Origin of the sequence: Synechococcus sp. KORDI-100 (assembly GCF_000737535.1) — a bacterium.
Taxonomy (GTDB): domain Bacteria; phylum Cyanobacteriota; class Cyanobacteriia; order PCC-6307; family Cyanobiaceae; genus Parasynechococcus.
In genome coordinates this window covers 2464892-2578623 of the sequence record NZ_CP006269.1, presented here as the reverse complement: position 1 = coordinate 2578623, position 113732 = coordinate 2464892, and the positions used below count along the sequence as shown (strand labels likewise).

The window sequence follows — 113732 nt, the reverse complement described above, 5'->3', positions numbered from 1 at the left end:
CAGCGAGGGCGAGGTACCCGAGATCACCGGCCTCCAGATGGGAACGCCAGAGGGAGACATCCGTGTTGAGGCTGATGCCTATCTGGCGGCCTGTGATGTGCCCGGCATTCAGAAGCTGCTGCCCGAGGCCTGGAACCGTTACCCCCAGTTCAAGGCGATTCACCAGCTGGAGGCCGTCCCGGTGGCCACCGTTCAGCTTCGCTATGATGGCTGGGTGACCGAGCTGGGCGACGCCCGGGAGGACCAGCGTCGGGATGTGGCGACACCGACGGGGCTGAACAATCTGCTCTACACAGCTGACGCCGATTTCAGCTGCTTCGCTGATTTAGCTCTGGCCAGCCCTGAGGATTACCGCAAGGAGGGAGAGGGGTCCCTGCTGCAGTGTGTGCTCACCCCTGGTGATCCCTGGATCCCCAAATCAGTGGATGACATCGTGGCCCACACCGACCGACAGGTGCGGGAGCTCTTCCCCTCGGCCCGCAACCTCAAGCTCACCTGGAGCAACGTGGTGAAGCTGGCTCAGTCCCTTTATCGGGAAGCACCGGGCATGGAGCCCTATCGCCCTGAACAGCGGACACCGGTGCGCAATTTCTTCCTTGCCGGAAGTTACACGCGTCAGGACTACATCGATTCGATGGAAGGCGCGACCATGAGCGGCCATCTGGCGGCGGCCGCGATTCTTGATCAGCCGGTGCAACTGGCGACCAATGCTGCGGTGGCCTGACGATGGGACGCTGGCTGGAACATTCCGTCACCACCGAGGTTCAGGCCTCTGCTGAACGTGTCTGGGCCGTCTGGAGCGACCTGGAAGCCATGCCGCGCTGGATGCGCTGGATCGAGTCGGTCACCACATTGGATGACCCCGATCTCACCGATTGGACGCTGGCGGCCCAGGGTTTTCGCTTCCACTGGAAGGCACGCATCACCCAGCGGGTGGATCAGCAGCAGCTGCACTGGGAGTCCGTCGGTGGGTTGCCCACCCGTGGTGCTGTGCGCTTCTACCCCGAGGCAGCGGATCGGACGGTGGTGAAGCTGAGTGTCACGTATGAACTGCCGGGGGTCTTGGCACCCTTGATGGAGCCCAGCATCCTGGGGGGAATCGTCACTCGGGAGCTCCAGGCCAATCTTGATCGTTTCCGGGACCTCGTCGAAGACGGCGGCTAAGAAGGCGGCGGCTAAGAAGAAGCCAGCTGCAGGATGGGCCTGCGGATCCATCGCATCGATCGTCATCGGCTGCTGCGGTTTCGGCCTCGTCGCCTGCGGAGGAGAGGCCACAACGTCGGCACCGGAGGTGAGTCCAGCTGCTTCCATGAGCCCAGCGGATGAGGCGGATCAGGATGGAGCCGCAGTCAGCATCGCTTCGCCGGACCTGGGGCTGACGCCCCTCCCAACGGTGGAACAGGTTCGGGACGCTGCTCCGGGCGGTCGCCTCGATCCCTTCGCGCCATTGCAGCCGAGCACGCCTGAAGCAGCTGCGGATCCCGACGCTGCTCCGGATGAGGACTCAGCGGTCGATCCGGGCTCCGGCATCACGGTCACCGGAGTGCTTCTGGTCGGTGGTCAGAGTCGGGCTCTGGCCAGCAATGCCCAGGTCAGTGGTGTGCTCTGCGTCAGTGCCGATGGCCGCTGCTCGGGAGACAGCGCCCTTCTGCTGCCACCGGGGTGGTCCGTTGTGGCCATCGACGTGCCAAGCGGTTGCGTGCGTCTGGCGCAGAACGGCACCCCTCAGGATCCGCTCTGCATCAGCTGAGCACAGGCGGACACCAGCCCATCGAGATCATGGGGATCGGCCTCCGCATCCACCCGTCCGAACCGGGCCAAGCAGCTGCGAGTGGTTTGCGGCCCGATCGACACCACGTTCACGCTGGCGAGCTGCTCCAGCCAGTCATCACCGAACCGTTGCTGCAGCAGCAACGCTGTGTGATCGGCGGTTTTCCCACTGCTGAAGGTAATCGCATCGACGGCACCCGCCTCCAGAGCCATCGCGGTTGCTTCAGGCATCGTTTCCGGGCAGCGCGATTTATAGGCAGGCACCTCCACAACGCGGACGCCCGCTTCCCCGAAGGCATCCGCCAGCAGGGTTCGGCCGCCGCTCTGCACCCGGGGCAGCAGCATGCGCAGTCCGAATCCAGAGACCGGGAAATGCTCGATCAGGCTGTCCGCCACGAATTGTGGTGGCACGAAATCGGCTGCAGCCCCGAGCTCCTCCAGCAGACGTGCCGTCTTGCGACCCACGGCTGCCATCTTGAGGCTGCGGGGGCGACGGGCCAGGCTGCGACCGAGGGTCTGGAGACGCTGCTCCACCGACTCGACGCCGTTGGCACTGGAGAACACCAGCCAATGGAAGTTGTCCAGATCGGCGAGGGCGTCATCCAGCGGCCCCCACTGATCGGGTGGCCCGATCACCAGAGCCGGCAGATCCAGCACCCGCGCCCCAAGGGCCTCGAGCAGTCGTCGTCCTTCCCCTTGCTGATCGGCGGCACGGGTGACCACCACAGTGCGCCCGTTCAATGGATCACTCAAGCGATCGGCTCCACATCGAGTTTCACGATCTGACCGGCGTTCTGCCGCAGGCGTTGGGCCTCCTCCCCTCGCCCTTGATGCTCCAGCCGGGCGATGGCATTGCGGAATCCCTGGCGCGCCCCTTCGATGTCACCCCCCATCAGACGGGCCACGGCATCGTTCTGATGGCATTCGGCGTTGTCGGGGTCGAGCTCAAGGGCCCGTTCATAGGCCTGGAGTGCTGCGCTGATGTCGCCACGACGACGTTGCATCAGCCCGAGGTTGTACCAGCCGAGGGCGACCTCCGGTGCCCGTTGGGTCGCAAGTCTGGTCAGGTTGATGGCTTCCTCCAGCTCCCCCTGCTCCATCAGCCGTGCTGCCAGGTTGAGCCGGGCCCCAAGGGTGATGCGCGTGTCCAGGGAAATGGTGAGAGCCTTCCGGTAGAGCGCCACCGCTTCGCCCGGTTCTGAAGGGCTCACCGCCAAGGCGAGGTGAACCAGGAGTTCGTAGCGCTCACTGTCTTGCACGGCGTCCTGATCCAGCGCCTTGCGCAACAGCGCGGCGGCCTCCTGATGTTGACCATCACTGATCAGCAGACCGCCCAGCTTGGCGCTGGCGTAGGGATCGCCGGGCCGTTGCTCCAGTTCGCTCTGCATCGCCTGACGCAGGCGCTCCGCTTTGTCGGTGCCGGCCAGAAGCTCCGGTCTGTAGCCGTCGTGAAGGATGGCTGGCTCACTGCAGTCAGCGATGCGCCACTGCGGTTCAAGCTCCAGCAGAGCCTCAACGCTGTCGTCGATCATCGAGTGGTAGGGCTTGCTCCAGCGGATGCCGGGATGGCGACGGAACAAGCGGCTCACATTCGAGTAGGGGGCCATGACTGCTCCCAGCTCGTAGCGCAACAGATTGATCACCAGCACATCGGGCTGGGCCATGAGGGCCCTGAGATTGGGAATCACCTCCGGACGCAGCTGTTCATCGGCATCCAGCACCAGCACCCAGTCGCCGCTGAGAAAGTCCATGGCGCGGTTGCGGGCAGGTGCGAAATCCCCCGGCCAGTCGATCCGCTCGACGCAGGCGCCGGCGGCTTCGGCAACGGCGATCGTGTCATCGGTGGAGCCGGTGTCCACCACCACCATCTCATCGGCCAGACCCTTCACCGAGGCGAGGCAACCAGCCAGGCGTGCCTCCTCATTGCGCACGATCATCGAGAGGCTGAGCATCAGCACTGGCCGTGAAGTCGGCCGACGATAGGTCGCTCAGTCGGTGAATTCGCCCTTGTGGGGAGACGCCTCGGCAGGCCTTAACAGCGTCGTCAGCAGATGGCGCTGGGCTTCCGGCATCTGGCCGGGGCTGTAAGCCGCTGGGATCCCCGGATCTAGGTTGGCATGCAGTTGTTCCCAGAGATAGGGGCTGCCGTAGACCACAAGTCCCGCCAGACGGTCGAGACGTTGCAGCTGCCTGACGGCTGCCAGCCAGGGTTCCCGGTCGTCCTTGTTTCCTCGGAACGGGTTGCCGCGCACAAACAACTGCAGCAGCACCGGTCCTGCGCCGAATCGCTCCAGGGACAGAGGAGCGTCTTCGCTGTCCTGCCATGGGGATACCCCTTGGCCATGGATCACCACGCTGGCCAATCCCTGCTGTTCCGGCAGCTGCAGAGCCGGAGCCGCTCCGCTGAGGGCGGGACAGGGGAAGACGCCATCCACCCGAAGCAGATTCACACCATGGCTGGCGCTGACGCCGGCGGCGCGCCGGATGGTGCTGCAAGCGGCGACAAGCTCGCGTTCAAGGCCGCGGTCGTCCTCGCTGGCGATCACCCCGGACGCCATTGCGGTCACCTTGGCGAGGGCATGGCGCCGCCGCTGCAGGGCCTGCTCCAGACGCTGCAGCGGCAGCCGGCCTGAGGCGAAGGCGGCCTGCAGTCCATCGATCGCGGCGTCGGCATCCGCCGGCATCAGGATCAAATCCGCCCCGGCCTCGAAGGCCAGCACGGCCGCGTCCTCGGCTCCGTGGCGGGCAGCGATCGCTTCCATCACCAGCGCATCGGTCACCACCAGGCCGCTGAACCCCATCTGGTGGCGCAGCAGGTCCGTCAGCACGGCGGGCGACAGGGTGGCGGGATGCTCCGTGTCCAGCTTCGGCAGCAGCAGGTGAGCCGTCATCACGCTGTCGATCCCGGTTGTGATCAGCTGCTGGAAGGGCGGCAGCTCGATCTGATCCAGGCGCTCGCGATCATGGGGCAGAACCGGCAGATCCAGATGGGAATCGCTGTCGGTATCGCCATGGCCTGGGAAATGCTTGGCGCAGCCGAGCACGCCGGCGGCATGGAGGCCGCGCTGGAAAGCGGCGGCCAGGGCGCCTGCAGTCATGGGGTCCTCACCCCAGGCCCGGACGTTGATCACCGGGTTGGCGGGATTGTTGTTCACATCGCAGACGGGTCCCAGCACCCAGTTGAGGCCGCAGCGGCGGGCCTGTTCGCCGGTGCAGCGGCCATAGCGTTCGGCGAGCGACAGGGCGCGCTCGGGTGCGCTGCGGTGGAGACGGCCGAGGGCGAGGGGCGGCACCAGCCAGCTCGCGCCTTCGAAGCGTTGGCCCACGCCCTCCTCCACATCGGCGCAGAAGAGCAGCGGTTGTGAGGCCCAGCTCTGCAGCTGGCGGGTGCGTTGCTGCAGCTCGGTGGCGCTCCCCCCCAGCAGAATCACACCGCCCACACCGTCCTGAAGCAACCGCTGCAGGTCGCGATTGGGCAGTTCCCAGCGGGGGTAACGGCGCTGTTGATCATCCAGGTGACCGCTGGCCCGCACCACAAGCAGTTCGGCGATCCGACGCCGCAGGGGATCAGTCGGGTTGGAGCTCATCGCTGCCGGGGGGGATCTCGCCGCGTTCCTGTCGTTCATCCTCCAGGCGGTTGAGCAGGCCCAGCACGGAGGTTCCTTTCTCGATGCCTCGGTCGAGCTGGAACACCACCTCGGGCGCCCGGCGCATCTGCAGGCGTCGGCCCAGCTCTCCGCGCAGGTAGCCGCTCGCCGCTTTCAGCCCTTCGAGCACATCGCTGCGATCGTTCTGCTCGCCGAAGATGCTCACGAAAATCCTGCAGTGCTGCAGATCGCCGGAGACCTCCACGTCCGTAATGCTCACCATGCCCTGATGCACCCGCTCATCACGGATGCCATTGAGCAGTAGTTCGCTGGTTTCTCTGCGGATCAGGGCCGCCACCCGTTCCACACGACGCCCCTGAGCCATTGGTCCGTCACGCCACTGGTGCTGACTGCACCATGGCACGCAGCACCAGGGTGAGGCTGATCAGGCCGCTGATCAGGGCACCGATCAAGGCGACGGCTGTGACCGGGTTGCTGCGCCTGCGGGCGAGCGGTTGGGCAACCGAATTCATCACACCCAGGGTGAAGGCGATCAGATAGCGGGGGTAGCGGGTGACGTTGAGGAAAAACTCCCGCATGGTCCTGGCGAGCTCTGGGATCTGATGGCTACTCTGCCGGGCCCATGGCGCCAATCCCATGCTGGAGCTGCATCAATTCCGACATTCCGCGTTTTGCCTCAAGGTGCGGATGGTGCTCCAGGCCAAGGGGCTGAGCTATCGCACCGTCGAGGTCACCCCTGGCATCGGCCAGGTAGCCGTGTTCCGTCTGTCCGGACAACGTCAGGTTCCTGTCCTGGTGGACGGCGACAGGGTGCTGGCGGACTCGAGCGCCATCAGCCGCCATCTCGAGCAGCTTGGAGCGGATCCAACGCTTCTGCCGACTGATCCGAAACAGGCCGCTCAGGTGCATTTGATCGAAGACTGGGCGGATACGACCTTGGCCGCCGGTGGACGTGCATCGCTGGTCCAGGCGGCCGCCCTCGATCCGGAGCTGCGGGTTGCCCTGCTGCCAGACGATGTGCCTGATCCCCTTCGCTCGGTGATGGGAGCGATTCCTGGCGGTTGGGTCAACAGCGTCAGTGAGCTGGTGAATCAGGGGGAGCGCGCTGCTCTGCTGGCGAGCCTTGAACAGCTGGCGGCTTCGGTGGAGGACAGTCCGTTCCTGGTGGGGGAGGCCATGACCCTGGCGGATCTCGCCGTGGCTGCGCAGCTCTCGCTGCTGCGTTTCCCCCAGTCGGCTGGCTCCCCCCTGGCGGGTCGAGGTGTTCCTGGACTGAGCGATCACCCCAAGTTGCAAGCCCTGTTCCACTGGCGTGATCAACTCGAACTCAAGCTGATGGAGCGGACCCTGGAAGAGGTGTGAATCGCAGTCGGTAGCGGTGGGTCGCGACGGCCCGATCCCGCAGCTTCTGGCCGGGAGGGGCATAGCGGGCCTGCCACTGATCGGCACAGATGCCGACATCGCAACGTTTGTATAGGCTGAGGGTTTCGATGCGGCTCAGCCTCGGTGGACCGGGGGCATGCAAGATCTGCAGCACGAGCTCATCGGCGAGAAAGCCTCCGTCGTCGAGGTTGTCCTGGCGGCGGCCCGTGACGCTGGTTTCCAGTCGCAGATCCCCCTTCAGTTGAGCCATCTGACGATTGGCGCTGGCCGGATCGTCCTCCACTCGCAGCAGTTGCTCACCAAGCAGGACCTGGCCGATGGCCAGGGCGTTGAAGGCGCGATCACCCACCAGCCGTCCGTCGCCATCAGAGCGAAAACGGGCCTGATGGATAAGTGGTGCTGCCTCCGGATCATCGAGATCCCAGCTCTCCACCTGCCAGAGCCCTGCAAACCAGTCGGGATAGATCAGGTCGTCCCGATTCGAGGGCCGCGGCAAGGGTGCCGGCAGCGTCCAGTCTGGCCAGCTGCTCAGACGATCCTCCAGCACGGAAGCCCAGCCGGGTGAAGCACTGAGCAGGATGGTGAAGCACAGCAGCAGGGCCAGCACCCGTCGTTCCATGTCCGATCCCCTGATCCGTGCCTGTGATGACTACGTGGTGTTGGAGCCTGGCCAGCCGGAGCAGTTGCTTAGCGCCGCCGACACGTTGACATGGCTCACCGACCATCTGCGAGGTCTCGAGACACTGCCTGCCGATCTCGCCAACCAGCCCGATCTGGCTGCCGCTGCCCAACGCTTGTTGGACACAGCCTGTGATCTGGAATTGGAACCGGGGATCTGTTTGCAGTGGTTTGCCGTGAGGCTTGAGCCGCCGGCCAGCTGAGATTGGTTCCATCTGAAGAGATGAGAAGCCATCCTGTTCATCGTGATGGTTTCTCATCCTGATGGCATTGATCGTGCTGCTGCGTGTTGCCTGGTTCTGCTGATCTGAACAGGCGTTTTGATCGGCGTCGTTAAGTTGAATCGCAGGATCGGCTGTGGTCAATGGTGTTGAGCAGGCGTTCCTTTCTTCTCCGCAGCGGGGCCACGGCCGCTGGTCTGATTGGTTGCCAATCCTGGCGGGAACGATTGCATGCCAAAGCCATCAGTGGCGGCAAGATCGGGGCATCCATTGATTCCATTTCAATCCCGTTAAGAGATTGGTCTGGCTTCACTGTTTTTGGTGAATCTGCCGTGGTTCTGGCTCCCAGAACGGAAGCAGAGGTGGTTGAGATCGTCAGGCAGTGTCGTCAACACAATCGCCAATGTCGCGTTGTCGGTCGAAGAACATCCTGGAATACCAAGTGGTACGGAGATGGCGACACGTTGATGTTGTCAACAGTGCATCTTGATGCACTCAGCTTTGATCAAGAAGCCGGAACCGTGACCTGCGGACCTGGTGTTTTGTTGGAAACCATTCACCGTGAGGCATGGGCCAGAGGCTTCACCCTCTCCAATGCTCCGGCACCACCATGGGTGTCGATTGGAGGGGCTGTCTCAACCGGAAGTCATGGCAGTTTGATGGGCGGCAGTCTGTCGTCCAGGTTGACAAGTTGTCGGCTTGTCACAGGCCAAGGACGCGTTGTTGAGATGAATGCTGACCATCCCCATCTCGATGCAGCACGCATCTCCCTGGGCATGTTGGGGGTGATGACCCAGCTTACGCTCAAACTTGATCCGGCGTTCCGCCTCAAGCTTGTTCAGCAACCGATCGCCACCGATCAGTGGCGTCAGGCCTTGCTGGACAGTGGCCCGATGTCATTCATTCATGCCAGCACGACGGATCCAACGTCAACCTTGTTCAAGGTTGTGCCAGAGGCCTCCGTTCCCCCTCTGAGTGATGAGGTTCTCACTGGCGAGGATGCTCAAGGACAGTTCTGGATGACTGGCCCAGCCCACCTGGTGGTGATGAATTTTCAACCTCCCTCGCCAACCATCGCGGGTTCCGAATGGGCTGTTCCCGTCGACTTGTTTGCAAACGTGATGGACGCATTTCAGTCCCTCGATCTCTCCTTGCCGTCGATGGTTTGGCTCAAAAAAGTCATGGGCGAGTCGGCCCTGTTGGCGAGTGGGAATGATCCGAGCAAAGTGTATGTGGAGTGCGGTGCTTACTACGATGTCGAAGGACGCCAAAGCCCCCGAAAGATTGTTGAAATGGTTCGAAAAATTGAAACCCTGATGCTTGCTTATGGAGGACGACCTCACCTCTCGAAATTGATTTCGATGACCCCTGCAGAAATGCAGTTGGTGTATCCAGCGCTGACGACATTTCAACAGGTCCGTCGACAACTTGATCCGCAGAATATTTTTTATACACAACGTCTCGCCAAGCTGTTCGGCTGACGCTCAGGCCGTTCCCCAGTCAGGTCCCCTAGGTCGTCAATCGCGTCGACGCGTTTTGGGATCCGACAGCAATGTGGGCAGCAGTTGCAGAACCCCATCGGCCACTTGTTCCGGTGTTTCGTTCTGAATCACCACGGTCAGATCGGCTTCTGCATAGAGCGGGCGTCGTTCCGCCAGCAGGGCATCCAAAGCGGCCACCGGATCCTGTTGTTGCAACAGTGGTCTTGCGGTGTCGTCAGCTCTGAGGCGCTCCAGCAGCTGTTGCCGCTCCACATCCAGCCAGATCACGATGCCGTGGTGCAGCAGCCCCCAGTTTTCGGGCCGCGTCACCACGCCACCACCGGTGGCCACCACCAGGGAATGGCGTTGGCTGATGGCGCTGAGCACCTGGGTTTCGATGGCGCGGAAGCCTGTTTCGCCATCGCTGTCGAAGATTTGGGGAATGCTGCATCCGGCGGCCTGTTCGATCACGGCGTCCGCATCAACAAAGCCGTAACCGAGCCGTTCCGCCAAAGGTCTTCCAGTGCTGGTTTTTCCGCTGCCCATCATTCCGACCAAATACAGGCTTCTGCCAGCCAGCGTCTGTTTCAGGGAAGGGGCGGATTCCGCCATAGCTCGAAAACGGCGTTAGCTCATTAGGATGCCCTCCGGCCGGAACGTCACATGACTGAAACGAAGTCGACCGCACGGCACGGCCAAGGCCGCGGCTGCGTGATCACAAGGAGAGCCACATTCAGTGCCTCCCACCGCTATTGGTTGCCGGAGCTCTCATCTGACGACAATGCCGCTCGCTTCGGAGCCTGTGCTCTGGCCCCTGGCCACGGTCACAACTACGAGCTGATCGTGTCCATGGCGGGCGGCCTTGATGCCGATGGCATGGTGCTGAACCTCTCTGAGGTGAAGCATTCCATCCGCAGCGAGATCACCGGCCAGCTCGACTTCCGCTTCCTGAATGAGGCCTGGCCTGAATTCAACCTGGAGTCTCCGGAGGGGTGCCTCCCCACCACCGAAGCCCTTGTGCGCGTGATCTGGCAGCGGCTAATCCCGCACCTGCCGATCACGGCTCTTCGCCTTTACGAACAACCAGGCCTCTGGGCCGACTATCTCGGACATCCCATGGACGCCTTTCTCACCATCCGCACCCATTTCGCTGCTGCCCATCGTCTGGCAAGGCCGGAGCTGAGTCAGGCGGAGAACGAGCGCATCTACGGCAAGTGCGCCCGGCCCCACGGCCATGGCCACAACTATCTGGTGGATGTCACCGTCCGTGGCGCCATCGATCCCCGCACTGGCATGGTTTGCGATCTCTCCGCTCTGCAGCGGTTGGTGGACGATCTGGTGGTGGAGCCCTTCGATCACACCTTCCTCAACAAGGATGTGCCCTTTTTCGCTGAATGCGTCCCCACAGCCGAGAACATCGCTCTGCACATCGCCGATCGCCTTTCCACCCCGGTGAAGGCCATCGGCGCCCATCTCCACAAGGTGCGTCTGCAGGAGAGTCCCAACAACGCGGCTGAGGTCTATGCCGAAGCTCCCCAGCTGGAGATGACACCTGCGTCGCTAGAAACCGTCGCAGCGCTCTGACCGTCCATCAGCCAGATCGTCAAGAGCTCGATCAGCCCGATGGGTTGTCGAGGCCCTGGGTCCGCCTGGTTCTGGCCATCAGCCTCGACGGTCGACTGGCGCCACCGGACGGTGGGGCTGCCCAGCTTGGAGGCAGCGGTGATCGACGAGTTCTGGAGGAATCCCTCACCTGGGCTGATGCCTGCCTGATCGGAGCCGGCACTCTGCGGGCTCACCGTTGCACGTGTCTGATCCGGGATGCGGATCTTCTGGAAACGCGGCGTGTTGCCGATCGTTCGGAGCAACCGATCGCCATCGTCGTGAGCCGATCATCAGGTTTCTCCTTCGATTGGCCTTTCTTCCAGCAACCACTGGAGCGTTGGTTGTTGAGCTCATCCACCAATCAGGCGGGCTTTGACGAGGTCGTCGAACCGGCGGCGACCTGGCCGGAGACGCTTAGCGTGATGGCACGCAAAGGAGTTGAACGTCTGGTTCTCCTCGGCGGGGCTCAGTTGATTGCATCCCTGCTGCAGGACGACGGCATCGACGAACTGCAGCTCACGCTGACGCCACGGTTGCATGGGGGGGAGAAGAGCTGGATCCCCTTCAAAGCCCCGTCTGTCTCCAACTTACCTGCTGAACTGTCGGATTCACGGTCCTGGGCCCTGGCTGAGGCGACGCCTCTCGGTGGTGATGAGCTCTTGCTGCGCTATCAGCGCCGCCGAGGGCTTGGAAATCGCTGAGAATCCCCCATTTAGGGGATTTGCAGCTGAGCGATTCTCACTAATCTCCAGTTACACAGCACTTGATTGAACGAGGCCATGGGACGCAAGAGCAAGAAAAAAATCCGTGGCACATCTGGTAGCGATGAGCTCACCGGGTCGAAAAAGAAAAATTTGATTTGGGCCTACGAGGGAGACGACGTCATCGCAAGCGGTGAGGGCAAGGACAAGGCTTGGGGCGGTGAAGGTGATGACGTCTTCGTCACGGTCGATGGCGGCAAGGGTCACGTGAAAATCATGGATTTTGAGCGCGGCGACAGCATCGAGTTCTGTGGCTGTGCCTCCACCGTGATCGAGATGAGGGGCAACGACGCTTGGATCACGAAGGGAGAGGACGTGAAGGCTGTGGTGAAAGGAGTAAGTGCAGACCTCCTGAATCTTGATTTTGTGAATCGGGTGATCACGATGGTCAGTGACCCGATGGCCTGACCTCCGGCAAGGACAGGTTCTCCAGGCTGGTGGCCGGCAAACCGAGCATTTTGCCGAGGCAGCGTTTGATCACCACTTCAGCGTCATCGCCGATGCGGCCTGAGATAAGTTCGGTGACCACCCCCAGTTCCCGGCCGCTGTGGCTGGTTTCCTCAATCAGACAAACGCACGCCGGCCGTGCCATTGACTGGCAGCTGTCGTTCACCAGGTTCTGGAGCGCCGATACTTCGCTGCTCACCAGCTTTAGGCATTCGTCCTTGAGCCGTTCTTCCAGCCGTGGACGAATCATATCCAGCACCGGTCGCAGCAGCCCAGCTGCTGCGGGAGAGCCCGGGGCAGCACCCAGTCCCGCCAGCAGAAGCGCCAGCGATCGCCGGATCAGAGCTCTGCGCTGGTTAGGGTCAGCCCAGAGTCTGATCCAGCCGTTGCCTGCATGACTCCGCTCTCCGCGCGTTGGCACCGTTCGATCCGGGAGATTCCGGAAGACCACTGGTCGGCGTTGGTGGGTGAACAGTCAATTCCGTTTTATCGCTGGAGCTGGCTGGATGCGCTGGAGCGCTCGGGCAGCATCGTTCCGGATCAAGGTTGGCAACCGTTTCATCTGGCGCTCTGGCGAGGAGATGAACCCGTGGCTGTGGCACCGCTGTATCTCAAGGGGCACAGCTATGGCGAATTCGTTTTCGATCAAACCTTTGCACGCCTGGCGGCCGATTTAGGCCTTCGCTATTACCCGAAGCTGCTGGGGATGAGTCCGGTCAGCCCGGTGCTCGGCTACCGCTTTCATACCCGCGAGGGAGAGGACGCCGCCCAGCTGACGGCGGTGATGATCCGTGCCATCGATGCCTTCTGCGAACAGAGCGGCATCCTCAGCTGCAATTTTTTGTACGTCGATCCGGAGTGGCGGCCCTTGGCCGAACAAGCGGGCTGTGCCCCCTGGCTGAACCAGCAGAGCCTCTGGAGTCGGGGAGAGGATCAATGCTTCGATGATTACCTCAAGGGCTTTAACGCCAACCAGCGCCGCAACATCAAACGAGAACGCAAGGCGGTCACCCAGGCGGGCATCACGGTGACACCACTCACAGGTGATCAGTTGGATCTCGAGCTGCTGCAGACCATGCATGGCTTTTATGAACAGCATTGCGCCCGCTGGGGGCCATGGGGCAGCAAATACCTCGAGAAGTCGTTTTTTGAGTTGTTGGCAGAGGGTCAGAGCGATCAGGTGGTGCTGTTTTCAGCCCATCGCGGTGATCCAAGGGAACCCGTTGCTATGTCGATGTGCGTCCACGACGGCCAGCAGCTCTGGGGCCGCTACTGGGGCAGTGAGGAGGAGATCGACTGCCTCCATTTCGAGGTCTGTTACTACGCCCCGATCGAATGGGCGATCGGCCATGGGATTAACAGCTTTGATCCAGGAGCTGGCGGCAGCCATAAGCGCCGGCGCGGGTTTGTGGCTCGTCCCCACGCCAGCCTGCACCGCTGGTACCAGCCCCAGATGGATTCCTTGATCCGTGCCTGGCTTCCCAAAGTGAATGGCTTGATGCTCGAGGAGATCGAGGCGATCAACGCGGAATTGCCCTTCAAAGCGGACGCACCCGCGCTTGGTTTGTAAGTTGAAGAAATGGTCAAGACCCCTGAAGCACCCACCTCCATCGCAGCGGCCATCGACGCTTTGGACGATCGGCTGTCGCAGCGCTTCATTGCCCTGGATCCCAACGGTTATTTCCTGATCAAGGTTGATTCGGAGGCCGGTGAACTGGTGCTGGAGCATTTCGGCAACACCATTGATGAGAAGGGGCTGGCTAGAGATTCCGACACCGGTGAAGTGCTGAGCTGCAAAAAAGGCAGCAATGGCCCTCGTGCTGCTTCAGCGGTGTACCGCGGCCGCAGTGCTAAGGAGATCGGCATCCAACTCACGGAAGGCGACGGCCCCCATCCGCTGAGCCGTCTGGATCATGCGCTGTATCTCGGCCGGGAACTCCAGAAAGCCGAGCAGTGTTTAAAAGAAGGTCGCGTTTATGTGCAGGATTGACGCCACTCAGGCTTTTTCACGGCTGAAGGTCTGTCCCGGGTTTTCCCCGAACATTGTTTTGTAGTCGCGGGCGAAATGATTCGGTGCTGTGAATCCAAATCGTTTGGCGATGGCATGGATTGATAGTGTTCCCAGTTGTTGTTGCTGTTCAGGATCCGTCAGCAGATTTTGCACTTGCTGAAGCCGAATTTGTTTTAGGAGCTGCATCGGGGACACACCGAATTGTTCACGGCTGGCCTTGGTAATTGAGGATGGTGATTTCAGCAGTGTTTTGCTGAGGGTTTCCAAGCTGATCGCCTCCGTTGGGTTGCTGAAGCCGTAGTTCAACAGGTCCCGCATCAGTTCAGCACGGTTGCTGAGTGGGATGCCGGCAGTGGAGATGTTGTCCGGCCGCATGAAGCACTCAACAAGCAGGGCATCGAGCGTGTCTCTTGCTGCATACCCATGAATGTCGCTTGAGAGCAGGAAGCTTTTGAGGGTTTTGAAATGGCGTTGTTGGAACGTCACCATGTTGCTGATATCGATCACCTCTTGAAGCGAGCGGGCCCAGTGCGATGAGATCGAGAATCCGTTCCACTGGAATCACCAAAAGGCTTAAGTGACTGTGGGGCGACAATTGCCAAATCGATTCGGTGAGGTTGCGGTTAAAGCCCTGTACCGAACACGGTCCAATGGGTTCGCCTCGCACCCGATGCATCTCGAGGTTGTTCGTTTGTTCGAGTGCGATTCCCACCCAGCGCTGGTTCCTGCTGCCGTAGCCGCTCAGGCATTGATTCGTGGTGAGTTGCAGCAAGAGCCCACCCGCTGAACGTGTTGCAGATAAGTGCCCCAGCAGTGGGCCACGGCTGATCTGCACCACCTGCATTGGAAAGCCAAGTTGTTGCATAAGGCCCTCGAGCATTCCCGCAGACTGGAATGGGCTGCTGAGCAGCGTCACACTTGGAGTGGTTGCCTTAGTGGTGACGATGTCTCTGGAAATCACCCTCGAACGGTAAGGGGGTTGAGTGGTCACTGCTTTCCTCCCAACGTCCCTTGGCTGAGGGGCTGGGCTCATCATCCTCATGGAGTGAGGTGTTGGACATCCCCTAATTAGGGGATCAGAGCCGTTAGCCCCACGGTGATGGGGATGGCTGGTGCTGATGACACTGTCTCTGGGAGCCGTCCCACAGAGTTGAACAGCCATGCTTCACCTGGCACGCAACTGAACGGTTCGCCTGCTGTTGTTCGCTGCACAGGTTTGGCACACTCAGTGCACGAAAATACAGATCGAGGAAAAAATCTCATTTTGGGCCTGCAAGGCATTTAAGTTTAGGTAATATCTAACAACGGTAATGGTAAAGACTCTAATGAGTCCTTCGCAGACGATGCAATGCCTTCGTACCCATCTATCAAGCTGCTAATATATCAAGAATTGTTTTTCCCAGACGGTTTCAGCTGAACAGAAGATGGCGGTCGTCTTGAATGATCTTGAGGCTGTTCAAACTGAACGCATCGAAGCAGAAGTGCTGCATCGGCATGAAGAACCCCTCTTCGTAGCTAATCGACGTATCAGTGGCGTTGACTGGTTGCAATGCCTGGATAGTCAGATTGCCTGGATCGAAGGTGATCCAATTCAAGAAATATCGAGCGCAATAAATCAGCAGAAGCAGGCAGGGAAAACAATTAGTGAGCTACATATTTTTGCCCATGGCAGCAATGGTGAAATCAAACTTGGCAATACACTCCTCACTTCAAAGTATCTAAAAGAGTCTTCGCATCTGCTGCATTGTTGGAGTCTGAAATCGATTTACCTGTGGAGCTGCAGAGCAGGACTGAATAAAGATCTCATAGAAACCTTCCAGAAACTTGCGGGGGCAGATGTTTATTCGAGTGAGTCAAAGATTAGTCGCGAACAACCCAATATTGTTAATGACAAACAAACAAGTGCTTCTCTCGCGACATACGTAGGACTCCAACAAATCCAGAGCTGGACAGGTTCGTTGTCAGTGAATGCCCCTTTTCTAGGGAAAGCTGCTTCGAGTTATCAAGAAGTAAGTATTGCTTATGACACTGTCCTTGCATCACCTCCATCTGGGGTAACAATTACAGCTAGAACGCTCATCGATGATGGTTCAGGAAATATTAGCCTGTCTTCAGCTTCAAATAGCTACGTATCAACATTGGGATCATTTCCTGGAGATCCGCAGGGATTTGGCGTATTAGGCACTGTAGGTTCCGGGCATACGACAGAAATTGGGTACCACAATGCTTCAGGTTTGTCTGAGCAGTTGATCATTGAATTTGATGAAATTGTTCCTGAGATTGGATTTGCTACTGCCTTTCTCGCGGACGTTGAGGGCGATGGGATTTATAAAATGTATCGCGATTCAGTTCTTGTTAAAACAGGGGCTGTTGATGGTGTTACTGACCATATCGATCCTCCAGTTAATTTATCGTCTGATGACGGCTACGGATTTGATAAAATTGAGTTCACAGCAAATGGCTGGCAAAACGATTATTTAGTCCACAAAATAACCTATGATGCGCCTAAAGAGAACAATGCAGCAACTGCCAGTCTTAACGAATTGGCAGATGCATCGAGTCAAGATATTGCAAGCCAAACCGGCAGTTTAACTGTCAGCGATGCAGATAACTCGGGGACAATAACAGCTTCCATCGTCGGTGATCCGGTGATCACTCTCAATGGAAGTTCGTACACTTTGCCGGCTGCAGCTAATCCCCTCATTGCAGACGGGGCTTTGACGTTATCAAATGCATCGCAGACATGGTCAGGGAGTTGGTCTCCCATCACATGGACTTACGATCCTGCTTCAGCCAATGTTGACTTTATTCCTAATGGACAAAATCTTGCCATTGACTATGGCCTTCAATTAAGTGATGGAGTCAATACCAGTAATACAGTACGCGTAAAAATAACAATCGCAGGAGAGAATGATGCGCCTGTGATTGATGATGCAACAATCAGCATCAACGAGCACACGACATCGGGAACTGTAATTTACGACACCAACGAAAGCTCAACTGGCAATGACGCAGATATTGAATCCGAATCTCTAACGTATACAATTACAGCTGGTAATGATGATGGAATTTTTTCGATAAACTCAAGTAATGGTGAAATATCGATCGCAACTTCAAAAACTCTTGATCACGAAACTAAAAGTCAACATACATTAACTGTGCAGGCATCAGATGGTGCAGAAACAGATACTGCCAATATCACAATTAATACGCAGGATATCAATGAAAGTATTACGCTAACTAAAACCGGTACCACGGATGGGTCCGGAAATCTTGCGACCACGGAGGCTGGTGCAGCGTCAGCTTTCACAGTTGTTCTGGATGTTCAGCCCACAGCCGATGTGGTTGTTTCGATCACGGGAAACGATGCAACAGAAAACTCCCTAAGCACCGACAGTCTTACGTTCACCACAGGCAACTGGAATACTCCCCGGACGGTCACCGTCACTGGCGTTGACGACTCCATCGATGACGGCGATATCACGACAACACTGACGGCGACTGCGAACAATGCCGGTGGTTATGCAGGCACTGAATCAGACACCACGACAGTCAAAAACACCGACGATGAGAACGCTCCCAGTCCAAGTCCAAGTCCCAGTCCCAGTCCCAGCCCAAGTCCGGGGCCGAGTCCAAGTCCAACATCAGATCCAACTCCTGATCCAGTAACGCAGCCTCAAGTTCCAGATACTCCAGATCAGAGTCCTGAACCAACAACGAAGAAAGTCACAACATCTGTAGAAATTTCCAAACCAACAGGCATCCTCGTTCAAGGATTGAGTCGCAAAGATCAAGACGGCAACTGGATCACGAGTGAATCAACATCAAAGGCTATCTTTGAGATTTCTCTTCAGGCACGTCCTTCTGGAAATGTCATAGTCCACTTTCCTAGGTATGACAAAACAGAAGGAATGATCAGTCAAAGAAAACTTCGATTCACCCCTGAGAACTGGGACATACCCCAAACAATAGTTGTAAAGGGAATTAACGATTTTGAACTGGATGGAGATATTGTGTATTCCCTTACGGCACAAGCAAAACCTCAAGGTGGTTATTCAAAAAAAGACAGAGAAGAAGTTTCTATTATCAATTTAGACAAAGGTGTTTCCAGACCGAAGATTGTCGTTGCGTCAGCAAGCAAAGAACTGAAGACATCGGAATCGGGCTCATCTGATACGTTTAACCTTATGCTCGATCGAAAGCCAGAGAAGGAAACAAAAGTTCTACTTCAAGGCCTTGATGCGTCAGAAGGATCTCTCAGTAAAAAGTTTCTTGTTTTTAACCAAAAAAATTGGAGTCGACCGCAAAAGGTAACAGTTTATGGCCTATCAGATCGTTTCAGCGATGGAGATAAGTCTTACAAAATAAAGGCCATGTTGGCAGAAGGTAAAAGAGAGCTCAAATCTTCATTGTCTGAAATTAAGGTTACGAATGTTGATGAAGGTGCTGATATTTACTTGTTACTCGATACGTCAACGTCAATGCTTCAGTCTGATGATGAGCCAGGCTCGGATACTTACCAAAGGCTGCAATCAATAGCAGCGCTGAGGATTTTCGTTGAAGCGATTGAACGTGCCGGTTACCAATTTCAAAATAAAAGCAATAAAAAATTAGTCACAGGATCAAAGATTATCAACAAAATTTCTTTATTGAAAGATAGTGATATGGTTGGTTTTTTTGATAACATCACAGTTGTCGATGCGCCCCATGATTCACGCGTAGCGCAAAGCGTCAACTTTAATCTGATTTCTTATGATTACGCTGTTGACCATGATCTGTTCCGAATCAACAGTGAAAACTCTTCCGACGCAATCAAGATTGCTTCCGAATTGCTGACCCCCCAGTCTGCGCATCAGGCATTCGGTAATTCAATTAAACGCAATAAATTATGGAAAAGGCGCAATCTTCCCAGGCCAAATTTATTTGATCTTCATCAGGGAAATGCAGATGATCCATCAAATCTTTACTCAGGAACAGAGATGCTTGGTGCGCTTGAGGGGCTTGAGTTTCGTCTTGGTAAGCAACTCGCCAAGGCGAAAAGCAGTCATCGGACCACTCACATCGCACTGTTTACAGATGGTCGGCCAGAACGTCGAAGTTGGTGGGATACACGGGTCAGCCCAGTCTCCGATTCGATTATGGGCACTCCGATCCCTCTTCCCGATAGTTTGGGTGGTGAGGACATTACAACATCTGGCTTGCTTTATGATACAAAAGGAAGGCCACACTTTATGAAAAATAATGATGGGGACTATCAATGGAAGCGTATGCAAAGAGACTTGAACGAAGTGATTGATGACATTTCAAGTGTTGTGGAAAATCCTGAAAAGCAGGTGCAGGTTCAAGCAATTGGTCTTGGTGAACGCTCCCATTCAGAATTGTCAGCAATTCATAAAGACTTATTTGGAGAGCGAACATTCGACAATAAGAACGGCGGCTGGTCCTATTCGTCCGATTCGTTTAATCATTTAAACGATCTCGTTTGAGCACGAATTCTTTTGAATCATTAGCACTTAGTCCTCATATTTGATCCTGATGATGACTTTCGAAATTTGTCTCGAGTCACGTTCTGCTCCTGTGGACGTCGATCTTCACGTTGTCATGGTCCTAAAAGGACGAATCTGATCGCCGTTGAACAGAAAATCTTGATTTCCAACACGTGTTTTCATACGATTAACAGCGCTGCTTCAGTTGATTGTCATGGTTGTACAAAATTTCCTTAGTCAAATCTTAAAAAAGAAAGTTCATCCGATTACAGGGCGCAGTCGTGGCCCCTTACGCAACGAAGACGAGCAAACTGCTGCTCCTGAGCCGGTAGATCAGGCAGGAGATGATCCGCCAACCGAGGATTCACAAGAATCTGGTGAAACCCCCACCAACGATGATGGTATTGAATCCGATGGCGGTGATGCTTCTGATGAGATCTCCGGTGAGGATGGTCGAGACGATATTGATGGCGGGATGGGTGCGGATCTGATCGATGCAGGCAATGGTTCGGATGAAGTGGACGGTGGTAAAGGGGACGATTCGCTGGATGGTGGACAGGGTGACGACACATTGATTGGAGGTCTGGGAGATGACACTTTCGTCGGTGGTGAAGGTGCAGATTTGTTTGATCTGAGTTTGGGTAGTGATGTCATCAAGGACTTCAACCCTGAAGACGGCGACAGAATTATTCTTCCGGACGGTCAGGAATTTGACCTCATTCAGGATGGAGATGACTTGGTCATTCTTCTTGAAGATGGCAGTTCCCGGGTCTTAGAGGGATTGAGTCGTGAGGCCTTTGAGCAACAACTTCAGGAGTTGATCCTTTCGCTTGTAGCCATTAAGCCCGTTGTAACTGAAATTGTTCTCAAGGATGACGATGATCAGTTTTTCCCTGAAGAGGCAACTGATGAACCATTAAAGATTGATGCGCTGGCTGGTAACGACACTGTTGAAGCAAGCGATGGTGATGACACGCTTGATGGAGGAGATGGTGATGACACACTTATTGGGGGAGCTGGCGATGATCGCATGATCGGACGCCGGGGCAATGACCTATTGATTGGCGGCGAAGGCGGCGATACGTATGTTCTGACTCGCGGGAACGATACGATTGAAGGATTCAGCCTTGACCAGGATAGACTCCTTGTTCTCAAAGGTCAGAAATATGCCAGTGAAGAGATTGACGACGAACGTGGCCAGGGATTATTAATCAATCTTTTCGAAGACGACGAGAATCCAAAGACTGATGATCCCAAGAGCAGTACATTAATCCTAGGGATTGGTAAAGGTGAGCTTCAAGCCCACAACATTCTGATCAAGTCTGGTGATCTTGAAGTTCCCTACTCCGAAGCTGGTGATATCAAGGGTGTGATAAAGGGATCCAATGACAGTGATTATGAACGTGTTGATGATGATGGGGTAGTAGAGGAATCAGGTAAGGGCCGGCTGATCGGGACGAAACGTGATGATGTGATTGCTGGTCGTGGTGGGAATGATCAACTCAGTGGTGAGGAGGGAGACGACATCCTTGAGGGTGGCGAAGGTGTTGATACCCTGCTTGGTGGTCGCGGTGATGACTGGCTGAGTGGTGGCGGCGATAGTGATGTGTACATCATTTCCCGTGGTAACGACACGATTGACGGTTTCAACAAGGAACGCGATCGCGTTGCACTGCTGATTGGGCAGGAATACGAAACAGAAAATACCGATCAAGGTTTACTGGTTCATTTGGTGGATCCGGATGACGACACGATTGAACACACTACGTTGTTTACTGGTATCCAAAAAGGTGAGCTCACTGCTGAAAACTTGTTGTATATCAATCGCGCTGGGCGCATGGTTGCTCAAGCTGCTTCTACTGTTGATGATGAAGGGCGTTTAATCATTAAGGGTACTGAAGCTAATAACACGTTCAATGGTAATGATGAGCTCGATGAGTTCGGTTCGAGTTCTGATAACGCATTAGATAATCAGCTGTCTCCTAGAGGAGTCAACATCGAAGGACAGGCAGGTAACGATATTTTGATTGGTAGTCACGATTCAGATGAGATTAAAGGTGAAGAGGACAATGATCAACTCAAAGGAGGTCGTGGTAATGATAAATTGGAAGGAGGTGTAGGAAATGATTTTCTTTATGGGCAGGGTGATGATGACCATCTATTTGGCGAATCTGGAGACGACTTATTAAGTAACGGAAGTGGTGTTGATCAAGAAACCTTGAATGGTGGTGAAGGTAAAGATACGTTCTTGATTCAGGCTTGGGGAGGGGCCTCTGATGAACTTGCTGCAACATCAGCACGGATGGCTACAAATACGATCATCGAAGATTTTGGGAATGGTGATGATCGTGTTCAATTACCGATTGAATATGGATACAGTAATGAATATAGTGTCTCATTCGATAATGGTGAGATAATTTTCCAGGGTGATGACTGGGGCTTCACGATTCAAGGGAAAGACGGTGTAAATGTTTCTGAACTGCTGACGAGAAATGGTATTCAAAGAGTCGCTCATGATAATCGCAATACACTTGTTGCTAAAGAATACCTAGGTCACCTTCCGGCGGAAAATACTTCCGGCAATTTATTTGAATTTGATTGGACGTCGGACAGTGCCTCATATGAACATAGTGATGGTGAGACTTATAGGAATCATCTGATCTTAATGGGCGGCCACGACACCATTCGCGGCTTCGACGGAACTATTGATCGTATCGTCAAAAATGGTTATGTCTTGCAGTCGATCAGTGATGAACGCATAATTATTGATGGCATTGATGGGAATGAAGAACGTATTGTGATCAATTACAAGACTCCGATCGAAGACGATGCTGAGCGGACCTTAACGTTGATTGATCCAATCTTGACGGCTGAGCAGGAAGATTTATTGCCTTCTGATCAGTTATTAGCTGTCACAGATCTTGATACAACAACAACACAGCAGGATGTCTCGGGATTTCCTATTGATCCATTGATCGTTCCTGAACAGTCTCTCAATCCCGTAAAGAATGCTGATGAGTATCAATATAGTGTCAACGAAAATATTGTCTCTATTCAAGGTCTTACAGCTTCGGAAGACATCAGGGCGATTGCAAACGACAATCCGTATGCCTTTTATTACGACGCTCTTCTCAATCCAGTAGGCACGCCGAAAAACTTTGAACTCTTCGACTTACCTGCTTATTCGATCAATGGCGGCGACGGTGAAGATGTGATTTATGGGTCCACTCAAAACGATACGATTGATGGTGGCAGTCAAAAAGATGCAATCTTTGCTTTAAAGGGAGAAGATGTCATCAAGGTGCAGGGAGACCAGGGAGTCAATGATGTTATTTGGGGAGGTGATGGTTTCAAGCAAGAGCAAAAGCTGAATAAAAAAGGCAAATCAGTGAAGGATTCTGTGACGAACCAACCAGTTTACGTGAAAACACCAGAAATCGATATTTTGCTAAACGCCTCTGAGGACAATCAGCACTTGCAGTTGAATGGTGTGGTCTCCAATGTGATAACGATGAATGCAGATAATCCTCTGTTTGATTTTGACGGAACAGACGGAACAGATAACGAAAATGTAAAAGTTGAACCCAATGTGAATGGAATTGAACTGATTGATCTCAGTGAACAGGACAACCCGCGAAAGCTACTTGGTACAGACAAAGGTAACTACTTTGATCTTCGCGGTACTTCACTTCTTAATTTGATCAGTTCCGAAGAAGCTCTGGGCCAAGATGCAGCAGACGATGAACCATGGTCGCGATATTCAGTTGCTCTTGGAGATGGTGATGATTTGATGTATGCACCTTCCTCGATTCTTGATCAGGCGAGTTCCGATAAAAAATATTCATATCAGGGCTGGTTAGGTAACGACACGATATATGGGGGCAAGTTAGGAGATCTCCTCTTTGGAGGTGATGATCACGACAAATTGTTTGGGCAAGGAGGAAACGACGAGATCGATGGAGAATCAGGAGACGACAGGATTCATGGTCACGGAGGTGACGACATACTGAATGGTGGCGATGGTGATGATGTTCTATATGGTTCAGGCGGGAATGATGAACTTTATGGAGATGTTGATGGTAGTACTCCTTCAGGTGAGGATTATTTACATGGTGGTGCAGGAGATGATATTTATTCTGGAGGTGGAGGAAGGGACCGTTTCCTGATTAAGTCAACCAAAATTGATAAAGATGAGAGTTCCGAGACGTTTGGTTTGTCAATCCATAGTCCTGATGCCTTAGGCGAGAATGAAATTTTAGATTTCAACATTCAAGAGAAAGGAGATTACTTGCTGATTGTCGAACCGAATAATCGTGTTCCCAGTTCAAAGAGTTATCGATATGTGCTCGATGATGAGTCTCCAATTTTGCTCGGTGGTGAAAATGTCAGATATACACCCAATGGCGCGGAAAACTTGGTATGGCAGCTAGATCTTTCTGCAAATACAGGACTTTCTAGAGAGGAATTTGGACGATCTGGTCGTATTATTCACGTCAGCCCAGAGAAAACCTCCGATCGCACCAAGGTTCTCTTTTATGGGATGAATGAGGGGGGTGATAAAGGTGACGAAATTCAAGTCATCTATCCAGACTGGAACAAAGTTAAAACGAAGGATTGGAAGTTGGATCGTGGCAAGGCGGAAGTCCACGGGCTTGACGGTAATGACACACTGTCTGGTGGCGCAGGCCTCGACTCACTGTTTGGTGAGAATGGTGCAGATAGCCTTGATGGTGGAGCTGGCGACGATTTTATTGTTGGTGGTGCTCAAGGTGATTTGATTAAGGGAGGAATTGGTGACGATCGATTAGATGGTAATGACCATAACGACAGTATTTTTGGTGGTGTGGGAAGTGATTCCTTGCGGGGGATGGGGCACGATGACTCCCTCGATGGTGGCGTTGGTGATGACACTCTTGATGGAGGAACCGGAGACGACACATTGATTGGTGGCGAAGGTGAGGATATCTTCGTTCTTTCTAAAGGAGCTAATTTAGTTGTTGACTTTGGTTTTGGTGGCAGAAATATTCTGCGCGAATCTGATGGCAATTTGAATCCTCTCTGGGATTCAGTAAATCCAGAAGTCATTGAATATACATACGAGGGTGAAACAAAACCCTCCACAGTTCTGACCTATTCCTTTGGTGATTTGCAAGAAGAACACACCACAATTCTCTACGGCATTGGAACGCTTCCTGAAATCCTGCCTCCAGAACCCGAACCAGAACCCGAACCCGAGCCTGGGCCTGACCCCGATCCAATTCCTGAGTTTGAACCAGAGCCCGTTTTCCCAGATTTGAGTAATCCTGGTTCGCCAGATGATCAGAGTGAAGCCTCCGTCGTTGGAGAGTTCCCCGGCGAGTCCGGCTCAAGCGCTGATGAGTCCACATTGGATGATCAGCTCCTCGATGGCATCTCCGCTGACGACAATCGCTTGCGTATTGTCACCGTTGAGCAGAATCCCGACTCGGAAGGATTCGATCAATTCACATCCGGTGGGCGTGCAAGCCAAACAATGAAAGGCACAAAGGGTACCGATAAGTTCAGAGGCAAGGGAGGCAGAGATCAGTTAACAGGTAAACAGGGAAATGATTACCTTTACGGAGGCGGCGATAGCGATACGTTGAGTGGTGGCAGTGGGACTGATGTGTTGCTGGGTCGTTGGGGTGACGATGTTCTAAAGGGCGGTTCCGGGAACGATCTGCTCTATGGGGGTTATCAGAACGACATGATGACTGGAGGTCCAGGCCAGGACGTGTTCCTGTTGTCGAGGGAATCATCTGGGGACGTTGATGTCATTACCGATTTCAATGTGGCTGAGGATGGCATTGGCTTGGCAAGAGCCATCGACTTGCAGATGACCCAGGAAGGATCTGACTTGAGAATTACGGGTTTATACGGCGTTAATACTCTTCTTCTGAATGTACAAAAAAGTGATTTCCTTTCCTCCTTCCCTGATAATTTATCGGTTGTTCCAGTGGCACAGGTTGAGGTGATCTAGCAGCTGAGCAAAGGATTTAGCTTGGATAGCCTTCATTTTTTATTGGCTGGATAGACTTTGAATCCGTTGATTGATGCCATTGATCAGACGATTCGTGAGCTGACGGACACTTCTCAGCAAGACTTTAGGTATTGCCCGGGCTTCGTGTCTGTTGTGCCCCTGAGCTGTTAAGCCGTCACCAATTCCAGCTCTTTCTCGCTGAAGTTATTGGTGGTGTTTCCACCATCAACTCCTTGCAGGCCGTAATAGTTGCATTTTTCAAATCGAACGGTGATGGGGTAGCGCGACTTGGTGGGTTCTTTTTCGCGAGAGGCAACAACGCCCACTTCGTTGTACCAGTAGGACTCTTTGCGTTTGATGCGAACCTTTGACCCTTTCACAATCGCGGTCATCGTTGCCAGTCAATTGATTCAAGTCTGAGCAGCTCCCAGAACGGATTCAGTCAGGAATGATGGACATGCGCGTATCAGATCAACAACAAACGCGGTCCACTGCGCTCGGTCGTGTGAAACGGCTGATCCAAACCGCTGCTTGAGCGGGTTAGGGCTGATTGATGAATTCGCTTGACTGAAGCCGAACCCTTGTCTACGCGGTCTGAAGTTCCTTGGTTGCCGTGGGTTCTTCCGGTGGCAGCGATTCCAGCTGCTCGCGGATCTCCCGCTGCACGATTGAGCGGTATTCCAGGAAATGCTCGTTGTGGGCCAGAACCACCAGGAACTGCTCCAGCAGTGCAGGATTCTGGCGAGCCATCCCTACCATATAGCGCCAGAAGCGACCGCGGGTGTCTCTTTTAATGCCCTGGCGCCAGATCACGATGCTCAGAGCCTTGATGTCCGTCAGGGTGGGCAGTTTGGCGGCGGCTTTCCAGCGCGGAGCACCCATCTTCAGGTAGTAGCTGTACACCCGATCCATGTAGGCGTTGGGCTCGTAGAGCGCGCAGAACGCCTCCACATATTCGTTGGCGATGTCGCGGATCGGTCGGGTGGGCTTGAAGTTCAGCAGGTTGGTCTGGTTCACGCCCTTGGCGGCATCCTCCCCCTGGATCAGGCGGCCTTCCCGCTCCAGTCGTGCCCAGAGAGCCGTCTTGGGCAGGGCCTGCAGCATGCCCATCATCGCGGCGGGAATGCCGGTGCGGGTCACGAAATCAACGATGCGATGGCCTGCACCATCCTTCTCCCCGTCGAAACCGATGATGAAGCCGGCCATCACCCGGATGCCGTTGGCCGTGATCCGGTCCACGGCTGCATCCAGTGGATTGCGGGTGTTCTGAATCTTGCGGGCGGTTTCGAGGCTGGATTCGTCGGGGGTTTCGATGCCGAGGAAGACGCTTTCAAAACGGGCGTCGTGCATCATTCGCATCATCTCCTCGTCATCGGCGAGGTCCACCGAGGCTTCCGTCGCGAAGCTGAACGGATAACCACGCTCCTCCTGCCAGGTGCGGATCTGGGGTAGCAGCAGCTTGGCGTTGCGCTTGTTGCCGATGAAGTTGTCATCCACCAGGAAGATGGAGCGCCTCCAGCCCAGGTCGTAGAGCGACTGCAACTCGGCGATCAGCTGCTCGGGAGTCTTGGTGCGGGGTTTGCGGCCGTAGAGAACGATGATGTCGCAGAACTCGCAGTTGAACGGGCAACCCCGTGAGAACTGAACGCTCATCGAGTCGTAGGCGTCCAGCTGCAGCAGATCAAAACGGGGGATCGGCGTTGCCGTCACATCCGGCTTGTCGCCTTCAGCAGTGAATCGTCCACTGGTTTCGCCGCGCTCGAGTGCTTCGAGGAACATCGGCAGGGTGATTTCCCCTTCATCCAGGATTTTGAAATCCGCTTCGTCGAGTTCCGGTGCATCCGGTGTGGAGCTGGCAAAAGGCCCCCCGACGGCCACGGGCAGGCCGCGTTGCTTGGCCCGGCCGATCTGCACGGCCATGTCGTCCTTCTGAACGATCATCCCGGAGATGATCACCATCTCCGCCCAGTCCCACTCCGCGTCCGTCACCTCACGTACATTGCGGTCAACGAGCTTCATTTCCCAGTCCTGGGGCAGCAGCGCTGCCACGGTGCACATTCCCAGGGGAGGGAGCAGAACCTTGCGGTTCACCAGTTCGAGGATCTTCTCGTAACTCCAGAAGGTTTTCGGGAATTCGGGATAAATGAAAAGAGTGCGCATCTCGGCGGACGGAAGCGATTGGACGGTCCGGACGGCCCGGCTTGCATCCACCTGTGAGACAGGTGACACGAATTAACGAACCTTAAGCGCAACTTCCAGGCACTAGTTCGATCTCTGGTCTAATGGTGGTCACCTCCTTACTCGCACATGGGCGTTGGTATCTACCTCGGACTGGTCGGTGCAGGCCTGGTCAGCGCTTTTGTGCTCACCAAACTGCTCAAGGGAATCAAACTGATCTGATTGGCTCCAGGCGGCGATTCCCCCGTCGAACAATCCAGAGAAACCCGAGCACGGCCCCGATCCCGCCGGTGATCGCGAAGGTGCTTGACAGGCTCGTGGCCATCACCAGCAGTGCTGCCAGCAGGCCGCTCAGGCCGCCGCCGCCGAGGAAGGCGATCTGGCTCAGGCCCGCCATGCGTCCACGCATCACCTGAGGTGCTCCGATCTGGGTGATCAGATTGCAGCTGCTCAGCAACCCGGCGGTTCCTGCACCGATCAGAAAGGTCATCATGAGGCTGATCCCCACCGAGGATGTGCTGGCCATCCCCAGCTGGGCGACGGCGGTGATCAGTGCGAACCCCCCCAGGGTGCGAAAGGGACGGCTGCTCAATCGCGCACTGTTGCGCTGCAGCACCACGCCACCGGCGATGCTGCCGGCGGCGAGCACGCTGGTGAACAGTCCCAGATCCCGGGGGTCGGGTCCCAGAACCTGTTCAGCGATCAGGGGTGCCAGGCCTGGATGGAAGAAATTCACCACGCACAGCACTGCGGTCAGCGTCAGCACGCCTCGCAGGGTGCCGCCGCAGTCCCGCCAGGCCGTCAGCAGGGTGGCTCCACCCTTGCCATCGCTGCGTTGTTCCAGATCCCTCCGCGGCTGGAGCAGGAACATCACGCTGGCAATCGGCAGCAGATAGCTAGCGGCATCGATCCCCAGGGCCCAGGCTGGCCCTGCGATGGCCACCAGCCAGCCCCCAATGGGCGGACCCACCAGTTTTCCCACGTTGAACACCACCGAAAAGCTGGCCAGATAGCCCGCCAGCTGTTCCGGTTCATCCACCAGCAGTGAGCAGTACTTGTTGCGTGCCGTCAGTTCAAAGGCGCCGGCGATCCCCACCAGCAGGGTGCTGAACAGCAGCAGCAGCACCTGGGCCATCCCCTCCAGCAGCGGAATGGCGAGTGCCCCCAGGGCCGCCGCCGCCAGGAGTGCCCACTGGGCCTGCACCAGAACGCGTTCACATCCCAGCCGATCGGTGCGCACCCCAGCTGGCCCGCTGACAAGCAGGCTCGGCAGCGACAAGGCAGCGAAATTCAACGCCAGCACGAACGGATCGGCACTGCCATGCAGCAGGATCCAGCCCTTGGCGGTGATGCCAGCGAAGGATCCGGCGGTGCTCATGCCGGAAACCACCAGGAACAGCCTGCGTTGCTGTTCGAGGCGAAGGGGAAAGGCGCTCAAACGTCGGATCTGATTGCCGCCACCATCGCCCGGGCACCGACAATCTGTCCGCTCAGGTCGTAGATGTCGGCCCCGGTGATCCGCACCGGCACCATCGTGCCTGGCCGCGCCTGCTGACCGTCATCTCCCGCTTGAACGTGAACCTCTCCGTCCACCTCAGGGGCGAAGCGGGTGCAACGTCCCACCATCTCGCCGGTTTGCGGGTTGTGTTGCTCGATCAGCACATCCACCGTGCGCCCCAGCCAGCGTTGGTTGGCGGCTGCTGAGATCGGTTGCTGCAGGGCCATCAGGGCGTCTTTTCGGGCCTGGGCCACCGCTGGATCGACTCGATTCGGAAGATCGGCTGCGGCCGTTCCGTCTTCAGGGGAGAAGGTGAACACGCCCACGTGATCGAAACGCTCACGCTCAAGGAACCGGCAGAGGTGCTGGAAGTGCTCCTCCGTTTCCCCCGGGAAGCCCACGATCAAGGTGGTTCGCAACACCGCATCGGGCAGCTGTTCGCGGATCTGATCCAGCAGCCTCTCGTTCACATCGGCCTGCCAGGGCCGGTTCATCGCCCGCAGCACCTCAGGGTGGCTGTGCTGCAGCGGCAGATCCAGATAGGGCAGAACGTTGGGGACCTCCCGGTAGGCCGCCAGCACCTCCCGGGTCAGCCCGGTGGGATAGGCGTAATGCACCCGGATCCAGGGAATCTCCACCTCCCCAAGTGCCCGCAGCAGCTCCGCCAGCTTCGGTTTGCCGTAGAGGTCAAGGCCGTAATTGGTGGTGATCTGGCTGATCAGGATCAGCTCCTGCACCCCCTGATCAGCGAGTTGCTGGGCTTCGGCCACGATCGATTCGATCGGACGGCTGCGCTGATCGCCCCGCAGTTTCGGAATGATGCAGAAGGCGCAGCGGTAATCACACCCCTCAGCCACCTTCAGATAGGCCACGGCCTGGTGGGTGGTGCGCTGGCGCGCCAGATGTTCGTCACCCACGAAGGTGGGCACCTTGCTCACCCGGTTGACCCGCTCGCCGGCCTCCACCTGCTGCAGCACCTCAACGATGTGCTGGTAGTCCCCGGTGCCGACGATCGCCTTCGCTTCGGGGATCGAGTCGAGCAGTTCCTCCTGAAAGTGTTGGGCCAGACAGCCGGCGATGATCAGCTCCTTGCCCTGTTCCGCCAGGCCGACCAGGGTGCGAACCGATTCCTCGCGGGCGTCCTGGATGAAGCTGCAGGTGTTCACCACCACCACAGCTGCGCTGTCCTCATCGGTGCTCACGCCATACCCGGCCTCAGCCAGCAGCCCCACCATGTGCTCGGTGTCGACGCGGTTCTTCTCGCAACCCAGATGGGCGAAAGCGACCGTCGGTTTGCTGGGGCTGATCTTCATCGCAACACCGACACACCAGTTCTCACCCTAAGGAGACGTGCTGCCGCACTCGGAACTGCCAAAATTCGGTCATTCGAAGCTCAAGGATGAGCACTACCCGTCTCGTCAGTCGTCGCCGCCAGGATTCCGGCTCCAAGTGGGTCAGGGTCGCCATGGCGGTCCTGGCCACAATCGGGGTCATCGATACGGGGTCGATCACCCTCAAGCGCTGGGGTCTGCTGGTAGATCTCAACTGCCCGATCGGTGCAGACGGCTGCGACAAGGTGCTCAACAGTCCCTGGGGAAGCCTGGGTGATGCGATTCCACTGTCCCTGGTCGGCGTTCTGGCCTATGGCGCCGTTCTGCTGATGGCGTTGCTTCCTTTGCTTCCGGGTCTGCAGGAAAGCAAGGCCGACCTCTCCCGTCGCACCTGGTGGGGTCTGTTTGCCGTCTCCCTCGGAATGGCGGTGTTCAGCGGTGTGCTGGTGGGTCTGATGGTGATCAAGATCCAGGCCTTCTGTTTCTTCTGTGTGCTGTCCGCCGCCTTGTCGCTGGCCTTGTTCATCCTCTCGCTGGTCGGTGGCGGCTGGGATGATCCAGGTCAGTTGATCTTCCGCGGCGTCCTGCTGGCGTTGGCCGTTTTGATCGGAGGTTTGGTGTGGGCGTCGGTGCTGGATCCAAACCGTCCTGAAGCTGTGGCCGGTGGCCCTGGCACTCCCCCGCTGGTCACCACGAAAAGCAATCCTGCCAAGCTGGCCCTGGCCGACCATCTCACCGCCAGCGGGGCCGTGATGTATTCCGCCTACTGGTGCCCCCACTGCCATGAGCAGAAAGAGCTGTTCGGCAAGGAGGCTGCGAAGGCCCTCAAAGTGGTTGAGTGCGCCCCAGATGGTCAGGACAACCAGGTTGATCTCTGCCGTAGCAAAGGCCTTGAGGGATTTCCCAGCTGGGAGATCAACGGCGCAATCGATTCCGGGGTGAAACCTCTCGACAAACTCGCCGATCTCAGCGGTTACGAAGGCCCTCGGCAGTTCTGAGGTTCAGGCTCTGACCGGGCGGGTGCGAACCCCTCCCTCAAGCGATTGCTGGGTATGACAACGCCAGGCCGGCATCGCTGCGGGCGCATCAGTCCGGAAGTGGCCACCACGGCTCTCCCTGCGAAACAGACAGGCCTTGAGCATGAGCCGGCTCACCAGCAGCCGGTGGCGAACATCCAGAAGCAGATTAAGATCCCGGCGTGAACCATCCTCAAAATGCAGGCCTTGTCCCGGTTGCAGCTGGTCCAGTTCCTGCAGCAGTGGTTGTCCATCCAGCTGACGATCCTCCCGCAACAGCTGCTTCAAGGCGTTCGTCATCCCCTGATGTGAACGATTGACGCCGGCTTCTCGCCAGCAGAGACAACGGATTTGTTCAATCGTCTCGATCAGGCCCGCCGTTGTTTCCCCATGGCGCAGCGCGGTGCGGCACAGCTGCGTTTGTTCGACCGTGATCGGAGGACTGGATGGTGCCAACTGAACATCAGCTATGCGGTGGGCAAACACCAGGCATTCCATCAGCGAATTGCTGGCCAGACGGTTGGCTCCATGCAGTCCCGTGCAGGCCACCTCTCCGACGGCGTAGAGCCCCGGCAAGCTTGTGGCGGCCTGCAGATCCGTGGCAACACCGCCCATCCAGTAGTGCGCTGCCGGGGCCACGGGGATTGGCCGCTCCAGTGGATTCAGACCGAACTCTCCGCACCGATCCAGGATCGTCGGGAAGCGGGTTTCAGCCCGTTGGCGATGGATCGGCGAGAAATCGAGCCACATCTGCTGAACCCCTTGACGTCGCATGGAGTGAACCAGGGCACGGCTGACCTGGTCGCGGGGAGCCAGATCCCGTTGCGGCAGATGTGCAACCGGGCTCTCTCCAGCCGCATCCACGAGCACGCCTCCTTCACCACGCACCGCCTCTGAGATCAGAAAGCAGGGTGCATCCACCAGTCGCAGTGCCGTTGGATGGAACTGCACGAATTCGAGATCCTCAACGGCAGCACCGGCTTGCCAGGCCAGGGCGACCCCTTCACCACAGGCTTGTGCAGGATTCGTGGTGTTTGCGAACAGATGGCCACCGCCGCCGCTGGCCAGAACCACCGCTCGGGCACGGATCCAGCGCAGCTGTGCACCATCGAGCACCTGCACGCCACAGCAGCGTTGCTGTTCGACCCACAGTTTTGTGACGCGCACCCCGCGTCGATGCAGCAGTCCTGCCCGCTGTTCCACCTGGTCCCGCAGGATCTCCACCAGGGCCTTGCCTGTTTGGTCCTGGACATGCAGCACGCGGTGATGGCTGTGAGCCGCTTCCAGGGTGGTGGCCAGCGCGCTGCCCTCACGGTCGAACGCCATCCCCATGGCCTGAAGTTGCTCGACCCGATAGGGGGCGTCGTTCACCAGCAGCCGAACCGCATCGCCATCACAGAGACCGGCCCCGGCGCGCAGGGTGTCGTCCGCATGGCTTTGAGCACTGTCTTCAATGCGCGTCACCGCTGCGATTCCGCCTTGAGCCCAGCGGCTGGAGGACCGGCGTCCGGTGTTTCGGTTCAGCAGAAGAATCCGTAGGCCCGCCGGCAGTTCCAGGCAGCTCATCAGCCCTGCCGCTCCCGCACCAATCACCACAACGTCCCAGGGACCGGGGGGAATCGAATCGGTGGTGCGCTGCTGGTCCATCACGACAAAAAACCGCCGGGAAGCCGACGGTTTAAGTGCATTGATTTCAGTGCATCGATTGTGGCGTGTTTTTGATCAGCGGTACTGACCGTCGTTGATCCGATCGTCTCCTTCATTCAGGGCGATCGACGGTGGAGTCACGGTGAAATTGTCTTTGTATTTCTCAAAAAGTTCCCGCTGACGTTCGCTCAGATCGAGCTCCAGCACTTCGTCCACGCTGGTGTAAGGACCTCCCAACACGATCTTGCCCGCCATGGTCGGGTACATGCCTGGGAACTGTTGGAAACGGCGAACCGAAGAGTTGTTCAGGTCCACCTTCCCTTCACGTTCGGCGATCTTGTCGTCCGCCACATTGCGGATTTCGTTACCGGAGTATTTGCCGACGAGGTCATCGTCTGCAGAAACGCTCGCGGGCAGGATCAGGCCTGCAAGCAGACCGGCCATCAATACAAAACCTGTGAGCCAGCTCAGAAGCCGCTTCATCTCAACTCTCCGTCGGGGATCGGAACGCGTCGACCGGCAGGGCCGGTTCGGGAACATTACAAGTCGAAACCCCGACTCTCTCCTTGTATCACGGGAGCTTTTGCAGTTCGTTTCACTCAGATCAGGCCACTGAGCCCTGGCTGCAGCAGCGCGGCAGCCAGGAACAGGCCATCCACCCAGAGCGTGGTGGTCAAAACGGACGCTGCCATGCCGGAAACGTCCTGGACATCGGGGTCTGCTGGCGTCCGCTGCCTCAACAACCTGGCTGTGAGCAGGATTCCAGAGGCTGCGGACGCCAGCAGGATCAACGACTGGGGCTTCATCAGTTGATTGGCTGCATAGTGCAGCTGCAGGCCGGCTTCATGGAGTGGCGCACTCACCACCTGTGGCCAGAACGGCATCACGCCAGTGGCCAGCATCATCAGATCGGTGCAGGCGGTTCCCAGCAAGGAGGAGAGGTAAAAACCGCAGGCCAGTCTCCAGCGGCTGTTCAGACCAGTGACAGCCAGAGGCAAGGCGAAAGCCTCGATCGGCAGATGCAGCAGGGGGTGCGCGCGCAGCCATCCCCAGAACAGGCACCCTGCCAGCCAACTTCCGCTGAAACCGACAAGCAGTGAGCCGATTTCAGCTCGCATCCCGCGGCTGTTGAGCTGCAGGTTCAAGCCGACCGTGAGCAGCACGATCGTGAACAACGTGGCCGTGAACGGATGGAGGCGGACCCAGGGTGCTTGCAGAAACACCGGCAGAACCACCAATGCTGCTGCGGTTTGGGGGACAGCCAAGGACGGCGAACGATCGGGGACTGTGGTTTGCCATGTGCCGCCGATCAATGTTTTTCTCCGTCCAATGTGAAGAAAGTCACGAAACCTTAGAAGACATCCCCGAAGGACGTGTCCGACATAACGTCTGCCCGGCCATCTAGACCGTCATGGACGATCCCACTGTTTCGCTCGGTCTGCTTGAGGCCTGCTGGCGGGATTTCATCCTGGGTGTTGTTCAGGGACTCACCGAATTCCTGCCGATCAGCAGCACGGCCCATCTCAAAGTGGTGCCGGTTTTGCTGGGCTGGGGAGATCCCGGTGTCTCGGTCACCGCCGCGATCCAACTGGGCAGCATCGCGGCGGTGATCGGTTACTTCCGAAGCGATCTGGGGCAGGTTCTCAAAGGAATCTCGCGCGCTTTTCGGCAAGGGCAGTGGCGGGAGCCAGAGGCGCGGCTCGGCATTGCCATGGCGTTGGGCACGGTGCCGATCCTGGTGATCGGTCTTGGCATCAAGTTGTTCTGGGACCAGGGCTACGAATCGTCGCCACTGCGCAGCGTGCCCTCGATTGCTGTGGTCTCGATCGTGATGGCCCTCCTGCTGGCTTTGGCCGAGCGGTTCGGGCCCCGCATCAAACAACTGGCCAACGTCTCCGGCCGCGATGGTGTTGTCGTCGGACTGGCGCAGGTGCTGGCCCTGATACCAGGGGTCTCCCGCTCCGGCAGCACGCTGACCGCATCCCTGTTCGACGGCTGGCAACGTGCTGATGCAGCGCGCTTTTCGTTTCTATTAGGAATTCCCGCGATCACGATTGCGGGAATCGTTGAACTCAAGGATGCCTTTGCCGCCAGTGCGGCGGCAGGACCTCTTCCCCTCATCGTCGGCATCCTGTCGGCCGCGGTGGTGTCCTGGCTGGCCATCGATTGGCTCTTGAAATTTCTTCAACGCAACAGCACCTGGATTTTTGTGGCCTATCGATTGCTCTTTGGGGTGGTGCTACTGGCCTGGTGGTTCACATCCAGCGCAAACTGAGGAAAAGCGCCCGTCCCCGCTTTGTGGAATGAGCCCTCTGCCGGCGTCGCGGTGTCGGCACTCGATCCCAACCGTGTCGCCCGTCAGCCCCAGCCGGCGGTGGTGGATTCCGTGGAGCCGGGATCCATCGGAGAGGAGCTTGGTTTCGAACCCGGCGACCAGCTTCTGAGCATCAATGGCATTCGCCCACGGGATCTCATCGACTACCGCTATCTCTGCGTGGAGGAGGAGCTCCACCTGGAAGTGCGCGATGCCCGGGGGGCGCTGCATGAGGTGACGTTCGAAAAGGATGCTGATGACGGACTCGGACTGGCCTTCACAGAGGCCTTGTTTGATGGCTTGCGGCAGTGCAACAACCATTGCCCGTTCTGTTTCATCGATCAACAGCCTCCCGGGCGTCGAGACAGTCTTTATCTAAAGGACGATGACTTTCGGCTCAGCTTTCTTTACGGCTCATACCTGACCCTCACCAACCTCAATGAAGCGGACTGGGCGCGGATTGAATCCCAGAGGCTTTCACCGCTGTACGTCTCCGTCCACGCCACCGAGCCTGCCTTGCGGGCACGCCTGCTCGAGAACCCAAGAGCGGCACTGTTGCTCGACCAGCTGCGTTGGTTCGCTGAGCGGGACCTGCAGATCCATGCGCAGGTTGTGGTCTGTCCAGGGCTGAATGACGGCGTTGCCCTTGAGCAAACCCTGAAGGATCTCGCGCGCTTTGCCGCTGGAGACTGGCCGGCGGTGCTCTCGGCAGCGGTTGTCCCTGTGGGGTTGACGCGCTTTCGTCCAGCTGACGATGGCCTTGTCCCCGTCAGTCCGGCCTGTGCCCGAGAGGTGATCGCCCAGGTGGAGCATCTGCAGATGCAGTTCCAGGCGGACCTCGGGACACGCTTTGCCTGGTTGTCTGATGAGTGGTATCTGATCGCGGGGCTAGCGCTTCCCCCGCGACCGGAGTACGAGGATCTTCCCCAGCAGGAGAACGGTGTCGGCAGCATCCGCGCGTTCTTGGAGGCGTTGGATCAGGCCACCGCGGTCCTGCCGCAACGCCTCGATCAGCCCCGCTCCTGCAGTTGGGTGGTGGGCAGGATTGTCGCGTCCGCCCTTCAGCCCGTGCTGGATCGCCTCAATGCCGTCGATGGGGTTCGGCTCCGTTTGATCGGATTGCCAAGCCCTTACTGGGGCCAGGACCAGGTGGTGACGGGCCTGCTGACCGGTCAGGACCTGATTGACGGGTTGTCTCAGGAAGATCTCGGTGACGAACTGCTGTTGCCGTCGGTGATGTTGCGGCAGGGTCAGCCTGTTTTCCTGGACGACATGACACTGAAGCAGGTCCGGGATGCCCTTCCGGTTCCGGTCCGCGTCGTGCATGGGGCGGCTGACATCGTGGCCTCGGTCCTGAACCCAGTAGGAAAAAGTCCCTAAGCTCCGGCCAGATTTTCTTATGCCGTGCGCCGCCTCACAGCTGCCTCCTGTCTTGTTGCAGGCGTACTGGCGGCTGGCGGCCTCCCGGCATCCGGGCAGGAGTCCAGTGACGCTTCGACTCCGAACGACAACAGTGCCTTGATTGATCAGGGCACCCTGCCCAACGCCATCGAACAGAAGGGGCCACGCCCCAAGGCAGATCCCTCTGCCTTGCCACCAGCGGCAACCGTCCTGCCGGAAGATCTCAACGACCTCGGATCTCCCCCAAGTCTGGCTTTGCCCGACCGTCCAGAACAGGTACGGATCCGTGAACTGCGTCCCATCACACTGGAGCAGTCGCTTCAGATCGTTGAGGTCAACAGTCCCTCGCTGAAGGCGGCTGCCAGTCGTGTGGACCAGTCCAAATCACAACTGAGGGCAGCGATTTCGGCCTGGTACCCGTCGGTGAATTTTTCGGCCAACGGTTTCCCCGAATACTTCAAAAATTACACTTTCAGGAATCCTGACTTCACCAAAAGGTCTGTCCAGGTTCCTGATCCTCAGAACCCGTTCGGCGGGACCCGGACTATCGAGCGACAGGGCCAGTACGAGTCCTATGGAAGGGAATGGAGAGCCAACTTCGGTGTGTCCATCAACTGGGACATCATCAATCCTTCTCGCGTCCCGGAGATCGCGGCCGCACGCGATCAGTTTGAACGTGCTCGTGATGCCTATCTCATCGCTCTTCGCGACCTCCGTCTTGATGCGTCCACCAGCTATTTCACGCTTCAGGCCTCTGATGAAAGGGTCCGTGTCGGCCAGGCTTCGGTTCGAGCCTCCCTGCTCAGTCTTCGTGATGCACGAGCCCGTTACAACGCCGGCGTAAATACGAAGCTCGATGTGCTCGAGGCCGAAACCCAGCTGGCTCAGGATCGCAAAGTTCTCACGGATGCCCTCGCGTTCCAGGACATCTCAAGGCGCAGGATTGCCCAGTTGCTCGATCTGCCCCAGGACATCACTCCCACGGCTGCAACACCGCCGAAACCACTTGGACTCTGGGAACCGTCGCTCCAGGAAAGCATCATTGCGGCCTACAACTATCGCGAAGAGCTCGACCAGCTCATCCTTGATATCTCCATCAACAACAGCCGTGCCAATGCCTCGCTCGCGGCAATCCAGCCTGTTCTGAGTTTCGTCAATAACTTCACCACCGCGCGCGTCCAGGGCCAATCCGGCCAGGGCTCTCGATCAGCCATCGATATGGATGACTATCGATGGTCGGCCAGCAACGCCACGTCCCTTCAGCTTCTTTGGAATCTTTATGACGGCGGGCGTGCGAGAGCGAATTATCGAGCCTCCAAGCAGGCCGCTGAGGAAAGCACCTACAACTTCGCAGCTCAACGGGATTCCATTCGGCTTGAGGTTGAGGAAAGCTTCTACAGCCTGCGAAGAGCCATCCAGGACATCCAGACCACGTCCAGTCGGGTCTTGACGGCCCGGGAATCCCTTCGTCTGTCCTTGTTGAGAGTGCAGGCCGGAGTGAGCACCCAGCGTGAGGTCATCAATAACCAGCAGGACCTGACGCGGGCCGAGTTGCAGTACACAGAGGCCATCCGTGACTACAACACCTCCCTGGCGCAGTTGCGTCGAAGGACGGGTCTCGATGCACTTGTCGCCTGCGGCAGCGTCGATCTGCCTGCAGAGAAGCCGGCCACCGAAATGTCGGATATCCCGATTGAGCCCACACCCTTGCCTGCTGCCTGCCCGGCTGTTGTTGTCTCTGGTTCAACCATGAATGATGCGATCGACAGTCCTGTTCAACCGCTTTGGTGACGCAAAGCCTTTCAGGTGACCAGCTCGCCGCGATCCACACACTGCTGGATCGTGTGGCAGATCGACAGCGAAGCGATTTCGGTCACATCGTTTCAGATGTGAAACCGGATGGAACCTTGATCACAGCCTGTGATCGCTGGAGCGACATCACCTTGGTGGAGGGCTTACAGGGCATCAGCTCAGGCGAGGGTGTGCTGAGTGAGGAAGGTTCCCAGGTTGTGCCTGATTCCGAGGCCTACTGGGTTGTCGATCCCCTGGACGGCACCACTAATTTCGCTGCTGGGATTCCCTACTGGGCGATTTCCGTGGCGCGTTTCGTTGATGGACGCCCTGTTCAGGCGTTTTTGGACGTACCGGCGCTGCGACAGCGGATCGTCGCGATCCGCGGTGAAGGGGTCTGGAGGAACGGGAAAGCGCTGTCGGTTGAAACGCGTTCGACAACCACCAGTTCCTGCGTGTCCTTGTGCAGCCGCTCGATCCGCGTGCTGCAACGGCGTCCAGATCGACCGTTCCCTGGAAAGATCCGGCTGCTCGGCGTGGCCAGCCTCAATCTTCTGAGTGTTGCCATGGGCCAGACAGTGGCTGCCCTGGAAGCCACCCCGAAGATCTGGGATCTGGCTGCTGCCTGGCTGGTTTTGGAACAGCTGAGCTGCCCGATCTGTTGGTTGGCGGCTCAAGAACCCGCTGGTTTGCCGTCTGGTCAGGACCTATCGCAGTGCGGCTTTCCCATGCTGGCGGCCTCGTCCCAGGAGCATCTTGAGCGCCTGATCCCTTGGGGAGACGCGTTGTTGCACGGCTGAACCAGCTGTGCGGATGAATTGGTTGCATCCATGGTTGGAGAGGTGTTATGGTCTTCGTCTGCGCGCAAGTTGAAAGACCTACCCGCAGACGTCTGAACCAGGCCTTGCAGGCCCACGTTCTGGCGGGCCTCCAACCCATCGGGAGCGATCCCACGGTGTTGTAGGTTTCTGAGGTGGTCGCGAGTCGGCCACGCTTACAAACCGACGGGAAGCAAACCCACGGTGTTGTAAGTTTCACAAGCGGTCGTTTGAGGCCGCGCTGATCAACTCCCTCCGGCCACGGAACGTTGTTGATTGTACCTGGACAATTGAAAAGTTTAGGAACTGACGCTTTCATCGCATTCGATTTCGAAAGTTCATCGTCTGATGAGCTTTTACAAGTCGAATGTCAAAGCGATGAAGGTGTGAGGTCCCGTCAAAAATTTCGTTGCGCTGAAGCAATTCGCTGCAACGAGAAGGATTTCACGAGCTTTCTTGTTGTCGGTGTGCGAGTTGTGGAGCAACAACCGGATCTGAGATCCCGGAAAGTCATGGATAGAGAAATCTAGAAATGCACTCTTAAGTACCTTTCTTGTGTCAGCGAGAAAGAGGCCTCAACTGTTATTGGCATCAGCTGAATAATGGGTGACGCAAATCAAATTGAGATAACGAAAGCTATCAAGAGGATTTGATCTACAACGGAGAGTTTGATCCTGGCTCAGGATGAACGCTGGCGGCGTGCCTAACACATGCAAGTCGAACGAACCTTCGGGTTAGTGGCGGACGGGTGAGTAACGCGTGGGAATCTGCCCTCAGGAGGGGGATAACGGCTGGAAACGGCCGCTAATACCCCATATGCCGAGAGGTGAAATGAATTTCGCCTGAGGATGAGCCCGCGTCTGATTAGCTTGTTGGTGAGGTAATGGCTCACCAAGGCTTCGATCAGTAGCTGGTCTGAGAGGATGATCAGCCACACTGGGACTGAGACACGGCCCAGACTCCTACGGGAGGCAGCAGTGGGGAATTTTCCGCAATGGGCGAAAGCCTGACGGAGCAACGCCGCGTGAGGGATGAAGGCCTCTGGGCTGTAAACCTCTTTTCTCAAGGAAGAAGATCTGACGGTACTTGAGGAATAAGCCACGGCTAATTCCGTGCCAGCAGCCGCGGTAATACGGGAGTGGCAAGCGTTATCCGGAATTATTGGGCGTAAAGCGTCCGCAGGCGGCCCTTCAAGTCTGCTGTTAAAGCGTGGAGCTTAACTCCATCATGGCAGTGGAAACTGTTGGGCTTGAGTGTGGTAGGGGCAGAGGGAATTCCCGGTGTAGCGGTGAAATGCGTAGATATCGGGAAGAACACCAGTGGCGAAGGCGCTCTGCTGGGCCATCACTGACGCTCATGGACGAAAGCCAGGGGAGCGAAAGGGATTAGATACCCCTGTAGTCCTGGCCGTAAACGATGAACACTAGGTGTCGGGGGAATCGACCCCCTCGGTGTCGTAGCCAACGCGTTAAGTGTTCCGCCTGGGGAGTACGCACGCAAGTGTGAAACTCAAAGGAATTGACGGGGGCCCGCACAAGCGGTGGAGTATGTGGTTTAATTCGATGCAACGCGAAGAACCTTACCAGGGTTTGACATCCTGCGAACCTCTTGGAAACAGGAGGGTGCCTTCGGGAACGCAGTGACAGGTGGTGCATGGCTGTCGTCAGCTCGTGTCGTGAGATGTTGGGTTAAGTCCCGCAACGAGCGCAACCCACGTCTTTAGTTGCCAGCATTTAGTTGGGCACTCTAGAGAGACCGCCGGTGATAAACCGGAGGAAGGTGTGGATGACGTCAAGTCATCATGCCCCTTACATCCTGGGCTACACACGTACTACAATGCTACGGACAGAGGGCTGCAAGTTCGCGAGGACAAGCAAATCCCATAAACCGTGGCTCAGTTCAGATCGTAGGCTGCAACTCGCCTACGTGAAGGAGGAATCGCTAGTAATCGCAGGTCAGCATACTGCGGTGAATACGTTCCCGGGCCTTGTACACACCGCCCGTCACACCATGGAAGTTGGCCACGCCCGAAGCCGTTACTCCAACCCTCGGGAGGAGGACGTCGAAGGTGGGGCTGATGACTGGGGTGAAGTCGTAACAAGGTAGCCGTACCGGAAGGTGCGGCTGGATCACCTCCTAACAGGGAGACAAACATTGATTTTGATGCCTGAGTATTTTTATTCTTAGGCCAGAATCCTGTCACCTTAGGTCGATCGGTACCTCAATTTTGAAACTATAAATCAGCCATAAGCTGATTGTTTAGCTGATTAATTCAGTTCCTAAACTTTGTCTAGGTCACACCCCACAAGGGTTGAGTTTTCCTGGGCCATTAGCTCAGGTGGTTAGAGCGCACCCCTGATAAGGGTGAGGTCCCTGGTTCAAGTCCAGGATGGCCCATTCGGTGTTGGGGGTTTAGCTCAGTTGGTAGAGCGCCTGCTTTGCAAGCAGGATGTCAGGAGTTCGAGTCTCCTAACCTCCACTGACCGAACTCAATCTCCAGCTCTGCATGAACAGTGGAGAGCTACTCGATGTTGGTGTGTGATTTAGATCGTGTCCGCTAGAACGAACCCAGCTTCCTGTCATTCCATTTGGTTGACAAGATGCTGGGCTCAAGCCGTTTTGATACTTTCAAAATGGTTTTTGTCTGGCAGAACCTTGACAACTGCATAGGTGAGTCTGGAAAAAACAAAGCATCTCATGGATGCATTGTTTTGGTCTTGAATCCTTAAGGGTTCAAGCTCCAGAATAATGAAAATTCTTTTGAGCAAGAGCCGAGACTCTGAATTGTTCTTTTAATCGTGTCGAGCGATTAGGAGTTTGATCTTATTTTCATTTCGAAAATCTGAAAATCTGTCTCAACAACAGTAAGCAGTTCAGAGATTTATTTGGTCAAGCTACAAAGGGCTCACGGTGGATACCTTGGCACACAGAGGCGATGAAGGACGTGGTTACCTGCGATAAGTCTCGGGGAGCTGGAAGCACGCTTTGATCCGGGAATTTCCGAATGGGGCAACCCCTAGTACGGCCAGCTGAATCCATAGGCTGGTGCGAGCCAACCCAGCGAACTGAAACATCTTAGTAGCTGGAGGAAAGGAAAGTAAAAACGACTCCCTCAGTAGCGGCGAGCGAACGGGGAAGAGCCTAAACCGATACTTTCGAGTATCGGGGTTGTGGGACAGCAATGTGGATCAGGAATGTTAGGAGAAGTGTTTGAATGACACGCCACAGAGGGTGAAAGCCCCGTAACCGAAAACTGAACTGACCTAGCTGTATCCCGAGTAGCACGGAGCACGTGAAATTCCGTGTGAATCCGCGAGGACCACCTCGTAAGGCTAAGTACTCCTGTGTGACCGATAGCGCAACAGTACCGCGAGGGAAAGGTGAAAAGAACCCCGGGAGGGGAGTGAAATAGAACATGAAACCGTGAGCTTACAAGCAATGGGAGCCCTACTCATAGGGTGACCGTGTGCCTGTTGAAGAATGAGCCGGCGACTTATAGGCACTGGCGGGTTAAACCGGTAATGGTGGAGCCACAGCGAAAGCGAGTCTGAATAGGGCGTTTGTCAGTGTTTATAGACCCGAACCCGGGTGATCTAACCATGGCCAGGATGAAGCTTGGGTGATACCAAGTGGAGGTCCGAACCGACTGACGTTGAAAAGTCAGCGGATGAGCTGTGGTTAGGGGTGAAATGCCAATCGAACCCGGAGCTAGCTGGTTCTCCCCGAAATACGTTGAGGCGTAGCGTCTGATGCTCCAGCAGGGGGGTAAAGCCACCATTTCGGTGCGGGCTGCGAGAGCGGTACCAAATCGAGATGAACTCTGAATACCCTGTGTGTAGTCAGGCAGTCAGACTGTGGGGGATAAGCTCCATGGTCAAGAGGGAAACAGCCCAGACCGCCAGCTAAGGTCCCCAAATCAACGCTAAGTGATAAAGGAGGTGGGATTCCACAGACAACCAGGAGGTTTGCCTAGAAGCAGCCATCCTCAAAGGAGTGCGTAATAGCTCACTGGTCGAGGGATCCTGCGCCGAAAATGAATGGGGCTAAGCGTTGTACCGAAGCTGCGGATTTATGGTAGGGGAGCGTTCCATATGGGGCGAAGCGTTAGCGTGAGCGGACGTGGACTGTATGGAAGTGAGAATGTCGGCTTGAGTAGCGAAAACATGGGTGAGAATCCCATGCCCCGAAACCCTAAGGGTTCCTCCGGCAGGCTCGTCCGCGGAGGGTTAGTCTGGACCTAAGGCGAGGCCGAAAGGCGTAGTCGATGGATAACAGGTCAACATTCCTGTACCGGTCATGTTTTGGGAAGAGGGACGGAGAAGGCTAGCCAAGCCAGATGTTGGTTACTGGTTCAAGCGTTCGAGGCGTTGAAGAGCGGCGAAAACGTTCCGAGCTGAGGCGTGAGTACGAGCTGCCACGGCAGCGAAGTTGGTGATGTCAAGCTTCCAAGAAAAGCTCTATACCCGTTAAGGCATGACTGCCAGTACCCGAAACCGACACAGGTGGGGTGGTAGAGAATACCGAGGGGCGCGAGGTAACTCTCTCTAAGGAACTCGGCAAAATGGCCCCGTAACTTCGGGAGAAGGGGTGCCAGCGAGAGCTGGTCGCAGTGAAGAGGCCCAGGCGACTGTTTACCAAAAACACAGGTCTCCGCTAAGTCGCAAGACGATGTATGGGGGCTGACGCCTGCCCAGTGCCGGAAGGTTAAGGAAGCCGGTCAGCGTAAGCGAAGCTGGCGACTGAAGCCCCGGTGAACGGCGGCCGTAACTATAACGGTCCTAAGGTAGCGAAATTCCTTGTCGGGTAAGTTCCGACCCGCACGAAAGGCGTAACGATCTGGGCGCTGTCTCGGAGAGAGGCTCGGCGAAATAGAATTGTCTGTGAAGATGCGGACTACGTACACCCGGACAGAAAGACCCTATGAAGCTTTACTGTAGCTTGGTATTGTGCCCGGGCTCTGAATGCGCAGGATAGGTGGGAGACGTTGATCTCATGCTTGTGGGTATGAGTTAGTCACTGGTGAGATACCACTCTTTCAGAGCTAGGGTTCTAACGTTCACCCGTTATCCGGGGAGCGGACAGTATCAGGTGGGCAGTTTGACTGGGGCGGTCGCCTCCTAAAAGGTAACGGAGGCGCGCAAAGGTTCCCTCAGGCTGGTTGGAAATCAGCTGACGAGTGCAAAGGCAGAAGGGAGCTTGACTGTGAGACCTACAAGTCGAACAGGGACGAAAGTCGGCCTTAGTGATCCGACGGTTCTGAGTGGAAGGGCCGTCGCTCAACGGATAAAAGTTACTCTAGGGATAACAGGCTGATCTCCCCCAAGAGTTCACATCGACGGGGAGGTTTGGCACCTCGATGTCGGCTCATCGCAACCTGGGGCTGAAGTCGGTCCCAAGGGTTGGGCTGTTCGCCCATTAAAGCGGTACGCGAGCTGGGTTCAGAACGTCGTGAGACAGTTCGGTCCATATCCGGTGTACGCGTAGGAACATTGAGAGGATTTCTCCCTAGTACGAGAGGACCGGGAGGAACGCACCTCTGGTGTACCAGTTATCGTGCCAACGGTAAACGCTGGGTAGCCATGTGCGGAGTGGATAACCGCTGAAAGCATCTAAGTGGGAAGCCCACCTCAAGATGAGTGTTCCCATGGGGTAACCCAGTAAGGTCACGGGAAGAACACCCGTTGATAGGCTCTACGTGGAAGTCCAGTAATGGATGCAGCGGAGGAGTACTAATAGACCGAGGGCTTGACCAACTTCTTTGGTTCTTGCCTGAAAGACTTTGTTGATCCAGACGCTCAGTTTGACTGAAGATCCTATGCAGTTCTCAGGGTTCAACCTCTGAGAATGTTTCTATCCTGGTGTCCATGGCGGTGTGGTACCACTCCGATCCATCCCGAACTCGGCTGTGAAACGCATCTGCGGCGACGATATTTGGGGGGTAGCCCCCTGAGAAAATAGCTCGATGCCAGGTAAAACATTCCAAAAAAGCCACTCCTTGTCAGGGGTGGCTTTTTTTGTGTCTTCACGATGTCTTTCAGCCATGTAATCTGTTGGCATTGGCTGGAAACGTGTGCAACGCAGACAGCATTCAAAGCGCAAAATGCTACTGCTTTTGTGGCATGCGTACCGGCGTTGGGATACTTCTGGCTGTGTTGATTTGAGTGCAGCGTTTGCTTACTACACGTTGCAGTCGATCTTTCCGTTGTTATTAATCGCGCTTGCTGTTGCTGCCAGAGTGTATGGCAAAGCGTCGGGTGTTGATGAAGTGGTTGCGGGGATCAGCCCTCTGCTTCCTCCCTCGGTTGTCAAATTAGTGGAGACAACATTGATGGGATTAGTGGCACAAGGTGTGGGAGCAGGCCTGCTTGGGATCATGGTGTTATTGGTCACTGCGAGCAATGTTTATCTCACCTTGCAACGGGGCGCTGATCGTTTGTGGAGTGATGTTGTTGCTCCTCGCTCAGATGAAGGAATGGATCAGCAGATTTTTGACTTCATTAAGGCCAGAGCAGAGGCGTATCTCGTGGTGCTCGTTGTTGCGGCGTTGATTGTCGTGGAGCAGGTGATTGTTGGGATCAGTCGATTGCCCATTGAGATCCTGGAATCGCTCCGATCGCTGATGCCTTCGTTGTCTGGTTTTGTTGATCAAAAACATCTGTTCACTTTCGGTTCTGTTCTGCTTGCTGGTTTATGGCTCTCTCTCCTGGCTTATCTGCTCCAAAGAGTTTTGTTGAGACAACGCATCCCCTGGCGTTCTTTGATTCCTGGTTCTGTGATGATCGGTTATGCCTTGTCCGCACTTAATTCAATTCTTAGTCTCAGTATTGTTTCTTTGGGAAGTCGTTTTCAGGCCTATGGAGTCATTGGAGGAGTTCTTGTTCTAACGCTTTGGGTTTGGATGGTGGGCATCATTATTTATTACGGACAATGCGTCAGTGTTGAGTTGGTCAGTTCGCGATTGAAATCCATCCGTCGCGGAGAGCCGAACCTTGTGCAGGCTTGATTTCATCGACCAACCGATGATGATGGATGCAAATTAATCCGTTGATGAATCGACCACCTGCGCTGCTTTGGCTGCTGTTATTGCTTCTTTTATTGCCGACAGCAGCTGGTCGCGTCCTTCTAGATCTGGCAGGCGGCGTGGTTCTGGTGCTGATCGCTCTGCCTCTGCTGCTCACCGGCGTGGGCTGGATCGGCTGGAAGATTCTGCAATCGCGTCTGATCACCTGTCCTGCCTGCGGTGCGGCGTCCCTTGGCCAGTCGTCTCAGTGCGGGGTTTGTGGAGCTTCGCTTCAAACAGGCCAATCAGGCGCTGATGCAGCAGCGCAGGCCGGCAGTTCTGTTCCTGCCAGCGAAGTCACCATTGATGTCTCGGCTCAGGACGCAGGGTCGGATTCCTGAGTGCGCCCCTGTAGCTGCCATTCGCGCAGAAACAGAAAGAAGGGAGCGCCGCAGGCGAAGGCGATCCCAAAGCTCATCAGGATGGCGACCCACCAGCCCCGGATCTTCTGTTGGATCCCTTCCATGCAGATCCAGATGCTGACAGCAGAGGCGCCGATCAGGAGATCTGCGGAGAGAGAGCGTGACGCTGCTGTGGCATTGGCGTCATCGATGAAGCGTTGGAGATCAAAGCTTTGACCGCTTTCTGCGATGAACTCGAGGTTTGCCCGCCAGGGCAGCACAGCTCCCAGCACGGCCAGCAGCAGATAGATCCAGGGAAGGGCTTTACGCATCATCAAGTGGTTCGAGTGTGTCGGGATCGAGTTGCACCACGTTCTGTTCGGCCGTGACCAACAAGTTTTCGCACCGCTCCAGGTAAATCTGACCTCGAAGGTAGTGCCGCTGGAGATCTGCCAGAGGCACCGCATCGTTCTGCAGTTCCTCCAGCAACAGATCCAGGGCGGTCAGTGATTCCTCGTAGCTGAGCGATTCCGCATCCTTGCGCCAGCTTTTCAGGTCGGTTTTAAGGCTTTTGCTCATGGTTTTCGGCTTACGGCTGAAGAGCGAACACGATCAACATGGGTTTCGAGCGCCCCATCCTCGAGCTGAATGATCAGCTGATCACCAGGATCTGCGTCCTGAACTGAACTGATCGTGCCTCCATCCGCATCGGTCACCAGGGCCAGTCCCCGTTTGAGCCAGCGTTGGGGGGACAGAGCTCCCAGCAATCGCTGTCTGTGGGACAGCTCTTGTTTCAGACGTTGAAAGGCCAGCTCCGGAGCGTGATCGGCCAGTTGCTGGCGTTTGTCCGCCAGGCGTTGCTGTTCCCGAGTGATTCTGCTCTGGAGGTGGTGCTGCAGGCCTTGCTCGCGTTGCCGCAGGCCCCTCAACGCTTCATGTCGATCGGGAAGCAAGCTGACGATGGCCGCTGTCGGGGTGGCGGCGCGATGGTCTGAAATCAGATCCGCCACCGTGAGATCGTCTTCGTGGCCAAGTCCCGTCACGATCGGCAGCGGACATGCCGCCAGATCGCGGCAGAGCTCTTCATCGTCAAAAACCGCCAGGTCTTCACGGCTTCCGCCGCCCCTGGCCAGCACCAGAGCGTCCAGCTGTAGCTCCTGCTGGCGAGCGACAAGTGCGGCAAGGGTTGTCCGGATCTTGCCTGCCACGGGTCCCTGAACTGGGATTGGAACAACGATCAGCTTTGTCATCGGCCAGCGTTCTCGAGCCGTGCGCAACATGTCTGCCAGGGCTGAACTTGGCACGCTGGTGAGGATTGCAACGGTCCTGGGTTGATGGGGCAGTGGTCGCTTGCGCTCCGCATCAAGCAGGCCGTCGTCCAGCAGCCGTGCTCGTACGGTTTCAAACTGCCTCAGCACCGTTGTGAGGCTGGGACGAATGTCCAGCACCTGCACGTTGAGGCTTGCCCGAGCGGTCCAGAAGTTCAGTTTTCCGACCACGATCACCCCATCACCATCACCGGGGCGGTAACTCAGTTGCTTCAGTTTCGATGCCCAGACGACTGCCGAAATGGTCGCGTCACCGTCGGTGAGGGTGAGCCAGAGGTGGCCCTTCTTCAACTGGGGTTTTGAGACACTGCACGCGACCAGAAACCGAGGAGCAAAACCACGTTCCAGCAGGCTGCCGATGGCGGAATTCAGCTCGCAGACCGAATAGGTCGGGATTGGATCAGCGATCAAGGCGGCGGTACGCGAAGCCCCAGTAAAGAGAAACCGATCCACTGATCACTGCCAAGGCTCCTCCCCAGGGTCGATGGACCTGGGTGAGGGCGATGCAGAAGATCACAAGAGCGCTGCTCAGCAACCTGGAGCCATCGCGACGGTTGTGAACGTAAAGCGGTGCCAAGCTCATCGTTGAGGTGCCACCCACCACTGTGAAGCATCGTTGGTGGTCGATGCTTTGACGGCATCCCAACAAAAAACCCCATCGGACATGCGATGAGGTTCTGAATTGGAAGGATGGGGGAATCGCGAATCAGCCGAGGCCGATCTGGGACAGGATGCCCTGACCGGTGAGCAGTTCGGTGCCGAGGCCGATGACGAAACCGAGCATGGCGAGACGGCCGTTCCAGGTTTCAGCGAAATTGACGAAACCGAAGCGAGCCTGAGCGTTGTCGGACATGGGTTGGAAAACCGGTTGGATGGGCCAAATGTAACAAAGGTTGGAGATTTGTTGCCAGTGATTGCGGACACCCGCACCTGTGATCATTAATTCAGGCTTTTTTGTAGCCAACTTGCCGTTTTGTGCCCGCCGTTGCCGGGGCTGTCCAGGGCTCCTCCGGCCATGGATGTTTCGGGTATCTCCCACGCATCTCCTTGCGAACACTGGCATAGCTGCCATGCCAGAAACCCGCGAGATCACACGTTCTCTGCAGGGGTCTCCCTGCCGGGGAGAGCAGTTCCACGGTCACCGGCAGCTCCCCCTGCAGCACGGTTGGGCCTGTTTCGCAGCCAAACATCTCCTGAAGCTTCACGGCCAGCACAACCTGCCCATCCTCTTCATAGGTCAGCTCCGCGGATCGTCCGCTCGGGATCGACAGCCGTCTGGGCAGAAGGCGTTCCAGCTCCTGACGGTGTGACCACTCCAGCGAACCCCAAAGGGCGTTTTCCAGGGTTGTGGCATCGAGATCCCTCCAGCTTTGGCAGCCCTCCAGGGCATCGCCGAGCCAGTCGGACAGGCTGCCGAGCAAACCTTCAGGGTCCCTTGGTAGCCAGGGTGGCCCCAGCCGCCTGTAGGCCAGATCCAGGCGCCGTCGCAACTGCACAGCCGCAGGTGTCCAGCCCAGCACGTCCAGCGTGCCGCCTCGTTGCAATCGCTCGATGAGCAAATCACGGCACTGTTGCCTGTCAGGTGCTGGCTGGGGTTCTCGGCGAAGTTTGAGGGCGCCGAGCGTGAGTGTCCGCTCGGCGCGGATGCGCCGCTCCTGTTCGTCCCAGCTGAGCAGATCCTGCCAGCACCCTTCCTCGTCTGCCAGTCGATCAACCGTGCTGCGGCTGACCGGCAGTGCCAGCTGAATCCTGGTGTCGCGATGGCCAAGGTCCAGCCTTGCAACGGCAAGGGCCTCGGCATTGAACAGGGGGTCCTGCGCGTCAAGACGTGCACCGCGTCCTTGGCGGAGCTGGAAGCGTCCAGGTTGCTCATGTCGTCGCAAAGCCAGCCATTCAGGGAATGCCTTGAGCACGAGTTCAGCGGCAGGGATCTCAGGCCCCGGCGCGTCGCGTTCCAGGGGCAACCTGTCCAGTTGCCGCTGCAGCTGACCGCTGAGCTGACGTAGGGCTCCCAGCTGCCTCTGCTCATGCATGGCGTCCAAACGGGCCGCGAGGTCGCAGCCGACATCACGCCAGGGCAAGGGGTCTCGTTCGCTGAGGATGGCAGCGAGATCGCAGCCCAGTTGAGGTGTCCCGCAGCATCTGGCCTCCAGCATCAGCAACGCGAGTCGGGGGTGAACCCCCAGCCGTTCCAGCAGCTGGCCACGGGCACTGAGCCTGCCATCGGCCTCCAGCACCTGCAGCGCGATCAGTCGATCACGGCCGTTGATCAGAGCTGCCCGAGGAGGCGGATCAAGCCAGGGCAGATCGTCTCCCAGGCCGCATCCCCAGGCTGCCAGCTCCAGCACCACCGGTTGCGGATCGGCCAGTCCAAGCTCCGGTGGGCTGAACTGTGGTCGTCGTTGCTGGTTGGCCGGTGACCAGAGGCGAACGCAGTGTCCGGGGCCCTGGCGGCCTGCTCGACCACGGCGCTGATCTGCGCTGGCGAGGCTTGACGGGACGGTCTCGAGACCTTCCATTCCGGTGCCGGGGTCGTAGCGCAGCTGACGGCTGAGACCGCTGTCGATCACGAGCCGCACCCCGCTCAGGGTGATGGAGCTCTCGGCGATGGCACTGGCCAGGATCAGTTGTCCGGCATGGTGGCGATCGCAACCCCGCAGGGCCTTGCGCTGCTCCTCAAGAGGTAGCTGGCCATGCAGGCAGACCACATCCCAGGTTTCCAGACAGGCGGATCGCTGCAGCAGCTCACAGCAGCGCTGGATCTCTGCCAACCCAGGCAGAAACACCAGCACGCCGCTGCCCGACGGCAGCGAAAGCGCATGGGTTTCGATGGCTCGCAGCACCTGCCGGGGCAGCGACTCCTCCAGTCGGGGGGGCTGATGCACAGTGTCCACAGGGAAGCAGCGCCCCGCACTTTCCAGAACGACTGCCTCCGGCAGACGTTGCCTGAGGTCCGATAGATCGAGGGTGGCGGACATCAGCGCGATCGAAAGGTCCGGCCGCAGCATCGGCCGCGCTTCACGCAGCAAAGCCAGGGCAAGATCGGCGTCGCGTCGACGTTCGTGGAATTCATCGAAGAGCACGCACTGGACGCCGTCCAGGGCGGGATCGTTCTGCAGGCGCCGCAGGAACAGGCCATCGGTCAGCACCTCGATGCGGGTCTGAGCCGAGCGACGTCGTTCCCCACGGATCGCGTAGCCGATGCACGCACCCACCGCTTCGCCGAGGCTGTCCGCCAGGCGTTCGGCAGCCGCGCGAACGGCCAGTCTCCTGGGCTCGACCATCCAGATCTCTCCCCTGATCGGTGCTGCTTCAGCCATGGGACCGATCGCCCCCAGCAGAGCCAGAGGGACACGCGTCGTTTTTCCGGCGCCAGGGGGCGCCTGCAGCAGCACGGTCTTGCCTGGCCCCAGCTGCTCACAGAGCTGAGGCAACAGCGAGTCGATCGGATAGGCCGTCAAACCGGCTCTGCAGATCAGTGAACGAGATTCAACACCCCGAACAGCAGAAGGCTGCTGATGGCACCCAGGGCAGCCAGCAGGGAGATGAGAGGCCCGGGGTTAAACGAGAGATTGGCCATGAAGACTTTCTTAAAGGCCGGAATCACTCCGTTCTAGATCGCGCATGCCGTCCTGCGCTGTAGTGATTTGCACGGCTTCACATGCTTCAGCGCACGTGTCGTGTGCCATCGACGGGGTGGTACTCCTCTCCGGTCAACTCTTCGAAAACGATGGCTGGCAAGCCCGTTTCGAACATGGTCTGGAGGGCCTCCTTCAGGTATGGGTTCCAGCCTCCAGTACTCACCTGCCCATGGCGGACGGTCCAGTCCCACGTGCCCTGTAGGTCGCGCGGGATGCGGCCTTCACGATCACGGCGTGCCACCAGATCCAGGGATTCCACCAGGCCAACCTGGATCGGATCCTTGCCGTAGGCCGGCGTGAGGCTCAGTTCCAGACGCACGGGATCCTCCTTGAGCAGCCGCAGCCGGAAGCGAGGTGGGAGTTTCAGGCCCTTGATCACCGCTGCGACGATGCGTGTTCTCTGATCCACTCGGTCGGCCCTCTCAACAGTTCCGGGATGGTGCTTTGACAGGCACCAACTCTCTAATTTATTCAGCGCCCGGTCCAGGGCTTGCTCCAGAGGGGTCGTCATCGCTGCTGAAGCGAACCGTGAGCAGATCCTCTTCAGTGATCCGACCGTCCTGGTCGAGCAGCTCGGGATGCACCGTGACCTGGCCTGTCCGATCTCCACCCGTTGAGGAGGGCGTCTCGTTCAGCGGTGCGCTGGCCGCTCGAAACCCTTTGCTCATCACGCGAAACGCCTGCCAGAGCAGGGCCACGAAAACCGCTCCGTAGAGCAGCGGAAACAGGGAGCTGAGCATGGTGGGCGGCCCATCGTCCAACACCATCATCGCCAAAGCCCGGCCCCGGTTGCACCCGGTCACAGATTTGACGGTTCTCCGTCTTTTTTCTCTGGTCCGGTCTGCGTAACGTCCGATCAAGACCGTCCGAATTCAGATGTCTCCGAATCACCGTGCCTCGCGTCGAAAGGTCCTGAGACCCAAGTTCCTGCGTCGGAACATCCTGCGCCGAAACATCCTGCGAGCCTCCCTCGCCGCTGGCCTTCTGGCAGCCGGTGGTGCTTCGGTTCAGCTTCTGCCGCCACTGCAGACGGCGATCGCCCGCCCGGCGACCGCCGCCTTGTCCAGGCAGTCCTTTGTGGCTGCGGCGGTCCAGCGCAGCGGTCCGGCTGTGGTGACCCTGGAGACATCAAGGAGCATGCCAACAAGGTCTGTCTCCGGTTTGCCCCCTGCCCTGCTGCAGGATCCGATGTTCCGCCAGTTTTTCGGTCTTAATGGAGGACGGGCTCCCTCGTCCCAGGTCCAGCGCGGACAGGGCAGCGGGGTTCTGTTTGATTCGGAGGGACTGCTGCTCACCAATGCCCACGTGGTGGAAAACGCAGATCAACTCATGGTGGGTCTGGCTGATGGTCGACGGGTGCCAGGCCGGGTGGTCGGGAAGGACACCCTCACGGATCTAGCGGTCGTGCGCCTTGAAGGCAAAGGGCCCTGGCCAACGGCCAGCCTTGGCAACTCCGATCGTTTGCAGGTCGGCGACTGGGCCATCGCCGTCGGGAACCCGTTCGGCCTTGAAAACACCGTCACCCTCGGCATTGTCAGCAACCTCAATCGCAATGTTTCACAGCTAGGAATTTCCGGGAAGCGTCTCGATCTGATCCAGACCGATGCAGCGATCAACCCTGGAAATTCCGGCGGGCCTCTGCTCAACGCCGATGGTGAGGTGATCGGGATCAACACCCTTGTCCGAACAGGGCCTGGAGCTGGTCTCGGTTTTGCTATTCCGATCAACCGGGCCCGCGTGATCGCCCAGCAGCTGGTTGAAACGGGACGAGCTCGCCATCCGATGATCGGCATCGGCCTGTCGCCGGTCCCGTCTCCCAAGCCGGGGGCAGCCATCCCCTCCGGAGCGGTGATCCGTTCGGTTCAACCCGGAGGTCCGGCTGCTCGCGCAGGCTTGCGTGAAGAGGATGTGATCGTGGCGATTGATGGCCGACCCATGGCCGATCCAGCTGCAGTCGTGAGTGCGATTGAGCGGCGTGGCATCGGGGATGCACTCACTGTCACAGTGCGACGAGGAGCTTCGACGCTGGATGTGAGCCTGACACCTGTGGATATGAGCTCCCTCAGCCGCCCCTGACCGCGATCAATCGTCGGAATCCCTCAGCTGTTCAACACAGCGTGTGATGCAATCACCATCGTTCAGGGAGCAGGTTGTGATGCATTCGAAGTAGGTCTCCACGGCATCCCAGGTCTGATCGTGCTGATCTGAAAGGCCCCCAGGGCCGTGACCTGAACCTGAACGATGGGCTTTGCTCATCATGTCTTGCGGTTGGTTTTGTCAGCCTATGCACACGTAATCAACGGGTAAAGGTAATTGAGTTTTCCTGCCTAATTTGCTGTGAAGTTTTCCCAAGCCAGGTCGCCAGACGCCAGTCATGCCGCCTTTTTGCGGCGCTCCTTGCGGTCCCTCTGCTTGGCAAGATTTGCCTTCCGCTTCTCTTCACGTTCGCTGGCCAGACGTCGTTCCTCGGCAGCCAGTCTTTCCTCCTCCTTCTTCTCGAGGTAGTACTCGTAACCGCCTCGATAGAGCACCAGCTCTCCGTCGCGGAGTTCCACGATCCGGTTGGCGACCCTGGAGATGAAATATCGGTCGTGGGACACCAACAAAGTGGCCCCTTCATAGGCCTGAAGTGCCTCCTCCAGCATCTGTTTGGCAGGGATGTCGAGGTGGTTGGTGGGTTCGTCCAGCACCAGCAGGTTGCAGGGGCTGAGCAGCATCAGGGCAAGTGCCAGCCGCGCCTTTTCTCCGCCGCTGAGCTGGCCAACCTGCTTGAACACCGTGTCGTTGCTGAAGCAGAAGCTCCCCAACAGCGAGCGCACCTGCGTCTGAGTCCAGTCCGGCACCGCTTCAAACATTGTGTTGATCACGGTTTTGTCGAGGTCGAGGGCTTCCGCCTGGTTCTGCTCGAAGTAACGGGCCACCACGTTGTGTTCACCGAGGCGGGCCAATCCTTCATCAGGTGTCTCCATGCCCATCACCAGACGCAGCAGCGTCGACTTGCCAGCTCCGTTGGGTCCCACGAAGGCGATCCGGTCTCCCCGTTCCACCTCAAGGGTCGCCTCCATGAACAGGATGTTCTCGCCGTAGCTGTGGGTGAGGTTGTTGATCAGCGCCACCTGGGCGCCGGATCGCGGCGCATCCGGAAAACGGAAACTCGGGCCTGCCACCGTTTCGATCGGGGCATCAATCCGTTCAACTTTCTCCAGCAGCTTTTCCCGGCTCTTGGCCTGGGTGCTGCGGGTGGCGCTGGCTCGGAAGCGATCGATGTAGGCCTGCTGGCTGGCGATCTCCTTCTGCTGACGATCGAAGGCCGCCTGGGTGGCTTCCTGCTCCAGGGCCTTCTGCTCCAGATGGGCTGTGTAGTTGCCCAGATAGCTGCGTGAGATGCCCCGTTCGGTTGACACGATCTGGTTGCAGACCCGATCGAGGAATGCCCTGTCGTGGCTGATCACCACCAAGGCAGCGCTCTGCTCCAGCAGATACCCCTCAAGCCATTGGATCGTTTCCACGTCCAGGTGGTTGGTCGGTTCGTCCAGCAGCAGCAGTTCGGGATCCTGAAGCAGGATCTTGCCTAGGGCGATGCGCATCTGCCAGCCTCCGGAATAGTCGCGAACAGGCCGCTCAGCGGCCTCCGGCGTGAATCCGATGGTCGGAAGAAGTTTGTCGATGCGCGCCTCGAGTTCATAGCCATGCAGCGACTCGAAGCGGTTCTGCAGCTGACCCAGGTCCTGGATTAGTGCGTCGAGGTGATCGGGGTCACTGGAGGCCTGCTCACCAGCCATCTCCTCCTCAACCTGCCGCTGGCGGTTCAGGACGTCGGCGGCTTCGCCGAAGGCCTGGAACAGTTCCTGCCGGACCGTGCGATCCAGGTCCACATCGAATTCCTGCTGCAGATAGGCGATGCGTGGATCCCCCTGGCGAACAACCTGCCCGCTGCTGGGTTCCTCCTGGCCTGCGATCAGGCGCAACTGGGTGGATTTTCCGGCGCCGTTGACGCCAACAAGGCCGATGCGGTCGCCGGATTTGACTTCCCAGGTGACATCGCGCAGCACCTCACCGGTTGGATAAATCTTGCTGACGCGCTCGAGTCGAAGCACCGGAAGGGCTCATGGCCGTCCATCATCCCCTCTCGGGCCCAGCCCTGTTGTTTGCCCGGCAAACTGGTGCCACATCCCGAGAAGGCCTCGCCATGCTGAAACTTGAGCAGCTGGCAGCGCTGGTGGTGGCTGCCGGTCTGGCGATCGTCAGTTACTGGTTGTTCTTCAGCTGGGCTGGAGGTGGTGGTTATGAGCGACGCGATCGTTCAGGAGATCAGGCCACTCGACTGAGTCGAGACATCAAAGTCCACCACGTGCTTTGACCACCCAACGGTTGGTCTCTGCGTCATCAACACCGGCCAGATGGGCTTTGACCTCATCAGGGGTGACAGGCAATCCCAGTTCATCCCCGAGGTTGCAGATCGACGACATGGCCCCTGCTGGATCCTGAAGAGCCTGGCGAAACAGGGCCTGGGTCTGCTCGGGATTGCTGCTGATCCGCTTGTAGAGCTCGGCGGCATTGCTGGACATCACGGTCTGGTCTCTGTGAAAACCGTATTCATGGGTGACCCGACCTGCATCAGGCGGCCTGATCGATCTCCTCGTCGAGCTGGCCGAGGGCTGAAGCGTCCTCCATGCTGCGAGCATCCATGCAGAGAACTTTGCGGAGCTGGGCATAGTTCGAGGCCTGGCCTAAACGTCCTTCCTGGGCGGCCCCGAATTCAGCGCGCTGCAGCACGTGGTGGAGGTGGGTCAGCAGGTAGGTGCTGATGACGGCTGAGACCAGCACATCGCTGTTCTCCGAACTGCGACGCCGCCGACTGCTGGATCGGCTGTTGGACGAACGGCTGTTGGATGAACGGCTCTTGGTGGATCGGCTGCGGCCTGTTGATGAGGAGGCGGATGGGGTCATGGGGCACTCCGTGGAGGCATGGCGTGAGGGGCGTCCGTACGGATCGGCTGCCTGGGATGTCGCGCCATCAATTCGGTGGTTACAGCATAGTCATGGATACTACCCTTGACCATCTCTGTACACTTTTCAGTAACGAAGACCCTTTGTGGCTATCGGGCGTGCCGACGCGTCAGACCTCCTCCAGCGGGAAGCCCAAATCCCCCCGGATCCAGGTGGTCCTGCCGGAGGACCTCTGTGAGCGCCTGACATGGCTGGCTGAACAGGAGTCCAGGACGGTCAGCAACATGGCCCGTGTTCTGATTCAGCAAGGGGTGCAGCGCCACGAGCAGGCCCAGTCCACGTCCAAGGCTGCGGGCTCAGAGGCGTTGGCCTCCCCGCAGGAGCGTTTCCGCTCCGCGTTGGAGGCTCAGCAGCCCCGGCGCCTGCGGGGAGCGCCGCGTCGGTTGCGGCTGCAGCGCCCGCGCTGAATCACATCGGGTGCACAAGAACGCCCAGGATGGTTTCCCGCTGCGCTCCTGTGATGGCCGGAGCGTTGGCAGGATGGAGTCTCAGGTGCCACCAGGCCAGCAGGGCAAACACCAGGGCCTCCCTGGCTTCCGCTGGCAAGCCGAGTTCATCACTGCTGCGCAGCTGCAGGCCACGGCAGCGCTGCCGCAGTTCCTGCATCAACACCGGGTTGCGTCGCCCGCCCCCGGCGACCACCAGCTCGAGAGGGCTGATTCCCTCCCTGCTCCGCAGTTGCTCCAGGTCTTGCGCCACAAGGGCGGCTGTGAAGCCGGTGAGTGTCGCCACCACATCAGAGGCTGAGTGCCCATCCAGTTGCGATAGGCGTTGTTCAAGATCCTGCGCGCCGAACAGCTCCCGCCCCGTCGACTTGGGTGGAATCGCCTGCAGGTAGGGATGCTGCAGCCAGCCCTGCACCGTCTGCTCGAGACAACTCCCCGCTGCGGCCATGGCGCCGTCCTGGTCAATGCCAAGACGTCCCTGGCTGAATCGATGAACTGCCAGATCGATCAGGCTGTTGGCCGGGCCGCAGTCCCAGCCCAGAACTTGGGCATGGCGGTCTGGTCCGTCGCGCGGAGGAATCAGGGTGATGTTGGCGATGCCGCCAAGATTGAGCAGGCCTCGCCAGCCATCGATCCCACCGAGCAGGGCGGCATCGGCTCGCGGAACCAGGGGCGCTCCCTGGCCCCCAAGAGCCAAGTCGGCGGCGCGGAAGTCGTGGACCACGGGTCTGTTCAGGAGGCGCGCCAGCAGCGGAGCCTGCAAGAGTTGCCAGCTGGCACCGCGGCGCTCCTGGCTGGGTGGTCGATGCCACATGGTCTGCCCGTGGCATCCCACAAGGGCTGCGCTGGCGGCCGGATCACAGGCCTCGGCCGCGTTGGCCTGCACTTCGGTGATGCTTTCAGACAGCTCCAGCCAGTCCTCGGCTGCCAGTGGATCTCCCTGCCCGGCACGCACGATCCTTTCCTGAAGCGTGGCTGGATAGGGGATGAACTGATGCTGAAGCAAGCTCCAGCGCGGCTGACGGCTGCTTCCCTTGAACTCGGCCAGCACCGCATCCACGCCATCGGCGCTGGTGCCGCTCATCAGCCCGAGGCAGCGCATCGGCTCAGGTCCTGGGAAGTTTCTGCAGGTCTTCCATCAGGCCCATCACCACGAGCAGGTGTCCCTGTTCCAGCACATGCGATGCGGGTGGATTCACCATCAGGCTTCGTTGCGGGCCCGCGGCCAGAACATTCACCCGGAAGTTCTTGCGCAGATTGAGATCACGGAGTGACTGGCCAACAAAGGGTTCCGGAACCTTGATCTCTTCGATGCCATGGGTTTCGTCGAGCTTGAGGCGTTCCATCAGGTTGGGTCGGATCAGCTCCCGCCCCAGTCGTTCTCCCTGCATGCGGGAGGGAAAGATGACGCGGTCTGCACCGACGCGCTTCAGCATCTTTTCGTGCAGATCGCTTGTGGCCCTTGCGATCACCTGTTGCACCCGGCTGCCATCGCTGTCCTTGGCGATCAGGGTGGCGGTGATGCTCGCCTCAATCGGTTCGCTCATCGCCACCACGACGGTGCCCATCTCGAGCACGCCTGCTTCGCGCAGGGATTCCTCATCGGTGCAGTCCACCACTCTCGCCTCGATGGCGGGCTCCAGCTGACGCAGCTCATCCACGGCCCGTGATGAGCGATCCACCGCCAGCACATCGGCACCGTTCTGGATCAGTTCCCGGCAGACGGCGCTGCCGAAGCGTCCCACGCCAATCACGGCGAACCCAAGACGCTCACTGCCCTGCAGTGGGCTCCAGTTCCACCATTCCTTCATCGCGGTCGCCCCTGGAGTGCCTGATCAGACATACAGATCCTCGTGCGGGTATCCGATTCGATTCTGACGATGCAAATGGTTCTGCTCCTGGCTCATGGCGTCCCAGATCGCGCTCAGCAGCAACCAGATCCCGAGACGTCCCACGAACATTCCCACCAGCAGAACCCCCTGACCGAAATGGCTCAGTTCGCTGGTGACTCCCATGTCCAGGCCAACCGTGGCGAAGGCGGAGATGCAGGTGAACAGCATGGCCAGAAAGGTGAAGTCGTCCCGGCCGTTGAAATTGCTGGCGAAGCTGACCAACAGGGTCATCACCAGCACGAACAGCAGGGAGGACACCGTGATGCCGACGGCCCTCAGCACCACTTTCTCCGAGATTTCACGGTTGCGGATCACAACAGCATCTCGGCCGCGCAGGGTGGAGCGCGTCGCGGCCATCAGGGCCGCCACCACAGTGGTTTTGATGCCACCTCCCGTTCCGCCGGGACTGGCGCCGATGAACATCAGCGTCATCACCAGCAACGTGCCTGATTCGGTGATCGTCTCGACCGAGATCGGCACTGTGTTGAAGCCGGCGGTGCGGGCCGTGACGGATTGGAAGAGAGCAGCAAGCCAACGTTCCGACCAGGGCAGCGTCAGAAAGTTCTGCCCGCTGTTGAGCCATTCCGTCAGCACCAGGCCAACGGCTCCGATCAGCACCAGCAGGATCGTGGTTCTCAGAACGAGTCGGGTGTGCAGGCTGAGCCGTCGGCGACGGTGGCTCAGCAGCTGGCCAGCCATGTCGCTGGTGACCCGCCAGCCAAGACCGCCCATCACGATCAGCAGCATGACCACCAGATTCACCACCCCGTTGCTGCGGTAGCGCTCGAGGCTGTCGCTCCAGAGTCCGAAGCCGGCGTTGTTGTAGGCGGAGATGCTGTGAAACAGGGCGGCCCAGAGTCGCTCGCCACGATCGGGGATGTCGCTGAAACCGAAGCCATACAGAACCGTGGCACCGATCAGGATCAGGACTGCAGCTGTGAAGGCGATACCGCGGAAGGTTCTGCCGACGCCGCCGACGCCGAATTCATCCAGAGCCTTGCCGCGGTCCAGGCGACGTCGCAGGCCCGTCCCCTTCACCACAAATCCCTGCAGAAACGTGGTGATCGCCATCAGTCCCAGCCCTCCAGCGAGGATCATCACGGCGAGCACGGCCTGGCCGAAACCGGTGAGATCAGTCCCCACATCAATGATCGACAGGCCGGTGACCGTGATCGCGGATGTGGCTGTGAACAGGGCCTCCCAGAGTCCGACCTGCGAGCCCGAACAAAGCGGCGTGGCCAGGAGCAAGGTGCCGAGCAGGATCACCAGAAGACCTGTGACCACGGTGAACTGCGGCACCGTCAGTCGCCGTTGCCAGGCCTGGCTGCGTGTGAGGACCTTGCGGAAGGGCACGTGGGTCAGGAACAGATCACCACAGAGGAACCAGTGTTGATCAGCTTGGTCCGTAACGCCAGAGGACCAGCGCCGGAACCAGCAGGGTCATGATCAGCGTCAGTCCGCTGCCGTAACGAGTGACATCGAGGAACCTGTAGCGGCCGGGGCCGAACACCATCAGGTTGGTCTGGTAGCCAACGGGGGTCAGGAACGACTGACTGGCTCCAAACAACACCGTGATCAGCATGGCGGTGGGCGGCAGGGCCAGGCTTGGTGCCAGCTGCACCGCCACCGGGGCCAGCAGAGCAACGGAGGCCGCATTGCTGATCACCTGGGTCAGCAGGGTGGTGCCGATGAACAGCACCATCAGCGACCCGTAGCTGGGCCAGCCGACCAGCCATTGCTCCAACCCCGTGGCAAGAGCATCGGCGAGGCCGGTTTTCTGGAGGGCGACGCTGAAGCTGGTGAGGGATCCCAGCAGCAGAATCACATCGAGGCGGATCGCCCTCTGAAGCTCGCCGGGCCGCAGGCAGCCGCTGGCCACCACAGCCACCGTCGCCAGAAGCACAGAAGCCACCAATGGCACCGGCGTCAGGGTTGGCAGCAGCAGCATGCCGATCGCGATTGAAACGGCGACGGGTTTGCGTCGGACCGTCGGCAGATCGTCTTCCAGTCGATCCAGCACCAGCAGATCATTGCTGGCTTGCAGGCCTCGGATCGAATCCAGTGGGGCCTGCAGCAGCAACACGTCCCCTTCGCGAAGGATCACCTGCCCCAGTCGTTCCTGCACGGTCTCCTGTCCGCGTCTCAGCGCCAGCACTGTGGCGTTGTGCCGTTGACGGAAGCGCAGTTCCCGAAGACTGGCTCCCGCCAGGGTTGACCCCGCCGGCAACAGCACCTCGACGGTTTTCTGCCCGCTGCCGGCGCCATCAAGACTGACTCCGGCGTCTTGCCGCTGGGTTGTGAGCTGCACGGTGTGATCCTGTTGCAGCCGCAGCAGATCCTGTCGGGTGACGCGCAGAAGCAGATGATCACCGGCCTGCAGACGACGGTCGGCCAACGGCGGCAGCAGCCGTTCACCGCTGCGTTGCAGCTCCAGGACATCCACATCGAAACGTCGTTGCAGGCGGCTGTTGTGCAGGGAGCTGCCCACCAGTTCGGAATCCCCGGGGATGGTGACTTCCGTGCAGTAACTGCTCCGTTCCGGGCTGACGGCCAGGTCATCCCCGTCGCTGCCACGATCCGGCAGCAGAACCCTTGGGGCCAGCACCAGATACACGGCCCCCGTCAGCCAGACCGGCAGGCTGATCAGGGTGAAGCTGAACAGGTCCAGGGATCCATAGCCCAGCTGTTGGCTGATGTCGCTGACCAGCAGGTTCACCGAGCTGCCGAGCAGGGTGAGGGTTCCCCCCAGGACCGTTGAGAAGGAGAGGGGCAGCAACACCCGGGAGGGGGACAGGCCGCGGCGATGGCACCAGTTCTCCACCACCGGCAGCAGGGAGGCCACCACCGGTGTGTTCGGCACCACGCCGGACACCGGAGCGATCACAAAGGCCATCAGGGCGATCAGGCGGCGGGAGGTCCGGATCCGCTCTGAGGCGATCAGTGCCCGCAAACGATCGAGGGCGCCGCTTTTGAACAGGGCTGCTGAAACAGGGAACAGGCCCAGCAAGGTGATCAATGCGGGGCTGCTGAAACCAGCCAGTGCCTCCTGTGGTCCCAGAACGCCCGCGGCCATCAGCAGACCGACGCTGAGAAGTCCCGTGAGCTCCGGTGCCAAGGCTCCGGAGATGAACAGCACCACGGCCAGAACAAGCACGGCAAGGCTGATCAGGGCCTGAGGGTCCTGGAGGGTGCTGATCAGCTGGGCCATTCCTTAGGTGTCCAGACCGGCCATTGCGCCTGATTCTGCCCCCGGATCAAAAAACTGCTCAAGCAGCCACTGCTGCAGGCCAAGCAGGCCATCTCCGCGCAGGGCTGAAAGGAACAGGCAGCCGGGCTCCTGACGACGGATGGCATCAATGGCATCCAGGGAACAACGGTCGATCTGATTGGCGACGACCTGGCGGAAGCTCTGACTGCCGAGTGAATCGAGCAGTCGATGCACGGTGATCAACTGGTGTGACCAGTCCGGGTCGGCCAGGTCGACCACCAGCAAAAGGATGTCTGCATCGAGGGTTTCCTCCAGGGTGGCTCCGAAGGCTTCAACCAGCGGTTCCGGCAGATCTCGAATGAAGCCCACCGTGTCGGTCAGCAGGAGCGTCTTCGGAGCTGCTCCAAGGCAGGGCATTTCCAGGCGCCGCGTGGTGGGATCCAGCGTGGCGAACAGCTTGTTTTCCGCCAGAACCCTGTGGCTCTCGCGCCGGCAGCACAGAGCATTCAGCAGGCTTGATTTGCCGGCGTTGGTGTAGCCGACGAGGGCCACCCTGGGCAAGGCACGGCGTTGTTCCCGCAGACGGCTGCGGTGTTCACGGAGCTGTCTGAGATCGCGCAGCAGACGCTCGATCCGGCGAGCGATGGCGCGTCGATCTTTTTCAAGCTGTGTCTCCCCAGGCCCCCGGGTGCCGATGCCTCCGCCCTGCCTGGAGAGGCTCCGACCCCGGCCGAGGAGTCTCGGCAAGCGGTAGCGCAGCTGGGCCAGCTCCACCTGCAGTCGCCCTGCGGCGCTGCCGGCCCGCTGCGCGAAAATGTCGAGGATCAGCTCGCTGCGGTCCATCACGGGGCAGTCCAGCAGGCGTTCCAGGGTTCTGGATTGCACCGGGGTGAGCTCCCGGTCGGTGATCACCAGCGAAGCCTGATTGCGGCGGACCTCCAGGGCTGCCTCCTGCAGCTTGCCGGTGCCCCAGAGCGTCTGGGCGTTGGTCTGTCCAGGCCGTTGACGGATCACAGCGACAGGCCTGGCGCCGGCGCTGCGCACCAGCCCCTCCAGTTCCGACAGGTCCCGTTCGTTGCGGATCCTGTCACGTGTGGAAAGGGTGAGCAGCAGGACCCGTTCCGTGCTGTCGCTGCGGACCTGCCGTTGAAGCGGAGCGCTGCCGCCGGGGTCGTGCTCTCCCTGGCAGAGCTGCCGAAGGTCGCCGCGACCGAGTTCGTACCAGCCGCAGGTCTCCGCCGGCTCCGGGCGCAGCAGCGCTGCTGGACGCTGACCATCGGGTGCTGGACGGTCGCTGAACCACAGCCAGCTCCGTGGTGCGAGGTCGAGAGCCACCACGGCATCCTTCGGGTTGGGGTGCAGGCTCTGCTGATGGCAACAGCTCACCAGCCTCCAACCCCCGGCCTGACGGCGTGGTGCTTCCGGCAGGTGCTGCAGCAGTGATTCGGAGCCGGAAAGAGGTCCAACCCAGAGCAGCCGACAGAGTCCCCGTCCGTCGAGAACGAGATGCAGCGGTTGCACCAGTTCCGCGGCCAGATCCGCCAGACGTTCAAGCGTGAGCAGATCAGCCCCCGCGCTTTCCGGATGGCGGCGATGGCTCAATCGATCCAGCTGACGATGCTGCTTGGGGCGAAGACCTCGGGTGCGGCCGGCGAGGTGAGCCTGCTTCAACGACCCAGCAGCCAGGCACCTGCAGAGCGCAGCCCCAGAGACAGGCCAGGCAGTCGTGTGAGGTAGGTCGCCCGGCGAATTCCGAAGGCCAGTGGTCCCGCCAGGGTGATGCCCATGCCGGTGAGGGTGGCGTCACCGATGCCGAGGCTCAGCATTTCTCCACGATCTTCGAAACGGAACGGTGCGGGCTCCTCATCCTGATGCTGCTGCTGCTGATGGATGGATCGGGCGACGGCCACCCCCTGCTGCATGGCCACCTGGGCTGTGCTTGGCCAGGGATCGCTTTCGCAGCACGACAGATCACCGATGGCGAACACGGAAGGTTGATCCACGAGGCGCAACGTGGCATCGATGGCAAGCCGCCCCATCGCCATGGCAGGGGCCGGCAGCATCTCCGGGAGATTCGGACGGCTCCCTGCCGTCCAGATCAGACCGTGATGGGCGAGAGGAGTTCCGCTGCCGAGCTCAACACTGGTTGGCGTCACAGCGGTCACCGCCGTGTTCAGGTGCACCGTGACATCGCGTCGTTCCAGGGCTGCGACAGCCCGCTCGCGATTGAAGGCCGGGCTGTTCGGCAGGATTGTCGCGCCCTGTTCGATCAGGTGCAGGCGGGCGCTGCCGGTCAGAAGATCCGCCAGTTTGCAGGCCAGTTCCACTCCGGTGGGCCCGGCTCCGACGATGACCAGGGCTGCATGGCTGAGGCGCCGCTGGCGGAGATCACGGATCAGACACTTCAGGGTGTGAACATCGTCGAGGTTCTGAAATCCGAGGGCGTTGTCCTTGACTCCGGGAATGCCGAAGTCATTCGGACGGGAGCCGCAGGCCAGCAGCAGCTGACTCCAGGGCAACCGATGCCCTGAAGCGGTGCTGACGGTCCGTGCGCTCGTATCGATGGAGACCACCCGGTCCTGGATCCAGCTGATCCCCCGATTGCTGATCAGATCCCTGTAGGCAGGAGCCACTTCCCAGGCCTGGAGCTCATCGCTCAGCAGTTCATACAGGTGGGGCTGAAACAGGAACTGAGACCCGGGTTCGATCAGCACAACCGGACTGCGGGGTTGCTGTTCAGCCAGTGACAGGGCTGCCGTCAGTCCGCCGAATCCACCACCCACGATCAGGGAGCAGTTGGTGGATAACGGCTCCTGCAGCATCCGCGACGCTAGTTCTGTTGGAAGGATAGGCAGAGTCTCAGGGTCGGTGACAGGTGAAGATGGTGTGATGACGGAGACGTCGGACGGCATGGTGGGCACAGCGATTCCTGGACAGACGTCAGCGCCTGCCGCGAAGGACCTTGCTGTGTTTCGCTCGCAACTCGACGGCCTTTCTGCCCAGCAGAAGCTGGCCTGGGCAGTGGAGACCTATCCCGAGACCTTCGCCCTCACGACCAGTTTCGGAATCCAGTCGGCGGTGTTGCTGCACCTGCTCAGCTCACTCCCAGCCGGGCGTCGGATCCCTGTGATCTGGGTGGATACCGGCTATCTGCCCAGCGAGACGTACCACTACGCCGACACGCTGACCCAGAGCCTGGGCATCAACCTGGTTGTGGCCCAGTCTGCGCTTTCTCCTGCACGGATGGAGGCGTTGCATGGTCGCCTCTGGGAAACGGGTGACGTTGCAGACCTGGAGCTTTATCACCGGATTCGGAAAGTCGATCCCCTCGAGCAGACGTTCTCGTCCCTTGGTGTTGACTGCTGGGCCAGCGGGGTGCGACGGAAGCAGACCGATCTGCGCCAGAGCATGACCTGGCTTGATCCGATCCGGGGTCGCCTGGCCCTTCACCCATTGCTGGATTGGACCAACAGGGACGTCTACTACTACATGCAGGAGAACGGTCTTCCCCAGCATCCCCTGTTTGAACAGGGCTACTCCACGGTTGGTGACTGGCATTCCAGTGGGCCGGATGCCGCCGGTCAGAGTGGCCGCGACACCCGCTTCGGCGGTCTGAAACAGGAATGCGGGATTCATGTTCCACAGCCGTCCGGTGAGGGGATGATGGGGGATGGCATCTGACGGTGCCGTCCGTCTCCCGTGGTCTTCTGATCGGCAACAGCCGCTGGCACTGGGCGGAACACGACGGATCCTGCTGGCGCTTTGATCACGGTCCCCAGGACTGCGCCCGTCTCACGGCTGCTCAGCAGCAGGGCGGTTTGATCTGGGCGGCGGTGGGATCGGTACCCGTCGAGGTGGCCCTCGAGCAACAGGATCGACTCACCAGCCGGGATGTTCCGCTGCCGGGTTGTCCGGACTGGTTGGGAGTGGATCGAGTCCTTGGCGCCTGGGCTGCTTGGGACATCAGCCAGACATCAGGACTGGATCTTGGTTCCGGCCTGCTGCTTGCCGATGCTGGAACGGTGCTGAGCCTGACGCTGCTCAACGCTGAGGGTACCTTCGTCGGAGGACAGCTGAGTCCGGGGTTGCGCCTGCAGCTAGCGGCGATGGATGGCGGGACGACGTCACTGCCCTGCCCTGATCCAGTGAGCGAGCCCCGTGATCGCTTCCCCCGCGACACCGCTTCAGCGATGGTGCGCGGAGCCCTGCAGGCCATGGCCGGGGCGGTGCGGGAAGCGCAGTCATGCTCGGGTGCCTGCCTCTGGATCTGCGGTGGCGACTCAAAACCTCTGCAACGGGAACTGCTTGAGCGCGGCAGTGCGTCGATCGAGCCAGCTGTCACAACAGATCCAGACCTGGTTCTGAAAGGGTTGGTGAAGTGGATCGAAACCTTCAGTCCAGACCGAGATCGCTGAGGATGGTGTCGGCCATCGTGGCCGCTTTCACTTTCAGATAGATCTGCTCCAACTTGCCTTCGGCATCGATCACAAAGGTGTGGCGCATCATTCCCATGTATTCGCGCCCCATGAATTTCTTGAGGCCGTAGCTGTCGTAGCTGGCAGCGACCGGACAGGGTTCCAGGTCAGTCAGCAGGGTGAAGGGAAGCTCGTGCTTGCCGATGAACTTGGCGTGGGATGTGGCATTGTCTTTGCTGATGCCGAGCACCCGGATCCCGTGATCTTCAAAGCTGGACCAGCGGTCTCTGAAATTGCACGCCTCCTTGGTGCATCCGGGCGTGTCGTCTTTGGGATAAAAGTAGATGACGACCCGCTGGCCCTTCAGATCGGACAGCTTCACGGGGTCGCCGTTCTGATCGGGGAGTGTGAAATCAGGTGCGGGATCACCGATCTGAAGAGCCACGAAACCAGGAGCAACACGCTGGTGAAAGCGTAACGGCCCTTTGGCTGATCCCGGTCGAACGTTGGTTACCGCTGCCAGTCAGGCTTTCGCAGCAGGAGTCTGTCTGGGCTTCTGGGCTGACGGGAGGTCGCTCGGAACAGTACCGCCGCTCCAGGTCCTGGCTGCGGGCCTGCTTGTCGGACTGTCTGGGTGTGCCGTCTCAGCTGATTCCTCTGAGGGCGCCACCTGGGATGGCCCCATCCCTGGAACCGGGCTGGGGTCACGTGAGCATCAGCCACACCCGTGATGCCCTGCTGCTGGGCTGGTCCCGTGAAGCAATCGGCGTCGACATCGAGCGTGCTGATCGTTGTTTCAACGCCGCTGCCCTCGCTCAGCGGTTTTTTCATCCAGAGGATCGAGCCAGCTGGAAAGGGCTCTCCTCAGACGCTCTCAGACGCGAAGTTCTGCGTCAGTGGATTGGCAAGGAGGCGGCGATCAAGTGGCAGAAAGGCTCCCTGGCAATGGATCTGGGACGCTGGTCCTGGAGTCATTCGCAGGCGCATGCCAGGCATCCTGACCAGGGCCTGCAGGTGAAGCTGCGGCACATGACCGTTGGCCACTGGTGGCTGGCGATTGCCAACAATGCTTTGGAAGCCGGACATACGCCGATGGTCTGCCTACCCTGAGGCGTCATCTGGAAGGTTGATGGGCAACCGCTCTGTTGCGGTGCAGTTGAGTGGCGCGGCTGCGGCTATGGCACTGGTGTTCATCGGGATCTCCGGCCTGGTTAGGCCGCGGCGGATCATCGGGCTGGACGGGAGCTCCACCCTTGCCATAGCTGCGGATCAGACGGCTCTTGAGGCGAGGCTCAGCGAACGGGAGTTCAGCCTTGATCAGCAACGGCAAGCGGAAGTCCTGCTTCAGGATTTCACGCGCGGGCAGATGACCCGTCATTACTGGGGGTCCTTTGCTGGATCCCTTGTCGAGCTCGGACTGTCTCCGATGGACGAGGCCAAAACGATGGTGCACAGTGATGCCATCTCCACCAGGCTTTGGATCGAGCCAAGGCGTGGAGACACGGCTTATCTGGCCCTGGTGGAGAGGCGCGAAAACCGCTTGTCGACGCGGTATTGCAAGGGAACTCGAGACCAGGTTCTGAAACCGTTCGAAAGCGATTGTCCGGCGTCCTGGATCAGCATCGACATTCCGGAGGTACAGCGTTGAGTACGACAGAGTTGTGGAGACAATCCAGAACCCGAACGTTTTGTTGGCGATTTTTCCTTTCACAGCTATTTTTTGAGTGACGTCCCCTTTTGTCGTCCGTGTTCACTCGTCTCGCCGCCGGCCTCCTCGCCGGTGCCTCTCTCGCTGCTCTGGCTGCTCCTGCGAAGGCCGCCACGCCTGTTCGCTGGAATACCGGTGGTGCCGTTTGGTCCACCGGTTTCAGCGCATTCAAGACTTTCCTTGATTCCGGTGACATCACCGACCGTGCTCTTCTGGCCGGCATCAACGGCTCCGGCTGGACCGCTGAAGAGGTTCAGGAAGGTCTGTCCAAGACCTATACCGTCGACGTCGTCGGTGTCTCCCGCTTCCTGTACTCCAGCGACGGTGTTAAGTTCCTTAAGGACCAGACCCGCTCCTACTTTCCCTACTGGAAGATGAAGAGCACCGCTGTGGTTGCTCTCCGCTCCGCCATCATCCTTGATTCCGTCGACGGCAAGCTGTCTTCAGCCGGCATCATGGCCGCACTTCCTGTCGACTTCCGTCTGGCCGACACCTGCAACACTTACGACGGTGTTCAGAATGTCTGTGCCCCTGACAAGTGCGAAGGTGATGCTCAGTGCACCTCCCTTCTATCCTGGTATGTGTTCCTGCCCGCTTGCGTGCAGGCCAACTCTGCACTTCCTGAGCCTGCTGCTCCTGCACCTGCTGCCGTTCCTGCTCAGCCCCTCTGGTGATCAGGTTTTGAGCCCCTTTTCACAGAGCCCCGGGAAATCGGGGCTTTTTTTGTGGCCTTGAATCGGCCTGTCAACAGCTGATGGCGCATCGGCAGTGCCAGTCCCAGGCGGCCTTGCTGTTGCAGCATTGGACGCAAGGTTTCGAACACGGTTTGGTCGACGGCCTGCATGGCCTGGCGATAGGCGGAGCCGTCCGCCAGCCACCGTTGCTCAAGAGCGGCGCCGCCGCCGAGATCCAGAGTCTCGATCCAGTCGTCCTCCACCAGCTGCCATCCCAGGCGTTTGAGCTCCTTGTCTGGGGTCTGAAGTCCCTCGAGCCAGCGTTGTTCCTCCTTCAGCAGGGCTTGCAGTGATCGGTTGTTGGCTGAAGACTTCTTCTCTGCATGTTCATCGATCGATTGGCTGCCCCCCAGAAGCTGATGCGTGTTCAACAAAGCTGTGGCGGGCCCTGCCTCAGGTCGGCTGATCAGGAGTCGAAGTCGGGTGCTGGCTGTGCAGCGTTCGACAAGAGCACTCCAGAGCTGTGACGTGTCCGCCTGTTGCAGGTCGAGTGCGCCGAGTCGGCCTCCGATCCACTCGAAACCGTGTTGCGGCAACAGCTCATTGAGGGCTTCGTGCCCACCGCAGATCACCTGGGGGCGTCGCTCTGCCTCGAGCAAGTCCAGCTGGGCCTCCAGGCGCAGTCGATCCTCCTCCGAGTCCGCCAGCAGCGTCACACCACCTTCCGGGACCTGCGCGAGTGGATCAATCGCCCAGAGCAGTGAGCGCATGCCAACGAGCAGCACCCGGTCGGTCCGTTCCCAGGTCACACCCTGCCAGAGCCTCAGCCGCAGTCGATTCAGTCGTTCACCCTCCTGTCCCAGCTGGCGCTGGATCCAACGCTCCAGCGCCGGACTGTCAGGTCCGCTACTCAGGAGCAGCGGCTGCTCCACCGCCAGCTCAGCGGCCGCGGCGAGCTGGGCGGCCCGGCGCTCAGCCATGCGATCGCGGCGCTCGCCTTCCCAGCCCAGATGCCCTGGCTGCCAGAACACCTCTCCTTGCAGGGCGGTGGGGAGGTATTGCTGCTCCACCCAGTGTTCGGCGTAGGCATGGGGATAGCGGTAGCCCACACCATCGCCGAAGGCGGCTCCATCGCGATTGGCGTCCCGCAGGTGGCTGGGGACGTCCTGACGGTTGGCGGCGCGCACGGTTTTCAGGGCGTCGAAAAAGCCCAGCACGCTGTTGCTTTTCTCAGCACCGGCCAGGTAGATGGCCGCCTGAGCGAGGGGATACAGCCCCTCGGGCAGGCCAACCCGATCAAAGGCGGCAGCGCAGGCTTCCACCACCACCACGGCCTGGGGATCCGCCAGCCCGATGTCTTCTCCAGCAGCGATCAGCATCCGCCGGAAAATGAAGCGAGGATTTTCTCCGGCTTCCACCATCCGAGCCAGCCAGAACAGAGCTGCATCGGCGTCGGATCCCCGCAGCGACTTGATGAAGGCGCTGATCGTGTCGTAGTGGGCATCCCCATGTTTGTCGTACAGCACGGCACGCTGCTGAATCGATTCCTCGGCGATCGCCAGGTCGATCTGGATGGCTCCCTGGTCATCAACTTCACTGCTTTCCACAGCGAGTTCCAGGGCATTGAGCAGGCTGCGGGCATCGCCGCCGGCCACATCCACAAGATGGGCGGCGGCCTCCCGGCTGAGCTGCACCGTCTGCCGGCCATAGCCCCGTTCCGGGTCATCGATCGCCCGCTGCAGCAACTGGTGCAGGTCGTCGGGCTCCAGCGGCGTGAGCCTGAACAGGCGTGAGCGACTCACCAGGGCCTTGTTCACCTCGAAGTAGGGGTTCTCTGTGGTGGCTCCGATCAGGCTGACCGTCCCGTTCTCCACCCAGGGCAACAAGGCATCCTGCTGGGTACTGTTGAAGCGATGCACCTCATCGATGAACAGGATGGTGCGCAATCCATGGCGATCCAGCCGCAGACGAGCTGCATCCACCTCGGTTCGGAGGTCTTTCACCCCTGCCAGAACGGCGTTGAGGCTGCTGAAGTGAGCACGGGTGTGATTGGCGATGATCCGCGCCAGGGTCGTTTTGCCAACCCCTGGCGGACCATGCAGGATCACATTGCCGACGCGATCGGCGGCGATGGCTCGCCGCAGCAGGCGACCTTCCGCAAGGATTCCTTGCTGTCCCTCGAACTCGTCCAGGTCCCGTGGGCGCATGCGATCGGCCAGCGGCGCCATCCGGCGGCGCTGTTGTTCGCCATGAAACGCGAAGAGGTCCTGGCTCAAGCCGCGTCACTGCGTGGTGCCAATTGTGCCGCCTGCAGTGGGTAGTCGTCATCTTGCGAGATCGTGCTCATAATCCGCTCAGAGACTTCTGCTAAGTGCGTCGACCGCTGCGACTGCTTCTTCCCCTGGCTGCCCTGATCATGGTCAGCTCCTGTAAAGGGGAGGAAGCGGCCCAGCCACCACCGCCGAAGGTTCAGGCAGCAACAGCGACGCAAGCTGAGTTCACCGAAGGGGTCGACACCGTCAGCACCCTGGAAGCCACCAATCGCGTTGAACTGGCTGCCCAGGAGTCAGGTCGCATTCTCGAGCTGAAAATTCGTCAGGGAGATGAGGTCGAGCCCGGGCAGTTGCTTCTGGTGCTCGACCAGGTTCAGACCCAGGCTGAGCTCGCCCGAGCCAGGGCCAAGCTCGCGGAAGAGGAAGCCCAGGCCGAAACCGCCAAGACCAACCTTGATCGCTACGAATATTTGGCCACGCAGGGAGCGGCCTCCGACAAGCAGCGCGACAGCTACCGCACGCAATACAACACAGCCCGCGAACGGGTGATTTCCGCCAAGGAGCAGATCAAGTCGATCGAGGCGAATCTCAGCTACAGCAACCTGCGGGCCCCGACCGGAGGATTCATCTCCGATGTTCTGGTGAAGGTTGGTGATGTGATCAACAAAGGCCAGACCCTCACCAGCATTGTTCAGAACAACGAGCTTGAGGCTCGTGTGGAAGTGCCGGCGGTGTTCTCAGAACGTTTGGCCATTGGACAACCGGTGCTCCTCAGCGCTCCCGGCAGTGACGCTGTGATCGCCACCGGCAAGGTGGACACGATCAACCCCCAGATCAACACCAAGACCCAGGCACTGTTGGTGAAGGCCGTGTTCGTCAATCCCGATGAAAAACTGCTGAATGGTCAGCGTCTTCGCACCCGCGTTCTGATCAAGGCCAAGGAAGAGCTGTCTGTTCCTTTCGCAGCGGTGACCCAGACCTCCGGTCAGAGTTTTGTGTTCCGGCTCGGCAGTTTCGATGAGCTCAAGGCCACGCCGGGGAAGGCGGACATCGACACGCTGAGCAAAGCGATTGAGGCCGGCAAAATCCCTGCGAGCACTCAGTTTGTGATTCAGACACCGGTGAAGGTGGGTGAACTGGAAAATGATCTCTATCCGATCACTGAAGGCCTGAAGCCCAACGCGAAGGTGGCCACCACCAACCTGCTCAACCTCAAGCACGGCATGCCTGTCCAGATCCTGACCAAAGACGCTGCTTCTGAGGCGGCTCCAGCTCCAGCGAACTGAGGTTGATCAATGTCCGCTTCCAATAACTTCATCACCAGGCCGGTCCTTAGCACGGTCTGCAGCCTGCTGATTGTGATCGTTGGCTTGATTGCCATTCCGATCCTGCCGATTGAGAACCTTCCTGACATCGCTCCACCAACGGTGAAGGTTCAAGCCACTTATGTAGGAGCCGACGCCGTGTCCGTTGAGCAGGGTGTGACCTCTGTTCTTGAACAGCAGATCAACGGGGTTGAGGAGATGGATTACATCACCTCCAACAGTTCGGCCGATGGCGTGAGTTCCATCCGCGTGTCGTTCAACAGCGGCACGGACGCCAATATCAACCAGGTGAATGTTCAGAACCGGGTTGCCCTGGCGGAACCTCAGCTGCCTGAAGAAGTTCGCAAATCAGGGGTCACGGTCAACAAATCGTCGACTTCAGCTCTGTTGGTTTACAACTTCATCAATAAAGACCCATCACAAACTGAATACAGCGTTGAAACAATCAGTGGATATCTAGACAAGAATCTAACTGACAATATCAAACGTGTTCAGGGTGTTGGCGAGGTGGTGTACTTCGGCAACCGCAAAATTGCATTCCGCCTCTGGTTGGATCCTGAACAACTGGCCGCCAATGGTATTTCGGCCAATGATGTTGTCACGCAGTTGCGCAGTCAGAACCGTCTTGTTCCTGCTGGAAAGATTGGTGGTGCTCCAGCACCGAAAGGTCAGGAATTCACCTTCACTGTTCAGTTGCAGGGTCGACTGACCACAGAGAAAGAATTTGAGAACATCATCCTCAAAACGACTGACGACGGTGGTCTGATCCGGCTTAAAGACGTTGGCAGAGTGAGCCTTGGCGGTGAAGTGTATGGTGTCGACGCCATTGATCTGCGTGGTAATCCAGCTGTTGGTGTTGCGATTTATCAGCTCACGGGCAGTAACGCCATCGTCGTCTCCGATGGTGTGAAGGAGGTGATCAGCGACTTCGAAAAAATACTCCCCGTCGGTTTGGAAGTCGAGAAGATCTTTGATGTCACCGACTTCATCAATCAATCGATCAAGGGTGTGACCAACTCCCTCAGGGACGCGGTGATCCTGGTGGTGTTGATCCTGTTCCTGTTTCTTCAGAACTGGAAAGCAACGCTGGTTCCTGCGATCGCTATCCCCGTCGCTTTGATCGGAACCTTCGGCCTTGTGTTGGCGTTCGGTTTCTCCTTGAACCAGCTCACTTTGTTCGGCCTCGTGCTCGCTACAGGACTTGTGGTGGATGACGCCATCACGGTGGTGGAGGACACCTCCGCCAAGAAGGAGGAGGGCCGAACGGCGGTTCAGGCGGCCATGGAAACCATGGACGAATTGTTCAGCGCCGTGATCGCTACCTCGTTGGTGAAGATGGCCGTGTTCATTCCGGTGCTGTTCTTCCCGGGCGCCACCGGAACGATTTACAAGCAGTTCGCTGCCACGATTCTGTTCTCAATCAGCATCTCCACCTTCAACGCCCTCACGTTCTCTCCGATGCTGTCGGCCCTTTTGCTCTCGAGAGAAACAAAGGAGCTCAAACGCAATCAGTACGCCGTTGCGGGAGTCACCCTCGGTTTTATCTATGGACTGCTCAGTGCTGGTAATGGAGCCGTACAAGCGCTGATCCCCACCATCATCGGCGCCATCATTGGCTTTATTGCGTCAAAGGTGACGCGTCTGCCGTTGAGGCTGCCCTTCGCCGTCGGTGGAGCTGTGGTGGGAGTGGTGACATCCGGTCTCACCAACCTGTTCCCAGTCCTGTTGTTCTCCGCGATCGGTCTTGTCGTCGGCTGGTTCGTTCCTGTGATCTTCTCCGGGTTCAACCGTTTCTATGGCGGATTTGAAAAGCGCTACTCGAGCATTCTCGACATGGCATTGAAGGCCCGTCCTGTCGTGATGGGAATTCTGGCGGTGGGCATTCTTCTGACGGGTTTCGCCTTCACCCGTGTGCCTGCGGGTTTTGTCCCGATTGAAGACCAGGGCTTCTCCGTTGGCTTTGTTCAGGCCCCAGAGGGTGTGTCCAATGAAAAGACTCTGGAGATCAACAAAAAGGTTGCCGAGATCCTGAGATCGGAGCCTGATATCGCGTCGGCTGCCTTATTCAGTGGCGCCAGTCTCGACGGTAATGCGCCTAACAAGGGTTTGTTCTTCTTTGGAACCAAACACTGGGATGAACGTCCTGACAAAGAGCAATCTCTGGCGGCGATTGTGGAACGGTTGAACAAAAAGTTCTACGACCAGATCGATGCCGGCCGCGTGATTGTGGTTGAGCCGCCTTCGATTCCGGGCTACGGAACCGGTGCTGGTTTTGAATTTCAGCTCCTCGATCGCAGCAGTGGCGCCTATTCATTGTCTGATTTCTTTGGCTCGGCCGGACAAATCATTCAAGCCAGCAATGCCAATCCGTTGTTGAATCGCGTTTACACCCTGTTTGCACCTGAGTCCCCGCAGTACGAGATCACCGTTGATCGCGAAACGATGGCGTCACTGGGCGTGGATTACGGCAGTGCGATGTCAGCTTTCAGTGTGAACTTTGGTGGTGCCTATGTGAATGACACATTCCAGGAGGGCAAGGTTCGAAGGGTCTATGTGCAGTCGGATGATATCAATCGATCCAAGCCCCAGCAGCTCACATCCAGTTACGTCTCCAACAACCAAGGTGAGCAGATTCCCCTGTCTGAGTTCTTCACGATCAAGCCGATCAACGGTCCCAGTGTGATTCCACACTTCAACCTATTCCGTTCGATCAAAGTGGAAGGAAGTCCGGCACCGGGACGAAGCTCCGGACAGGCGATCTCCGCCATGAAGAAGACATTCGAAGACGGTAAGTACCAGGGACTTGGTTACGACTGGACCGGGATCTCCCGCGAGGAAGTCAAGGCAGGATCGCTGGCCGTGGTGATCTTCGCCCTCGGCATCCTGGCTGTGTTCCTGGTGCTCTCCGCTCAGTACGAGAGCTACACCGACCCGATCATCATCCTTTTGACGGTTCCCACCGCCTTGCTGGGAGCTCTGGTGTTCCTCGGCGGCGCTGGCCAGGTGCTCAACATCTACGCCCAGGTGGGTCTGGTGATGTTGATCGGTTTGGCGGGTGGTAACGCCATCCTGATTGTCGACCTTGCCAACCAGCAGATGGGTAAGGGGATGTCGGCGATCGATGCGGCCCGTTTCGCAGCCAAGTCGCGACTGCGGCCGATTCTGATGACATCGATCTCCTCCCTGACCGGTTTCCTGCCGTTAATGCTGGCCAGTGGGGCTGGTGCCCAGAGCCAGGCATCACTGGGCCTGGTGGTGTTCGGTGGATTGCTTGTGGCCACGTTCCTGTCCACCCTTGTGGTGCCTGTCTTCTTCGTGGTGATGAAGTCCTTGCTGGGCCAGGCAGATGCCAAACCACCTGAAGGTGGTGGGAGTGGATCCAGTGAGGGACAGCCCACGCCCCAGCCCAGCTGATGGATCCCACCCCTTCCCCGTCGACACCAGAGGTCAATCAAGGCAAGCCGTTCAGCGGGGCGAGGGTCCTCGTGGCTGTTGCGATCGGCAGTGCGATCGGAGCAGCTATCGCCTTCTTCCTCACGGTGCTAATCAAGAACAGCCCGGCGGAGATCCCTGATCAACGCACGAGGCTGTTCGTGATCATGGTGATCACATCGGGTGGTCTCGCCGGTTTCTCAATCGAATCGATGCGCCAGCTTCAGGAGGAAACCACCGATGAGGCCTATCGGCGCTACAACCGACACCGCGGCATGCGTCGCTGAGGACAACACACCCCGGTCGACCTTGCTCAGGTGATCACGGTGGGGCGATCCATGCCGGTGCGCTGCTGGATCTCGGCCAGGTCGTTGATGGCGCTGATCATTGTCGCCAGGGCGATCTGGGGATCCTGGCTGAGGTCCCCGCTGCTGGGCACATAGCTCTCCAGGTAAACCCGGATCGTGGCGCCCTTGGTGCCTGTTCCGGAGAGACGCACCACCACCCGGCTGCCGTCCTCGAGCAGGATGCGCAGCCCCTGGCCTGTGGTAACGGAACCATCGACGGGGTCGGTGTAGCTGAAGTTGTCCGCCGCGCTGATCTTGCGTCCGGCAAAGGGCTGGCCCACCAGGTTCGGCAGCATGCTCTCCAGGCGGTCGTAGAGACCATGGGCGGCGTCGCTGGCGACGGCTTCGTAGTCGTGGCGAGAGTAGTAGTGGCGTCCGAAGCGCTTCCAGTGCTCGGCCATGATCTCGGCCACGCTGCAGCGGCGTTCCGCCAGGATCTGCAGCCAGAACAGCACGGCCCAGAGCCCGTCCTTTTCACGCACGTGGTTGCTGCCGGTGCCGAAGCTCTCCTCACCGCAGAGGGTGATCCTGCCGGCATCCAGCAGATTGCCGAAGAATTTCCAGCCCGTCGGGGTTTCAAAGCACTCGATACCCAGCTCTTTGGCCACCACATCCACTGCAGCGCTGGTGGGCATGGATCGCGCCACTCCCGCCAGGCCTTCGGCGTAGGCCGGAGCCAGCGTGGCGTTGGCGGTGAGTATGGCGAGGCTGTCGCTGGGATTCACAAAGCAGCGCTGTCCCAGGATCATGTTGCGATCGCCATCGCCATCACAGGCGGCACCGAAGCGGTAGGCATCTCCCTCGAGCAGCAGCTCAGCCAGCTCGTGGGCGTAGGTGAGGTTCGGATCGGGATGGCCGCCGCCAAAGTCTTCCAGGGGTGTGCCGTTGCGCACGCTCCCTGCTGGTGCACCAAGCAGACCCTCGAGCAAGCGCGTGGCGTAGGGACCGGTGACCGCATGCATGGCATCAAAGGCCAGCGGGAAATCCGAACGAATCAGATCCCGGATCTTGTCGAAATCGAACAGCTCCTGCATCAATGAGACGAAGTCATCGACGCCGTCGATCACCTCCACCTGCATGGCGCCGACGCTGTGCAGGCCAGCACTGTCGAGCTGGATCGTCGCTGCCTCAACGATCGAGTACTGCTCAAGGGTTTTGGTGCATTCGTAGACCGCATCGGTGAAGGACGCGGGGGTCGGCCCACCATTGGAGCCGTTCACCTTCACGCCGAAATCTCCTTCAGGCCCCCCTGGGTTGTGGCTGGCGGACAGGATGATGCCGCCGATGGCCTGGCGTTTGCGGATCAGGTTGGAGGCGGCAGGGGTCGAGAGGATGCCTCCGGTGGTGACGATCATCTTGCTGAGGCCGTGGGCAGCCCCCATGCGCAGGATCACGTCGATGGCGCGCAGATTGCCGTAGCGGCCATCACCCCCGAGCACCATCGTGCCTCCCTGCACCCCCGGCAGGGTGCGGAACACGGCTTCAACAAAGCTCTCGAGGTAGTTGGGCTTTTCGAACCGGCGACTGCTCTTGCGCAGCCCGGAGGTTCCCGGCTTCTGGTCGCTGAAGGGGGTCTCGAGTCGTACCAGACGCTGGGTCGGATCCGCCGGGGCCGAGGTGGTCATCACGAAGAGTGGGACTACCGGAAACGTAAACACGGAAGACCGTGGCAGCGTGTAGTCCAGCGACCAGTTGTGGTCGCCAGCCACTCGCTCTTCATTTCCGGCTCCGGTATGCACCGATCGATGCTGCTGCTCCTGGCTGGAGTCCAGGGTCTGCTGTTCGTCTCCACCTCGGCTCTGGCCTCCCAGGCCTGGAAGAGGGCAGTCCCCTATCCGGAGGCATCCGCTGATGCGGCCAAAGCAGCCGAAGCGGTGATCGGCGAGGCCGGATCGGAGGAATGTCTGCGGGGCAAGCTGTCCAATGCCATGGTGCGGTTGTCCAACAGCTGCGATGCCGCCGGTCGCTCCTCCTCCATATGCGAGCTGGCTACCAACATCGCTGGTCAGGAGAGCGAACTCAGCATGGGAGAGATGCTCTCCACCTCTGAGACGCTGCTTCAGATGCTTGGTGATGAGGCATCGTCCCGCTGACCCTTCTCACGTTCCCTTCCTTCCTCTCAGATGGAAATCACCCATCCCAGCGCCCAGCCCCTCAACGACGATCAGAAAGCTCTTCTTGAGAGCTTCCGCTCCAAGGTGAATGAGAAGATCTCAAGCCACGGCCTGACGGCGGCCGATGTTCAGAGCTTTGTTGATGAGATCAAGAAGCATCCCGAAGTCAGCGGTGCTCTTCTCGAGGAAATTCGCGGTGAGGTTGGCCGGCTGATGCAGGGGCAGCGTTTCAGTTTCGATTTCGACTGAAGCCCATCGCTCAGACTCAGGCCCCGAAGCCGAATCCATTGTTGGGTTGGGGGCCACCCTGCTGCTTGGGGTCTTTCTTCTTGATCGGTTCGGCGCAGATGGTCGACAGCTCTCTTGCGGGCTGATCGATTTCATCGCGTCGTTGATATGTGTTGGCGGGGGCGACCTTGGCGGTTTCCACCAGTCTCCAGAGCACGTCCTTGCAAACTGCTGGCAGGCGGGGGTGATCCATCAAGGCATCTGCCTCCTGCCGAGCGCTGCGGCAGGTTGCGTCCGAGTTTTCCCGTGAACAGCTGAAGGCATCGATCTGGATCTGACGCAGCTGATCTTTGGTCGGCCAGGGGACGTAGTTCTGAGCTGCGATGGCTGGTTGGGTTAGACCCAACAACAACAGTGCTGGTGTAAGGACGTATTTGATCATGACTCCATTCTGACTTGATCTCGACGTTTCTCAGGCGTTTGGTTTCAAATGAACTCGAGATTCTGGTTTGTCAGATCAGGAGCTCCTTTAAGGATGGCAATGATGCCGCCATCACCAAAGCCTTTGTTTGCGCCGTTTTCGTTGAAGTAGAGACCACCCTTCTTCTCGTCGTAAAGGAAGTCGAAGTCTTTCTTGGCAAGTTTCTTCTTGACTGTCTTGTTCTTGCCAGCAGCAAAGGTGGCAGAGCTATCAATATCAAAGCTTTCAGTATCAATTTTCAAAGTGTAATTCGAAGGATTGAAATTGGTGATTTTGTCTGCTGATTTTTTCTTGAATTTTGATGGTTTAGTGATTGTCCTAAATTCCGTACTGTCTATTGATATTGGAGAATCATCTATCCCCCAGATTTCCCGGAGTGCTTTTGAATCGATCTCCTGAAACCAGTCAATGATGTTGCCATTTAAGTCATAACTCCCCTAGCCCATTATTGTACGAATAGTAGGCTCTTCGGAGCTAGATACGGCCCAGTCTCCGTCGTCTGATCCCAAGGATGCTCCAAACCAAGGAGGTCCTAATTCATGAATGAAGATTTTTTCCCATGTCGATTGTTCTGTTTGTTTATGCGGGAATGCGTCAGGTTTTATATGGGCAGCGGGATATTTATTACCATCAAGACCAGATTGATAGGTCATCGAGAGATAGATATCAGTAAAACCGCTTTTGTCCCAGCTTCTCATTCATTCACCATTGACTGCGTCTGCATTTGGAACCGTTTTCAGCTTGACTTGAGTATCAGACTCGCTTTCCTCGGAAACTTCTTTAATTGTGATTCCCAGTTCTGAATTTATTCTTGAAAATGCACTCTTGATAAGTGTTGCCAGCCGGCAGGGGATCTTGCCTTGGTTTTGATATCTTTGTGTACTTCGTCATTCCAGGCAGTGTGTGGTTCATTTCCGGGCGATATATAAATTTTTAATATCAAATCGTCGCCGACTACTTTCCTCATGTCTCTTATAGTTTCGTCTGAATAGATCAGCTCTGCAGTCGAAATCTCTTTCATTGTCAAGATAGCCGCTTATATGTTTACCTTAGCCTAATAGTTAGTGGTTCAGTTGAAAAGATAATTTTTAATCCTCGTCGATGATTCTTAGTGCTCTTCGCGCCTTCTAGCTTTCAATCCCTCTCACTCCCTCTCCACCCCATCCCTGCACTTAATCCGTTGACGATCAAGTTTTCGCTGGATATGCGGCGTGATTCCCAGTTCAGCACTTCGCCACATTCGATTCATCTCACGAGTGAAGTGTTGGGCGAGTTGGGGTGAGTGGATCACCAGCAGGGTTTCGTCGTTGGTGTGGGCGGCAGAAGGCGACCAATTGAAGGATCCCGTGATCACTGTGCGGTTGTCGATTACGGCGAACTTGTGGTGGAGTTTGTCGCCGCGGGCGAGGCGTGGGGTGCCGACGCCCTTGAGTGGTTGGTCCAAGGGCTGATTGCCGCGTTCGACCTTGCAATCTCGATCCGGCAGGGTGACCCCCAGAAGATCCAGGATCTCTGAATACGGTCTGCTGGCAAAACCGGGATCGGCCAGGAGCCTCACCTCAAGGCCAGCTTCAACTCTTTCCTCCAGGACGGAGGTGAGCTGTTGAGCGGAGAACACAAACAACGCCAGATCAATGCTCCTTTGTGCTCTCGCCAATTGATCTCCCAGCCAGGTCAGGCCATGGAGTGCTTCACGCTTCCGATGCGGCGCGAACAACACGTCAATCCTGGTGTCTCCCACCATCACCGTCTCGACGCCACCGCTCTCTTTGGCGAGTCCAAACAGGCTGTTCTTGTCTCGTCCGGGACCATCGCCCCACATCCGCTGGAATTCCTCTCGAAACAGATCAGCCAGCTCCCGGCTGTGGATGCTGAGCAGATGATTGACGTTGCCGCGACTGTTGGGCGCTCCGGCATCGCCGTGAAGGCCTGAACTGGTGGCGTTGGCGCTGCCGGTGAGCACCTGAGCGCCATCGATCACGATGAATTTGTGATGCATCAGGCCGCTGCCGCGGCTGCCGTCTTCCGTGTCGTCGATCAGGGGGATTCCTGCACGTTGAAGCAGCGCGACGGCATCCGCATCAGCAGCCTCCCTGGATGAGGTGATGCCGTCGCCGTTGCGATCGGCAAGCTGCCGTAACCGCTGCAGGCGTTGGCGCGCCTGCCGAGGCAGATGGGCAGCCTGTTGGCGGCTCCATCGGATGTTGTATGTGTTCTCCAGAATCACCTGAACTTGAACGCCGCGTCCCTGGGCAGCGATCAGCGCCTTGGCAAGCTTTGGCAGCGTGAGCTGTTGGATGGCCACCAGGATTTCTCGCTCCGCTGAATTGATCGCATCGATGAGTGCCTGTTCCAGGTCATCCCCGTTGCGCCACTCTCCACTGATGGGACTCCGGTAGCGGCTGCCGTCCCTGTGATTGAACAGAACATCGATGCCCTCCGGCTTGGCAAGTTCGGCTGGAGCAGCACCAACGATGCGGCCGGACTGGCTGCACCCGGAGCAGATGAGCAGCAGTGTGATCAGCAGAGGGGCTCTGATCAGAACAAGTCAATCCGTTGATCCGTTCAGGATTCCACGCCAGAGGTTTGAAGGTTCAAGCCGCTAGTGCGGCATCTCAGATGTTTTAAGCATCGCAATGAACCAGAGCGAGCTCAGCACCAACGCAAGGGCAACGCCGGCAGCGATGCTGACCCTCGCCATCACCAGTGGCACTGCGACCGGAAAGACCATCGCCCCTGCAAGAGGGGTGATGGCGACAAACCAGCGCAAGGACTGGTTGGGTTCAGACGACTTCAGAACCACTCAGCTTTGGATTCGCTTGCGGGGTTGCTGTTGTCTTCAGGGGTCTGACGTTGGAAGTTGAGGGTGATGTTGCGCTTCTGCTCGCCATCGGCAGCTGTGGCCTCGATCGCATACACCTGATCCCCGTCGCGGAAGGGAACCTGGATCCGGAAGGTGCCGTCTGTGGACAGTGGAACATCCTCACCACCGATGGTGAGGCGGGCAGACGGGTCTGTGGCGCCGTAGACGATCAGTTCTGCATCGGCGACCAGCCAGAAGGAGCGTTGACGCGGCGTGACGCCCCCAAGGCCGGACTCGTTGCGGCCGCTGGCCCAGAGGCCGATCCCCGAATCACTCAGGCCACTGCGGTCGGAGGCACTGTCGATTCCCTCCTGGAATTCCTCAGAACCAACCCTGCGGCTGCGGAAGTGAACCGTGGCGCTTTGGTAGAGGCGTTCGTGCAGACCGCTGTCACTGGGCTCTGCCGGAGTCACAGGAGCGGGAGCAGGAGCAGGAGCGGACTCCAGGCTGAAGGGAACGAACTGATCAAGGATCTGCTCGCTGGGGTGCAGGGCAGGAACACGTGCCACAGAGGAGAAGGCCAGAGACATCCAGGCGTTGTTAATCCGATAACCAAGCTCAACGCGGTAGTCGCGGTCGCAAAGAGGAACAGGCAAGTACCACTCGGTGCTGTGGCTGTCGACAGGGACCTCCTGAAGGGTGTGGGGGTGTGCGCTGCCGTCGTGAATGCCGGTCACGTCGGCAAGACGCAGGCAGAGACGGCTGGCACCTTCCTTCTGGGCGCGTTTGCGATCGTCGTCGGAGATCTCCCAGAACACGTAGGCCCACTGGGGATCACGTGGCAGGAAAACGACGCGTGTCTCGGTGGAGGAGATTGACGGAGCCGTGAGTTCGGCTTCGATGGCTTTCAGATCCCCACCACGCTTCTCCTGACGCTGAGCAACCTCATCAACGAGAGCTTCTTTGCTCTTGCGGCTGTAGAGGGGGACGCCCATGTCGCTGGCGATCTGCCGCAGTTGACGCAGGGTGAGACGTGCCAGGGATGACAGAGTTTGGGACACGTCCAAAAACCTCAGAATTCATTTGGGATCATTCTGCGCTTAAAAATTCCTTTCTGAACGCTTAAGACCATGAGGTCAGGATCCACTGACTGCCGGGGTGGATCGTGATCCCGGGGATCGCTTCTGCTGACAGCAAAAAAGGCGGGGATCACTCCCCGCCTTTTTTGTGATCTCGGGTGATTCGTAACGGTTCAGCGGCCAACGCTGCGGTAGGGAACCCTCGCCATGTAGTCCATGTCGGTGCTGGGATTGCCGCCCTGGGCGCGACCCATCGAAACGTCCTTGACCCAGTCCATGTAGTCGCTTGGCGCCCCGCCTCTTTTGACCTTGGCACGTGCCGGGATCGCCTTGGTCGGCCCGGTGAACACGATCTGGGGGAAGCCGAGGATGCCCCGGTAGTACTCGTCGTAACGGGGGGTGGTGATGTTGAAGGGGGTGTCGCCGAGGTCGCGTCCCGGGAGCACCCGGTTTCTCTGGAAGGGAACCCGGTCGTAGCCGAAGGCATCCAGGTATTCCTCGCTGTTCAGCAGGTCATCCACCATCCCTTCGACGCCCTTGGTGGCGATCACAATCGACCAGGCGATCTCCTCGGATTTGCCGCTGGTCTTGCGACCCAGCAGTCGTTGCACCAGATGGCGCACCACCTTGTAGTTGTTGTTGAGGTTGTAGAAGCTGCGCTTGAACGTATCGGAGAGGCACAGGCCTCGGATGAAATCCCTGACCGTGATCTCACCGTTGCGGAGCTGGGATTCCAGGTTCGCGTCGCGATCGGAGGCGAAGGCGTGGAAGTAAATCTGTCGGTAGGCGCTCTCAATCACCGTTTTGAGGTTGTCGCCGTCAATGGCGATGTCCCTTGAATAAGAACGCTCGTCCTCGTCGCAGTTGGTACGCAGTGCCGCCACCCGGGCGTTCTGGGTGATTGGTGCGTACTTGAGGAGGGGGATGGCCACGCGAGCGTCAACGTCCACTGCGACGGATCGTAGAAGCCGTCCGAGTCGCTCCTTGCAAGGTCCCGGCAGCGATTACAAGCCGTAATACTCCAGCTGAGTACTTCTGCTTACCAGCCGAAGGGCGCCTGATTGGCGGGGCGTCGCGATTGCTGGGCTGAGGGTGGGATCGCATCATCCAGCTGACGCGTCTCCATGCAGAAGGAGGCGTTGTTCGAGAGCCCCTGCACCGTGCTGGTCCGCAGCCTCAGGTTCCTGCCAGCGAACCAGAAGCGTTCCAGCGAGCTCATCATTTCGTAGTCGGTGGTGAGGATCAGGCCGTTCTCGTCGTCCATCCGGAAGCGACCGGCGACGGGCGCTTTCTCGGCGTACCCCCGATCGCGCAGCAGCAGTCCGCTGCGGCCGCTCTCGTCGTCGGGGATCAGGCCGAACATGGTCTGGTCCTCATGGGACTCGCCGGCCCGGTCCCAGGCCATCGAGCCGCTCCAGCGCACCCAGCAGCCGCCGACGATGCGCTCGGCGGCCTCGTCGTTGCGGGCGGCGATCTCCGCAAGCCTGGAATCCCCTTTCAGCAGCTCCTCCACGACGATGAACGAAGCACCGGCTTCGGCGCGACGGTGCAGCAGATGGTGCTGACTGCGCTGGGAGCGCCAACGCCCGCAGCTGAGCTGAAAGAAACGGATCGCGTCCGGGATCTCAAGGGGCATCTGCGTCTCCGGGGGGATTCCGATGTTGCCAGCGCGTCTCCGCCGCCGTGATCAGGGCATCGAGGGTCAGGGTCATCGGCGGGACCTGCTGGGCTTGCGCAATGGTCTCGAGTTGCAGGGCAGCGACGTCGAACTGCTCGAGCAGCCGATCCAGAAAATCCGGGTCCTCCGCGATTCTTGGTTGCTCGAGGCACCAATGCCGACGGCTCGTCTCCCTGGGAAGGGACCCGTCTGCGGGTGTTGGTCCCATGGTCTTGAAGCAGGCCAGGCAATGGGCCAGCAGTCTCAGGTGATGGCGTTCCAGCTGGGGAAGCTGGGTGGCGTCGATGCGTGCGATCGACTCCCGGCTCAGGGGCCCCTCGGGCTCATTCATCTCAACCAGCCGGGGTGATTCGGAAGCCGCAGGCATGGCCTCCCTCAAGCCGCCAGTGGACCCTCTCCACCTTGCAGTCCGGAACTGTGTGTCGGATCAGAAGCAGTTCCTGATCGCAGACCGCAGGAAATTCCTCGGCGATCCGCTGCACGGAGCAATGCAGCTCCTGCAGCTTCCAGCTGCCATCGTCATCGGGATGGCACTCGGTGACGTAGCCCTCGTTGCGTCTCAGATCGGCGAGTTTCTGGAGCCGCTGTGACAGAGGAGCGTCTCCCAGCTGGTGGCGGTACCGGGCAGCCTTGTCGAGCGCCTGTTGGTCCAGCAGGCTTGAAACCGTTTCAGGCGGCAGGGTGGCTCGCATCGAATCGAGCAGTCCGAGTGCGAAGTGACCGCTCCCATCCGGGAAATGATCCCGTCCTTTGCGAGTGAGATGCCAGCGATTGCTCGGTCGCCCCGGTCCGGTTGCCATCGGGGTGGATTCCACCAAGTTGTCGTCCGCCAGGCTGCGCAGATGGCGACGCATGGCCTGCACGGAAATTCCCATGATTTCCGCGAGCACAGCCGCCTCCGACTCACCCCGGCGCAGCAGCAGAGTGAGAACTGTCTCGCGGTTGCTGGCCTGGGCCGGCGCGCTCATCGGCTGATTTCGCTGTTCCCACGATGACATCGGAATGGCGTCAGCGAACCTGCTGCTCGAATCCGAAGGGCCGACCTGTTGCTTAATCGCTGCCGCACGGGCTGCTGACCTAGGCTTCCTGAAAGGAAACCACAGGGTTTCGTAATTCTCTCCGTCGCATGTCTGACGCCACGCCAGAACCCAGCGTTGAAAGCCTTGAGGTGATCCGCAAGTTCGCTGAGACCTACGCGCAGCGCACGGGGACCTATTTCTGCAGCGATTCCAGCGTGACAGCCGTTGTGCTGAAGGGGCTGGCTCGCCACAAGGATGAGCTTGGCGGTGCTCTCTGCCCCTGCCGTCATTACGAAGACAAGGAGGCAGAGGTCTCGCAGGCGTTCTGGAACTGCCCCTGCGTTCCGATGCGTGAGCGCAAGGAATGCCACTGCATGCTGTTTCTCACAGAGGACAATCCCTTCGCCTGTCCGAACAAAACCCAGGCCATCACCACAGAAACGATTCAGGCCACGGCTGGCTGAACTGAATGACGAGCACCTCCACGCGCGATCTGGTCAGTCAGCCGTACAAATACGGCTTCGTCACTGAGATCGAGACTGACAAGATCGCCAAAGGGTTGAGTGAACAGGTCGTCCGCCTGATCTCAGAGAAGAAGGAGGAGCCCGCTTTTCTGCTCGACTTCCGGTTGAAAGCGTTCCGGCACTGGCTGACCCTGGAGGAGCCGGACTGGGCGGCATTGGGCCATCCCCCGATTGACTACCAGGACATCGTTTATTACGCCGCCCCGAAGCAGCAGGACAAGAAGGCCAGCCTGGATGAGGTTGATCCCAAGCTGCTTGAAACCTTCGACAAGCTGGGAATTCCTCTCAGTGAACAGAAACGGTTGAGCAATGTGGCGGTGGACGCCGTGTTCGACAGTGTTTCGATCGCCACCACCTACAAGGAAAAGCTGGCGGAGCACGGTGTTGTCTTCTGCTCATTCAGCGAAGCGGTCAAAGACCATCCCGACCTGATCGAGCGCTTTCTCGGTTCGGTGGTGTCCAGCAATGACAACTACTTCGCGGCACTCAACTCAGCCGTATTCAGCGACGGCTCCTTTGTGTTCATCCCCAAGGGTGTTGAGTGCCCGATGGAACTCTCCACCTACTTCCGGATCAACTCCGGCGATACGGGCCAATTCGAACGCACGCTGATCATTGCCGAGGAGGGTGCCTCCGTGAGCTACCTGGAGGGATGCACCGCTCCGATGTTTGACACCAATCAGCTCCATGCCGCTGTGGTGGAGCTGGTGGCTCTCGACGATGCCTCGATCAAATATTCGACTGTTCAGAACTGGTACGCCGGTGATGAGAACGGCGTTGGTGGCATCTACAACTTCGTGACCAAGCGCGGTCAATGCCGCGGTGCACGCAGTCGCATCAGCTGGACCCAGGTGGAGACCGGTTCGGCCATCACCTGGAAGTACCCGAGCTGCGTTCTGCAAGGTGCGGACTCCGTCGGCGAGTTCTACTCCGTTGCCCTCACCAACAACTGCCAGCAGGCAGACACCGGAACCAAGATGGTGCATGTGGGTCCCCGCACGCGCTCCACGATCGTGAGCAAGGGCATCAGTGCGGGGCGCTCAAGCAACAGCTATCGGGGTTTGGTGCAGATGGGCCCTGCCGCCAGAGGGGCGCGGAACTACAGCCAGTGCGATTCGATGCTGATCGGAGACCAGGCTGCGGCGAACACCTACCCCTACATCCGTTCACAGCAGCCCCAGGCGGCGATTGAACATGAAGCCAGCACCTGTCGGATCTCGGAAGATCAGCTCTTCTATCTGCAGAGCCGTGGCATCGGCTTTGAAGAGGCGGTGTCGATGATGGTGAGCGGTTTCTGCCGAGACGTGTTCAACCAGTTGCCGATGGAGTTCGCCGCCGAAGCCGACAAATTGCTGGCCCTCAAGCTTGAGGGCTCCGTGGGCTGAACCCTCCGCTCGTCTCCTTTCTGCTGTTCCTTCCTCAAACGTGATTCGTCCCGACGCCGAACTGCTTCTAGAGATCAACGACCTTGAGGCGTCCGTGGAGGACCAGCCGATCCTCAAGGGTGTGAATCTCAGGGTTCGGGCTGGTGAAATTCATGCCGTGATGGGTCGTAACGGCAGCGGTAAGAGCACGCTCTCCAAAGTTCTCGCCGGCCATCCGGCTTACAGAGTCACCGCAGGATCCGTCAGCTATCGCGGTCGTGATCTTTTCGACCTTGAGCCCGAGGAACGGGCCCGTGCAGGCGTGTTCCTCGGCTTCCAGTACCCGGTGGAGATACCGGGCGTCAGCAATCTGGAATTCCTCCGGGTCGCCACCAACGCCCGACGCCAGAGCTGCGGCGACGAGGAGTTGGATACGTTCGATTTCGAAGATCACGTGCGCGAGAAGCTGAACGTCGTCCAGATGGATCCCGCGTTCCTCGAGCGCAGTGTGAACGAAGGGTTTTCCGGTGGTGAGAAGAAGCGCAACGAGATCCTTCAGATGGCTTTGCTCGATCCGGTGGTGGCCATTCTTGATGAGACCGACTCCGGTCTGGATATCGATGCCCTTCGGATTGTTGCCGGTGGGGTGAACCAGCTGGCGACCGAGGCGAACGCCATCCTGTTGATCACCCATTACCAGCGGCTGCTGGATGAGATCACCCCCGACTACGTCCATGTGATGGCCGATGGCAGGATTCTGCGTACCGGTGGTCGAGAGCTGGCTCAGGAGCTGGAGCAGATTGGATACGACTGGGTGGATCGTGAACTGGCAGCCCAGGGAGTGTCCTGACTGTGGCGGGACGTCTGCTGACACCGGTGCAACAGCGGGGTCGTGATGCCTTGCAGCGACTGGGGCTTCCCACGCGTCGCGAGGAGTCCTGGCGTCTGACGGATCTGCGTCGGCTTCAGCAGGTTGCCGATCTGCCCGCCGCGTCCGCTGCCCTGCTCCCCGGTGATCTGCCGCCAGCGGCCCCCGGTGTGCTGCGACTGGTGCTCGATGGGATTGCTGACCCGCTTGACAATCTCACGCTGCCGTCCGGGCTGAGTGTGCTGGAACCGATCGAGCTTGAACAGGCTCTCGGGCACACCCTGGATCGTTGCGGCTGCGCTGATGCCTGGCCGGTGGAGCTGAACCATGCGTCCTGCCATCAGGTGCTGGCGTTACGGGGGCGCGGTGAGCTGCCGCCTCTGGAGCTTGTGGTCTGCGGTGGTGACGGCCTGACCGCCACCCGGGTGCTTCTGCTGCTTGAGGAAAAAGCACAGCTGGATCTGTTCCAGGTGGTTGTGGGGACAGGTGCCTCAGCCCACAGCCATGTTGTTGAGGCCCACCTTGGCCAGGACGCACATCTGAACCATGGTTGCCTCGCGACCGCCGATGGTGACGCCGCCCTGCTGGCCCTTCTCGCTGTCGAGCAGGAGCCGCGGAGCCATTACGCCTTCACGTCTGTGGTGCAAGGATGGTCACTGGGGCGGCTCGAGCCTCGGGTCGTGCAGGTCGACGGGCAGGCCAGCACCAAGCTGCGGGGGTTGGCTGTCGGCGCTGACGACCAGCAACTGGCGACCCACACCGCCGTTCGTTTCGATGGACCGGATGGAGCGTTGGATCAGCTTCAGAAATGCCTGGCCGATGGTCGTTCCCACGCCATCTTCAACGGGGCGATTCAGGTGCCGCGCGATGCTCAGCGCACCAACGCCGCCCAGCTCAGTCGCAACCTGCTTCTCTCGGAACGGGCACGGATCGACACCAAGCCTGTGCTCGAGATCATTGCCGATGATGTGCGCTGCGCCCATGGGGCGACCGTCAGTCAGCTCCAGGATGATGAGCTCTTCTATCTGCGGAGTCGCGGCATCTCGGCTGACGCCGCTGCTGCCTTGCTGCTGAGGGGTGTTTGCCTGGAGGTGATTGATCAGCTCCCGAAGGCAGCACAGACCTGGACACCGCTGAAGCGCGTCATGGAAGGGCTGACCGCATGACCACAATCGACGCCCGGGCGGCACGTTCCGGTAACCAGGACGACACGCTCTTGTCGCGATATCGTTCGGATTTTCCGATTCTCGAGCAGCGATCTTCCGATGGTCGACCGTTGATCTACCTCGATCATGCGGCCACCAGCCAGAAGCCTCGCCAGGTGCTGAACGCACTTGAGCACTACTACGCCTGCGATAACGCCAACGTTCATCGCGGGGCCCATCAGCTCAGTGCTCGGGCGACCGAGGACTTCGAGGCCGCACGCAGCACGGCAGCCCGTTTCGTTGGCGCCGCAACCGCACGGGAGATTGTGTTCACCCGCAATGCCAGTGAGGCGATCAACTTGGTGGCACGCAGCTGGGGTGACGCCAATCTTCGTGAGGGCGACGAGGTGCTGCTCACCGTGATGGAGCACCACAGCAACCTGGTGCCCTGGCAGCTGCTGGCGCAGCGCACCGGTTGTCAGCTCCGACATGTCGGGCTCACCGAGGACGGTCGTCTGGATCTTGATGATTTTCGGGCCAAGCTCAGCGACCGCACCCGCCTTGTGAGCCTCGTGCATGTCAGCAACACCCTCGGTTGCTGCAATCCGCTCGCGGAGGTGATTCCGGCAGCCCACCAGGTTGGTGCTCTTGTGCTGGTGGATGCCTGTCAGAGCCTGGCCCATCAGCCCATCAACGTCGCAGATCTGGATGCCGATTTTCTGGTGGGGTCCTCGCACAAGCTCTGTGGTCCCACCGGTATGGGCTTCCTCTGGGCTCGTGAGGCGTTGCTGGAGGCGATGCCTCCGTTCCTCGGTGGTGGCGAAATGATTCAGGACGTGTTCCTCGATCGCAGCACCTGGGCAGACCTGCCCCATAAGTTCGAGGCAGGGACCCCTGCCATCGGTGAGGCTGTGGGGATGGGTGCTGCGCTGCGCTACCTCGAGGACATTGGCCTTCGCGCCATCCAATCCTGGGAAGCGCAACTCACCCGTCACCTGTTTGCAAGGCTGGAGTCGATCGATGGCGTGAGGATCCTCGGCCCCACCCCTGATCAGCAACCAGAACGGGGCGCTCTCGCAACGTTCCTGGTGGAAGGCGTCCATGCCAACGACATTGCCGCTCTGATGGATGCTTCCGGCATCTGCATCCGCAGTGGGCACCACTGTTGCCAGCCGTTGCATCGCCTGTACGGCGTGAGTGCCTCGGCCCGGGCAAGCCTCAGTTTCATCACCACCATCGAGGAAATCGACCGTTTCAGTGAGGAGCTTGCCTCCACGGTCGATTTCCTGAAGGCCCACAGTTGAGGGTCAAAGGACACGTTTGAGCCTGATCTCAATCAGCCCTCTGCGTTGGTCTCGCTGTTGGGCTTATGGGCTATCTGCTCCAACTTTTTAATGGTTTTGACAATGATAAACAACGCCCAGCCAACAATCAGGGAGTTCAGGGTGACGTCCATCAATTTGCCGACGGCGATCTCCCCACCGAAATAGGGGATGATCAGATCCTTCCAATCTCCCTGAGGCACGAATGGGTTGATCAGGGGCATCAGCAAATCGCCAGTGAGGGTGTTCACGATCTGGTTGAACTGAAGGCCGACCACACCGCCAATGGCAAAATCCAGGGCATTCCCCTTGCTGAACATGAACTGGGTGAATTCACGAAGCCAGCGTTGAAAGAACGACATCGCGTTGGGGCTCTAAATCGCGCAACGTCTGCAGTTTCAGCTGGGCTGGAGCGTTGTCAATAATCAAAGTCCGAGATGCTTCCGGAAAAAGGTCTCCGTCTCTTCCAGCACCTGAACCTGTACGGCGCTGTCCCGGAACCCATGGCCTTCGTCTTCAAAGAAGCGCACCTCCACAGCAATGCCGTTGTTGCGCAGGGCCGATGCCATCCGTTCGGTCTGTTCAGGCGGGACCACCCGATCCTTCATCCCCTGGAAAAACAGCACGGGACAGCGGATCTGATCGGCGTGTCGCAGCGGTGAACGGCTGTCGTAGATCGTCTGTTCGTAGGGCCACTCCCCCACCAGCTGATCGAGGTAGCAGGCCTCGAATCGATGCGTGTCCTCCGCCATGCCGGCCAGATCACACACCGCGTAACGGCAGGCGCCGACGTGGAACACATCGGTGAAGCAGAGGCAGGCCAGGGTTGTGAAGCCGCCAGCGCTGCCCCCTTCAATGGCGATCTGCTCCGGGTGGGCCCGACCGGTGCGGATCAGAGCCTGTGCCGCGGCAGCGCAGTCCGCGACATCCACCTCACCCCAGCCACGGTTGAGGCGCTCCCGGTAGCTGCGTCCAAAACCTGTGGAGCCGCCATAATTCACATCCACCACACCCCAGCCGCGGGAGGTCCAGTACTGAATCGCAAGACTCAGTCCGCGGCGGGCCATGGCGGTGGGTCCGCTGTGGCTTTTCACCAGCAGTGGTGCTGCCCCGTTCACTGAGACGGCTGGTGGGTAGTACCAGGCGTGGGTTGGCTTGCCCTCGTGTCCCTCGAACCAGAGGGGTTCCCCCCGGCTGATGTCAGCCTCCTGCAAAAAGGGCTTCGTGGCGGGCGTATGCGTCCAGGAGCAAGAGCCCTGATCCGTCAGGGTGAGTTCCAGAAGGCCTGCACCGGTGCTGCTGTTGCTGGCCACCGCCACGGCACGACCGTTGCTCGCCCGCAGTCCGGCGAGATCATCGAAGGGCTGCTCAACGGCATCAACACGGCCGTCCAGCCAGAGCCGCTTCAGCGACCAGACGCCCTCGGCGCACACCGCAGCGAGTACGGCCTCGCCATCCCAGGCCGTGGTGCTCATGCCGTAGACCCACTGGGGCATGGCGGTTTCCGCGGCCATCGGCCAGGGGCGTCGCCATTGATCCTGTTGCCGCAGCATCAGATTCCACCAGCCACTGCTGTCTTCGGCGACGAGAAGCTGACCATTCGGAAGCCACTGGGGCTGGAACACGGAGACCCCTGCACCGCCGGCGATGCAGCGGGGTGTTTGCAGTGCACCAGTGGAATCGATGTCAGCCAGCCAAAGCTGGCTGCTGTCCCACGGCATGGCCGGCTGCTGCCATTCCACCCAGGCCAGCTGATCGCCCTGTGGACTCAGGCAGGCGTAGCCCAGAAAGTCCGCAGGCTGGTGCAGCTGGTCAGGGTCCTGCTCAGGTTGGTCGAGATTGATGCGCACCAGCGCGTCGCAGCCGTCGATTTCTTGGACACCGATCCAGCAACGCCTCCTCAGGTCCAGTAATCCATCGGCGAAATCACCATGGTCCGATCGGGTCAGCTGCATGGGATCGCCTAGGGCGGTTGGCGTTGCCGTTTCGTTCGCGGGCAGCCGCCATGCCTGCGTCCAGAGACTGCCCGTACTGACCCAGACCAGGGTCAGCCTGTCGTTGTCCAGGTCAGCACTGAGACCATTGCCGCCGTAGTCGTGCACGCGGCTGCGCAGGTTGATGGGAGCGGGTGTGAGTTCGAAGGCCGCTGAGGTCGGGGCTCCGAAACAACGGATCAGAGCTGTCGTTCGCCCCCGCTCCTGGGGTCTCTGCTCCAGCCACAGCAGCCAACAGCGTCCATCGCCGCCAGCCAGCAATCGCGGCTCCTTCAGGCCGGGCAGGCTCCCCACGGCCTGATTGACGGGCAGTGGCGATAACGGCATGGACCTGGGGTATGGCAAACGATTCAAGCCGCTTAACATGCGGGTCCGACGGAGGGTGATCCTTGGCTGGAAGCTTCGCTCACTTGGCCCGCGCGGCAGACAAGTCCAGAGAGACCATGCTGGTGCCGAAGGAGGGCCTGGAGACCCCCCCGCTCGAGATTCATACTCTCGGCGCCGAGGTGCTTCGCCAGCCTGCCCGCCGCATCGGCAAGGTGAACGAACAGGTGCGCGATCTGGCCAGGGATATGTTGCGCAGCATGTACACGGCCAAGGGCATCGGACTGGCGGCGCCTCAGGTGGGGGTGCACCAGCAGCTGCTTGTGATTGATCTCGATCTCGACAACCCCACGACTCCTCCGCTGGTGCTGATCAATCCCGAGATCAGCTCAGCCAGTGCAGGACTGGATACCTATGAGGAGGGTTGTCTGAGCATTCCCGGGGTGTATCTGGATGTGGTGCGCCCCACGGCGATTGAGCTCAGCTTCCGTGATGAGATGGGGCGTCCCAGAAAGATGAAGGCGGATGGGCTGATGGCTCGCTGCATCCAACACGAAATGGATCACCTCAACGGCGTGTTGTTCGTGGATCGTGTGACAGATGAAGCGGGCCTGCAGAAGGAGCTGAAGGAGCATGGCTTTCAGCGCCAGCATGTTCAGTCCGTCTCCTGAGCTGATCCCATGCCGATGAAACCCCTCGCCGGGTTGTTCCTTGCCCTGGCATGTGTGCTCGGTATCGCCAGCACCGGTTGCGTCTTCGAGCTGGCCTACGGAGATCCCGATCTGGGCGTGACGACCACCAGCTGGATCCTCGCTTTGGCAGGCCCCGGAACGGTTGGGACACTTCTTGTAGCGATTCGCCTCAACAAACCGGCCTGATCGGACGGGACGCTCCAGGGCTGGACTTTTACGATCTCGGTAAGTTCCCTTTTGGATGTGTTGGCGCGTTTCCTTCCTGCAGCTGGACTCTCGTTGTTGAGCCTTGTGGCCGGAGTCCCATCCTCCTTCGCTCAGGGTTCGTTGTTCAATGCGATTCCCGTTGATCAGTCGAAGTTCATCCTGGTGGCGGCACCGATCGGAGCCGGTGAACGCTCCCAGCTCAACATCTATGAGCAGCGCAGTGAGAAGCGCCCCTGCTACGCCAGCGGGACTGGCAGCCCTGCTGTGGTGGATCCCCTGCTCTCGACCTTCGATTTCACCGGCATCTGCAACCGCTACATCGACGGCAATGGCTATTCACTGAGGATCGGTGGCAACGATCTGGGAACCCGCTACCGACTGGTTGTCGTCAAGACCACCAACGACATCGAGCTGCTGGCGACGCCCACCCGGGACCGATCCCAGAGGAGCTACCTGGTGGCCCGATCGGGTGGTAACGCCAGCGGTTTTCTCAAGCTCAACTTTGAACCGGGGTGGACATTGATGCGCCGTGCCTACGGCAAGAAAGCTCTGGGTCACATCTATGTGTACCGCGAAGCCGCTGCGGAGTGAGGGAGGCCCTCGGGCCAGTGCGATTCGATCAGTGCGATCGGATCAGTGTGATCCCGGGGGCACTTGCAGATCCGAGCAGCGGAAGCAACTGGCCTGAGCAATGGCGTCGTCAGGCACTGAGTCCATCTGATCAAGATCGGCGATGGTTCGTGCCACCCGCAGCAGTTGCAGACCACTTCGGGTTGAGAGGGAACGTCGTTCGATGATCTGTTCCCAGAGCCGAAGCCCTTCAGGATGAAATCCACCGCGATCCCCAAGTTGGCTGGCGGTGAGTTGTCGGTTGCTGCATCCTCCTGGGTTGCGTTGTCGCATGCGTTGCTGAGCTGCTTCAATCCGGCCTGCGGAGGTCCATGAGCAACCGGATCGGGGAGCTTGCCGCCTGCCGATCGTGGCCCGTATGCCGTGCGCGCTCGGCCGTTCGAGCCTGAGTTGCAGATCGATGCGATCCAGCAGGGGCCCGGAGAGTCGTTGCCAGTAGCGCCGTCTCTGGCTTTCGGTGCAACGGCAGCCATGTCGGCTGTCGCCATGCCAGCCGCAGGGACAGGGATTGGTCGCGGCCACCAGGGTGATCGAGCACGGGAAGCTGGCTCTGCGGCGCGTGGTGCTGAGCCGGATCTGGCCCTCTTCCAGAGGCTGGCGGAGCTGGTCCAGAACGGACCTGGGAAATTCGGCCATTTCATCGAGAAACACCTAAATACAGATATGACGGGGAAGTCAGGCATTCACACTGCTTGATACCAACCCAATACCAACTATGATGAACCAACTCAATGCTGCACTGCAGCAAGCTGAAGCCGTCTTGGACCACGCTTCAATCGTCACCACTGCCTTTGCTGCCTATCGGGACTCAGTTACTGACGACCAATGGGATGCGCTGGTAGATGGTCCGATGGGAGAGCTACTCGATGCGCTGACTGATCTTGAGTATGAGGTTGAGAGCTGATGAGAACAGCCCACAGGGCGGACTTGTTCGTCCACAGCGATGAGGAGCGATAGCGACGATGCCAAAGATCGTTGACAAAAGAAAGGTCAGCAAGCGTGGAGCTGTTGTCTTATATGGCAGTGGCTCTAGTGCTGGTCAGTACTTCTATCGTGAGCTGATACCAGGCACCAAGAGCTACAGGACAAGGAGGATCGAAGGTGTCTCATCAATGGATGAGGCTGTTGATCAAGCATTTGAGGTGGCTACTGAGCTACGTGCTGAACCTGATCTATCTTTTGTAACAGGTGCAGCGGGTCAGAGTCAGAGTCAGGGCGGCCTTGGACGGCCACAGAGGAGCTATCAATCCATTGAGGTTGTCAGTCGTAAGCCAAGGTCTCAGCCAGTAGACATAGCAGTTAAGAGTTGGATTGCTGCTGAGATTGATAAGGTTGAAGCAGGGTTACTGAACAGAAAGACAGTTGAGGCTAAGGAACGTAAGTTCAGGCTTCATGTTGTGCCTTACTTGGCGAGCAAAGGAGTAACAATGACAGCACAGATAGATAGTTTTACGTTTAACGAGTATCCAATTTACAGAAGCACAGCAACACCATTAGTTAGGCGTCAAGAGATTATGTTGATTAAGGAGTGGTGTCGTAACTATCTGGTGAAGCATCGCTACTTAGATAGCACCTTGTATCTTGATGACTTGTTCTTGCCTAAGACTGTCATTCGTGATACTGACCTGATGAAGAACCCTGCCATAACACCAGAAGACTGGAAGACGATTATTGATTTCGTGAGGGATGAGTGGAGGAAACGACCACTACATCAAGAGAATCAATCAGGTTGGATCTTTAGAAATATCTTCTGGCATTACTTGCTATTTGCTAAGAACACTGGAATGTCACCTGAAGAAGTATTGAAGTTAAAGTGGAAGCAAATTGAGATCATCGATGAAGGTAGAGTTAATAGCAAGGCTGAACGTGTTAAGTGGGAAGTAGCATATGTAAGGACAATCAGAGCAAAGACACAACAAGCTAGGGAGATACCAGCTAACCAAGCAAGAGAGCTTCAAAGGTGGAAAGCATGGTTAGAGCAGTGGATCAAAGATAACCAAGCTAAAGACCTTGTTATTACTAAGGATAGCTATGTCTTTGGTGATCCACGTAGATATTGGAAGCCATTCTCTTACAAGCATTACGGTGAGGTATGGCGTGACATACGTAATGAACTTAAGGATAAGTTGAGTGGTCATCGTTTCAGCCCTCACCCTTACACCTTGTACAGCATGCGCAGCTCCTTTATTGAAGATCAATTGATGAAGGGCATTCCTGTTATGGAAGTAGCGCAGATGGCAGGGCACAGTATTGTGGAGACACAGAAGACTTATGCAAGACTTAACTTACGTAGGAAAGGTGCAGAGTTAACGTTACCTGAACTAGGTAAGAAATTACTACAAGCTAAGAAAATAGATCTATTTAACAATGAATAACAAGCAACTAACACAAGCCATACAAATGTACGATAGTGGTATCACGTGGTCAGTGATAGCTGCCTATTTCAAGATAGACCAAAAAACCTTACGGAGACGAATTAGAAAGTATGAACAAGAAGTGCAATTAACTCAGCAATGAATACGAGAGCTGTTTAGAAAAGATGAACAATGCACAAGGTAGACGAGACGCCGTGTACTGGTGTCATAGAGCAACGGAGCTAAAGCAAGCTATGGAGATCCAAGAGTGCAGCCGTGTTGAGTACAGTGGCATATGCTAATTCTCAATAAGTAGTCTTATCTGCGTATCATTCATGTCTCAATCTCTACATATGGTGTCTTTGGTTATCAACCACTACATCTATATTATATGCAGGTGCACATGCTTGCAACGCTAAGTAGTTTCGTCTAGATTACTATCTAAGCGTGGAACTCCTCTCAGGATCGCTTCAGAGGCCGTTCAAATAGGCTGTCTATGTCATACCACCTGACCGTACATTAAGGCATGTTGTAGAGCCTTCTAGGCATCTTAGATGGAATGCATGCTTCTATTTGTCACCCCGTTGTTCACAATCAACAGATGAACTGTTGTGTGAAATCTCTTACAGCTGCCTATACAAGGAATGGGGAGGGAAACCATTAAAGGAAGGGTGGGGCAAAACAGCCCAAAAGACACACCAGCAAAGGTTAAGGTGAAACTAGCTGAGATTAGCTGAGCTAAGCGAAGCTAATCGAAGCTGTTACTACTGTTGTTAAACGAGCTGTAACCCTTACTATCACTACCATCTGGACATCTTGATAACATGATGATCTATGCCATTAATAACATCACAATAAAAACCACCTAAACCCAGTGAGCAAACAACATCTCCTGAATAGATACCGTTATCAAACCACCGTAGCTGGCGTCAGCCAAAGCGCAGGTGTGTAAGGTAGGTATCGTTTATGAAGGAGTGTTGGCTTGCGAATAGCTTGTCTCATTTACCGTCTCAAACACCATATCTAGTTCTCAATAGGGCTGCACATGCTAATGCTATGTATTCATTAAGTATTGACATATCACTAAATATCGTGCTAAAATACGTGGTATAGGGGTAGAAAACCTGACTTGAAAAATAAAGAACTAACGATCGACTAAATGACACTGACAAAAGATCAAAGGTACACAAGAAAAAACTAAAAGAGTCACGTCAAGACTTCAAGAAAGCCAAGACGGTAGACGGTAAGCCGTCAGTCCATGCAACTCAAAAGAAGCTATCAGCCAAGATTGGATCAGAGGCTTACGAGAATTTTAAAGCTAGGGCTGCACATGAAGGAATCACACAGTCGGCACTGATTGAACGGATGCTGATTAACGGGTTGCCTTGTTACGTGTCCCATGCCTCAGAGGTCAACACAATCAACCGCTACTTCTGGAACGAACCCAACGAGCCACTGACACGAAGCCGGAATGGTTCAACAGGTAAGCATCAGATCAATCTTTGGATAGGTTCAACGGCTTGGAAGAAGCTTGAGGTGCACGCAGACACGATTGGTCAGTCGAAGGCAAGGATCCTTGACAGGCTGATTCGTTGCTACAAGTTTCTCAGTGAAGCCGGAAAGCAACGCAACAGGGACCATGCAGAACGGATGAAAGAGATAGCGGCTAAGTATAAGACAAAGCACCTTAGGGTGTGTACCTAATCGTCTATCACTAATCCCCAAACATTAGGTGCGGCAACAGGGTTTAGTTGGTAATCGCTACGTTATACAGGGGAGAAACACGCCGAGTAGGCAATGACACCCCATACAGAAGAAGAGCACCATTCAGGCGGATGCATAGCTCACTGGCATCTAATCACCATCAACATATGCACTAGGAACCGACAGTAATTGGAGGGTGAGTCCTGGTGCTACTTGTGAAAACTTTATCAATACGACGACACAAAGAGGCGTATTGGATCACATATTTAATAGGTCAATCAAAGAACATTTACTTGCTATCAAGGCAACTATGAAGCGAAATTTATTATGAACTCATCACAACAACAATGCACTGATCCGGCTGATGTAATCAGAAGTCAGATCCTTAAGAAGAATCTTGGTCAGCAAATACAGCCTTTACAGCAACCTCAGAAACCCTCTGCGCCTGTTGATATGAATGGCTCGAGATCTGGTCAGGCAGATACTGTCATTGACTCAGTTAGGCAAGCAGTTCGTGCCAAGTCTCGAGGTCTGTAAATGTCACAGATGCAGATTCAGACGCTGTAGTGGAGATTGCGAAAGAAGCTGGGTTTGCAATTACCGTAGAAGATATTCAATCAATGCAATCGGCAACAATAGAATTGTCAGATGATGAGCTGGAAGAAGGTGCAGCTCGCGGTGGACGATGTCTTGTGACTGGAGATATAGGGGTAACTGCTGCGTGTACGATAAAGTGTTGAGATATAGGGGTATAGATTGGGATCCTACGCCGTCACAGCCCCTGCATTGACAGAGCTTTTTATTGCTTCAATCGTCTGACTAACCCCATCAATCAGCCTTCAATACCTGGCACAATTCACACTTCACCCCGTCAGCAATGGCGGGGTTTTTTATTGCCTTGTCGTCCATGTGAGCAAGGTCACAAGTGATCTTGTACTGGCTTGCCCCCTTCCAGATTATGGATAAGATTACTTAGGAAAATCCTTCAGACGAGGAAGTCGATTCCCTATGGGAACAGTGATGTGGGTGCAGTACAACCAAAGCGGCAGCATCAGCACCAGTCATTGGGCATGGAATCGATGGGAAAAAGGTAAATTTGTCGAAGATGAAAGCTATGAATGGAGCGACGCAGAGAATGAGAGTAGGCTGGGGATAAGGGTTCGCGAAACGAAATACTTCATCTTCTTCAGAGAGATTTGTTACAAACAAAGAGAGCACAACTATTGGATTCAAAGGGCTCGTGGCTGGAGAATTAAAATACCTTTTTGCAAAACATACGAGCAGACCAGGATTGCTAACTGGATTGTGGTTGATTTGCCTTCGATGATATTTGCTTTTTGGATCTACAGGCAGTTTTTATATCCCCTCCTAAAGAATTGATGCAATACAAGACCCACAAGGGAAAAGCAGGGGGCGTTGTTGTCGCTATCCTTCTTTCGACAAAATCTCACACACTTCACCCCGTCAGCAATGGCGGAGATTTTTATTGCGAGGTGCTCTGTGCCTACCTGAATGGTGCTCTTCTTCTGTATGGCTGGCTAATATCCCTGATGGATGTTTCTCCCTGTCTAGGTGAGGGATGACAGCTTTTGCACAACGATTGATACTGTATTTGTAGTGCAGTCTTGTGCTTTATGAAGGTACTTCAATGGCTTCTTCCTGCTCCGGCTTTGGCTGGAGTGGCCATTTCTCTTTTGCCTCCTGTTCAAGCGGGTTGTGGTCCCGCAGAAGGACTCATGCAAATCTGCTATAAGGGCAGATGTGAGGTACAGAAGCTTGCAAGGCAATGCTCAAGTGTAGTGGCGGGCAACCACTTCGAATCTGAGCTTGGTTGGCAATATGGCTACTCGGAATATATCGGTGGATATGCGACTCAGATGGTCGTGAGATTCACACCCCACAACAAGGTTCTGTACCAAGGTGATCCAGACGGGTCTCCCTACAAGTTCGATATCTGTGGTGGGCGGTTCACAGGTGGTCCCTGCTCAGAAAAATCATGGGCGAAGTGAAGTTGATTGTGCTGCCCATCTCCCGACAAGCCTCACACACACCACCCTGTCAGTAATGGCGGGGATTTTTATTGCTAGGCACTCTGTGCCTTACGGAACATCACCTGACCACTGATATTGCTAACAACAGTGCAGGCTTCCTCTATCACCAATGTCAGAAGAGCAACTCAAAGCCTTTCTAGAGAAAGTCAAAGGCGACACCAGCCTTCAGGAAAAGCTCAATGGAGCTGCAGATGCAGATGCTGCTCTTCAAATCGCCAAAGAAGCTGGATTTTCAATTACCTCAGAAGATATTCAATCAATGCAATCGACAACGGTAGAATTGTCAGACGAGGAACTGGAAGGCGCAGCTGGGGGTGGCGGCTGGACGGGGAATTCTGTGTGCGTATTTGTTACTGGGGGGTGTTAGATTTTTGTAGGAAGATAGATATAAATTCCACACACTCAAGCCTCTGCATTTAGAGGGTTTTTTTATTGCTTCAATTAATCCAATTTAAATGGTAAATCTTCGTCGCTTGTTGTAGAGCCTTTTTGCTGGAAGCTACAACTAAGGTTTAATTGAACATTCTGGGAACTTTTCTAATGACATCTCTAATGCATTGTCCGACAGTGGTGTCATACCATTCTTCTGAACAAATTCAGTCCAAGTCAAAACTGTCTCCTTTCTTGTAAGACTGCCTTTTGCTTCTAATTCACAAAGCAAACTCACCCATGAAAAAGTACCAACAAATATACCAGCTTTTGTGCAAGTAGTATATATTTCTTCTGAAGCATTACAAGCTTTATCTAGCTCCTCAAATGTTTCAATAGCCTGAACTGGAGCAGCTGAGATGAGGAGTGAGCCGATGAGTGGAAGGAGTTTCATGGGACTAGCCTGAAAGAACTGATGATGCATGAAGTTATCAACTAAGGAATAGGTTTAATTGAACATGTCGGATGAGTTCTTAGCATGAAATTCACTCCTTCTTTGCGCAGATTATCGGGTTGAGGACTGAGTTCAACCTCTTCCCAATATCTAGTTACTTCTTCTGCTGTAAGGAAACCTCTCCACTCTAATTTACAAAGTGTGTTTGTGACAAACACAGCAGAATGCCATTCAGCAGATCTATCACATAGCTTTGTGTTTTCTTCTGAAGAAATGCAAGCGTTGACATATTCATCGTATGTTTCAAAAGCCTGAACTGGTGCTGTTGAAAGAAGCAGTGCACCGATGAGTGGAAGGAAATTCATAAGAGACAACCTGCAAGGTCTAATAATCGCATCTCAATCCACCGGGAACAGCTTCCATTGAGCATCCTCTGGAATCTCTAGAGATTTCTTCAAATCCTTAGGCTTATTCAAGGAACCGTTTTAATTGGGCAATTCGGATGATATTCTTCCAACACACTATTTGCTGCTTGAGTCCATAAAGGATGGCCATAAGTTTCATTATATTTGTTCCACATCTTAACTGCATTTTGTGTTGTAATTAAGTCTTGCCTCACTAACTCACAAAGCACGTCAACTCTGTTTCGTGCAGAAGTCGCCAGAGCTTTTCCTTGACACAACAGAAAATTTTCATTTGTTTCAAGACATGCTTCATCTAACTCCTCAAGTGTTGCTTTATCTAACCCCTCAAGTGTTTCAAAAGCCTGAACTGTTGCTGCTGAAATGAGTAGTGCACCGATGAGTGGAAGGAGTTTCATAGGACTAGCCTGACAGAATTGACGATGCTGGAACCTATAACTTAGGTTTAAGTGAACAGTCTGGGAAATTTTTTAGTGTAAACTCTACTGCTTCCTGCGACAGTGGTGTTGTCATACCATTCTCCTCAACAAATTCATCCCAATTCAAAACTAACTCCTCTCTTGTAAGACTGCCTTTTTCTTCTAATTCACAAAGCAAACTCACAGTAAAAACAGTACCACTAAATACACCAGCTTTTGTACAAATATTATCTATTTCTTCTGAAGCATTACAAGCTTCCATTAACTCCTCAAATGTTTCAATGGCCTGAACTGGAGCAGCCGAGATGAGGAGTGAGCCGATGAGTGGAACAGTTCTAAGTAATGACCTCATGGAAAATGACATAATTTTGTGAAGGGATATATAGTATAGGAAGTGCGCAAATTCCCCCTATACCCCCTCCTCTTTTTATTTTTTTGGAAGGGCTAGAAGGAAGGAGGCATGTGCATGTATGTATTTATGAATTACACCAGCGGATGACACTTTGACTTGACCCTGTAAATCTAATCCTGACTGGTTTGATTTATTTTCTGTAATTGCTGCAGTTTTGGCGCTGGGAATTGATGTCTGAATAGGCCACCCCCCCCCCTCTCTTTTGTTTTGTAAATCGGCGCGAGATAGATACCGTATCTAGTCGAAGGTTGGTATGACCTGACTGATTAAGTTGGTATGCCTGCCAAGATCCATTGGTATGACAAGGCTGGTGCTGGTTACTGACTGAATACCTGGCCATGCATAGCAGTGCTAGCAACTTTTGATTCTCAATAAGCTCTGCTGCTCTCAGCCATCCATGCGTAATGGAGCGCAGCCACGCACGTGAGTGCAAGTGGCAAGCGGGATACATAACCATTTAACTATCTATCTATAACTCATGCAACATGTGCACAGCAAGTAACACTTTCTATGGTGTATGTTGTGTTAGCAAATCCACATATAACGTGTTTTTTGTTGTGATCTGTAGCGGCTATATCTTACCTTCTTTGACCACACTAACTCCACTTATATTGGCCTGTAATGCTATCAAAACCTCATCAAGGTAGTTTGTATCAACAATAGATCTACGGCCTGCTGTGGAGCCTTTCAGGGGTCTTACAGGCTCGGTATCAGCCACGCCAATCCATGCCAATACCAACCACTCAACAGATACCAACCAAATACCAACTCGCTGTCGCTGCAGCTGATTCAAGCTATGACTAGGATCTAGGCCACATTGCAAAGTGTCTCATAGTTCATCGAAAAACAGGACTCCCGCATGGGCCAGGCTCAGTTCACCGGGGCTGGGATGGAGACCGCCTCCAAGCAGGGCGGCTGCGGTGCAGCGATGGTGGGGAGCACGGAAGGGCCGCTGGCGTTGCAGATCCGCTGGTTGGCTCAACATCCCTGCCACCGAGTGAATTTTGGTCACGGTCAATGCTTCCTTGTCCTCCGGTGGTGGAAGCAGTTGAAGCAGAGACTGGGCCAGTCGGGTTTTGCCGCAGCCCGGTGGCCCCACCAGCAGCAGGTGATGGCCGCCAGCGGCCGCGAGCGCCAGGGCTTGCGCTCCCATCTCGCTATCGGGCAGATCAGCTCGATCCCTTGGTATGGCGTGAGCTCGTAGGCTCATCCTCGGCAGCGACCGTCCCGGGCGCCGCTGCTTCAACTGTTCCACCAGCTCCCGCAGATTCTGGGCGGTCCCCACAGTGAGGGCCGGGATCAAGGCGGCTTCGTTGGCGTTGTCCGGCGGGACGAGCAGTGCTCTGGCTCCAGCCCGAGCCGCCAGTTCGGCAATGGCGATCACACCTCGGCATGGACGCAGACCGCCATCAAGACCCAGTTCTCCGGCACACCAGAGTCCATCCAGCAGCGGTGCATCCAGCTGGCCGCTCGCCACCAGCAGGGCCAGGGCGATCGGGAGATCGAAGGAGGGTCCCTCCTTGCGTTCATCCGCCGGGGCCAGGTTGATGACCACCCTGACCAGAGGACCTCGAAACCCGCTGTTGCGAAGAGCGGAACGCACCCGTTCCCTCGATTCCTGGATCGCCTCGTCCGGCAGTCCCACGAGCTGGACTCCGGGGAGACCCGGCGCCAGGTCAACCTCGACCGTGACGGGGCGGGCATCAAGGCCCTGAATGGATGCACTCAGACAACGTGCCAGCATCGGCAGGGAATTGGACGAGGTATGAGATCCATGCCCTGCCTGTCCCACCTTTCGGCAGTTCCTACTCCCCCGACCCATGGCGGATGACACGATTTTCGGGAAGATCCTCCGCAGCGAGATTCCCTGTGATGAGGTCTACAGCGACGATCTCTGTCTCGCCTTTCGTGATATCGCTCCCCAGGCGCCTGTTCATGTTTTGGTGATCCCGCGCCAGCCGATCGAAAGCCTTCGTGCCGCTGCTGCGGAGCATCAGGCGCTTCTGGGCCATCTGCTGTTGGTGGCTGCCAAGGTGGCCAAACAGGAGGGACTTGAGGACTGGCGCGCGGTGATCAACAGTGGCGCCGCTGCCGGTCAGACCGTTTTCCACCTGCATGTGCATGTGATCGGCGGTCGTCCCCTGGCCTGGCCCCCCGGCTGAGGTGGCAGCGAAGAGAGGCAGTCCCAGCCAGACTGACGGCAGTTCAGCAGTGGCATGATCCACCAGCTTCAGAACCTTCGCGATCAGTCCGCCAAGTTGCGTCGACTGTCTCAGCCCTACTTTTTCCCATACACAGAGGACAACGGCTGGCAGTTCTTCGGACTGCTGGTTTGCCTGCTCTTCTGCGTCGCCGGGATCGTTCTGTTCCTGGTCACCGGCCTGATGAATGGCCTCACCTGGTTAATGCCGGAGTTGACCGGTCAGTACTTCGGAGGCGTCCAGTCATCCCTGGCGATGATCTGGTCCCGCGGCTGGGGTGCGGGAATCAGCGCCCTGTTTCTGGTGGGAGTTGTGGCGTTCGCCTCTGAGCGGGGGCAATTGCGTTACCGCCGATGGCTTCCCTGGCTGTTTCTAGGGGTGATCATTCTGATGCTGCTGTGTGTGAACGGCGTCAACGCTGGGATCACCTTCATTGCCCGTGATCTCACCAATGCCCTGATCGCCAGGGATGGAGAAGCGTCGTATCGCAATCTCTGGGTTTACGGGGCTTGTTTTGCAGTCGCGCTTCCGATTCGCAGTCTCCAGTTTTATTTCACCCGGAAACTTGGTCTGTTCTGGCGGGAATGGTTGTCGCTGAGCCTGGTGGATGATTATCTGCAGGATCGTGCGTATTATGTGCTCAATCCGAATGATGAGCAGGCCACAAATGTTGACAATCCTGATCAACGGATTTCAGAGGACGTCAAGGATTTCACGGCTCAGGCATTGGAGTTTGCGATCAACATTTTTGATTCAATTCTCACTTTTTCTCTCAATATCCTGATTCTTTATTCCGTCAGTGAGAGTTTGACGTTTGCTCTGTTGATCTATGCATCTGCCGTCTCAATCCTGATGATCGTGGCCGGCAGGAAGCTGGTGCGACTGAACAATTTTCAGCTGCGCTACGAGGCCGATTTTCGTTACGGACTGGTGCGGATCCGTGACAATGCCGAATCCATCGCTTTCTATTCGGGAGAACAGCAGGAGTCGAAGGAGGTCACACGGCGCCTCGCCACGGTGGTTGAAAACTTCAATCTGCTGATTGTCTGGGAGGTGCTGCTGCGGGTGCTGCAACGATCCAGTATTTACGCCAGCAATTTCATCCCTTATCTGATACTGGCCGCACCAATTCTGGCAGGTAAAATGGACTATGGCGGCTTCGCCCAAGCCAATGTCGCCTACAACCTTGTTGAAAATTCGCTGTTTTTCATTGTCTACAACATTGAGGCACTGGCTCGCTTCTCCGCTTCTGTGAACAGGTTGGAGGGTTTCCAATCAAATGTGTCCAATCTTGATCCCGAGGAATGGAGTGATTTTGTTCCCAAGATCGTTTCTTCCGATCGATTGGCGTTGAGAGGTGTCACGGTCAAAACTCCTCGGACGGACAACGTGCTGGTCCGCGATCTGAGTTTTTCGCTGGACGTCGCCGAGGGACTTCTCGTTGTCGGACCCTCCGGATGCGGCAAGACCTCTCTGCTCCGTGTGGTGAGTGGTCTCTGGGGATCACCGACCGGAACGGTCGAGTCCCCTGGACAGGGGGATTTGCTGTTCATTCCCCAGAAGCCCTACATGGCTCTCGGCTCGCTCCGGGAACAGCTCTGTTATCCCCTGGATCAGGCCCGCTTCAGTGATGACCAGCTGCGTGCCGTTCTCGACCAGGTGATGCTGAGCAAATTGATGCAGCGCTACCCCGATCTCGACATCAAGCAGGATTGGCCGCGGCTGCTGTCTCTGGGAGAGCAGCAACGGCTCGCCTTCGCAAGGTTGCTGCTGAATTCACCCAAGGTTGTGGTGCTCGATGAAGCCACGAGTGCTTTGGATGTGGAAACGGAATCGCGCCTGTATGCGCTTCTGCGTGATCGTGAGGTGTCGTTCATCAGCGTCGGCCACAGGCCCACGTTGAAGGCGTTCCACGACACCGTGCTGGAACTGTCCGGCACTGATGAATGGCGGCTGATCCCCGCTGCCAGCTATGACTTCGGGCGTCCCTGAATCCCTCGGATGACCAACAGCCCTTCTGAGCCCCCGGGCGATCCCACGACGTCAGAACCGACGACATCAGCATCCGATACGTCGGCATCCGCGACGTCAGCCACCACGTCGGATGTTCCCGCCTTTGGCTGGAGCGCCTACGCCGAGCGGGTCAATGGGCGTTTCGCCATGCTGGGATTCGCGGCGGTGCTCCTGATCGAAATCCTCAGTGGTGACAGTTTTCTCCACTGGGCCGGTCTGGTTCGCTGATTCAGGGCAGTCGGATCAGGTCCACCTGCCAGCGGCCGTCTCGGCTGACCTGAACCGCCAAGCGCTTCCCCTGAGCATCAAGACTGACGGCCCGAGGCACACCGGCAGGCTCGATCGGCACTCTCTGGACGGCTGCCTGACTCCGCCGATACAGCAACAGCTCCGTGCGGCCCTGCCGTTGCTCGACAATCGCGAGGCGTTCACCATCGGCACTGACGGAAACGTCGATCGGTTGGCCATCAGCCCTGTTCAACCCTGGCAGTGGGACAGGTTGGCGGTTGCGTAAATCGATCAGTTCAATGCGCTCCCGTCCGCCCCGCTGGGTGAGGCTGGCCAGCCAGCGCTCACCCAGGGCTGGATCTCTTCGGCTGCCGGCCTGGCGCAGAAAACCATTGAGATCGCTGCGTGGCAGCGGCCGCGGATCGCTGCAACCGATCAAGAGCAGCAGGAGAAGCGCAGCCCCCGTCCCCTTCATGGCGACAGATTGGTGGCGGGTGTCGTCGTCCTGGCACCCCCCGGTCGATCCGCTTCCAGCATGGAACTGAGATCAAGCAGTTCCACCCGCCATTGCCCTTGATCCGCCACTTGCAGGGCCAGCTGGCGACCATCCGGAGCCAGGCTCAGCTTCACCGGGTCCCTGCCACCCGGAAGCGGGAGCGGGTGGAGTCGGCCGGTGAGGCGGTCGGCCACGACGGCGAGTCGACGCTGGCCCCGTTGTGTGATCAGGGCCAGATAGCGCCCATTCCAGCTCAGGGATGGTGAACTGTGGGGCTGGTGTCGATTGAGTTGAGACAGGGGAAGGATGCTGCCATCCCTCAGATCCCTGAGTTGAACACTTGGTCGGCCGCGCCGTTCACTGATCACGGCGAGGAATCGACCGTCTCCACTGATGGCAGGGTCCTGCTGGCTGCGATCGAGCAGGGTGCCGGCGGACCGTTCGCTGCGTCCTGAGCAGCCGCTGGTCGCCAGCAGGATCATCGAAGGGATGATCAACAGCTGCAGCAGCGGACCGTCAGGGCGTTTCAGTCGTCGAAGCGGGAACTGTTGTCCCGCGGACCGCTTTGCCGTGGTCGGGAGCTACGCGGTGTTGGCCGGCTGCCAGCAGCGGAACCCACGGATGAACCTTCATCCTTGGGGCCCTGGAGCGGCCTTGCGTTCTTCCTTGGACTGAAGGCGGCATCCTCGGCTGCCGGCTTCACCGGGGCACCACGTGGGGTGTCGCGAGGTGAGTCGCGAGGCTCTCGATCGAGGCTGCTGGCTCGACCGCCTGGCCTGCTGCCGCGCTTCTGACCATCACGTTGGTTGCGACGGTCCCCAAAGTCGGGGCGTCGATCGCTGGTTTCTTCGCCTGCACGGAACCGTGCGAGCCGGCGGCTGCGCTCGTCATCCCGATCCCAGTCGCCCTGTGCGTCATCCCGGCCACGTGGTCTGCGGCTGGCGGCCTGCTCGGGAATCGCTGCTCGGCTGCTGCGCCTCGGTCGGTAGAAGTCTTCTTCAGTTCGTTCTTCGGGATCCTCATCGCTACCGCTGAAGCGCCGGCGGAGCGGTTGCGGTTCATCAAAGCGTTCGTAGGGCTCGTCCCATCCACCGCGCAACCCCCCGGCAGGGCTGCGTGGTGGCGCTGGCTCATCATCGAAGTACGCCGAACGCCTGGCCTGTTCCGTGGCGACGCCACGGAGGCGCACACTTTCGTAGGCGAAGAACACCGTTGTTCCCGCAAGCAGGAACTGCCCGAACTGGAGGATCGGGTCGAGTCTCCACCCCTGGAAGAACAGAATCCCTCCGCAGAGAAGGCCGATCGCCGCAAAGAAAACGTCGTAATCCCTTGCGAGCGCTGGCTTGAACGACCTCATGAAGTAGAGCAAAGCTCCACCGACGGCCAGCACGATTCCGACGATGCTGGCCCAGTTAAGACTGGCGTTAACCAAAGATCCGCCTCCTCGTGGTCCTCAGTTTACGAGGGGCGCCAGTGAAGATCAGAGCTTGCGGTCGAGTCGGTCTGTCTGGCTGACGAGGATCAGGGCGATCGTGACGGGCACCACCACAATCACGCCTCCCCAGAGCAGGCTGTTCAGAAAATTGGACAGGGAGGGGGTCATGGCGCTGAAGTTGACTGCGGTTGAACCGCGACGATCTTAAGGAGCAGGACCCGCTTTCTACGATGCGACGTGCATTGCGTTGATCTTTGTGACGCCACTGCTCCTGCAGCTTCTTCCAGCGATCCACCTGGGACTCGGGTTGTTGCTGGCGTTTTGGACCGTGGCCTTTCTTCTGCGGATCGTGCTCACCTGGTATCCCCAGGTTGATCTCAGTCGGGGAGCCTGGCCCTTGATCGCCTGGCCAACCGAAGCTGTGTTGTCCTTCAGCAGGCGACTGGTGGCCCCGATCGGCGGTGTTGATGTCACTCCCGTCATCTGGGTCGGTTTGGTCAGCCTGATCCGGGAACTGCTCGTGGGCCAGCAAGGTCTGCTCTCCCAGATCCTGCTTCGCTCTCAGCTGTCGGTCGGCTGACGCCGAGCCGACTTGAGCCGAGCCAATCAAATCAACGCAGACGTCGGTCAGTTGAGCATGTCCTGTTCAACGAATTTGGTGTGAACATCGCCCTCGATGAACTCCCGACGTTCCAGCAGGTCCAGGTGGAATTCCACGGTGGTGGGGATCCCGGTGACCGCACATTCATTCAGGGCGCGTTTCATCCTGGTCATCGCACTGGTGCGGTCACGACCCCAGACGATCAGTTTGCCGATCAGTGAGTCGTAGAAGGGCGGGATGTCGTAACCGGTGTAAACGTGGCTGTCGACGCGCACACCAGGACCTCCCGGCGGAAGCCAGCCCGTGATCCTGCCGGGTGCCGGTCGGAAGTTGTGGCTGGCATCCTCGGCGTTGATCCGGCACTCGATGGCGTGGCCGTTCATCCGGATCTCGTCCTGGCGCACGCTGATCGGCTCACCACCAGCGATTCGCAGCTGTTCCGCGATCAGATCGATTCCCGTCACCATTTCAGTGACGGGATGCTCCACCTGGATACGGGTGTTCATCTCCATGAAATAGAAGCCGCCACTGCGATCCAGCAGGAACTCCACCGTTCCGGCACCCTCGTAGTCGATGCTCCGGGCCGCGGCGACAGCGGCTTCCCCCATCCGGCGACGCAGCTCAGGGTCCAGAGCGGGGCTCGGGGCTTCCTCCAGGAGCTTCTGATGGCGTCGCTGAATCGAGCAGTCCCGCTCTCCGAGGTGGACGACGTTTCCATGGCGGTCGGCGAGCACCTGCACCTCGACGTGCCTGGGCCGGTCGATGAACTTCTCCATGTAAAGCCCTGGATTGCCGAAGGCGGCCTCCGCCTCTCCCTGCGCGGCCTTGAACAGATTCTCCAGCTGATCGGGTCCAGGCACGAGGCGCATGCCGCGACCACCCCCCCCTGCTGTGGCCTTGATCATCACGGGATAGCCCATCTGGGCCGCGAGCTCGGCGGCTTCCTGGGGACTGGCCAGCAACCCTTCATTGCCGGGAACCGTTGGCACGCCAACGGTCTGCATCGTCGCTTTCGCCGTTGATTTGTCCCCCATGGACCGGATCGCGTGGGGGGATGGGCCGATGAAGGTAATGCCGTGGTCCCGGCAGATCTCCGCGAATCGATCGTTTTCAGCCAGGAAGCCGTAACCGGGGTGAATGGCGTCGACCCCGCGGGATGTCGCTGCCGCCAGGATGTTGGGAACGTTCAGGTAGCTCTTGCTGCTCAGGGCTTCGCCGACGCACACGGCCTCATCGGCCAGCTGAACGTGCAGCGCATCGCGATCCACCGTGCTGTACACCGCGACAGTGGCGATCCCCAATTCCCGACAGCTGCGAAGAATCCTGAGAGCGATTTCGCCGCGGTTGGCGATCAGGACTTTGCCGATGGGCATCCCGCAGCAGATAAGCCAGAGGCCGGATCGTATCAGCGACGATCAGCCCGGCCAGAGGCCGCTCCACTGGCCGGTATGATCCTTTTTCGATCCGGTCCGCGTGGCCGAATCGACCACGCGGATGTGGTGGAATTGGTAGACACGCACGTTTGAGGGGCGTGTGGCTTCGGCCTTGCGAGTTCAAGTCTCGCCATCCGCACTTCCTTTTCCTTGGCTAGTCCAGCGCAGGCCGATTCAGGACTCGCCGTCGTTCTCGTCAGTAACGGTCCAGGCGAGCTCTCCACCTGGGTGCGTCCTCTTGCTGAGCGTCTGCATGCCACCTTGCCGCTGCGCCCGCGCACGCCTGATGCGGTGATGTCGCTGCAACTGGTGCTGGTGCCCTGCCCGAATGCCACCGGTCATGAGGTGGAGGCGGCGCGACCCTGGCATCAGTTCGAGCGCATTCTTCCCGCCCGTCATTTCTGGAGCCTGCTGTTGCGCCCCCGTCGTTTCGGCCCCTGGCCGCGGCGGGGGGTGGTGGTGTTCCTCGGCGGTGATCAGTTCTGGACCGTCCTCCTCTCGGCGCGGTTGGGCTACCGCCACATCACCTATGCCGAATGGGTGGCCCGCTGGCCGCGCTGGAACGATCGTGTGGCGGCCATGTCCGACGCTGTTCGCGATCAGCTGCCCCCCGCCCAGCGCCACCGCTGCCGGGTTGTGGGTGATCTGATGGCGGACCTGTCGTCCTTTGCCCGCGGGGATGACCCACTTCCCCGCGGCGAATGGGTGGCGCTGTTGCCGGGTTCCAAGCGCGCCAAGCTCTCGATTGGTGTGCCGTTTCTGCTGGACACGGCCGACCGCCTGGCCCAGGGCCGGCCCGGGTGTCGTTTCCTTCTGCCGGTTGCGCCGACCACCAGCGTGGCGGAATTGTTGTGGTTTGCAGGCCGGGAAAACCCGATCGCTGCGGACTATCGGGTCACCGTGGCTGAGGTGGGTGAGGGGTGGCTTGTGACGGCAGCTGGTACGCGGATCGAGCTGCTTGACCGACATCCGGCCCATGCGGCGCTCAGCCAGTGCGATCTGGCCCTCACCACGGTGGGGGCGAACACAGCTGAGCTGGGGGCTTTGGCGGTGCCGATGATCGTGCTCGTTCCAACCCAGCATCTGGAGGTCATGCAGGCCTGGGATGGGGGTTTGGGTTTGCTGGCCCGTCTGCCGGGGTTCAGGCGACTGATCGGTGTCCTGCTCACCCTCTGGCGACTGCGTCACAACGGTTTGATGGCATGGCCCAACATCCATGCCGGGCGGGTGGTGGTGCCTGAGCGGGTGGGGGCGATCACGCCTCAGCAGATCGCTGAGGAGGCCGCCTCCTGGCTTGCGGCACCCGGGCGGCTGGAGGGGCAACGTCAGGATCTTCGAGCGTTGCGTGGCCGCTCAGGTGCCGTGAACGCCCTTGCTGAGGAGGTTCGGGCCCTGCTGCCCAAGGCGATCGAATCTGCTTAGGGTGCACCACGCAGATCTTGCCGCGTGATGACCACCAGCCCTGAGCGTCTCGAGCGCAGCAGTGAGGAATGGAAGGCGTCCCTGACTCCTGAGCAGTTTCAGGTGACGCGCTGTGGTGGAACCGAACGGGCATTCACGGGCGCCTTCTGGAACAACAAGGCCACCGGGATTTACCACTGCGTCTGCTGCGGATCTCCGCTGTTCAGCTCGGAGACCAAGTTCGACTCAGGCACGGGCTGGCCGAGTTTCTGGGACGGTGTCTCCCCGGAGGCGATCACCACGAAACAGGACCTCGCCCATGGCATGGTGCGCACTGAAATCAATTGCGCCCGGTGTGATGCCCATCTCGGTCATGTCTTCCCGGATGGCCCGGCACCAACAGGCCAGCGGTACTGCGTCAACAGTGCATCGCTGGCGTTTGAACAACGTTGAGGGTCAGTTGCTCCAGTTCAGCCTCCCCGTGCCGCCGTTGCAGAAGTTGGTCGCTTTGTTGAATTCGCTCTGACGGATCTGTGTGGTGATCTGATTGTCACTGAGCTGATGGCTGTCGAGGACCTGCTGATAGCGGCTGCGAATGCAGCGGTCGAGAGCGGTTGGTTTCGCCACGGCATGGGCAAACAATCCGAGCATCACTAGCACCAGTCCTCGATAAACAACGACGGGTGTGATGCGCGTGCTGGTGTGTTGGCTCGGTACAGCGCGA

At 58.0% G+C, this 113732-nt stretch carries 113 protein-coding genes, 3 tRNA genes, 3 rRNA genes and 2 pseudogenes (2 of these 121 running past the window's edge); 60 read left to right on the top strand and 61 right to left on the bottom strand.

The features are described 5' to 3' along the window. The 3 genes in view from zds to KR100_RS13305 are tightly spaced (at most 2 nt apart) and all read left to right on the top strand, a layout consistent with a single transcriptional unit that may run on beyond the window. Window positions 1-724: the 3' end of a 9,9'-di-cis-zeta-carotene desaturase gene (zds, locus tag KR100_RS13315; RefSeq protein WP_038546976.1), read on the top strand. It extends 743 nt beyond the left edge of the window; the window shows 724 of its 1467 coding nt (coding positions 744-1467); its start codon lies off the left edge, out of view; its stop codon occupies window positions 722-724. A gap of 2 nt (window positions 725-726) precedes the next feature. Further along, window positions 727-1164 carry an SRPBCC family protein gene (locus KR100_RS13310; protein ID WP_038546973.1) on the top strand — a complete coding sequence of 146 codons (438 nt, stop codon included), beginning with the start codon at window positions 727-729 and terminating at the stop codon, window positions 1162-1164. Then, the gene (locus KR100_RS13305) at window positions 1127-1750 is read left to right on the top strand and encodes a hypothetical protein (RefSeq protein ID WP_156098126.1); all 624 of its coding nucleotides are present in this window, start codon (window positions 1127-1129) and stop codon (window positions 1748-1750) included. Before KR100_RS13310 ends, KR100_RS13305 begins: the two co-directional genes overlap by 38 nt. Here KR100_RS13305 and KR100_RS13300 read toward each other — a convergent pair. From KR100_RS13300 to KR100_RS13280, 5 genes are read right to left on the bottom strand one after another with little or no spacing between them, the layout of a single operon-like run. Then, entirely contained in the window at window positions 1726-2523 is a 798-nt protein-coding gene (locus KR100_RS13300; protein WP_038546972.1) for a uroporphyrinogen-III synthase, read from the bottom strand. The genes KR100_RS13305 and KR100_RS13300 overlap by 25 nt on opposite strands. Then, the gene (locus KR100_RS13295; RefSeq protein WP_038548913.1) at window positions 2520-3722 is read right to left on the bottom strand and encodes a glycosyltransferase; all 1203 of its coding nucleotides are present in this window, start codon (window positions 3720-3722) and stop codon (window positions 2520-2522) included. The genes KR100_RS13300 and KR100_RS13295 overlap by 4 nt, the downstream gene beginning before the upstream one ends. Before the next feature lie 36 nt (window positions 3723-3758). Beyond that, complete coding sequence (locus tag KR100_RS13290; RefSeq protein WP_038546969.1) at window positions 3759-5357, bottom strand: glycoside hydrolase family 3 N-terminal domain-containing protein; 1599 nt, start codon at window positions 5355-5357, stop codon at window positions 3759-3761. Then, window positions 5338-5742: a 30S ribosome-binding factor RbfA gene (rbfA, locus tag KR100_RS13285; protein WP_038546966.1), complete on the bottom strand. Its 405-nt coding sequence runs from the start codon at window positions 5740-5742 to the stop codon at window positions 5338-5340. Before rbfA ends, KR100_RS13290 begins: the two co-directional genes overlap by 20 nt. A gap of 7 nt (window positions 5743-5749) precedes the next feature. Beyond that, window positions 5750-5956 carry a DUF751 family protein gene (locus tag KR100_RS13280; protein ID WP_038548910.1) on the bottom strand — a complete coding sequence of 69 codons (207 nt, stop codon included), beginning with the start codon at window positions 5954-5956 and terminating at the stop codon, window positions 5750-5752. 58 nt (window positions 5957-6014) lie between these two features. Here KR100_RS13280 and KR100_RS13275 point away from each other — a divergent pair, with 58 nt between their 5' ends. After that, window positions 6015-6740 carry a glutathione S-transferase family protein gene (locus KR100_RS13275; protein WP_038546962.1) on the top strand — a complete coding sequence of 242 codons (726 nt, stop codon included), beginning with the start codon at window positions 6015-6017 and terminating at the stop codon, window positions 6738-6740. Here the strand turns inward: KR100_RS13275 and KR100_RS13270 are convergent. Next, window positions 6706-7380: a DUF6816 family protein gene (locus KR100_RS13270; RefSeq protein ID WP_038546959.1), complete on the bottom strand. Its 675-nt coding sequence runs from the start codon at window positions 7378-7380 to the stop codon at window positions 6706-6708. The genes KR100_RS13275 and KR100_RS13270 overlap by 35 nt on opposite strands. On the opposite strand from KR100_RS13270, the gene KR100_RS13265 reads away from it, so the two are divergent. Beyond that, window positions 7379-7642 (top strand): chlororespiratory reduction protein 7, encoded by a 264-nt coding sequence (locus KR100_RS13265; protein WP_038546957.1) that lies wholly within the window; start codon window positions 7379-7381, stop codon window positions 7640-7642. The two genes, KR100_RS13270 and KR100_RS13265, sit on opposite strands and share 2 nt — an antisense overlap. Window positions 7643-7809: 167 nt before the next feature. After that, window positions 7810-9141, top strand: coding sequence for an FAD-binding oxidoreductase (locus KR100_RS13260; RefSeq protein WP_162176544.1), 1332 nt, complete (start codon window positions 7810-7812; stop codon window positions 9139-9141). Window positions 9142-9177: 36 nt separating this feature from the next. Here the strand turns inward: KR100_RS13260 and KR100_RS13255 are convergent, their stop codons facing one another. Continuing rightward, complete coding sequence (locus tag KR100_RS13255; protein WP_038546951.1) at window positions 9178-9753, bottom strand: shikimate kinase; 576 nt, start codon at window positions 9751-9753, stop codon at window positions 9178-9180. A gap of 51 nt (window positions 9754-9804) precedes the next feature. Here KR100_RS13255 and KR100_RS13250 point away from each other — a divergent pair, with 51 nt between their 5' ends. From KR100_RS13250 to KR100_RS13240, 3 genes are all read left to right on the top strand, one after another. After that, entirely contained in the window at window positions 9805-10725 is a 921-nt protein-coding gene (locus KR100_RS13250; RefSeq protein WP_038546949.1) for a 6-carboxytetrahydropterin synthase, read from the top strand. A gap of 44 nt (window positions 10726-10769) precedes the next feature. After that, window positions 10770-11447: a RibD family protein gene (locus KR100_RS13245; RefSeq protein WP_038546948.1), complete on the top strand. Its 678-nt coding sequence runs from the start codon at window positions 10770-10772 to the stop codon at window positions 11445-11447. Window positions 11448-11525: 78 nt separating this feature from the next. Continuing rightward, window positions 11526-11915, top strand: a complete 390-nt coding sequence (locus KR100_RS13240) for a hypothetical protein (RefSeq protein ID WP_038548907.1) — start codon at window positions 11526-11528, stop codon at window positions 11913-11915. On the opposite strand, the gene KR100_RS13235 is transcribed toward KR100_RS13240, so the two are convergent. Further along, the gene (locus KR100_RS13235) at window positions 11896-12375 is read right to left on the bottom strand and encodes a hypothetical protein (protein ID WP_239420348.1); all 480 of its coding nucleotides are present in this window, start codon (window positions 12373-12375) and stop codon (window positions 11896-11898) included. The genes KR100_RS13240 and KR100_RS13235 overlap by 20 nt on opposite strands. Between KR100_RS13235 and KR100_RS13230 the strand changes: the two genes are divergently transcribed. Then, window positions 12349-13524 carry a GNAT family N-acetyltransferase gene (locus KR100_RS13230; protein WP_051847562.1) on the top strand — a complete coding sequence of 392 codons (1176 nt, stop codon included), beginning with the start codon at window positions 12349-12351 and terminating at the stop codon, window positions 13522-13524. The two genes, KR100_RS13235 and KR100_RS13230, sit on opposite strands and share 27 nt — an antisense overlap. A 9-nt stretch (window positions 13525-13533) precedes the next feature. Beyond that, a complete protein-coding gene (locus KR100_RS13225) occupies window positions 13534-13944 on the top strand; it encodes a DUF4346 domain-containing protein (protein ID WP_038546945.1) in 411 nt (136 codons plus the stop codon). Between the two features lie 6 nt (window positions 13945-13950). On the opposite strand, the gene KR100_RS13220 is transcribed toward KR100_RS13225, so the two are convergent. Further along, the gene (locus KR100_RS13220) at window positions 13951-14454 is read right to left on the bottom strand and encodes a helix-turn-helix transcriptional regulator (protein ID WP_156098125.1); all 504 of its coding nucleotides are present in this window, start codon (window positions 14452-14454) and stop codon (window positions 13951-13953) included. 935 nt (window positions 14455-15389) lie between these two features. Between KR100_RS13220 and KR100_RS15190 the strand changes: the two genes are divergently transcribed. Beyond that, window positions 15390-19451 carry a DUF4347 domain-containing protein gene (locus KR100_RS15190; RefSeq protein ID WP_071839945.1) on the top strand — a complete coding sequence of 1354 codons (4062 nt, stop codon included), beginning with the start codon at window positions 15390-15392 and terminating at the stop codon, window positions 19449-19451. Between the two features lie 214 nt (window positions 19452-19665). Then, window positions 19666-25449, top strand: a complete 5784-nt coding sequence (locus tag KR100_RS13205; RefSeq protein ID WP_038546936.1) for a calcium-binding protein — start codon at window positions 19666-19668, stop codon at window positions 25447-25449. Window positions 25450-25616: 167 nt separating this feature from the next. Here KR100_RS13205 and KR100_RS13200 read toward each other — a convergent pair whose 3' ends face one another. Together KR100_RS13200 and KR100_RS13195 are read right to left on the bottom strand one after the other, a co-directional pair. Then, the gene (locus KR100_RS13200; protein ID WP_038546933.1) at window positions 25617-25841 is read right to left on the bottom strand and encodes a photosystem I reaction center subunit IV; all 225 of its coding nucleotides are present in this window, start codon (window positions 25839-25841) and stop codon (window positions 25617-25619) included. A gap of 193 nt (window positions 25842-26034) precedes the next feature. Then, window positions 26035-27609, bottom strand: a complete 1575-nt coding sequence (locus KR100_RS13195) for a B12-binding domain-containing radical SAM protein (protein WP_038548899.1) — start codon at window positions 27607-27609, stop codon at window positions 26035-26037. 147 nt (window positions 27610-27756) lie between these two features. Between KR100_RS13195 and KR100_RS13190 the strand changes: the two genes are divergently transcribed. Further along, on the top strand, window positions 27757-27849 hold the full coding sequence (locus KR100_RS13190; protein ID WP_038546930.1) for a hypothetical protein: 93 nt from the start codon (window positions 27757-27759) through the stop codon (window positions 27847-27849). Here the strand turns inward: KR100_RS13190 and KR100_RS13185 are convergent. Together KR100_RS13185 and rimO are read right to left on the bottom strand one after the other, a co-directional pair. Then, on the bottom strand, window positions 27836-29065 hold the full coding sequence (locus tag KR100_RS13185; protein ID WP_038546927.1) for an MFS transporter: 1230 nt from the start codon (window positions 29063-29065) through the stop codon (window positions 27836-27838). The genes KR100_RS13190 and KR100_RS13185 overlap by 14 nt on opposite strands. Continuing rightward, the gene (gene rimO, locus KR100_RS13180) at window positions 29062-30438 is read right to left on the bottom strand and encodes a 30S ribosomal protein S12 methylthiotransferase RimO (protein WP_038546925.1); all 1377 of its coding nucleotides are present in this window, start codon (window positions 30436-30438) and stop codon (window positions 29062-29064) included. The genes KR100_RS13185 and rimO overlap by 4 nt, the downstream gene beginning before the upstream one ends. An 86-nt stretch (window positions 30439-30524) precedes the next feature. Here rimO and KR100_RS13175 point away from each other — a divergent pair, with 86 nt between their 5' ends. Further along, complete coding sequence (locus KR100_RS13175; protein WP_038546922.1) at window positions 30525-31454, top strand: vitamin K epoxide reductase family protein; 930 nt, start codon at window positions 30525-30527, stop codon at window positions 31452-31454. A gap of 3 nt (window positions 31455-31457) precedes the next feature. On the opposite strand, the gene nadB is transcribed toward KR100_RS13175, so the two are convergent. From nadB to KR100_RS13160, 3 genes are all read right to left on the bottom strand, one after another. Beyond that, window positions 31458-33119: an L-aspartate oxidase gene (gene nadB, locus KR100_RS13170; RefSeq protein WP_038546919.1), complete on the bottom strand. Its 1662-nt coding sequence runs from the start codon at window positions 33117-33119 to the stop codon at window positions 31458-31460. A 75-nt stretch (window positions 33120-33194) separates the two neighbouring features. Beyond that, entirely contained in the window at window positions 33195-33602 is a 408-nt protein-coding gene (psbU, locus tag KR100_RS13165) for a photosystem II complex extrinsic protein PsbU (RefSeq protein ID WP_038546916.1), read from the bottom strand. A gap of 116 nt (window positions 33603-33718) precedes the next feature. Then, a complete protein-coding gene (locus tag KR100_RS13160; protein WP_239420347.1) occupies window positions 33719-34384 on the bottom strand; it encodes a DUF3120 domain-containing protein in 666 nt (221 codons plus the stop codon). A 146-nt stretch (window positions 34385-34530) separates the two neighbouring features. Here KR100_RS13160 and KR100_RS13155 point away from each other — a divergent pair, with 146 nt between their 5' ends. The 11 genes from KR100_RS13155 to KR100_RS13105 all read left to right on the top strand — a co-directional run bounded on the left by KR100_RS13155 (window position 34531) and on the right by KR100_RS13105 (window position 46844). Beyond that, entirely contained in the window at window positions 34531-35394 is an 864-nt protein-coding gene (locus KR100_RS13155) for an undecaprenyl-diphosphate phosphatase (protein WP_038546909.1), read from the top strand. A 21-nt stretch (window positions 35395-35415) separates the two neighbouring features. Continuing rightward, window positions 35416-36813: a TIGR03279 family radical SAM protein gene (locus tag KR100_RS13150; RefSeq protein WP_038546907.1), complete on the top strand. Its 1398-nt coding sequence runs from the start codon at window positions 35416-35418 to the stop codon at window positions 36811-36813. Between the two features lie 24 nt (window positions 36814-36837). Then, on the top strand, window positions 36838-38625 hold the full coding sequence (locus KR100_RS13145; protein WP_038546904.1) for a TolC family protein: 1788 nt from the start codon (window positions 36838-36840) through the stop codon (window positions 38623-38625). Beyond that, window positions 38619-39425 (top strand): inositol monophosphatase family protein, encoded by an 807-nt coding sequence (locus tag KR100_RS13140; protein WP_038546901.1) that lies wholly within the window; start codon window positions 38619-38621, stop codon window positions 39423-39425. Before KR100_RS13145 ends, KR100_RS13140 begins: the two co-directional genes overlap by 7 nt. A 674-nt stretch (window positions 39426-40099) precedes the next feature. Continuing rightward, window positions 40100-41583, top strand: a 16S ribosomal RNA gene (locus KR100_RS13135). A gap of 183 nt (window positions 41584-41766) precedes the next feature. After that, window positions 41767-41840 (top strand) — tRNA-Ile (locus tag KR100_RS13130). Between the two features lie 9 nt (window positions 41841-41849). Further along, window positions 41850-41922: transfer RNA gene (locus tag KR100_RS13125), tRNA-Ala, on the top strand. A gap of 408 nt (window positions 41923-42330) precedes the next feature. After that, window positions 42331-45196 (top strand): 23S ribosomal RNA (locus KR100_RS13120). A 101-nt stretch (window positions 45197-45297) separates the two neighbouring features. Further along, window positions 45298-45414 (top strand): 5S ribosomal RNA (rrf, locus tag KR100_RS13115). The 16S, 23S and 5S rRNA genes sit together here with 2 tRNA genes alongside, the layout of an rRNA operon. A 186-nt stretch (window positions 45415-45600) precedes the next feature. Next, window positions 45601-46446, top strand: a complete 846-nt coding sequence (locus tag KR100_RS13110) for a YihY/virulence factor BrkB family protein (RefSeq protein WP_239420346.1) — start codon at window positions 45601-45603, stop codon at window positions 46444-46446. A 44-nt stretch (window positions 46447-46490) separates the two neighbouring features. Continuing rightward, window positions 46491-46844 (top strand): hypothetical protein, encoded by a 354-nt coding sequence (locus KR100_RS13105; protein WP_038546897.1) that lies wholly within the window; start codon window positions 46491-46493, stop codon window positions 46842-46844. Here KR100_RS13105 and KR100_RS13100 read toward each other — a convergent pair. From KR100_RS13100 to KR100_RS13065, 8 genes are all read right to left on the bottom strand, one after another. Next, entirely contained in the window at window positions 46820-47176 is a 357-nt protein-coding gene (locus KR100_RS13100) for a DUF2834 domain-containing protein (RefSeq protein ID WP_038546895.1), read from the bottom strand. The two genes, KR100_RS13105 and KR100_RS13100, sit on opposite strands and share 25 nt — an antisense overlap. Then, on the bottom strand, window positions 47169-47423 hold the full coding sequence (xseB, locus tag KR100_RS13095; RefSeq protein ID WP_038546893.1) for an exodeoxyribonuclease VII small subunit: 255 nt from the start codon (window positions 47421-47423) through the stop codon (window positions 47169-47171). Before xseB ends, KR100_RS13100 begins: the two co-directional genes overlap by 8 nt. Then, on the bottom strand, window positions 47420-48583 hold the full coding sequence (xseA, locus tag KR100_RS13090) for an exodeoxyribonuclease VII large subunit (protein ID WP_038546891.1): 1164 nt from the start codon (window positions 48581-48583) through the stop codon (window positions 47420-47422). The genes xseB and xseA overlap by 4 nt, the downstream gene beginning before the upstream one ends. Beyond that, window positions 48573-48755, bottom strand: coding sequence for a hypothetical protein (locus KR100_RS13085; RefSeq protein WP_051847701.1), 183 nt, complete (start codon window positions 48753-48755; stop codon window positions 48573-48575). The genes xseA and KR100_RS13085 overlap by 11 nt, the downstream gene beginning before the upstream one ends. A gap of 123 nt (window positions 48756-48878) precedes the next feature. Continuing rightward, window positions 48879-49025, bottom strand: coding sequence for a chlorophyll a/b-binding protein (locus KR100_RS15185; protein ID WP_038548895.1), 147 nt, complete (start codon window positions 49023-49025; stop codon window positions 48879-48881). 91 nt (window positions 49026-49116) lie between these two features. After that, the gene (hrpB, locus tag KR100_RS13075) at window positions 49117-51633 is read right to left on the bottom strand and encodes an ATP-dependent helicase HrpB (RefSeq protein WP_038546886.1); all 2517 of its coding nucleotides are present in this window, start codon (window positions 51631-51633) and stop codon (window positions 49117-49119) included. Between the two features lie 205 nt (window positions 51634-51838). After that, window positions 51839-52222 carry a hypothetical protein gene (locus tag KR100_RS13070; RefSeq protein ID WP_038546883.1) on the bottom strand — a complete coding sequence of 128 codons (384 nt, stop codon included), beginning with the start codon at window positions 52220-52222 and terminating at the stop codon, window positions 51839-51841. Between the two features lie 58 nt (window positions 52223-52280). Then, on the bottom strand, window positions 52281-52553 hold the full coding sequence (locus KR100_RS13065) for a DUF2973 domain-containing protein (RefSeq protein ID WP_038548892.1): 273 nt from the start codon (window positions 52551-52553) through the stop codon (window positions 52281-52283). Between the two features lie 136 nt (window positions 52554-52689). On the opposite strand from KR100_RS13065, the gene KR100_RS13060 reads away from it, so the two are divergent. Continuing rightward, window positions 52690-53889 carry a trypsin-like peptidase domain-containing protein gene (locus tag KR100_RS13060; RefSeq protein WP_081858926.1) on the top strand — a complete coding sequence of 400 codons (1200 nt, stop codon included), beginning with the start codon at window positions 52690-52692 and terminating at the stop codon, window positions 53887-53889. A 6-nt stretch (window positions 53890-53895) separates the two neighbouring features. On the opposite strand, the gene KR100_RS16640 is transcribed toward KR100_RS13060, so the two are convergent. Further along, entirely contained in the window at window positions 53896-54069 is a 174-nt protein-coding gene (locus KR100_RS16640) for a hypothetical protein (RefSeq protein ID WP_204207729.1), read from the bottom strand. Between the two features lie 116 nt (window positions 54070-54185). Further along, window positions 54186-55910 carry an ABC-F family ATP-binding cassette domain-containing protein gene (locus KR100_RS13055; protein WP_038546880.1) on the bottom strand — a complete coding sequence of 575 codons (1725 nt, stop codon included), beginning with the start codon at window positions 55908-55910 and terminating at the stop codon, window positions 54186-54188. Between the two features lie 11 nt (window positions 55911-55921). On the opposite strand from KR100_RS13055, the gene KR100_RS13050 reads away from it, so the two are divergent. Next, window positions 55922-56173 carry a hypothetical protein gene (locus KR100_RS13050; RefSeq protein ID WP_038546877.1) on the top strand — a complete coding sequence of 84 codons (252 nt, stop codon included), beginning with the start codon at window positions 55922-55924 and terminating at the stop codon, window positions 56171-56173. Here KR100_RS13050 and KR100_RS13045 read toward each other — a convergent pair. Together KR100_RS13045 and KR100_RS13040 are read right to left on the bottom strand one after the other, a co-directional pair. Further along, window positions 56151-56381: a hypothetical protein gene (locus tag KR100_RS13045; protein WP_038546874.1), complete on the bottom strand. Its 231-nt coding sequence runs from the start codon at window positions 56379-56381 to the stop codon at window positions 56151-56153. The two genes, KR100_RS13050 and KR100_RS13045, sit on opposite strands and share 23 nt — an antisense overlap. A 49-nt stretch (window positions 56382-56430) precedes the next feature. Further along, on the bottom strand, window positions 56431-56763 hold the full coding sequence (locus KR100_RS13040) for a hypothetical protein (protein WP_038546871.1): 333 nt from the start codon (window positions 56761-56763) through the stop codon (window positions 56431-56433). 158 nt (window positions 56764-56921) lie between these two features. Between KR100_RS13040 and KR100_RS13035 the strand changes: the two genes are divergently transcribed. Then, window positions 56922-57230, top strand: coding sequence for a hypothetical protein (locus tag KR100_RS13035; protein WP_038546868.1), 309 nt, complete (start codon window positions 56922-56924; stop codon window positions 57228-57230). Between the two features lies 1 nt (window position 57231). Here KR100_RS13035 and KR100_RS13030 read toward each other — a convergent pair whose 3' ends face one another. From KR100_RS13030 to KR100_RS13005, 6 genes are read right to left on the bottom strand one after another with little or no spacing between them, the layout of a single operon-like run. Beyond that, complete coding sequence (locus KR100_RS13030; protein WP_038546865.1) at window positions 57232-58371, bottom strand: anhydro-N-acetylmuramic acid kinase; 1140 nt, start codon at window positions 58369-58371, stop codon at window positions 57232-57234. A gap of 4 nt (window positions 58372-58375) precedes the next feature. Further along, window positions 58376-59080, bottom strand: a complete 705-nt coding sequence (locus KR100_RS13025) for a TrkA family potassium uptake protein (protein WP_038546862.1) — start codon at window positions 59078-59080, stop codon at window positions 58376-58378. Window positions 59081-59104: 24 nt separating this feature from the next. Further along, window positions 59105-60514 carry a TrkH family potassium uptake protein gene (locus KR100_RS13020; protein ID WP_038546859.1) on the bottom strand — a complete coding sequence of 470 codons (1410 nt, stop codon included), beginning with the start codon at window positions 60512-60514 and terminating at the stop codon, window positions 59105-59107. 40 nt (window positions 60515-60554) lie between these two features. Further along, a complete protein-coding gene (locus KR100_RS13015) occupies window positions 60555-62369 on the bottom strand; it encodes an SLC13 family permease (protein WP_038546856.1) in 1815 nt (604 codons plus the stop codon). A 3-nt stretch (window positions 62370-62372) separates the two neighbouring features. Then, entirely contained in the window at window positions 62373-64040 is a 1668-nt protein-coding gene (gene hflX / locus KR100_RS13010; protein WP_038546853.1) for a GTPase HflX, read from the bottom strand. Then, window positions 64037-65191, bottom strand: coding sequence for an NAD(P)/FAD-dependent oxidoreductase (locus KR100_RS13005; protein ID WP_038546850.1), 1155 nt, complete (start codon window positions 65189-65191; stop codon window positions 64037-64039). The genes hflX and KR100_RS13005 overlap by 4 nt, the downstream gene beginning before the upstream one ends. A 67-nt stretch (window positions 65192-65258) precedes the next feature. On the opposite strand from KR100_RS13005, the gene KR100_RS13000 reads away from it, so the two are divergent. Both KR100_RS13000 and KR100_RS12995 read left to right on the top strand, forming a co-directional pair. Further along, complete coding sequence (locus KR100_RS13000) at window positions 65259-66050, top strand: phosphoadenylyl-sulfate reductase (protein ID WP_038548887.1); 792 nt, start codon at window positions 65259-65261, stop codon at window positions 66048-66050. A 2-nt stretch (window positions 66051-66052) separates the two neighbouring features. Beyond that, window positions 66053-66784 carry a type III pantothenate kinase gene (locus tag KR100_RS12995; RefSeq protein WP_038546847.1) on the top strand — a complete coding sequence of 244 codons (732 nt, stop codon included), beginning with the start codon at window positions 66053-66055 and terminating at the stop codon, window positions 66782-66784. Here the strand turns inward: KR100_RS12995 and bcp are convergent. Beyond that, the gene (gene bcp, locus KR100_RS12990) at window positions 66762-67229 is read right to left on the bottom strand and encodes a thioredoxin-dependent thiol peroxidase (RefSeq protein ID WP_038546845.1); all 468 of its coding nucleotides are present in this window, start codon (window positions 67227-67229) and stop codon (window positions 66762-66764) included. The two genes, KR100_RS12995 and bcp, sit on opposite strands and share 23 nt — an antisense overlap. Before the next feature lie 230 nt (window positions 67230-67459). On the opposite strand from bcp, the gene KR100_RS15440 reads away from it, so the two are divergent. The 3 genes from KR100_RS15440 (at window position 67460) to KR100_RS12975 (ending at window position 69166) form a co-directional block, all read left to right on the top strand. After that, the gene (locus tag KR100_RS15440; protein ID WP_051847556.1) at window positions 67460-67894 is read left to right on the top strand and encodes a 4'-phosphopantetheinyl transferase superfamily protein; all 435 of its coding nucleotides are present in this window, start codon (window positions 67460-67462) and stop codon (window positions 67892-67894) included. 19 nt (window positions 67895-67913) lie between these two features. Beyond that, a complete protein-coding gene (locus KR100_RS12980; protein ID WP_051847554.1) occupies window positions 67914-68432 on the top strand; it encodes a hypothetical protein in 519 nt (172 codons plus the stop codon). Window positions 68433-68530: 98 nt separating this feature from the next. Beyond that, window positions 68531-69166, top strand: coding sequence for an alpha/beta hydrolase (locus tag KR100_RS12975; protein ID WP_156098122.1), 636 nt, complete (start codon window positions 68531-68533; stop codon window positions 69164-69166). On the opposite strand, the gene KR100_RS12970 is transcribed toward KR100_RS12975, so the two are convergent. Continuing rightward, the gene (locus KR100_RS12970; RefSeq protein ID WP_081858925.1) at window positions 69151-71442 is read right to left on the bottom strand and encodes an AAA family ATPase; all 2292 of its coding nucleotides are present in this window, start codon (window positions 71440-71442) and stop codon (window positions 69151-69153) included. The two genes, KR100_RS12975 and KR100_RS12970, sit on opposite strands and share 16 nt — an antisense overlap. 95 nt (window positions 71443-71537) lie before the next feature. On the opposite strand from KR100_RS12970, the gene KR100_RS12965 reads away from it, so the two are divergent. From KR100_RS12965 to KR100_RS12955, 3 genes are read left to right on the top strand one after another with little or no spacing between them, the layout of a single operon-like run. Then, entirely contained in the window at window positions 71538-72725 is a 1188-nt protein-coding gene (locus KR100_RS12965) for an efflux RND transporter periplasmic adaptor subunit (RefSeq protein ID WP_038546836.1), read from the top strand. 9 nt (window positions 72726-72734) lie between these two features. Further along, window positions 72735-76178, top strand: coding sequence for an efflux RND transporter permease subunit (locus KR100_RS12960; protein ID WP_038546833.1), 3444 nt, complete (start codon window positions 72735-72737; stop codon window positions 76176-76178). Next, window positions 76178-76483, top strand: a complete 306-nt coding sequence (locus KR100_RS12955) for a hypothetical protein (protein WP_038546830.1) — start codon at window positions 76178-76180, stop codon at window positions 76481-76483. Before KR100_RS12960 ends, KR100_RS12955 begins: the two co-directional genes overlap by 1 nt. A gap of 26 nt (window positions 76484-76509) precedes the next feature. On the opposite strand, the gene KR100_RS12950 is transcribed toward KR100_RS12955, so the two are convergent. Continuing rightward, the gene (locus KR100_RS12950; protein WP_038546827.1) at window positions 76510-78168 is read right to left on the bottom strand and encodes an alpha-D-glucose phosphate-specific phosphoglucomutase; all 1659 of its coding nucleotides are present in this window, start codon (window positions 78166-78168) and stop codon (window positions 76510-76512) included. Window positions 78169-78237: 69 nt separating this feature from the next. On the opposite strand from KR100_RS12950, the gene KR100_RS12945 reads away from it, so the two are divergent. Both KR100_RS12945 and KR100_RS12940 read left to right on the top strand, forming a co-directional pair. Next, a complete protein-coding gene (locus KR100_RS12945; RefSeq protein ID WP_239420345.1) occupies window positions 78238-78636 on the top strand; it encodes a hypothetical protein in 399 nt (132 codons plus the stop codon). A gap of 30 nt (window positions 78637-78666) precedes the next feature. After that, complete coding sequence (locus tag KR100_RS12940; RefSeq protein WP_038546822.1) at window positions 78667-78906, top strand: hypothetical protein; 240 nt, start codon at window positions 78667-78669, stop codon at window positions 78904-78906. Between the two features lie 16 nt (window positions 78907-78922). Here the strand turns inward: KR100_RS12940 and KR100_RS12935 are convergent, their stop codons facing one another. From KR100_RS12935 to sufR, 10 genes are all read right to left on the bottom strand, one after another. After that, a complete protein-coding gene (locus KR100_RS12935) occupies window positions 78923-79327 on the bottom strand; it encodes a hypothetical protein (protein WP_038546819.1) in 405 nt (134 codons plus the stop codon). 44 nt (window positions 79328-79371) lie between these two features. After that, window positions 79372-79608 carry a hypothetical protein gene (locus KR100_RS12930; RefSeq protein WP_038546816.1) on the bottom strand — a complete coding sequence of 79 codons (237 nt, stop codon included), beginning with the start codon at window positions 79606-79608 and terminating at the stop codon, window positions 79372-79374. Window positions 79609-79803: 195 nt separating this feature from the next. Then, window positions 79804-80064: a hypothetical protein gene (locus KR100_RS16635; protein WP_204207727.1), complete on the bottom strand. Its 261-nt coding sequence runs from the start codon at window positions 80062-80064 to the stop codon at window positions 79804-79806. 446 nt (window positions 80065-80510) lie between these two features. Beyond that, the gene (locus tag KR100_RS12920; protein ID WP_038546811.1) at window positions 80511-81908 is read right to left on the bottom strand and encodes a phospholipase D-like domain-containing protein; all 1398 of its coding nucleotides are present in this window, start codon (window positions 81906-81908) and stop codon (window positions 80511-80513) included. A 60-nt stretch (window positions 81909-81968) separates the two neighbouring features. Beyond that, a complete protein-coding gene (locus KR100_RS12915; protein ID WP_038546809.1) occupies window positions 81969-82169 on the bottom strand; it encodes a hypothetical protein in 201 nt (66 codons plus the stop codon). Further along, window positions 82160-83230, bottom strand: a complete 1071-nt coding sequence (locus KR100_RS12910; RefSeq protein WP_038546807.1) for a DUF4912 domain-containing protein — start codon at window positions 83228-83230, stop codon at window positions 82160-82162. The genes KR100_RS12915 and KR100_RS12910 overlap by 10 nt, the downstream gene beginning before the upstream one ends. A 191-nt stretch (window positions 83231-83421) precedes the next feature. Further along, window positions 83422-84180, bottom strand: coding sequence for a phycobilisome rod-core linker polypeptide (locus tag KR100_RS12905; RefSeq protein ID WP_081858989.1), 759 nt, complete (start codon window positions 84178-84180; stop codon window positions 83422-83424). A gap of 107 nt (window positions 84181-84287) precedes the next feature. After that, on the bottom strand, window positions 84288-84884 hold the full coding sequence (locus tag KR100_RS12900; protein ID WP_038546803.1) for a phycobiliprotein lyase: 597 nt from the start codon (window positions 84882-84884) through the stop codon (window positions 84288-84290). Next, window positions 84874-85293, bottom strand: a complete 420-nt coding sequence (locus KR100_RS12895; RefSeq protein ID WP_239420343.1) for a hypothetical protein — start codon at window positions 85291-85293, stop codon at window positions 84874-84876. Before KR100_RS12895 ends, KR100_RS12900 begins: the two co-directional genes overlap by 11 nt. After that, window positions 85259-85894, bottom strand: a complete 636-nt coding sequence (sufR, locus tag KR100_RS12890; RefSeq protein WP_038546800.1) for an iron-sulfur cluster biosynthesis transcriptional regulator SufR — start codon at window positions 85892-85894, stop codon at window positions 85259-85261. The genes KR100_RS12895 and sufR overlap by 35 nt, the downstream gene beginning before the upstream one ends. A 158-nt stretch (window positions 85895-86052) precedes the next feature. Between sufR and KR100_RS12885 the strand changes: the two genes are divergently transcribed. The 5 genes from KR100_RS12885 to KR100_RS12865 are packed head-to-tail and all read left to right on the top strand — an operon-like array spanning window position 86053 to window position 91150. Next, on the top strand, window positions 86053-86409 hold the full coding sequence (locus KR100_RS12885) for a ferredoxin-thioredoxin reductase catalytic domain-containing protein (RefSeq protein WP_038546797.1): 357 nt from the start codon (window positions 86053-86055) through the stop codon (window positions 86407-86409). A 5-nt stretch (window positions 86410-86414) separates the two neighbouring features. Next, a complete protein-coding gene (sufB, locus tag KR100_RS12880) occupies window positions 86415-87854 on the top strand; it encodes a Fe-S cluster assembly protein SufB (RefSeq protein ID WP_038546794.1) in 1440 nt (479 codons plus the stop codon). 40 nt (window positions 87855-87894) lie between these two features. Beyond that, window positions 87895-88683 (top strand): Fe-S cluster assembly ATPase SufC, encoded by a 789-nt coding sequence (gene sufC, locus KR100_RS12875; protein ID WP_038546791.1) that lies wholly within the window; start codon window positions 87895-87897, stop codon window positions 88681-88683. A 2-nt stretch (window positions 88684-88685) separates the two neighbouring features. Then, window positions 88686-89867 carry a Fe-S cluster assembly protein SufD gene (gene sufD, locus KR100_RS12870; RefSeq protein ID WP_038546788.1) on the top strand — a complete coding sequence of 394 codons (1182 nt, stop codon included), beginning with the start codon at window positions 88686-88688 and terminating at the stop codon, window positions 89865-89867. Then, a complete protein-coding gene (locus KR100_RS12865) occupies window positions 89864-91150 on the top strand; it encodes a SufS family cysteine desulfurase (RefSeq protein ID WP_038546785.1) in 1287 nt (428 codons plus the stop codon). The genes sufD and KR100_RS12865 overlap by 4 nt, the downstream gene beginning before the upstream one ends. Before the next feature lie 32 nt (window positions 91151-91182). Here KR100_RS12865 and KR100_RS12860 read toward each other — a convergent pair whose 3' ends face one another. Beyond that, entirely contained in the window at window positions 91183-91530 is a 348-nt protein-coding gene (locus KR100_RS12860; protein WP_038546782.1) for an MscL family protein, read from the bottom strand. 63 nt (window positions 91531-91593) lie between these two features. Then, complete coding sequence (locus KR100_RS12855; protein ID WP_038546780.1) at window positions 91594-93489, bottom strand: S9 family peptidase; 1896 nt, start codon at window positions 93487-93489, stop codon at window positions 91594-91596. 62 nt (window positions 93490-93551) lie between these two features. Between KR100_RS12855 and def the strand changes: the two genes are divergently transcribed. The 3 genes from def to KR100_RS12840 are packed head-to-tail and all read left to right on the top strand — an operon-like array spanning window position 93552 to window position 94976. Beyond that, on the top strand, window positions 93552-94157 hold the full coding sequence (gene def / locus KR100_RS12850; RefSeq protein WP_038546777.1) for a peptide deformylase: 606 nt from the start codon (window positions 93552-93554) through the stop codon (window positions 94155-94157). Between the two features lie 9 nt (window positions 94158-94166). Beyond that, window positions 94167-94364 (top strand): hypothetical protein, encoded by a 198-nt coding sequence (locus KR100_RS12845; RefSeq protein WP_038546774.1) that lies wholly within the window; start codon window positions 94167-94169, stop codon window positions 94362-94364. 51 nt (window positions 94365-94415) lie between these two features. Beyond that, entirely contained in the window at window positions 94416-94976 is a 561-nt protein-coding gene (locus tag KR100_RS12840) for a DUF3747 domain-containing protein (RefSeq protein ID WP_038546770.1), read from the top strand. 42 nt (window positions 94977-95018) lie between these two features. Here the strand turns inward: KR100_RS12840 and KR100_RS12835 are convergent, their stop codons facing one another. Next, on the bottom strand, window positions 95019-95651 hold the full coding sequence (locus KR100_RS12835) for an ATP-binding protein (protein ID WP_081858988.1): 633 nt from the start codon (window positions 95649-95651) through the stop codon (window positions 95019-95021). Between the two features lie 79 nt (window positions 95652-95730). Here KR100_RS12835 and KR100_RS12830 point away from each other — a divergent pair, with 79 nt between their 5' ends. The 6 genes and pseudogenes from KR100_RS12830 (at window position 95731) to KR100_RS12810 (ending at window position 101491) form a co-directional block, all read left to right on the top strand. After that, window positions 95731-95919, top strand: coding sequence for a hypothetical protein (locus KR100_RS12830; RefSeq protein ID WP_038546764.1), 189 nt, complete (start codon window positions 95731-95733; stop codon window positions 95917-95919). Between the two features lie 58 nt (window positions 95920-95977). Next, on the top strand, window positions 95978-97390 hold the full coding sequence (locus tag KR100_RS12825; protein WP_038546761.1) for a site-specific integrase: 1413 nt from the start codon (window positions 95978-95980) through the stop codon (window positions 97388-97390). Further along, window positions 97383-97532 carry a helix-turn-helix domain-containing protein gene (locus tag KR100_RS17080; protein ID WP_081858924.1) on the top strand — a complete coding sequence of 50 codons (150 nt, stop codon included), beginning with the start codon at window positions 97383-97385 and terminating at the stop codon, window positions 97530-97532. Before KR100_RS12825 ends, KR100_RS17080 begins: the two co-directional genes overlap by 8 nt. A 2101-nt stretch (window positions 97533-99633) precedes the next feature. Next, a pseudogene (locus KR100_RS15430) lies at window positions 99634-99813 on the top strand (Nif11-like leader peptide family RiPP precursor); the annotation flags it as partial. Window positions 99814-100081: 268 nt separating this feature from the next. Beyond that, on the top strand, window positions 100082-100453 hold the full coding sequence (locus KR100_RS12815) for a hypothetical protein (RefSeq protein ID WP_038546755.1): 372 nt from the start codon (window positions 100082-100084) through the stop codon (window positions 100451-100453). Window positions 100454-101233: 780 nt separating this feature from the next. Further along, window positions 101234-101491, top strand: a complete 258-nt coding sequence (locus KR100_RS12810) for a Nif11-like leader peptide family natural product precursor (RefSeq protein WP_038546752.1) — start codon at window positions 101234-101236, stop codon at window positions 101489-101491. Window positions 101492-101629: 138 nt separating this feature from the next. Here KR100_RS12810 and KR100_RS16220 read toward each other — a convergent pair whose 3' ends face one another. The 5 genes and pseudogenes from KR100_RS16220 to KR100_RS12805 form a co-directional block, all read right to left on the bottom strand. Next, on the bottom strand, window positions 101630-101947 hold the full coding sequence (locus KR100_RS16220) for a hypothetical protein (protein WP_156098119.1): 318 nt from the start codon (window positions 101945-101947) through the stop codon (window positions 101630-101632). A gap of 41 nt (window positions 101948-101988) precedes the next feature. After that, window positions 101989-102312: a hypothetical protein gene (locus tag KR100_RS16215; protein WP_156098118.1), complete on the bottom strand. Its 324-nt coding sequence runs from the start codon at window positions 102310-102312 to the stop codon at window positions 101989-101991. A gap of 107 nt (window positions 102313-102419) precedes the next feature. Continuing rightward, window positions 102420-102767, bottom strand: a complete 348-nt coding sequence (locus KR100_RS16210) for a hypothetical protein (protein ID WP_156098117.1) — start codon at window positions 102765-102767, stop codon at window positions 102420-102422. A 34-nt stretch (window positions 102768-102801) separates the two neighbouring features. After that, the gene (locus tag KR100_RS16205) at window positions 102802-103140 is read right to left on the bottom strand and encodes a hypothetical protein (RefSeq protein ID WP_156098116.1); all 339 of its coding nucleotides are present in this window, start codon (window positions 103138-103140) and stop codon (window positions 102802-102804) included. An 892-nt stretch (window positions 103141-104032) separates the two neighbouring features. Then, window positions 104033-104944 (bottom strand): annotated as a pseudogene (locus KR100_RS12805) (magnesium chelatase domain-containing protein); the annotation flags it as partial. A 76-nt stretch (window positions 104945-105020) separates the two neighbouring features. On the opposite strand from KR100_RS12805, the gene KR100_RS12800 reads away from it, so the two are divergent. The 3 genes from KR100_RS12800 to KR100_RS12790 are packed head-to-tail and all read left to right on the top strand — an operon-like array spanning window position 105021 to window position 107642. Beyond that, entirely contained in the window at window positions 105021-105362 is a 342-nt protein-coding gene (locus KR100_RS12800; RefSeq protein ID WP_038546749.1) for a histidine triad nucleotide-binding protein, read from the top strand. A gap of 54 nt (window positions 105363-105416) precedes the next feature. After that, a complete protein-coding gene (locus KR100_RS12795) occupies window positions 105417-107393 on the top strand; it encodes an ABC transporter ATP-binding protein/permease (RefSeq protein WP_038546746.1) in 1977 nt (658 codons plus the stop codon). A gap of 9 nt (window positions 107394-107402) precedes the next feature. Then, window positions 107403-107642, top strand: a complete 240-nt coding sequence (locus KR100_RS12790; protein ID WP_038546743.1) for a chlorophyll a/b-binding protein — start codon at window positions 107403-107405, stop codon at window positions 107640-107642. A 1-nt stretch (window position 107643) separates the two neighbouring features. Here the strand turns inward: KR100_RS12790 and KR100_RS12785 are convergent, their stop codons facing one another. Genes KR100_RS12785 through psbX form a run of 4 tightly spaced genes read right to left on the bottom strand, consistent with a single transcriptional unit; the run spans window position 107644 to window position 109741 of the window. Further along, window positions 107644-108117: a hypothetical protein gene (locus KR100_RS12785; protein WP_051847549.1), complete on the bottom strand. Its 474-nt coding sequence runs from the start codon at window positions 108115-108117 to the stop codon at window positions 107644-107646. Continuing rightward, a complete protein-coding gene (locus KR100_RS12780; protein ID WP_038546740.1) occupies window positions 108114-108620 on the bottom strand; it encodes a hypothetical protein in 507 nt (168 codons plus the stop codon). Before KR100_RS12780 ends, KR100_RS12785 begins: the two co-directional genes overlap by 4 nt. A gap of 44 nt (window positions 108621-108664) precedes the next feature. After that, window positions 108665-109570, bottom strand: a complete 906-nt coding sequence (locus KR100_RS12775; protein ID WP_038546738.1) for a Ycf66 family protein — start codon at window positions 109568-109570, stop codon at window positions 108665-108667. A gap of 48 nt (window positions 109571-109618) precedes the next feature. Next, complete coding sequence (psbX, locus tag KR100_RS12770; protein WP_038546734.1) at window positions 109619-109741, bottom strand: photosystem II reaction center X protein; 123 nt, start codon at window positions 109739-109741, stop codon at window positions 109619-109621. A gap of 88 nt (window positions 109742-109829) precedes the next feature. Here psbX and KR100_RS12765 point away from each other — a divergent pair, with 88 nt between their 5' ends. Next, window positions 109830-110153 (top strand): YggT family protein, encoded by a 324-nt coding sequence (locus KR100_RS12765; RefSeq protein ID WP_038546730.1) that lies wholly within the window; start codon window positions 109830-109832, stop codon window positions 110151-110153. A gap of 47 nt (window positions 110154-110200) precedes the next feature. Here KR100_RS12765 and accC read toward each other — a convergent pair whose 3' ends face one another. Continuing rightward, window positions 110201-111547: an acetyl-CoA carboxylase biotin carboxylase subunit gene (accC, locus tag KR100_RS12760; protein WP_038546727.1), complete on the bottom strand. Its 1347-nt coding sequence runs from the start codon at window positions 111545-111547 to the stop codon at window positions 110201-110203. Window positions 111548-111664: 117 nt separating this feature from the next. On the opposite strand from accC, the gene KR100_RS12755 reads away from it, so the two are divergent. The 3 genes from KR100_RS12755 to msrB all read left to right on the top strand — a co-directional run bounded on the left by KR100_RS12755 (window position 111665) and on the right by msrB (window position 113461). Further along, a tRNA-Leu gene (locus KR100_RS12755) sits at window positions 111665-111746 on the top strand. Between the two features lie 11 nt (window positions 111747-111757). Beyond that, a complete protein-coding gene (locus KR100_RS12750) occupies window positions 111758-113029 on the top strand; it encodes a hypothetical protein (protein ID WP_038546724.1) in 1272 nt (423 codons plus the stop codon). A gap of 27 nt (window positions 113030-113056) precedes the next feature. Further along, window positions 113057-113461: a peptide-methionine (R)-S-oxide reductase MsrB gene (gene msrB, locus KR100_RS12745; protein ID WP_038546722.1), complete on the top strand. Its 405-nt coding sequence runs from the start codon at window positions 113057-113059 to the stop codon at window positions 113459-113461. 3 nt (window positions 113462-113464) lie between these two features. Here msrB and KR100_RS16200 read toward each other — a convergent pair whose 3' ends face one another. Then, window positions 113465-113732 carry the 3' portion of a hypothetical protein gene (locus tag KR100_RS16200; protein WP_156098114.1) on the bottom strand. 38 nt of this gene lie beyond the right edge of the window, so the window shows 268 of its 306 coding nt (coding positions 39-306); its start codon lies beyond the right edge, outside the window; the stop codon is at window positions 113465-113467.

Coding starts and splice junctions, on each gene's coding strand:
- sufB (WP_038546794.1), top strand. CDS start 86,415: ATGACGAGCACCTCCACGCGCGATCTGGTCAGTCAGCCGTACAAATAC.
- KR100_RS12830 (WP_038546764.1), top strand. CDS start 95,731: ATGATGAACCAACTCAATGCTGCACTGCAGCAAGCTGAAGCCGTCTTG.
- KR100_RS16220 (WP_156098119.1), bottom strand. CDS start 101,947: ATGAAACTCCTTCCACTCATCGGCTCACTCCTCATCTCAGCTGCTCCA.
- KR100_RS15185 (WP_038548895.1), bottom strand. CDS start 49,025: ATGTCCGACAACGCTCAGGCTCGCTTCGGTTTCGTCAATTTCGCTGAA.
- KR100_RS13105 (WP_038546897.1), top strand. CDS start 46,491: ATGAATCGACCACCTGCGCTGCTTTGGCTGCTGTTATTGCTTCTTTTA.
- KR100_RS12960 (WP_038546833.1), top strand. CDS start 72,735: ATGTCCGCTTCCAATAACTTCATCACCAGGCCGGTCCTTAGCACGGTC.
- KR100_RS12780 (WP_038546740.1), bottom strand. CDS start 108,620: ATGATCCTGCTGGCGACCAGCGGCTGCTCAGGACGCAGCGAACGGTCC.
- KR100_RS13100 (WP_038546895.1), bottom strand. CDS start 47,176: ATGCGTAAAGCCCTTCCCTGGATCTATCTGCTGCTGGCCGTGCTGGGA.
- psbU (WP_038546916.1), bottom strand. CDS start 33,602: ATGAAGCGGCTTCTGAGCTGGCTCACAGGTTTTGTATTGATGGCCGGT.
- KR100_RS12885 (WP_038546797.1), top strand. CDS start 86,053: ATGTCTGACGCCACGCCAGAACCCAGCGTTGAAAGCCTTGAGGTGATC.
- KR100_RS12810 (WP_038546752.1), top strand. CDS start 101,234: ATGTCAGAAGAGCAACTCAAAGCCTTTCTAGAGAAAGTCAAAGGCGAC.
- KR100_RS13250 (WP_038546949.1), top strand. CDS start 9,805: ATGACTGAAACGAAGTCGACCGCACGGCACGGCCAAGGCCGCGGCTGC.
- KR100_RS13085 (WP_051847701.1), bottom strand. CDS start 48,755: ATGAGCTTGGCACCGCTTTACGTTCACAACCGTCGCGATGGCTCCAGG.
- KR100_RS13270 (WP_038546959.1), bottom strand. CDS start 7,380: ATGGAACGACGGGTGCTGGCCCTGCTGCTGTGCTTCACCATCCTGCTC.
- KR100_RS12860 (WP_038546782.1), bottom strand. CDS start 91,530: ATGTCGTTCTTTCAACGCTGGCTTCGTGAATTCACCCAGTTCATGTTC.
- KR100_RS13040 (WP_038546871.1), bottom strand. CDS start 56,763: ATGACCCCATCCGCCTCCTCATCAACAGGCCGCAGCCGATCCACCAAG.
- rimO (WP_038546925.1), bottom strand. CDS start 30,438: ATGAAGATCAGCCCCAGCAAACCGACGGTCGCTTTCGCCCATCTGGGT.
- msrB (WP_038546722.1), top strand. CDS start 113,057: ATGACCACCAGCCCTGAGCGTCTCGAGCGCAGCAGTGAGGAATGGAAG.
- KR100_RS16215 (WP_156098118.1), bottom strand. CDS start 102,312: ATGAATTTCCTTCCACTCATCGGTGCACTGCTTCTTTCAACAGCACCA.
- KR100_RS12835 (WP_081858988.1), bottom strand. CDS start 95,651: ATGGCCGAATTTCCCAGGTCCGTTCTGGACCAGCTCCGCCAGCCTCTG.
- KR100_RS13290 (WP_038546969.1), bottom strand. CDS start 5,357: ATGAGCTCCAACCCGACTGATCCCCTGCGGCGTCGGATCGCCGAACTG.
- KR100_RS13050 (WP_038546877.1), top strand. CDS start 55,922: ATGGCCGTCCATCATCCCCTCTCGGGCCCAGCCCTGTTGTTTGCCCGG.
- KR100_RS16635 (WP_204207727.1), bottom strand. CDS start 80,064: ATGAGAAGCTGGGACAAAAGCGGTTTTACTGATATCTATCTCTCGATG.
- KR100_RS12825 (WP_038546761.1), top strand. CDS start 95,978: ATGCCAAAGATCGTTGACAAAAGAAAGGTCAGCAAGCGTGGAGCTGTT.
- KR100_RS13200 (WP_038546933.1), bottom strand. CDS start 25,841: ATGACCGCGATTGTGAAAGGGTCAAAGGTTCGCATCAAACGCAAAGAG.
- KR100_RS13155 (WP_038546909.1), top strand. CDS start 34,531: ATGGACGATCCCACTGTTTCGCTCGGTCTGCTTGAGGCCTGCTGGCGG.
- KR100_RS16210 (WP_156098117.1), bottom strand. CDS start 102,767: ATGAAACTCCTTCCACTCATCGGTGCACTACTCATTTCAGCAGCAACA.
- KR100_RS13265 (WP_038546957.1), top strand. CDS start 7,379: ATGTCCGATCCCCTGATCCGTGCCTGTGATGACTACGTGGTGTTGGAG.
- KR100_RS13205 (WP_038546936.1), top strand. CDS start 19,666: ATGGTTGTACAAAATTTCCTTAGTCAAATCTTAAAAAAGAAAGTTCAT.
- KR100_RS17080 (WP_081858924.1), top strand. CDS start 97,383: ATGAATAACAAGCAACTAACACAAGCCATACAAATGTACGATAGTGGT.
- KR100_RS13295 (WP_038548913.1), bottom strand. CDS start 3,722: ATGCTCAGCCTCTCGATGATCGTGCGCAATGAGGAGGCACGCCTGGCT.
- KR100_RS12955 (WP_038546830.1), top strand. CDS start 76,178: ATGGATCCCACCCCTTCCCCGTCGACACCAGAGGTCAATCAAGGCAAG.
- KR100_RS12900 (WP_038546803.1), bottom strand. CDS start 84,884: ATGCCCCTTGAGATCCCGGACGCGATCCGTTTCTTTCAGCTCAGCTGC.
- KR100_RS13005 (WP_038546850.1), bottom strand. CDS start 65,191: ATGCTGCAGGAGCCGTTATCCACCAACTGCTCCCTGATCGTGGGTGGT.
- KR100_RS12865 (WP_038546785.1), top strand. CDS start 89,864: ATGACCACAATCGACGCCCGGGCGGCACGTTCCGGTAACCAGGACGAC.
- sufR (WP_038546800.1), bottom strand. CDS start 85,894: ATGAGCGCGCCGGCCCAGGCCAGCAACCGCGAGACAGTTCTCACTCTG.
- KR100_RS13280 (WP_038548910.1), bottom strand. CDS start 5,956: ATGCGGGAGTTTTTCCTCAACGTCACCCGCTACCCCCGCTATCTGATC.
- rbfA (WP_038546966.1), bottom strand. CDS start 5,742: ATGGCTCAGGGGCGTCGTGTGGAACGGGTGGCGGCCCTGATCCGCAGA.
- KR100_RS12980 (WP_051847554.1), top strand. CDS start 67,914: ATGGGCAACCGCTCTGTTGCGGTGCAGTTGAGTGGCGCGGCTGCGGCT.
- KR100_RS13255 (WP_038546951.1), bottom strand. CDS start 9,753: ATGGCGGAATCCGCCCCTTCCCTGAAACAGACGCTGGCTGGCAGAAGC.
- KR100_RS12950 (WP_038546827.1), bottom strand. CDS start 78,168: ATGACCACCTCGGCCCCGGCGGATCCGACCCAGCGTCTGGTACGACTC.
- KR100_RS16205 (WP_156098116.1), bottom strand. CDS start 103,140: ATGAGGTCATTACTTAGAACTGTTCCACTCATCGGCTCACTCCTCATC.
- KR100_RS12855 (WP_038546780.1), bottom strand. CDS start 93,489: ATGCCGTTATCGCCACTGCCCGTCAATCAGGCCGTGGGGAGCCTGCCC.
- KR100_RS12815 (WP_038546755.1), top strand. CDS start 100,082: ATGGGAACAGTGATGTGGGTGCAGTACAACCAAAGCGGCAGCATCAGC.
- KR100_RS12795 (WP_038546746.1), top strand. CDS start 105,417: ATGATCCACCAGCTTCAGAACCTTCGCGATCAGTCCGCCAAGTTGCGT.
- KR100_RS13175 (WP_038546922.1), top strand. CDS start 30,525: ATGAGCACTACCCGTCTCGTCAGTCGTCGCCGCCAGGATTCCGGCTCC.
- xseB (WP_038546893.1), bottom strand. CDS start 47,423: ATGAGCAAAAGCCTTAAAACCGACCTGAAAAGCTGGCGCAAGGATGCG.
- KR100_RS13310 (WP_038546973.1), top strand. CDS start 727: ATGGGACGCTGGCTGGAACATTCCGTCACCACCGAGGTTCAGGCCTCT.
- KR100_RS12935 (WP_038546819.1), bottom strand. CDS start 79,327: ATGATCAAATACGTCCTTACACCAGCACTGTTGTTGTTGGGTCTAACC.
- KR100_RS13240 (WP_038548907.1), top strand. CDS start 11,526: ATGGGACGCAAGAGCAAGAAAAAAATCCGTGGCACATCTGGTAGCGAT.
- KR100_RS13060 (WP_081858926.1), top strand. CDS start 52,690: ATGTCTCCGAATCACCGTGCCTCGCGTCGAAAGGTCCTGAGACCCAAG.
- KR100_RS13195 (WP_038548899.1), bottom strand. CDS start 27,609: ATGCGCACTCTTTTCATTTATCCCGAATTCCCGAAAACCTTCTGGAGT.
- KR100_RS12790 (WP_038546743.1), top strand. CDS start 107,403: ATGACCAACAGCCCTTCTGAGCCCCCGGGCGATCCCACGACGTCAGAA.
- KR100_RS12800 (WP_038546749.1), top strand. CDS start 105,021: ATGGCGGATGACACGATTTTCGGGAAGATCCTCCGCAGCGAGATTCCC.
- KR100_RS13025 (WP_038546862.1), bottom strand. CDS start 59,080: ATGAAGGAATGGTGGAACTGGAGCCCACTGCAGGGCAGTGAGCGTCTT.
- KR100_RS13220 (WP_156098125.1), bottom strand. CDS start 14,454: ATGGTGACGTTCCAACAACGCCATTTCAAAACCCTCAAAAGCTTCCTG.
- psbX (WP_038546734.1), bottom strand. CDS start 109,741: ATGACCCCCTCCCTGTCCAATTTTCTGAACAGCCTGCTCTGGGGAGGC.
- accC (WP_038546727.1), bottom strand. CDS start 111,547: ATGCCCATCGGCAAAGTCCTGATCGCCAACCGCGGCGAAATCGCTCTC.
- KR100_RS13030 (WP_038546865.1), bottom strand. CDS start 58,371: ATGCGCTGCCTCGGGCTGATGAGCGGCACCAGCGCCGATGGCGTGGAT.
- KR100_RS13275 (WP_038546962.1), top strand. CDS start 6,015: ATGCTGGAGCTGCATCAATTCCGACATTCCGCGTTTTGCCTCAAGGTG.
- KR100_RS13230 (WP_051847562.1), top strand. CDS start 12,349: ATGACTCCGCTCTCCGCGCGTTGGCACCGTTCGATCCGGGAGATTCCG.
- KR100_RS15440 (WP_051847556.1), top strand. CDS start 67,460: ATGGCCCCATCCCTGGAACCGGGCTGGGGTCACGTGAGCATCAGCCAC.
- KR100_RS16640 (WP_204207729.1), bottom strand. CDS start 54,069: ATGAGCAAAGCCCATCGTTCAGGTTCAGGTCACGGCCCTGGGGGCCTT.
- KR100_RS13000 (WP_038548887.1), top strand. CDS start 65,259: ATGACGGAGACGTCGGACGGCATGGTGGGCACAGCGATTCCTGGACAG.
- nadB (WP_038546919.1), bottom strand. CDS start 33,119: ATGGACCAGCAGCGCACCACCGATTCGATTCCCCCCGGTCCCTGGGAC.
- KR100_RS12940 (WP_038546822.1), top strand. CDS start 78,667: ATGGAAATCACCCATCCCAGCGCCCAGCCCCTCAACGACGATCAGAAA.
- KR100_RS13015 (WP_038546856.1), bottom strand. CDS start 62,369: ATGGCCCAGCTGATCAGCACCCTCCAGGACCCTCAGGCCCTGATCAGC.
- KR100_RS13190 (WP_038546930.1), top strand. CDS start 27,757: ATGGGCGTTGGTATCTACCTCGGACTGGTCGGTGCAGGCCTGGTCAGC.
- KR100_RS13225 (WP_038546945.1), top strand. CDS start 13,534: ATGGTCAAGACCCCTGAAGCACCCACCTCCATCGCAGCGGCCATCGAC.
- KR100_RS12895 (WP_239420343.1), bottom strand. CDS start 85,293: ATGCCTGCGGCTTCCGAATCACCCCGGCTGGTTGAGATGAATGAGCCC.
- KR100_RS15190 (WP_071839945.1), top strand. CDS start 15,390: ATGGCGGTCGTCTTGAATGATCTTGAGGCTGTTCAAACTGAACGCATC.
- KR100_RS12785 (WP_051847549.1), bottom strand. CDS start 108,117: ATGAAGGGGACGGGGGCTGCGCTTCTCCTGCTGCTCTTGATCGGTTGC.
- KR100_RS13065 (WP_038548892.1), bottom strand. CDS start 52,553: ATGCTCAGCTCCCTGTTTCCGCTGCTCTACGGAGCGGTTTTCGTGGCC.
- KR100_RS13045 (WP_038546874.1), bottom strand. CDS start 56,381: ATGTCCAGCAATGCCGCCGAGCTCTACAAGCGGATCAGCAGCAATCCC.
- KR100_RS12845 (WP_038546774.1), top strand. CDS start 94,167: ATGCCGATGAAACCCCTCGCCGGGTTGTTCCTTGCCCTGGCATGTGTG.